General features: G+C 63.2%; 115 protein-coding genes and 1 tRNA gene (2 of these 116 running past the window's edge). 47 read left to right on the forward strand and 69 right to left on the reverse strand.

The annotated features are described in order from the left end of the window. The 7 genes from GN300_RS02070 to GN300_RS02100 form a co-directional block, all read right to left on the reverse strand. Window positions 1–442: the 5' portion of a pyridoxal 5'-phosphate synthase gene (locus GN300_RS02070; protein WP_058226047.1), read on the reverse strand. 233 nt of this gene lie to the left of the window's left edge; only the first 442 of its 675 coding nucleotides appear in the window; its start codon is at window positions 440–442; its stop codon lies beyond the left edge, outside the window. Between the two features lie 25 nt (window positions 443–467). After that, window positions 468–968 carry a nuclear transport factor 2 family protein gene (locus tag GN300_RS02075; RefSeq protein ID WP_003946235.1) on the reverse strand — a complete coding sequence of 167 codons (501 nt, stop codon included), beginning with the start codon at window positions 966–968 and terminating at the stop codon, window positions 468–470. A 97-nt stretch (window positions 969–1065) separates the two neighbouring features. Then, on the reverse strand, window positions 1066–1707 hold the full coding sequence (locus GN300_RS02080) for a TetR/AcrR family transcriptional regulator (RefSeq protein WP_063316786.1): 642 nt from the start codon (window positions 1705–1707) through the stop codon (window positions 1066–1068). Window positions 1708–1728: 21 nt separating this feature from the next. Then, window positions 1729–3465 carry an ABC transporter ATP-binding protein gene (locus GN300_RS02085; RefSeq protein WP_063316785.1) on the reverse strand — a complete coding sequence of 579 codons (1737 nt, stop codon included), beginning with the start codon at window positions 3463–3465 and terminating at the stop codon, window positions 1729–1731. Then, complete coding sequence (locus GN300_RS02090) at window positions 3462–5387, reverse strand: ABC transporter ATP-binding protein (protein WP_233405560.1); 1926 nt, start codon at window positions 5385–5387, stop codon at window positions 3462–3464. Before GN300_RS02090 ends, GN300_RS02085 begins: the two co-directional genes overlap by 4 nt. Next, the gene (locus tag GN300_RS02095) at window positions 5384–6376 is read right to left on the reverse strand and encodes an ABC transporter substrate-binding protein (RefSeq protein WP_063316783.1); all 993 of its coding nucleotides are present in this window, start codon (window positions 6374–6376) and stop codon (window positions 5384–5386) included. Before GN300_RS02095 ends, GN300_RS02090 begins: the two co-directional genes overlap by 4 nt. 55 nt (window positions 6377–6431) lie before the next feature. Further along, entirely contained in the window at window positions 6432–7814 is a 1383-nt protein-coding gene (locus tag GN300_RS02100) for an MFS transporter (RefSeq protein WP_063316861.1), read from the reverse strand. A gap of 84 nt (window positions 7815–7898) precedes the next feature. Between GN300_RS02100 and GN300_RS02105 the strand changes: the two genes are divergently transcribed. Together GN300_RS02105 and GN300_RS02110 are read left to right on the forward strand one after the other, a co-directional pair. Continuing rightward, window positions 7899–8537 carry a TetR/AcrR family transcriptional regulator gene (locus GN300_RS02105; RefSeq protein ID WP_030536301.1) on the forward strand — a complete coding sequence of 213 codons (639 nt, stop codon included), beginning with the start codon at window positions 7899–7901 and terminating at the stop codon, window positions 8535–8537. Between the two features lie 71 nt (window positions 8538–8608). Further along, on the forward strand, window positions 8609–9583 hold the full coding sequence (locus GN300_RS02110; protein WP_063316782.1) for an ABC transporter substrate-binding protein: 975 nt from the start codon (window positions 8609–8611) through the stop codon (window positions 9581–9583). A gap of 1 nt (window position 9584) precedes the next feature. Here GN300_RS02110 and GN300_RS02115 read toward each other — a convergent pair whose 3' ends face one another. Genes GN300_RS02115 through GN300_RS02135 form a run of 5 tightly spaced genes read right to left on the reverse strand, consistent with a single transcriptional unit; the run spans window position 9585 to window position 14554 of the window. Continuing rightward, the gene (locus GN300_RS02115; protein ID WP_050654511.1) at window positions 9585–10625 is read right to left on the reverse strand and encodes an ABC transporter substrate-binding protein; all 1041 of its coding nucleotides are present in this window, start codon (window positions 10623–10625) and stop codon (window positions 9585–9587) included. Continuing rightward, on the reverse strand, window positions 10622–11473 hold the full coding sequence (locus tag GN300_RS02120) for an ABC transporter ATP-binding protein (RefSeq protein WP_042449225.1): 852 nt from the start codon (window positions 11471–11473) through the stop codon (window positions 10622–10624). Before GN300_RS02120 ends, GN300_RS02115 begins: the two co-directional genes overlap by 4 nt. A 23-nt stretch (window positions 11474–11496) precedes the next feature. Beyond that, complete coding sequence (gene fepG / locus GN300_RS02125) at window positions 11497–12546, reverse strand: iron-enterobactin ABC transporter permease (RefSeq protein WP_003946259.1); 1050 nt, start codon at window positions 12544–12546, stop codon at window positions 11497–11499. Then, a complete protein-coding gene (locus GN300_RS02130) occupies window positions 12543–13670 on the reverse strand; it encodes a Fe(3+)-siderophore ABC transporter permease (protein ID WP_003946222.1) in 1128 nt (375 codons plus the stop codon). The genes fepG and GN300_RS02130 overlap by 4 nt, the downstream gene beginning before the upstream one ends. Further along, window positions 13667–14554, reverse strand: coding sequence for a siderophore-interacting protein (locus GN300_RS02135; protein WP_003946220.1), 888 nt, complete (start codon window positions 14552–14554; stop codon window positions 13667–13669). The genes GN300_RS02130 and GN300_RS02135 overlap by 4 nt, the downstream gene beginning before the upstream one ends. Window positions 14555–14811: 257 nt before the next feature. On the opposite strand from GN300_RS02135, the gene GN300_RS02140 reads away from it, so the two are divergent. Further along, window positions 14812–16470, forward strand: coding sequence for an ABC transporter ATP-binding protein (locus tag GN300_RS02140; protein ID WP_233405561.1), 1659 nt, complete (start codon window positions 14812–14814; stop codon window positions 16468–16470). Further along, window positions 16467–18224, forward strand: coding sequence for an ABC transporter ATP-binding protein (locus GN300_RS02145; protein ID WP_063316780.1), 1758 nt, complete (start codon window positions 16467–16469; stop codon window positions 18222–18224). The genes GN300_RS02140 and GN300_RS02145 overlap by 4 nt, the downstream gene beginning before the upstream one ends. 43 nt (window positions 18225–18267) lie before the next feature. Here GN300_RS02145 and GN300_RS02150 read toward each other — a convergent pair whose 3' ends face one another. Next, window positions 18268–19092, reverse strand: a complete 825-nt coding sequence (locus GN300_RS02150; protein ID WP_063316779.1) for an AraC family transcriptional regulator — start codon at window positions 19090–19092, stop codon at window positions 18268–18270. Window positions 19093–19231: 139 nt separating this feature from the next. Between GN300_RS02150 and GN300_RS02155 the strand changes: the two genes are divergently transcribed. Beyond that, the gene (locus GN300_RS02155; protein WP_058037027.1) at window positions 19232–20722 is read left to right on the forward strand and encodes an acetyl-CoA acetyltransferase; all 1491 of its coding nucleotides are present in this window, start codon (window positions 19232–19234) and stop codon (window positions 20720–20722) included. Window positions 20723–20802: 80 nt separating this feature from the next. Here the strand turns inward: GN300_RS02155 and GN300_RS02160 are convergent, their stop codons facing one another. Continuing rightward, the gene (locus tag GN300_RS02160; protein WP_063316778.1) at window positions 20803–22041 is read right to left on the reverse strand and encodes an HNH endonuclease signature motif containing protein; all 1239 of its coding nucleotides are present in this window, start codon (window positions 22039–22041) and stop codon (window positions 20803–20805) included. A gap of 218 nt (window positions 22042–22259) precedes the next feature. On the opposite strand from GN300_RS02160, the gene GN300_RS02165 reads away from it, so the two are divergent. Continuing rightward, a complete protein-coding gene (locus GN300_RS02165; RefSeq protein WP_082845817.1) occupies window positions 22260–22679 on the forward strand; it encodes a TetR/AcrR family transcriptional regulator in 420 nt (139 codons plus the stop codon). On the opposite strand, the gene GN300_RS02170 is transcribed toward GN300_RS02165, so the two are convergent. From GN300_RS02170 to GN300_RS02185, 4 genes are all read right to left on the reverse strand, one after another. Further along, complete coding sequence (locus GN300_RS02170; protein WP_003946255.1) at window positions 22676–24484, reverse strand: ABC-F family ATP-binding cassette domain-containing protein; 1809 nt, start codon at window positions 24482–24484, stop codon at window positions 22676–22678. The genes GN300_RS02165 and GN300_RS02170 overlap by 4 nt on opposite strands. Beyond that, window positions 24484–25419 (reverse strand): 4-(cytidine 5'-diphospho)-2-C-methyl-D-erythritol kinase, encoded by a 936-nt coding sequence (locus GN300_RS02175; protein WP_030536307.1) that lies wholly within the window; start codon window positions 25417–25419, stop codon window positions 24484–24486. The genes GN300_RS02170 and GN300_RS02175 overlap by 1 nt, the downstream gene beginning before the upstream one ends. 81 nt (window positions 25420–25500) lie before the next feature. Beyond that, window positions 25501–26277, reverse strand: a complete 777-nt coding sequence (locus GN300_RS02180) for an ABC transporter permease (protein ID WP_042448972.1) — start codon at window positions 26275–26277, stop codon at window positions 25501–25503. A 36-nt stretch (window positions 26278–26313) separates the two neighbouring features. Then, on the reverse strand, window positions 26314–27309 hold the full coding sequence (locus tag GN300_RS02185; RefSeq protein ID WP_082845816.1) for an ABC transporter ATP-binding protein: 996 nt from the start codon (window positions 27307–27309) through the stop codon (window positions 26314–26316). A 97-nt stretch (window positions 27310–27406) separates the two neighbouring features. Here GN300_RS02185 and GN300_RS02190 point away from each other — a divergent pair, with 97 nt between their 5' ends. Beyond that, on the forward strand, window positions 27407–28375 hold the full coding sequence (locus GN300_RS02190) for a YafY family protein (protein ID WP_042449230.1): 969 nt from the start codon (window positions 27407–27409) through the stop codon (window positions 28373–28375). A 96-nt stretch (window positions 28376–28471) separates the two neighbouring features. Here GN300_RS02190 and GN300_RS02195 read toward each other — a convergent pair whose 3' ends face one another. Then, window positions 28472–28675 (reverse strand): cold-shock protein, encoded by a 204-nt coding sequence (locus GN300_RS02195; protein ID WP_003946232.1) that lies wholly within the window; start codon window positions 28673–28675, stop codon window positions 28472–28474. A 314-nt stretch (window positions 28676–28989) separates the two neighbouring features. Between GN300_RS02195 and GN300_RS02200 the strand changes: the two genes are divergently transcribed. Genes GN300_RS02200 through GN300_RS02210 form a run of 3 tightly spaced genes read left to right on the forward strand, consistent with a single transcriptional unit; the run spans window position 28990 to window position 32382 of the window. Then, window positions 28990–29199: a heavy-metal-associated domain-containing protein gene (locus tag GN300_RS02200; RefSeq protein ID WP_003946267.1), complete on the forward strand. Its 210-nt coding sequence runs from the start codon at window positions 28990–28992 to the stop codon at window positions 29197–29199. A gap of 7 nt (window positions 29200–29206) precedes the next feature. Then, on the forward strand, window positions 29207–30121 hold the full coding sequence (locus GN300_RS02205; protein WP_007729015.1) for a hypothetical protein: 915 nt from the start codon (window positions 29207–29209) through the stop codon (window positions 30119–30121). Then, on the forward strand, window positions 30121–32382 hold the full coding sequence (locus GN300_RS02210; RefSeq protein WP_063316776.1) for a cation-translocating P-type ATPase: 2262 nt from the start codon (window positions 30121–30123) through the stop codon (window positions 32380–32382). The genes GN300_RS02205 and GN300_RS02210 overlap by 1 nt, the downstream gene beginning before the upstream one ends. A 58-nt stretch (window positions 32383–32440) precedes the next feature. Here GN300_RS02210 and rsmA read toward each other — a convergent pair whose 3' ends face one another. Genes rsmA through GN300_RS02225 form a run of 3 tightly spaced genes read right to left on the reverse strand, consistent with a single transcriptional unit; the run spans window position 32441 to window position 35633 of the window. Then, window positions 32441–33340 (reverse strand): 16S rRNA (adenine(1518)-N(6)/adenine(1519)-N(6))-dimethyltransferase RsmA, encoded by a 900-nt coding sequence (gene rsmA / locus GN300_RS02215; RefSeq protein ID WP_003946263.1) that lies wholly within the window; start codon window positions 33338–33340, stop codon window positions 32441–32443. 9 nt (window positions 33341–33349) lie between these two features. Beyond that, on the reverse strand, window positions 33350–34477 hold the full coding sequence (locus GN300_RS02220) for a resuscitation-promoting factor (RefSeq protein WP_063316775.1): 1128 nt from the start codon (window positions 34475–34477) through the stop codon (window positions 33350–33352). A gap of 31 nt (window positions 34478–34508) precedes the next feature. Continuing rightward, a complete protein-coding gene (locus GN300_RS02225; RefSeq protein ID WP_063316774.1) occupies window positions 34509–35633 on the reverse strand; it encodes a resuscitation-promoting factor in 1125 nt (374 codons plus the stop codon). Window positions 35634–35869: 236 nt separating this feature from the next. Between GN300_RS02225 and GN300_RS02230 the strand changes: the two genes are divergently transcribed. Together GN300_RS02230 and GN300_RS02235 are read left to right on the forward strand one after the other, a co-directional pair. Beyond that, a complete protein-coding gene (locus tag GN300_RS02230) occupies window positions 35870–37318 on the forward strand; it encodes an amino acid ABC transporter substrate-binding protein/permease (protein ID WP_082845815.1) in 1449 nt (482 codons plus the stop codon). Then, window positions 37315–38082, forward strand: a complete 768-nt coding sequence (locus GN300_RS02235; protein ID WP_003946239.1) for an amino acid ABC transporter ATP-binding protein — start codon at window positions 37315–37317, stop codon at window positions 38080–38082. Before GN300_RS02230 ends, GN300_RS02235 begins: the two co-directional genes overlap by 4 nt. Window positions 38083–38118: 36 nt before the next feature. Here the strand turns inward: GN300_RS02235 and GN300_RS02240 are convergent, their stop codons facing one another. Then, on the reverse strand, window positions 38119–38544 hold the full coding sequence (locus GN300_RS02240) for a DUF6578 domain-containing protein (protein WP_007729020.1): 426 nt from the start codon (window positions 38542–38544) through the stop codon (window positions 38119–38121). A 189-nt stretch (window positions 38545–38733) separates the two neighbouring features. After that, on the reverse strand, window positions 38734–39561 hold the full coding sequence (locus GN300_RS02245) for a TatD family hydrolase (protein ID WP_030536315.1): 828 nt from the start codon (window positions 39559–39561) through the stop codon (window positions 38734–38736). A gap of 21 nt (window positions 39562–39582) precedes the next feature. Here GN300_RS02245 and metG point away from each other — a divergent pair, with 21 nt between their 5' ends. Further along, window positions 39583–41181, forward strand: a complete 1599-nt coding sequence (metG, locus tag GN300_RS02250) for a methionine--tRNA ligase (RefSeq protein ID WP_003946248.1) — start codon at window positions 39583–39585, stop codon at window positions 41179–41181. Between the two features lie 81 nt (window positions 41182–41262). Further along, window positions 41263–42510 carry a DUF2786 domain-containing protein gene (locus GN300_RS02255; protein WP_202425863.1) on the forward strand — a complete coding sequence of 416 codons (1248 nt, stop codon included), beginning with the start codon at window positions 41263–41265 and terminating at the stop codon, window positions 42508–42510. Here the strand turns inward: GN300_RS02255 and rsmI are convergent. After that, window positions 42507–43337: a 16S rRNA (cytidine(1402)-2'-O)-methyltransferase gene (gene rsmI / locus GN300_RS02260; RefSeq protein WP_003946264.1), complete on the reverse strand. Its 831-nt coding sequence runs from the start codon at window positions 43335–43337 to the stop codon at window positions 42507–42509. The two genes, GN300_RS02255 and rsmI, sit on opposite strands and share 4 nt — an antisense overlap. Window positions 43338–43411: 74 nt before the next feature. Between rsmI and GN300_RS02265 the strand changes: the two genes are divergently transcribed. After that, entirely contained in the window at window positions 43412–44920 is a 1509-nt protein-coding gene (locus tag GN300_RS02265) for a dolichyl-phosphate-mannose--protein mannosyltransferase (protein ID WP_003946230.1), read from the forward strand. Between the two features lie 72 nt (window positions 44921–44992). On the opposite strand, the gene GN300_RS02270 is transcribed toward GN300_RS02265, so the two are convergent. The 4 genes from GN300_RS02270 to GN300_RS02285 all read right to left on the reverse strand — a co-directional run bounded on the left by GN300_RS02270 (window position 44993) and on the right by GN300_RS02285 (window position 48277). Next, entirely contained in the window at window positions 44993–46627 is a 1635-nt protein-coding gene (locus tag GN300_RS02270) for a BCCT family transporter (protein ID WP_003946258.1), read from the reverse strand. Window positions 46628–46711: 84 nt separating this feature from the next. Then, on the reverse strand, window positions 46712–47143 hold the full coding sequence (locus GN300_RS02275; protein WP_003946228.1) for a DoxX family protein: 432 nt from the start codon (window positions 47141–47143) through the stop codon (window positions 46712–46714). Between the two features lie 48 nt (window positions 47144–47191). Next, entirely contained in the window at window positions 47192–47551 is a 360-nt protein-coding gene (locus GN300_RS02280; protein ID WP_003946225.1) for a GntR family transcriptional regulator, read from the reverse strand. Window positions 47552–47593: 42 nt separating this feature from the next. Continuing rightward, the gene (locus GN300_RS02285) at window positions 47594–48277 is read right to left on the reverse strand and encodes an SDR family oxidoreductase (protein ID WP_003946268.1); all 684 of its coding nucleotides are present in this window, start codon (window positions 48275–48277) and stop codon (window positions 47594–47596) included. A gap of 94 nt (window positions 48278–48371) precedes the next feature. On the opposite strand from GN300_RS02285, the gene arsC reads away from it, so the two are divergent. Beyond that, window positions 48372–48725 carry an arsenate reductase (glutaredoxin) gene (gene arsC, locus GN300_RS02290; protein WP_063316773.1) on the forward strand — a complete coding sequence of 118 codons (354 nt, stop codon included), beginning with the start codon at window positions 48372–48374 and terminating at the stop codon, window positions 48723–48725. 13 nt (window positions 48726–48738) lie between these two features. Here the strand turns inward: arsC and arcA are convergent, their stop codons facing one another. Beyond that, window positions 48739–49956: an arginine deiminase gene (arcA, locus tag GN300_RS02295; RefSeq protein ID WP_003946210.1), complete on the reverse strand. Its 1218-nt coding sequence runs from the start codon at window positions 49954–49956 to the stop codon at window positions 48739–48741. 99 nt (window positions 49957–50055) lie between these two features. On the opposite strand from arcA, the gene GN300_RS02300 reads away from it, so the two are divergent. Then, entirely contained in the window at window positions 50056–50544 is a 489-nt protein-coding gene (locus tag GN300_RS02300) for an FABP family protein (protein ID WP_063316772.1), read from the forward strand. A 5-nt stretch (window positions 50545–50549) separates the two neighbouring features. Further along, window positions 50550–51029 (forward strand): redox-sensitive transcriptional activator SoxR, encoded by a 480-nt coding sequence (soxR, locus tag GN300_RS02305; RefSeq protein ID WP_003946250.1) that lies wholly within the window; start codon window positions 50550–50552, stop codon window positions 51027–51029. On the opposite strand, the gene GN300_RS02310 is transcribed toward soxR, so the two are convergent. The 3 genes from GN300_RS02310 to GN300_RS02320 all read right to left on the reverse strand — a co-directional run bounded on the left by GN300_RS02310 (window position 51015) and on the right by GN300_RS02320 (window position 52692). Next, entirely contained in the window at window positions 51015–51497 is a 483-nt protein-coding gene (locus tag GN300_RS02310) for a DUF2505 domain-containing protein (protein WP_063316771.1), read from the reverse strand. The two genes, soxR and GN300_RS02310, sit on opposite strands and share 15 nt — an antisense overlap. Window positions 51498–51545: 48 nt before the next feature. Continuing rightward, window positions 51546–52391, reverse strand: a complete 846-nt coding sequence (locus tag GN300_RS02315) for an SDR family oxidoreductase (RefSeq protein ID WP_063316770.1) — start codon at window positions 52389–52391, stop codon at window positions 51546–51548. A 145-nt stretch (window positions 52392–52536) separates the two neighbouring features. Beyond that, entirely contained in the window at window positions 52537–52692 is a 156-nt protein-coding gene (locus GN300_RS02320) for a hypothetical protein (RefSeq protein ID WP_003946253.1), read from the reverse strand. A 479-nt stretch (window positions 52693–53171) separates the two neighbouring features. On the opposite strand from GN300_RS02320, the gene GN300_RS02325 reads away from it, so the two are divergent. Further along, window positions 53172–53588 (forward strand): helix-turn-helix domain-containing protein, encoded by a 417-nt coding sequence (locus GN300_RS02325; protein ID WP_003946231.1) that lies wholly within the window; start codon window positions 53172–53174, stop codon window positions 53586–53588. Between the two features lie 60 nt (window positions 53589–53648). Here GN300_RS02325 and GN300_RS02330 read toward each other — a convergent pair whose 3' ends face one another. After that, window positions 53649–54650, reverse strand: coding sequence for a hypothetical protein (locus GN300_RS02330; RefSeq protein WP_003946245.1), 1002 nt, complete (start codon window positions 54648–54650; stop codon window positions 53649–53651). Beyond that, complete coding sequence (locus GN300_RS02335) at window positions 54647–55147, reverse strand: ImmA/IrrE family metallo-endopeptidase (protein ID WP_003946241.1); 501 nt, start codon at window positions 55145–55147, stop codon at window positions 54647–54649. The genes GN300_RS02330 and GN300_RS02335 overlap by 4 nt, the downstream gene beginning before the upstream one ends. A gap of 178 nt (window positions 55148–55325) precedes the next feature. Here GN300_RS02335 and GN300_RS02340 point away from each other — a divergent pair, with 178 nt between their 5' ends. Continuing rightward, a complete protein-coding gene (locus GN300_RS02340) occupies window positions 55326–55964 on the forward strand; it encodes a hypothetical protein (protein ID WP_233405562.1) in 639 nt (212 codons plus the stop codon). 2 nt (window positions 55965–55966) lie between these two features. Continuing rightward, entirely contained in the window at window positions 55967–56245 is a 279-nt protein-coding gene (locus GN300_RS02345; RefSeq protein ID WP_156511733.1) for a hypothetical protein, read from the forward strand. A 292-nt stretch (window positions 56246–56537) separates the two neighbouring features. On the opposite strand, the gene GN300_RS02350 is transcribed toward GN300_RS02345, so the two are convergent. From GN300_RS02350 to GN300_RS02370, 5 genes are all read right to left on the reverse strand, one after another. After that, window positions 56538–56613: transfer RNA gene (locus GN300_RS02350), tRNA-Ala, on the reverse strand. Window positions 56614–56715: 102 nt separating this feature from the next. After that, on the reverse strand, window positions 56716–57450 hold the full coding sequence (gene glpR, locus GN300_RS02355; protein ID WP_007727521.1) for a gephyrin-like molybdotransferase receptor GlpR: 735 nt from the start codon (window positions 57448–57450) through the stop codon (window positions 56716–56718). A 267-nt stretch (window positions 57451–57717) separates the two neighbouring features. After that, window positions 57718–58353, reverse strand: coding sequence for a GNAT family N-acetyltransferase (locus GN300_RS02360; RefSeq protein WP_007727523.1), 636 nt, complete (start codon window positions 58351–58353; stop codon window positions 57718–57720). Between the two features lie 21 nt (window positions 58354–58374). After that, window positions 58375–59634 carry a gephyrin-like molybdotransferase Glp gene (gene glp, locus GN300_RS02365; RefSeq protein WP_003946353.1) on the reverse strand — a complete coding sequence of 420 codons (1260 nt, stop codon included), beginning with the start codon at window positions 59632–59634 and terminating at the stop codon, window positions 58375–58377. A gap of 125 nt (window positions 59635–59759) precedes the next feature. Continuing rightward, window positions 59760–60671, reverse strand: a complete 912-nt coding sequence (locus GN300_RS02370) for a UTP--glucose-1-phosphate uridylyltransferase (protein WP_003946415.1) — start codon at window positions 60669–60671, stop codon at window positions 59760–59762. Window positions 60672–60730: 59 nt separating this feature from the next. Here GN300_RS02370 and GN300_RS02375 point away from each other — a divergent pair, with 59 nt between their 5' ends. The 4 genes from GN300_RS02375 (at window position 60731) to mscL (ending at window position 63078) form a co-directional block, all read left to right on the forward strand. Then, a complete protein-coding gene (locus GN300_RS02375) occupies window positions 60731–61309 on the forward strand; it encodes a 5-formyltetrahydrofolate cyclo-ligase (RefSeq protein ID WP_054782288.1) in 579 nt (192 codons plus the stop codon). A 111-nt stretch (window positions 61310–61420) separates the two neighbouring features. Continuing rightward, on the forward strand, window positions 61421–61732 hold the full coding sequence (locus GN300_RS02380; protein ID WP_003946378.1) for an FmdB family zinc ribbon protein: 312 nt from the start codon (window positions 61421–61423) through the stop codon (window positions 61730–61732). Between the two features lie 77 nt (window positions 61733–61809). After that, the gene (locus GN300_RS02385) at window positions 61810–62556 is read left to right on the forward strand and encodes an SAF domain-containing protein (RefSeq protein WP_063315958.1); all 747 of its coding nucleotides are present in this window, start codon (window positions 61810–61812) and stop codon (window positions 62554–62556) included. A 99-nt stretch (window positions 62557–62655) separates the two neighbouring features. Further along, entirely contained in the window at window positions 62656–63078 is a 423-nt protein-coding gene (gene mscL, locus GN300_RS02390; RefSeq protein WP_030536328.1) for a large conductance mechanosensitive channel protein MscL, read from the forward strand. A 59-nt stretch (window positions 63079–63137) separates the two neighbouring features. Here mscL and GN300_RS02395 read toward each other — a convergent pair whose 3' ends face one another. From GN300_RS02395 to mrf, 9 genes are all read right to left on the reverse strand, one after another. Next, window positions 63138–63314, reverse strand: a complete 177-nt coding sequence (locus tag GN300_RS02395) for a hypothetical protein (RefSeq protein ID WP_197487720.1) — start codon at window positions 63312–63314, stop codon at window positions 63138–63140. Between the two features lie 6 nt (window positions 63315–63320). Continuing rightward, on the reverse strand, window positions 63321–63818 hold the full coding sequence (locus GN300_RS02400) for a molybdenum cofactor biosynthesis protein B (protein ID WP_176720912.1): 498 nt from the start codon (window positions 63816–63818) through the stop codon (window positions 63321–63323). Between the two features lie 80 nt (window positions 63819–63898). After that, window positions 63899–65425, reverse strand: coding sequence for a S1C family serine protease (locus GN300_RS02405; protein WP_233405563.1), 1527 nt, complete (start codon window positions 65423–65425; stop codon window positions 63899–63901). Window positions 65426–65652: 227 nt separating this feature from the next. Continuing rightward, a complete protein-coding gene (locus GN300_RS02410; protein ID WP_020908630.1) occupies window positions 65653–67032 on the reverse strand; it encodes a HAMP domain-containing sensor histidine kinase in 1380 nt (459 codons plus the stop codon). A gap of 65 nt (window positions 67033–67097) precedes the next feature. Next, entirely contained in the window at window positions 67098–67784 is a 687-nt protein-coding gene (locus tag GN300_RS02415) for a response regulator transcription factor (protein ID WP_003946387.1), read from the reverse strand. Window positions 67785–67854: 70 nt separating this feature from the next. Continuing rightward, on the reverse strand, window positions 67855–68466 hold the full coding sequence (locus tag GN300_RS02420) for a trimeric intracellular cation channel family protein (protein ID WP_003946409.1): 612 nt from the start codon (window positions 68464–68466) through the stop codon (window positions 67855–67857). Window positions 68467–68484: 18 nt separating this feature from the next. Then, window positions 68485–68658 carry a 50S ribosomal protein L32 gene (gene rpmF, locus GN300_RS02425; protein ID WP_007727540.1) on the reverse strand — a complete coding sequence of 58 codons (174 nt, stop codon included), beginning with the start codon at window positions 68656–68658 and terminating at the stop codon, window positions 68485–68487. Next, window positions 68658–68912, reverse strand: a complete 255-nt coding sequence (locus GN300_RS02430; RefSeq protein ID WP_003946367.1) for a type B 50S ribosomal protein L31 — start codon at window positions 68910–68912, stop codon at window positions 68658–68660. Before GN300_RS02430 ends, rpmF begins: the two co-directional genes overlap by 1 nt. After that, window positions 68909–70162: a ribosome hibernation factor-recruiting GTPase MRF gene (mrf, locus tag GN300_RS02435; protein ID WP_003946410.1), complete on the reverse strand. Its 1254-nt coding sequence runs from the start codon at window positions 70160–70162 to the stop codon at window positions 68909–68911. The genes GN300_RS02430 and mrf overlap by 4 nt, the downstream gene beginning before the upstream one ends. Window positions 70163–70266: 104 nt before the next feature. Here mrf and rpmB point away from each other — a divergent pair, with 104 nt between their 5' ends. The 7 genes from rpmB to GN300_RS02470 all read left to right on the forward strand — a co-directional run bounded on the left by rpmB (window position 70267) and on the right by GN300_RS02470 (window position 74313). Next, on the forward strand, window positions 70267–70503 hold the full coding sequence (gene rpmB / locus GN300_RS02440) for a 50S ribosomal protein L28 (protein WP_003946346.1): 237 nt from the start codon (window positions 70267–70269) through the stop codon (window positions 70501–70503). A gap of 4 nt (window positions 70504–70507) precedes the next feature. Then, window positions 70508–70672, forward strand: coding sequence for a 50S ribosomal protein L33 (gene rpmG / locus GN300_RS02445; protein WP_003946358.1), 165 nt, complete (start codon window positions 70508–70510; stop codon window positions 70670–70672). A gap of 2 nt (window positions 70673–70674) precedes the next feature. After that, a complete protein-coding gene (gene rpsN, locus GN300_RS02450) occupies window positions 70675–70980 on the forward strand; it encodes a 30S ribosomal protein S14 (RefSeq protein ID WP_003946379.1) in 306 nt (101 codons plus the stop codon). A 9-nt stretch (window positions 70981–70989) separates the two neighbouring features. Next, a complete protein-coding gene (rpsR, locus tag GN300_RS02455) occupies window positions 70990–71247 on the forward strand; it encodes a 30S ribosomal protein S18 (RefSeq protein WP_003946414.1) in 258 nt (85 codons plus the stop codon). A gap of 129 nt (window positions 71248–71376) precedes the next feature. Then, window positions 71377–72315: an AEC family transporter gene (locus GN300_RS02460; RefSeq protein ID WP_003946401.1), complete on the forward strand. Its 939-nt coding sequence runs from the start codon at window positions 71377–71379 to the stop codon at window positions 72313–72315. 19 nt (window positions 72316–72334) lie between these two features. Then, window positions 72335–72799, forward strand: a complete 465-nt coding sequence (locus GN300_RS02465) for a hypothetical protein (RefSeq protein WP_037132827.1) — start codon at window positions 72335–72337, stop codon at window positions 72797–72799. 152 nt (window positions 72800–72951) lie between these two features. Next, the gene (locus tag GN300_RS02470; RefSeq protein ID WP_063315957.1) at window positions 72952–74313 is read left to right on the forward strand and encodes an NAD(P)/FAD-dependent oxidoreductase; all 1362 of its coding nucleotides are present in this window, start codon (window positions 72952–72954) and stop codon (window positions 74311–74313) included. A 36-nt stretch (window positions 74314–74349) separates the two neighbouring features. Here GN300_RS02470 and GN300_RS02475 read toward each other — a convergent pair whose 3' ends face one another. Further along, window positions 74350–75867 (reverse strand): PucR family transcriptional regulator, encoded by a 1518-nt coding sequence (locus GN300_RS02475; RefSeq protein WP_063315956.1) that lies wholly within the window; start codon window positions 75865–75867, stop codon window positions 74350–74352. A 169-nt stretch (window positions 75868–76036) separates the two neighbouring features. Between GN300_RS02475 and GN300_RS02480 the strand changes: the two genes are divergently transcribed. The 3 genes from GN300_RS02480 (at window position 76037) to GN300_RS02490 (ending at window position 79981) form a co-directional block, all read left to right on the forward strand. Beyond that, a complete protein-coding gene (locus tag GN300_RS02480) occupies window positions 76037–77467 on the forward strand; it encodes a gamma-aminobutyraldehyde dehydrogenase (protein WP_003946421.1) in 1431 nt (476 codons plus the stop codon). Window positions 77468–77558: 91 nt separating this feature from the next. Beyond that, entirely contained in the window at window positions 77559–78458 is a 900-nt protein-coding gene (locus GN300_RS02485) for a universal stress protein (RefSeq protein ID WP_058037884.1), read from the forward strand. After that, window positions 78455–79981, forward strand: coding sequence for an APC family permease (locus tag GN300_RS02490; RefSeq protein ID WP_007727566.1), 1527 nt, complete (start codon window positions 78455–78457; stop codon window positions 79979–79981). Before GN300_RS02485 ends, GN300_RS02490 begins: the two co-directional genes overlap by 4 nt. Here GN300_RS02490 and GN300_RS02495 read toward each other — a convergent pair. Then, window positions 79978–80595, reverse strand: a complete 618-nt coding sequence (locus GN300_RS02495; RefSeq protein WP_030536334.1) for a TetR/AcrR family transcriptional regulator C-terminal domain-containing protein — start codon at window positions 80593–80595, stop codon at window positions 79978–79980. The two genes, GN300_RS02490 and GN300_RS02495, sit on opposite strands and share 4 nt — an antisense overlap. 149 nt (window positions 80596–80744) lie before the next feature. Between GN300_RS02495 and GN300_RS02500 the strand changes: the two genes are divergently transcribed. Further along, window positions 80745–81692, forward strand: coding sequence for a nitrilase-related carbon-nitrogen hydrolase (locus tag GN300_RS02500; protein ID WP_063315955.1), 948 nt, complete (start codon window positions 80745–80747; stop codon window positions 81690–81692). Beyond that, window positions 81689–82714 carry an agmatine/peptidylarginine deiminase gene (locus GN300_RS02505; protein ID WP_047272567.1) on the forward strand — a complete coding sequence of 342 codons (1026 nt, stop codon included), beginning with the start codon at window positions 81689–81691 and terminating at the stop codon, window positions 82712–82714. Before GN300_RS02500 ends, GN300_RS02505 begins: the two co-directional genes overlap by 4 nt. Window positions 82715–82725: 11 nt before the next feature. Here GN300_RS02505 and GN300_RS02510 read toward each other — a convergent pair whose 3' ends face one another. Genes GN300_RS02510 through GN300_RS02520 form a run of 3 tightly spaced genes read right to left on the reverse strand, consistent with a single transcriptional unit; the run spans window position 82726 to window position 86520 of the window. Then, window positions 82726–84663, reverse strand: a complete 1938-nt coding sequence (locus tag GN300_RS02510) for a VWA domain-containing protein (RefSeq protein ID WP_063315954.1) — start codon at window positions 84661–84663, stop codon at window positions 82726–82728. Between the two features lie 9 nt (window positions 84664–84672). Then, on the reverse strand, window positions 84673–86049 hold the full coding sequence (locus GN300_RS02515; RefSeq protein ID WP_102999408.1) for an ATP-binding protein: 1377 nt from the start codon (window positions 86047–86049) through the stop codon (window positions 84673–84675). A gap of 54 nt (window positions 86050–86103) precedes the next feature. Further along, complete coding sequence (locus GN300_RS02520; protein WP_007727590.1) at window positions 86104–86520, reverse strand: VOC family protein; 417 nt, start codon at window positions 86518–86520, stop codon at window positions 86104–86106. Window positions 86521–86605: 85 nt separating this feature from the next. On the opposite strand from GN300_RS02520, the gene GN300_RS02525 reads away from it, so the two are divergent. The 3 genes from GN300_RS02525 (at window position 86606) to GN300_RS02535 (ending at window position 88847) form a co-directional block, all read left to right on the forward strand. Further along, window positions 86606–87178: a DUF4126 domain-containing protein gene (locus GN300_RS02525; RefSeq protein WP_063315953.1), complete on the forward strand. Its 573-nt coding sequence runs from the start codon at window positions 86606–86608 to the stop codon at window positions 87176–87178. Between the two features lie 27 nt (window positions 87179–87205). Then, window positions 87206–88174, forward strand: coding sequence for a S9 family peptidase (locus GN300_RS02530; RefSeq protein ID WP_003946348.1), 969 nt, complete (start codon window positions 87206–87208; stop codon window positions 88172–88174). 451 nt (window positions 88175–88625) lie between these two features. Further along, the gene (locus tag GN300_RS02535; protein WP_003946391.1) at window positions 88626–88847 is read left to right on the forward strand and encodes a hypothetical protein; all 222 of its coding nucleotides are present in this window, start codon (window positions 88626–88628) and stop codon (window positions 88845–88847) included. A gap of 76 nt (window positions 88848–88923) precedes the next feature. On the opposite strand, the gene purH is transcribed toward GN300_RS02535, so the two are convergent. The 4 genes from purH to GN300_RS02555 form a co-directional block, all read right to left on the reverse strand. Beyond that, window positions 88924–90483 carry a bifunctional phosphoribosylaminoimidazolecarboxamide formyltransferase/IMP cyclohydrolase gene (gene purH / locus GN300_RS02540; RefSeq protein WP_003946407.1) on the reverse strand — a complete coding sequence of 520 codons (1560 nt, stop codon included), beginning with the start codon at window positions 90481–90483 and terminating at the stop codon, window positions 88924–88926. Next, complete coding sequence (gene purN / locus GN300_RS02545; RefSeq protein WP_030534875.1) at window positions 90476–91195, reverse strand: phosphoribosylglycinamide formyltransferase; 720 nt, start codon at window positions 91193–91195, stop codon at window positions 90476–90478. Before purN ends, purH begins: the two co-directional genes overlap by 8 nt. Window positions 91196–91201: 6 nt before the next feature. Further along, window positions 91202–92734 carry a DUF6350 family protein gene (locus GN300_RS02550; RefSeq protein WP_063315952.1) on the reverse strand — a complete coding sequence of 511 codons (1533 nt, stop codon included), beginning with the start codon at window positions 92732–92734 and terminating at the stop codon, window positions 91202–91204. A 120-nt stretch (window positions 92735–92854) separates the two neighbouring features. Then, window positions 92855–93883 (reverse strand): DUF5336 domain-containing protein, encoded by a 1029-nt coding sequence (locus tag GN300_RS02555; RefSeq protein ID WP_063315951.1) that lies wholly within the window; start codon window positions 93881–93883, stop codon window positions 92855–92857. Between the two features lie 86 nt (window positions 93884–93969). Between GN300_RS02555 and GN300_RS02560 the strand changes: the two genes are divergently transcribed. Beyond that, window positions 93970–94605 (forward strand): YigZ family protein, encoded by a 636-nt coding sequence (locus tag GN300_RS02560; protein WP_003946418.1) that lies wholly within the window; start codon window positions 93970–93972, stop codon window positions 94603–94605. Between the two features lie 42 nt (window positions 94606–94647). On the opposite strand, the gene sucD is transcribed toward GN300_RS02560, so the two are convergent. The 3 genes from sucD to GN300_RS02575 all read right to left on the reverse strand — a co-directional run bounded on the left by sucD (window position 94648) and on the right by GN300_RS02575 (window position 98756). Continuing rightward, window positions 94648–95550: a succinate--CoA ligase subunit alpha gene (gene sucD, locus GN300_RS02565; protein WP_003946432.1), complete on the reverse strand. Its 903-nt coding sequence runs from the start codon at window positions 95548–95550 to the stop codon at window positions 94648–94650. A gap of 15 nt (window positions 95551–95565) precedes the next feature. Continuing rightward, window positions 95566–96735, reverse strand: a complete 1170-nt coding sequence (gene sucC, locus GN300_RS02570) for an ADP-forming succinate--CoA ligase subunit beta (protein ID WP_003946426.1) — start codon at window positions 96733–96735, stop codon at window positions 95566–95568. Window positions 96736–96914: 179 nt separating this feature from the next. Beyond that, the gene (locus tag GN300_RS02575; RefSeq protein ID WP_233405564.1) at window positions 96915–98756 is read right to left on the reverse strand and encodes a hypothetical protein; all 1842 of its coding nucleotides are present in this window, start codon (window positions 98754–98756) and stop codon (window positions 96915–96917) included. 232 nt (window positions 98757–98988) lie between these two features. On the opposite strand from GN300_RS02575, the gene GN300_RS02580 reads away from it, so the two are divergent. Continuing rightward, a complete protein-coding gene (locus tag GN300_RS02580) occupies window positions 98989–100011 on the forward strand; it encodes a M23 family metallopeptidase (RefSeq protein WP_030534879.1) in 1023 nt (340 codons plus the stop codon). Between the two features lie 78 nt (window positions 100012–100089). Here the strand turns inward: GN300_RS02580 and pcrA are convergent, their stop codons facing one another. Continuing rightward, window positions 100090–102582, reverse strand: a complete 2493-nt coding sequence (pcrA, locus tag GN300_RS02585) for a DNA helicase PcrA (RefSeq protein WP_003946394.1) — start codon at window positions 102580–102582, stop codon at window positions 100090–100092. 316 nt (window positions 102583–102898) lie between these two features. On the opposite strand from pcrA, the gene GN300_RS02590 reads away from it, so the two are divergent. After that, window positions 102899–103225 (forward strand): chorismate mutase, encoded by a 327-nt coding sequence (locus GN300_RS02590; protein ID WP_003946362.1) that lies wholly within the window; start codon window positions 102899–102901, stop codon window positions 103223–103225. 74 nt (window positions 103226–103299) lie between these two features. Here the strand turns inward: GN300_RS02590 and GN300_RS02595 are convergent, their stop codons facing one another. Continuing rightward, window positions 103300–104754: an NAD-dependent succinate-semialdehyde dehydrogenase gene (locus GN300_RS02595; RefSeq protein ID WP_007727613.1), complete on the reverse strand. Its 1455-nt coding sequence runs from the start codon at window positions 104752–104754 to the stop codon at window positions 103300–103302. Between the two features lie 92 nt (window positions 104755–104846). Here GN300_RS02595 and pgi point away from each other — a divergent pair, with 92 nt between their 5' ends. Continuing rightward, a complete protein-coding gene (pgi, locus tag GN300_RS02600) occupies window positions 104847–106502 on the forward strand; it encodes a glucose-6-phosphate isomerase (RefSeq protein ID WP_007727615.1) in 1656 nt (551 codons plus the stop codon). A 1-nt stretch (window position 106503) separates the two neighbouring features. On the opposite strand, the gene GN300_RS02605 is transcribed toward pgi, so the two are convergent. After that, window positions 106504–107316: an FAD:protein FMN transferase gene (locus GN300_RS02605; protein ID WP_007727618.1), complete on the reverse strand. Its 813-nt coding sequence runs from the start codon at window positions 107314–107316 to the stop codon at window positions 106504–106506. A 210-nt stretch (window positions 107317–107526) separates the two neighbouring features. Here GN300_RS02605 and GN300_RS02610 point away from each other — a divergent pair, with 210 nt between their 5' ends. Together GN300_RS02610 and GN300_RS02615 are read left to right on the forward strand one after the other, a co-directional pair. Further along, on the forward strand, window positions 107527–107703 hold the full coding sequence (locus GN300_RS02610) for a hypothetical protein (protein ID WP_156511732.1): 177 nt from the start codon (window positions 107527–107529) through the stop codon (window positions 107701–107703). A 533-nt stretch (window positions 107704–108236) separates the two neighbouring features. Next, window positions 108237–108680 (forward strand): helix-turn-helix domain-containing protein, encoded by a 444-nt coding sequence (locus tag GN300_RS02615; protein WP_003946341.1) that lies wholly within the window; start codon window positions 108237–108239, stop codon window positions 108678–108680. A 26-nt stretch (window positions 108681–108706) separates the two neighbouring features. On the opposite strand, the gene GN300_RS02620 is transcribed toward GN300_RS02615, so the two are convergent. From GN300_RS02620 to GN300_RS02630, 3 genes are read right to left on the reverse strand one after another with little or no spacing between them, the layout of a single operon-like run. After that, window positions 108707–109525 (reverse strand): ABC transporter permease, encoded by an 819-nt coding sequence (locus GN300_RS02620; protein ID WP_007727621.1) that lies wholly within the window; start codon window positions 109523–109525, stop codon window positions 108707–108709. Further along, window positions 109485–110336, reverse strand: a complete 852-nt coding sequence (locus tag GN300_RS02625) for an ABC transporter ATP-binding protein (RefSeq protein WP_042921332.1) — start codon at window positions 110334–110336, stop codon at window positions 109485–109487. The genes GN300_RS02620 and GN300_RS02625 overlap by 41 nt, the downstream gene beginning before the upstream one ends. 1 nt (window position 110337) lies before the next feature. Beyond that, entirely contained in the window at window positions 110338–110808 is a 471-nt protein-coding gene (locus tag GN300_RS02630) for a MarR family winged helix-turn-helix transcriptional regulator (protein WP_058226072.1), read from the reverse strand. A 125-nt stretch (window positions 110809–110933) separates the two neighbouring features. On the opposite strand from GN300_RS02630, the gene GN300_RS02635 reads away from it, so the two are divergent. Beyond that, window positions 110934–111437: a hypothetical protein gene (locus GN300_RS02635; RefSeq protein WP_019744765.1), complete on the forward strand. Its 504-nt coding sequence runs from the start codon at window positions 110934–110936 to the stop codon at window positions 111435–111437. Window positions 111438–111440: 3 nt separating this feature from the next. On the opposite strand, the gene GN300_RS02640 is transcribed toward GN300_RS02635, so the two are convergent. After that, window positions 111441–112763, reverse strand: a complete 1323-nt coding sequence (locus tag GN300_RS02640) for an NAD(P)/FAD-dependent oxidoreductase (protein ID WP_003946361.1) — start codon at window positions 112761–112763, stop codon at window positions 111441–111443. Beyond that, window positions 112763–113501, reverse strand: the 3' portion of a protein-coding gene (locus GN300_RS02645) for an SDR family oxidoreductase (protein WP_063315949.1). Its footprint extends 14 nt past the window's final position; only the last 739 of its 753 coding nucleotides appear in the window; its start codon lies beyond the right edge, outside the window — the gene reads right to left on this strand; its stop codon occupies window positions 112763–112765. The genes GN300_RS02640 and GN300_RS02645 overlap by 1 nt, the downstream gene beginning before the upstream one ends.

The raw sequence follows: 113501 nt of genomic DNA on the forward strand, positions 1-113501 counted from the left end.
CCGTCGCCACCGCTCGCGCGGTGACGGAGCGTTCGACGAAGTCTCGGCGTCGAAGTGCGTCGTCGCCCTCGCGAACCGTTCCGCGAATCCGGATCTGTTGACCCGTCTCGCGCCAGTAGAAGGCGAGCGATGCTCGCGGATTTTCTTTCAGCTCAACACCTTTCGGCGAAGCAGCTGAACCAGAGAACCAGAACCCACCCTCGGTCACGTCCTTGAGGATGAGGAAGCGAGAATCAGGCATACCGTCGCCGTCCACGGTCGAGAGCGCACACACGTGTGGCTCGACGACGCCGAAGGCCACGGCCGCACGGAGCCAGTCGAGGAACAACTCCCCCGGCTTTTCCGGAAAACACTCGGGCGCGGGCGGCGGAGTTCCGGTCAGCGCGGGGATACCGCGAATCCACGTCCGTACGTCAGGCAGCGAAAAATCTGCATCAACCATGAGCCGACTCTAATCGCGGGCGACCTCAGGAGACGTTGCGAACGACCGAGTCGCCGAACGACGGTTGCTGCAGCAGCGCCCACTTGTTGGACGTCAATCGGAAACTCGGCATGTCGGCGAGCGCCACCACCGATTCCCAGGTCCGCTCGTAGCTCGTGTGGGAGATTCGCCATTCACCGTCGCTGCAGCGGGTGTATCTGTCGTGATAGAAGGCCGATCCGCGAAGCAGCATGCCGTCTTCGGGGATTACCACTGTGTCCGCGAGGCACCAGATCCCGGTTGCGGTGTCTCCGTCGACGTCGATCTCGGGTTGCCCGCACTGATGTTCGGTGATGATGTGTGATCCGAGAGTGTTCTCGAGGAAGGAGACGAACGAATCTCGGGAATCGAAACTGAGTTGTTCTCCGTAGATCGCGGTGGCGTCGACGGTCAGAGTGTCGGCGAATTCGACCCACGATTTGGTGTCCAAGGCGCGTGCGTATCGGTACTTGAGTCTTTGGATGAGAACAATCGCTTCGAGATCCATGATCCCCGCCTCCCGGTGCAGCAACCACCCGTCCTATGTGTGCACATTAGCCTGTATCACGCCGAAACGGGCATTACTCTCAAAGCTAGTAGAAATGTCAGCCGATAACACGCTTTTCCAGGCCGTCGAGCATGATCGTGATCTTCTCGTCCAACCAACCTCGCCCGTGCCACGTCGATTCGTCGCCGATTCCCTCGATCAACGACTCCGATGCATTCCAACTTTCCTGATACGCCTCTCGCGCGGAACGTGAATCGGCGGAGCTGACGGTCTTGTCCATCGCCGCCATCATTGCGAACTGCGTCATCGTCACCTCGGAGATGAAGTCCACCGCCAATATCGCATCGTGGGGTGTGAAGCCTTGCGCAGTCAACGAACCGACCAGTTTCTCCACGATCTCGATTATCGCCGGCGGCGTGCCCGGAACTGCGAGCCCGACCTGGGCCAGACCTGGATAGCGCTCGAACGAGGACCACAGAACGTCGCAGAAATCCTTCAGGAATTCGCGCCACGGACGATTCGTATCGGGCCATACAGTCTGACGCACAACATGATCCGAGCAGGCACGCAGCAGCGCTTCGCGGTCTGCGAAGTAGCGATAAAGTGCAGAATGACTGACGCCCAGCCGCTTTGCCACGCTCGGCATGGTCAGTTCACTCAGATCACCGGCCAGGGCGGCCTCGACGATGTCCACTGTCGACAACGTCGGCGGCCGCCCCGTCTTCTTTCCGGTCTGCATTCTGCTCAGCTTGCCACCTGCTCAGCCCGCTACCAACCGCCATCCCGACGCACGGTGGCGCTGGTTCCAGAACGCGGCGTAGTTCCCACCGGCTGCGAGCAGAACTTCGTGGGTTCCCACTTCGACGATCGATCCGTCGTCACCGAGCACGATGATCTGATCTGCGGCCACGACGGTCGACAGTTTGTGAGCGATCACGAGCAGTGTGCTTTCCCTGGCGAGTTCTTGCATCGCACGCTGCACGTGTGCCTCGTTCTCGGGATCGAGCGCGGCCGTCGCCTCGTCGAGCAGAACGACAGGTGCGCGTTTGAGGAGTGCGCGCGCAATGGAGACCCGCTGCCGCTCTCCACCGGACAGTGCCGTCCCGCCCTCACCGACACGGGTGTCCCAACCCCGCGGAAGCCGCTCGACGATTTCCGCGACGCCCGCGATCCGAGCCACGTCGAAGACTTCCTCGTCCGTGGCTTCGGGGCGGCCGAGGCGGATGTTCGCGATCAACGTGTCGTCGAAGAGGTACACGTCCTGGAAGACCAGAGACAGCTGCGACATCAGGTCGGCACTCGTGAGGTCCCGCACGTCGACGCCGCCGACACGCACCACACCGGAGTCGACGTCGTAGAAGCGCGAGATCAACCGGGTGACGGTGGTTTTGCCGGACCCTGACGGACCGACCAACGCCGTCAACGACTTCCGTGGCACGTCGAAGGAGATGTTTCGCAGAACCTGCCCACCGTCCGCGTATCCGAAGTCGACGGCGTCGAACTGCACTGCCGTCTCCCCCGTCGCCGTCCCGCTGGTATCGGGTTCGACCATTGGTTCAACTTCGAGGATCTCGGACATTCGCCGGATTTCATTGCGTGCCATTCTGATTGCACCGCCGAACTCGCCGATCTCACCCAGCGGCTGGATGAACCGTGCGGTCAGTCCGAGTAGCGCGATCAACGTGACCGGATCGATGTCGCCGCCGAGCGCGAGGAACGCGCCCAAGATGATCACGGCAGAGAACACGAATTGCAGGGCGATCCCGTTGACCACGGACCCGATCACCACGAACCACAGTTGTGAACGACCCGCAGTGTGTTGCGCTTCGATCGCGTCGTCGAGCGGTTCGTACACCCCGTGGGTGCGTCCGAAAGCACGCAGGACCGGTTGGCAACGCGCGTATTCGAGCACTCGATTGTTCGATTCGACGGCTGCGGCATGTGCCCGATCGTCGGCCTTGGCAGTCATCGTCGAGGCAAATCTGGCTGCCGCGAACAGAATCGGAACGCTGATTACCAGCGCCAACCCGAGCCGCCAGTCGAAGAACAACATGCACACGACAATGGTTGCCGGGCTGGCAATTCCGGAGATGATCGGTGTCATCAGGTGCGCAGCGGCCCCCATCACCGAGATGGTGCCCTTGCTGGCAACCTGCGATACCTGCCCGAGTCGGCCGGCGCCGAACCAGCCGAGCGGCAGAGTGACGAGATGATCTCCCAGGCGCAGATGCATCGTCCGCAGCAGAGTGAGGGCCGACTCGAAACCCTTCATCGCCTGCAGGTAGTGCGCAATCGAACTGATCACAGCGCATACGGCCATGGCGGCGAGCCACCGAACGAAACTGCCCCAATTCTGATCGAACAGTGCCTGCACCGCAGGGACCAGAAGCGCCACTGCCAAACCCTGCATCACGCCGTACAACACTGCCCACACCAGGAACTCGCGATAACGGCCCTGATTCTGCGGGCCGAGTATCCGGAAGAGGTCGCGAATCATGAGTTGGCCTTTCCTGCTGCGTCAGACTTACCTGCGGTGTTGCGTTCAATCGAGTCGGCCCGACTGTGCTCAATCGAGTCGGCCCGACTGTGTTCAATCGAGTCGGCCCGACTGTGACTCGCCCACATCCGGGCATAGGTTGAACCACTCGCCACAAGCTGATCGTGCGTGCCCTTCTCCACGATCCGTCCGGCGTCGAGGACCACGATCTGATCGACACTCACGATCGAAGCCAATCGGTGCGCGATCACCAGCACGGTGCGGCCGACCGTCAAGCGCGACAACGCCTCCTGGATATCGGCTTCGGACTCCGGATCGGCGAACGCGGTTGCCTCGTCGAGCACGAGAACAGGAGTGTCCGCGAGAATCGCACGCGCAATGGAGACTCTTTGGGCTTCACCACCCGAGAATCTGGCGTCGACCCCGACCACGGAGTCGTACCCTCTCGGGAGCGCTTCGATTCGGGTGTCGATCTGCGCGGCTGCGGCAGCGGCCTTCACCTCGGCCGAAGTCGCCTGCGGTCGGGCAAGCCGAATGTTGTCGAGCACGGTCGCTTCGACCAGCTGCACGTCCTGCAGGACGAATCCGACGTGGCGGTACAGCTCGTCGGTAGCGACTTCCCTGACGTCGACACCACCGATGGCCACGGATCCGGCACGCACGTCGTGGAACCTCGGAACCAGCGTTGCCAGCGTCGACTTACCCGAACCCGAAGGTCCGACCAACGCCGTCACCGTGCCCTCCGGCAGCGTCAGATCGATGTCGGACAGGACGTCGGCGCCGTCGTCGTATGCAAAGGAGACTCCGGAGAATCGAACTTCGTTCCCCACAGGCTTTTTCGGATGATCGGTTTCCGGCAGAGCGTCGGTTGCGAACAGCGCAATCAGTCGCGCCGCAGCGGCGGCTGCCTCACGGCGAGCCTGCATACCGAAACCGATGGTCGTCACCGACACCGGAATCACCATCGCGACAAGAGAACTGGTCAGCACATCGACGGGTGACACCCATCCGGAGCGAACGAACCACGAGCCGAGGCCAAGGTTGACCACCAGCACAACCGGTGCGCTCAACGCAATCGAGGCCAGCGCCTCGGTCCGGAGCATCGGGCGAACCCAGCCCTCGTACGAGACGGCAAACGCCTTGGCAGCGTCGCGGTATCGAGAATGTGACTGCTTGTCCTGACCGAAGGTCTTGACCACTGCGATGCCGGTGACGAACTCGACGATGGTGTTGCTGATGGCCGCGATGCCCTCATTCATCCGGCTCATCTTGACGGCCATGTCCTTGGTCATCATCGCGTAGGCGATCATGTAGATCGGGAGGGTGGCAATCGCGACCAGTCCCAGACGCCAGTCGATCGAGATCACGTAGCCGAGCCCGACGAGCGGCACCGCAATGGCGCCGGTGGTCTCGACGGCGCTGTGCGCAACCAGGTAGTGGAGATCGGAGATGTCGTTCTGCGCGGCTTTTCGCACGGTTCCGGACGAGTGGGAGGTGAACCAGCCCAGTGGAAGTCGACCGAGTGTCGCTGCGATTCGACGCCGAAGCACAGCTTGAAGATTGACATCGGCGAAGTGCGTCACGATCAATGCACCGCCTCCGAAGAACGCACGCATACCCAGACCGAAGACGACCACCCACACGATCGTCCAGACGCGAGACGAGTCGATGTCGCCGCCCACGATCAGCGTCTTACCCAACTCGGCGATGGCCACGTACGGCACGATGGCCGCGACCGCGGCGATCACCTGCATCACCATCGCGATGGTGGTCCGTGTACGAACTGGCGCAAGGAGTTCGCGAAGCGCGCTCTTGTGCGCCGCCGCTTCAGCTTTGGCTTGCGAGGCTTCGGCCGCCGCTCCTTGTGATACGTCGGCCTCCTCAGATGAAATGTCTGCTTTCGTAGCCTCTGTCGTCGTCATTTCGAGAACGCCTTCCATCGGGTAACTGCGTCGGCGTCGGATGCGATGCGGCCTTGGAGTTCCGCGCCGGTGAGAGTGCGATCGGCAAGAGCCTCGAGGTCTTCGAGGATCCAGTAGACCGCGAAAGGATAACTGCCGAACCAAAGTTCACCGCTCACGTCCACTGTGCGTCCGGCCTTCACTGCGGAGATCTCGTTGAACAGTGGATTTGCGTGAACTAGAGCGCCGTCGTAGATGTTGCCCGAGGTCACCACCATCGCGTCCGCCGCGTGCTGTCCGACCTCCTCGCCTGACACCGAAGACGTGGCAACACCTGTGTTGGGGCCGATCTTCGCGTCGAGTTCGGCTTGCGGGCGCCCGAAACCGGCTTCCTCGATGATCGAGGACATCGGCGACTGTGGGATGACGGTGTACATGCCGCCGGAGAATCCCACCAGCACTGACAGCGTCTGCGGTTGCGCCTCGACCGTTCCGGATACTTCGGCAAATTTGGTCTCGAGCCTCGACACGATTTCGCGAGCTTCGGACTCTCGACCCAGTGCCGTCGCCGCGGTATTCAGAACTTCGCGCCACGGCGCCGCATAGGCGAGCACCGTCGCCGGGGCAATCTCGTTGGCCTGCAAGGTGATCGACGTCAACGAGCCGACATCACTGAGCAGGATTCGGTCAGGATGAACGGCCGCGATCTGCTCCACATCTGGTGATTGGAAGAACGTCGGTTTGTCGACGACCTCGATCCCCTCACTCTGCAATATCTCCTTCGCCGCCTGCGACTGCAGCGTGGCGAAGACCGTATCGGGCTTGACCCCGAGCGTGAGTGCGTTGAGCGCTGCGAACTCGTCCAGTGCGAGCAGTTTCTGAGGTGCAGGTACGGCCGACGACTCGCCTGTTTCCGATGCGTCTGCGTCATCGCCGCCCACGGAGCAACCGACAAGCGCCGTTGCTGTCGCTGCGAGTGCCGTTGCTCGCAGGCCCCACTGCTGCCGCATCCTTCTCTCCCCGCTTTAGTTACACGCTGTCTCGATTAGGGGAGCCTACAATAAGTCACGCCTTTTGTGCAGTCCTCGTCGCTGGAAGTGCAATCGCCGGCAGACAGGCGACAACACTGATGACGGCACCCATCACGAACGCCAGCGCGAACGAGTCGCCGGAAATGCCGATCGCCAGGACCGCTGTGGTCACCGGGGCGCCCACCGCCGAACCGACGGTTCTGATCACACTGTTGACTCCACTGGCTGCTGCCATTTCCGATGGCGGGACGATCGAGGCAACCAACAGAGCACAGACCGCGAACCCCACGCCGTTCCCCAATCCGACGAGGGAAAAGAACGCCACGATCGCAACCACCGAACTCGGCCAGATCGCGAGTCCGACTGCGCCCGCCGCCATGAGGGCCAGCGCTATGACAGCGGGCACCCGCGGCCCGAATCGCCGCGCGAGAGCCGGCGTCAAGCGGCCACCGAGAAAGACGAGGACAGCGGCGGGCAAGAGCGCCAAGCCGGTCTGCACAACGGTGAATCCGCTTCCATACGTGGACGTTTCCGGCGCCTGGAGGATCCGCGGCAGACAGAGATAGAAAATGTACGGCACGAACCCGAACACCAGGGTGAGTGCGCTGGTGATCATCATCGGCTTGTCCCGAAAAACTCGCATGTCGACGATCGGCGCGTCGTGGCGGGAATCGACGGCAATCAGTGTCGCGAACGAAACGAACGCGACTACCACCAGACCCCAGAATCCGAGCGACAAAACTCCCCAGTCGGAGGCTTTCGTGATCGCCAACAGCAGGCTCACCAATCCGAACGCCAGAGCGCCGGCACCGGCCCAGTCCGTCGGCATACCCGGGCGGCGATGCGAGCCCGGAACCACGGCCACCACTGCGACCAATGCGAGCACGATCAAGATCCCGGTGATCACGAACAACCACTGCCAACTGAGATACTCGAGGATGACACCGCCGATCACCAGTGCACTTCCGGCACCGATTCCCAAAGTCCCAGCGAGCCAACCTATCCCTGAAGACAACTCGGGACCTACTACCGTTCTCCGCAGTACTGCCATCGCAAGCGGGAAGCTCGCCATGCTCACTCCCTGGACAGCTCGAACGACAAGCAGCACCCCGATATTCGGGGCGGCTGCCGCGGCAAATGTCGCGAGAGCGAAGATGATCAGGACGATCACCAGGACTCGCTTGTCGCCGAATCGGTCACCCATCGCGCCGACTATCGGAGCCATCACCGCGGCCGCCAACAGGTACGCCGTCAGGATCCAGCCGGTCACCGCCACGGACGTGTCCAAATGCTCACCCAACACCGGCAACGCCGGTACCAGCATGGTCTGCATGAGCGAGTAGACGAGTACCGCCCCCGCAAGCGCGGCGATCACCCGGCTCCCGGATCGCGTGGGCGCCTCCGCCAAGGTTGTCATCGACACCTTCCTCCAATCATGAATCGAATCGGAACGGAACACTCCGTTCCGATTGAGTAAACCATGCATTGCTAGCCTGTGGGAATGGCGAAAGAGAATGCGAGCCTCCCCGGACGCGCCCGAGAAGCCGCAGACAACGACGTCACCGTACTGCGAGCAGCGCGCGAGATTTTTGCCGAACAGGGTTGGAATGCACCGGTATCGGCAATTGCCACCCGGGCCGGAGTGGGAGTAGGCAGCATCTATCGCCGATACCGAGGCAAGGAGGAACTGGCGCAATCCCTGCGCGTCTGGGCGATCGACCACCTCGCCACCCTCGCCCGAGAGTGCATGAGCACCGCGAAAACCGATGAAGCCGTATTGAAGACGTTCTTCTCGCGATATCTCACCGAATCAGTGGGACCGCTCATTCCGGTCCTCGGCGGCAAGTTACCTGAACACGCCGAAGTCACTCGTGCCGCCGAAGAATTGGAGGCCGCACTGCAATCGATGGTTGACGTCTGCATCGACGCTCGCGAAGTCCCGCCCGACTTCACTGCTGCTGACGTCATGCTCATGACAGTGCATCTGCGGCCGACTCTGCCGATCGAGGGTGATCGAGCCACCGAAATACACACGCGCTATCTCGACTTCATGCTCGACGGACTTCGTGGCGGAACACCTCGACCAACGATCACTCCCCCGTCCTGGAGCGAATGGCTTCAGATGTGGCAGGGCAACTGACCCCGAGAACACCCGAATGACATGTCAGGTTAGGCTTACCTAGCTTATTTCGCCATGTTCGGAAGGTTCTCATGAAAATCAATCGCCGGCTCGCCGGCTTCGCCGCACTACCCGCCGTCGCCACGCTCCTACTCGCCGGTTGCGGAAGTAGCGACGCAGCGCCCTCTACCGAGACCAGGTCTGCCGACCAGTCCTGGAGTTACACAACGGGATACGGAAACACGATCACCCTCGACCACGCCCCGGAGCGGATCGTCGTCGACGCGTACTCCGCTGCGGCTCTGTGGGACTACGGCATTCGGCCGGTCGGCATCTTCGGTTACGGCGTCGGCAATCCAGACGTCACCGATCGCGCTGACGAGTCGACGATGACCGTCGTCGGCCGTGAAGGTGAACTCAGCGCGGAAGCTCTTGCGGCGCTGGACCCAGACCTGGTCATCGGGTACGGCAACAGCGACGACCCGACACGATGGACTTGGTGGGACGAGCCGATGGGCAAGACCGTCAACAATGTTGCACCGTTTGTCGGCGTCAAGTTCTCCGGAGCCTCGACACCGGACGTGTTGAACGAGTACGCCTCACTCGCCGAAGCACTCGGCGGGAACACCGACACAGCCGCAGCACGCGAGGGCAAGGAAGCATTCGAATCCGGTGCAGAGCGCATCCGAACTGCTGCGGCCAAGGTCGACGACATCGAAGTCCTCGCCCTGAACGGTGACAGCTCCGAGTTGTACTCAGGCACAACGGCGCTCGCTCAGTTCGGTTACCTGAAGGAACTGGGCGTGAAGTTCACCGGTCCGGGAGGTGACAAGGGCTGGGCCGATCTCAGCTGGGAACAGGTACCGGACTATCCGGCGGACATCGTGTTCCAGTTCGCGAAGTCGGCAGAGGCATTCGCGGCATCACCCGTGTTCGTCAAGCTGCCCGCGGTGACCGCGAACCAGGTGATCGACTTCGACGACAAGCGTCCCAACACCTACGCCAATTACGGCGCCTGGTTCGAGCAGGTTGCACAACTACTCGACCAGGCCCGCAACGTCGCCTGAATTACTGCCCAGTAGTGATTCGTCCGGCCGCTTCCTCGAGAACGTCGAGGAAGATGGCCGCGGTGAGCGCAAATCCTTGGTTGTATCGCGCGTCGCTGGTCAACACGTTGCCCGCTTGAACTGCAGGCAACCGCTGCCACGTAGGCTGCGACTTGATCGCGTCGAGCGCTTCCTGATCGCGTGCTTGGGCGATGATCACATCCGCCGGAGCCAAGGTGTCGAGTTGCTCGAACGACAACTCGAACGAGTTCTCTGCATTGTCGTCGTCACGGAAAAGCACGTCCAGGCCGGCATCGAGTGCAACACTGATTCGCAGATTCCGCTGATGCACAAGGAAGCCCGTCGGCGTCTGAACGCCGAACACGATCTTCTTTCCGCCCAGCTTCTCCTGCAACATCGGTCGCAGTCTCGCGAGCTTGTCGTCGTACTCCGCAATGGAAGCCTCGGCGATCGTCACCCGGTCGAGCTGGCTCGCCTGCGCCATCAGAGCACCTCGCCAGTCGACCGGGTGCCCGGCAATCGGTTCGACGTCGTCGCCGACGACCAACAGCGGCGCGATGGAAGACAAGCGCTCGGTGCCGTACCAGTCACTGGTGTATCCGATCGCAGTGATGACGATCAGATCGGGCTCGAGAGCGAGCAGAGCCTCGAAGTTGGTGGAGAAGTCGCCGGCGACGTTGACGAAGCTCGCGTCCTCGATGGTGCGGCCGGGAAACTGGAATCCTGCCTTGGCGTCGGGGAACCAGAAGTTGCCCGATCCGACGATCGGGTAGTCCATCATCATCGCGAATTCGAGGTCGACGCGGCCGTCGAGCACCACCACACGCTTCGGGTCGCGCGGAACGTCGCCGCTGAACTCGGCCCACGTGTACGGGAGAGTGTCACTGGCAGAGTCGGATTCGCCATCGGAGCTTCCGCAGGCGCTCAGCGCCAATGCTGCAGCCACACCAGCTGCGCCACCGAAGAATCGGCGTCGCGAAATGCGGTCGACGATCTGAGCCCACTCCGTGTCGGTAACCTGCGCATCCAGGACGAGTGTCATACCTTTGCTCCTTCGATGTTTCGCTGACGCTCGCGTCCCAGCGGAATGACCAGCGGTGTGTGGGAAACCGGATCGTCGATGATGCGGCACGCCATGCCGAACACCTCCTGCACCAGTTCTTCGGTGATGATCTCCGCGGGCGGGCCCTCGGCGACCACCGCGCCGTCCTTCATCGCGATGATGTGAGTTCCGTAGCGGCACGCGTGATTGAGATCGTGAAGCACCGCCACCAGCGTGTGTCCGTCGTTCTCGTTCAGATCGCGGCAGAGTTCCAGCAGCTCGATCTGGTGCGCGATGTCGAGGAACGTCGTCGGCTCGTCCAGTAGCACCAACGGAGTCTGCTGCGCGAGAACCATAGCTACCCAGACACGTTGGCGCTGACCACCGGACAGTTCGTCGACCGGCCTGGCCGACAGATCCGTGACCTTGGTTGCTTCCATCGCCTTGATGACGGCGGCCTCGTCCTCTCGGGACCACTGGCGGATCAGCTTCTGGTGCGGATAACGCCCTCGCGCAACCAGATCGGCGACTTTGATTCCGTCCGGCGCGATCGACGTCTGCGGCAGAAGCCCGAGTCGCCTCGCAACTTCCTTTGCCGGGTACGACGTGATCGTCTTACCGTCGAGAAGGACCTTGCCGGTGGTTGGCTTGAGCAACCGGGACAGCGCACGCAGAAGCGTCGACTTGCCGCAGGCATTGGGACCGACGATGACGGTGAAGCCACCGTCGGGGATTTCGACGTCGAGGTGTTCCGAGATGACGCGCTTGTCGTAACCGATCGTGACGTCCTCGGCGCGAAGCCGATTCGTCCTTTCGACCACGACGGCGGCCGTACTTGTCTCGTTCACGCTGTTCCTCGTTCCTTCACCGATCACTGCTTACGTGCCTCTCGCGCGAGAAGCCATACGAAATAGATGCCACCGATGGAGACGGTGACGACGCCGACCGGCAACTGTGTCGGCGCGAAAGCTCGCTGCGCCACCCAGTCGCTGACCATCAGCAACGCGCCACCCATTGCTGCCGACGGCAGCAGGGTCACTCCGGCACTACCGGTCAATCGCCTCACCAACTGCGGAGCCGCCAGCGAGACGAACCCGATGGGACCGGCCGCTGCTGTCACCATGGCCGTCAGGGCGACGCCGAGAACAACCAGGGAAAGCCGCGTGGGTTCGGCCCGGACGCCGAGCGCCTTGGCGGCGTCGTCGCCCATCTCGAGCATCTGCATCCGCCTGCCCAACACCAGGATCAGCGGAACGAGGATGGCCAGCACGACGACCACCGGCCACACCTGAGTCCAGCCGAGTCCGTTCAACGAACCGGCACCCCACACTGCGGCAGCCATGGCGTCGTCAAGTTTCGCCTTGAGGATCATCCAGGTGTTGACCGAGCCCAACATCGCGCTGATGGCGATACCGACGATGATCAATCGGAATCCCTGCACACCTCGCTTGTACGCAAGGAGATAAACAACTGCTGCGGTGGCGATTCCGCCCACCAGAGCACCGACTGCGATCTCGTAGTAAGTACCACCGATGAGGAGGATGACCACCAGAGCGCCCGTGTACGCACCGGAGTTGAAGCCGATGATGTCCGGGCTACCCAACGGGTTCCTGGTCAGCGATTGGAAGATCGCACCGCTCATACCGAGCGCCGCACCGAGCATCAGCGCCAACAGAACTCGGGGCAGACGCCATTCCACGACGACCATGTGGATACGCGCGGGGGCTTCGCCGAACAGTGCACCGAGGACGTCCCCGATCGGCACTTGGTAGTCACCACTACCGAGCGCGATGACACCGATGGCCAATGCAAGCGCAACGAGGACGAGGCAGACTGTGACCGTGCGGACGTCGATCCGCGCTGACCAGCCTTCTTTGGGTGAGCGCACCACCGTGGTGGCGCGCCCGAAATCGATGCTCACAGACCGCTCACCTTGCTTCGACGCACCAGCATGATCAGCACCGGAGCGCCGATGAAGGCCGTGACGATGCCGACCTGAAGTTCACCCGGGCGCAGCACGATTCGGCCGACGACGTCGGAGAAGAGAAGAAGAATCGGCGAGCACACCAACGTGTACGGGAGAATCCATCGCTGATCCGGTCCGACGAACCATCTCGCGACGTGCGGAACCATCAAACCGACGAATCCGATCGGCCCGGCCGCAGCTGTCGCCGCGCCGCACAGCAATGTCACCGCGATGACACCGAGGATGCGAGTACGAGTGATGTTGGCACCGAGCGAACGTGCCAGATCGTCACCCAGGGCCACCGCGTTGAGTTGGCGCGCCAACGCGAGCGCCAGGAAGAGCCCGATGAGAATGAACGGTGCGACGGCGAGAACGATTTCCAACGAACGCCCGCTGAGTGAGCCGGCATTCCACTGGCGCATCTGGTCGAAGGCGGTCGGGTTGAGCAAGGTGATCCCGGACGAGATGCCGCCGAGCACGGAGCCGATGGCAACACCGGCAAGCGTCAGCCGAATGGGCGTCGCACCACCTCGACCGATCGAGCCCAGCGTGTAGACGATCGCCGTGGCTATCACCGCTCCGAGGAAAGCGAACCAGATGTACGACCAGATGCTGGTCAAGCCGAAGACCGCGACGGCAACGACCATCGCGAAGCCCGCGCCGGCATTGACACCGAGAATTCCTGGATCAGCCAAGGGATTTCGTGTCATCGCCTGGATGAGGCCACCGGCCACACCCAGTGCCATACCGACTATCAGACCGAGCAGAGTACGAGGTAGCCGCAGATCACGGATGATCACGTGATCATTGGAATCGTCGTAGTTCACCAGCGCGTCGATCACGGTGCCGAACGGAATTGTCTTCGATCCCACCGCGATACTCAGCAGGAGCACGGCGGCGAGCACCACCAGGCACACCAGAAGACCCGCCATACGACGAGAGTTGGTCGATACCAGCCCGTCCGGTTGCTTCTGCTTCTCGTGCAGCGACTCGTCGATCAGTTCTTCGGTGTGTTTGTCGACTGCGCTCTTGTCCGCCGCACCGCTGTCGACAGCACTCTTGTCGAATCCAACGGTCACAAGCCGGCGCTCTCTAGAGTCTTCTCGACCTCGTCGCGGATCTCTTCCTCGTCGCGGTCCGATTCCCAGGCCGCATCGAGTGCCGCGCGGACACTTTCGTCGAGGGCCTCGTACTTCGCGTTCCACACCTCGGCTTTGTACGTCCAGTAGCCGATGACCTTGTACTGCTCACCCGGCAACTTCAGTTCGTGGCGAAGGTACTTGCGGATGTCACGGAGCATCGTGCTCTCGCCTGCAACCCACACGTATCCGAGTTCGGTGGGCAGGTTCATCGCGCGAACCGCGTCCGGCAACTTCGACGGTGCAACACCGTTGCCACTGCCGACCAGCCAGATGAACTCGACGTCGGCCGACGAGGTGATCTGTTGCTTGTGAGACTCGTCCACCACCTCGACGATCGCCTTGGCCGACATCCCGGCGGGCAACTGTTCGATCAAGCGCCCGAGTGCGGGGAGTCCAGTCGCGTCGGCGACGAACACCTGCCAGCGTGCGTCGGCCGGGGGCTCGTAGAGGCCACGAGACTCGCCGATCGCCAACTTGTCACCGATCTCGGCCTTCTGTGCCCAGTCGCTGGCGATACCACCCTCGTGAACGACGAAGTCGATCGTCATGCGGCTGGTTTCGGAATCGAACCGTCGCACGGTGTACGGCTGGCACGGGGACGGTTCCTCTCCCTCCGGGTATCGCCAACCGCGCGGTGCATCCGGATCTTCCGCCGGAAGAACGAACTTGCCTGTAGCCGGGACCGGGAAGTGGAGGCGCAGGTATTCGTCACCGGTACCGGTGGTTTCGAAGGCGGTCAGCTCCTCCCCACCGAACACGATACGAACCATTCCCGGGGTCACGTACTCCTTGTGAAGTACCTCGCCGAACACAAGACTCACAACAATCTCCAACATCGATGGAACATGAACCGGACCCGAACACGAGGATCTATCCGACTTCCGGACATAGTTAACCCGTGCTAAGTAAGGTAGACCTTAATTTATTGCAGTGTCGTCGATGAGTCGATGCCTTCTCCGCTGCAACGGGGCCAACTACTATCGCAATTCGGCCAACGCAATACGTATGGCCTGTTCACGACAAGTATTGGCACCGGTGTGACTTCTGACTACCGCCCACGATCCCTAGCGTGGACCCAGTGCCTTCGACACCACTTCTTTCGGCCGAGACAAACGGTCCCCCAACCAGCCCGGCGATCACGCCGCGTCAGGTAATCACACGCGCGATCGCTTCCGAAGGTCGCGGAGCCAAGCTGGCGGCCGCGTCCGTCGGCTTCACCGGCCACCAGGTCGCGGAAGCGTTGGTGCCGGTGGTGATCGGTGCAGTGATCGACCGTGCTGTGGCGACCAGCGATGCCGCAGCGCTCGGAAACTGGATCCTCGTTCTCGGAATTCTCTTCACCGGCTTGTTGCTCAGTTGGCGCTTCGCGGCGCGCATCTCCGATTCCGTCACCGAGCACGGAGCACGTCGCTTGCGGATGGACATCGCGCGCCGAGGCCTCGATCCGCACGGCATGTCGCCGCGGCGTATGCCGGGCGAGGTCTACTCGATTGCAACATCCGACGCGGGTTCGGTGGCCGGATTCACGCACACGCTGAGCACCAAACTTGCGGCCGCCTGCGGAGTGCTGACCGCCGCGATTTCGCTACTGGTGATCTCGGTGCCACTCGGCCTGCTCGTCATCCTCGGCACTCCCCCGGTGCTGGCTCTCATGCAGGTGGTCAGTCGGCCGCTCGAACGCCGAGCCGAAACCGATCAATGGCAGGGCGCCAAGGCCGGCGCGCTAGCCGCAGATCTACTCTCCGGACTCCGAATCCTTTCCGGAATCGGCGCCGGAGATGCTGCAGCGCAGCGGTATCGGGGAGCCAGCCGGACTTCGTTGGAAGCAACCCTTCGCGCACAGAGATACCAAGCGATGTACTCCGCCGCCAATGTTGCGATCGCCGGCGCTTTCCTCGCCGTCATCGCGTACGTGGGCGGACGGATGGCAGCGTCCGGGAGCATCTCGGTCGGTGAATTCGTTGCCGTGGTTGGTCTGGCACAGTTCCTTCGGGGTCCGTTGATCGACATCATCTACTTCGGCGCCGGTCTGGCACGGGCGCGTGCTTCCGCCAACCGCGTCGCAGCACTTCTCGGGACCGGCGAGGCTGTCACTCCCGCGGGTGAACCTGTGTCCCTGAATCACTCCGAGTTCCTGACGCTGCGCGACGTCGTGTTGGCCGGAGCGTCACCAGTCGATCTCGACGTCAAACGCGGCGAGATCATCGGCATCGTCACCGAGAATGCCGCATGGGCGGATGCGTTGGTCGACGCACTGGCGCGTCGAATCGAGCCTTCGAGCGGAACAATTCATCTCGGCGACAACGCCATTCACGAGCTGCACATCGACGAACTTCGCACTCACGTTCTGGCAGCACCGCACGACGCGGCACTGTTCATCGGCACAGTCGTCGACAACATCGACGCCCTCGCACCGATCGGCAGCCGCAACGACGAGGCCATCGCCGCTGCTGCGGCAGATCAAGTGATCTCGGCACTGCCGCTCGGCCTCGCAACCCGAGTCACCGAGCAAGGGAATTCTTTGTCCGGCGGTCAGCGTCAGCGCATCGCGTTGGCGAGGGCACTGGCGAGCGAAGCTCCCGTCCTGGTCCTGCACGATCCCACCACTGCCGTCGACTCCGTCACCGAAGCGCGCATTGCTCGCGGGATCGCCGAGGTACGCGGGGCGCACGCCACAATACTTCTGACCAGCAGCCCCGTGCTGCTCGATATCTGCGATCGGGTGATCGAGCTGTGAACGAACTACTCCCCACCGCAACACCGAAACAAGCGCGGCGCGCGGCACTTCGGTTGATGGGACCCCACCGGATTTCCGCGATCGCAGCAGTCGTCACCCTGACCGCCGCGACCGCGATCGGTCTGCTCACACCGCTGGTCCTCGGCGCCATGGTCGACGCCGTGACCGACGCAGACGGCGACGCTGTCTCTCGCATCGGCACACTGACTCTCGCGTTGGTCGGTATCGCGGTTGCCTCATCCCTTCTCGTCGGAGTGAGCAACTACCTGCTCGCCGGCGTCGGCGAGCGCGTTGTCGCCGACCTTCGCGAAGAAGTCGTCGTCCGGGTTCTCGACCTTCCGCAGAGCGACGTCGAACGCGCCGGGCGCGGAGATCTCGTCTCCCGCATCACCGGTGACGTGCGGTTGGTGACCCGGGCCGTATCCGAAGCACTTCCGGTTTTTGCCACCGCGGCACTGACCATCGTGTTGACGCTGATTGGCTTGGGTAGCCTCGATTGGAGATTCGCCGTCGCCGCGGTGATCGCGGCACCCATCCAGATCCAGGCGCTGCGCTGGTACCTCTCGAGGTCGGCACCGGTCTACCGCGAGGAGCGGGAGGCAGAAGGTGCACGTGCGCAACAGCTCCTGGACTCGCTGAGCAACTCCGACACCGTCGGATCGCTTCGCCTGGCCGAGTCGCATCTCGAACAGATCGAATCCCGATCGATGACGGCCGTCCGGCTGAGCTTGTTGACCACGCGTCTACGCACCAGGTTCTTCGGCCGGCTCAACATCGCGGAGTTCATCGGTCTGTCCGCCGTGCTGATCACTGGCTTCTGGCTGGTGAAAGACGGGCAGATCAGCATCGGTGCCGCCACAGCCGCAGCCCTGTTCTTCCACCGCCTCTTCGATCCGGTGGGCGCAGTTCTCAGCGTGTTCGACGAATTGCAGGAAGGCACAATCGCGTTGGCTCGCCTGGTCGGAGTCACGCTTGCGCCCGTGCCATCTGCACCGACCGATCCGCAGGAACCTGTCGACAGCTCAGCTTCTTTGGAACGCGTCACATTCTCGTACCGAAGCGGCGACGCTCCTGTTCTGCGAGACATCGACATCACCATTCCGGCAGGAACCGTCACCGCACTGGTGGGCGCTACCGGAGCCGGAAAATCTACAGTCGCAAAGCTGATCGCGGGAACCTACGAACCGACCGAAGGCGTCGTGAAGATCGGGACGGTGCCCCGGAACGAACTGCCACCGTCGACATCTCGGAGCGCGGTGGCCCTCGTGACTCAGGAGGTCCACGTCTTCGCCGGCACGTTGGCCGAGGATCTGCGGCTGGCCGACCCGTCGGCAACCGACAACGACATCACCGCGGCGCTCGATACCGTAGGCGCGTCGGATTGGCTGCGGGCTCTCCCGGACGGACTCGAAACCGTGGTCGGAGACGGTGGACACCGGCTGACCGCAACACAGGCCCAACAACTTGCGTTGGCAAGAATCGAACTACTGGATCCGCCGCTGCTGATTCTCGACGAGGCGACCGCCGAAGCGGGCAGCGCCGGAGCCAGGGTCCTCGACGATGCCGCTCTCGCTCTGACCCGGGGTCGCACTGCTGTCACAGTGGCACACCGACTCTCACAGGCCGTCGACGCCGATCAGATCCTGGTGATGGACCACGGCCGCGTCGTCGAGCACGGCTCTCACGACGAGTTGGTCAACCTCGGGGGTCGGTACGCGGAGCTGTGGGAAGCGTGGTCCGCTCCGCGGAGTTGACCGCGACGGTTGCACCGAGCACTTCCGCCCGGTGCAACCCAACTCATGCGTGCAGAAGGTACGGCACCGATTCGGGCGCCACACTCCGCTTGTTCATCATGCTGCCGGGTGTGCGGCCGGTGACCCGGCGGAACACCGCGACAAAGGCACTCGGAGTTTCGTATCCGACCCGCCTACTGACAACCGAAACCGGCACTCCAGCAGCTAAATACGTCAATGCTGCGCGGACACGTACCTGAATTCGCCACTGCGCAAAAGTCATTCCAGTGCCCTGCGCGAACACACGCGTCAGCGTACGGACGCTACCGCCAGCCGTCAGCGCCCATTCGGACAGCGACCGCTGGTCTGCCGGATTGGCGACCAACGCTTCGGCGACGAACAACGCTCGCGGATCGGTCGGCATCGGAACCTCCACCGCAGCAACTTCGAGCGGCTGCAACATGTCGAAGGCCACCCGCTCGGCGCGACTGCGCGCCTCGTCGGGCATGTTCCGCCGATGCATGTGCAGGAGTACCTCACGCAGGAGAGCGCTGACACCGAACAAGCCCGGAACACCCGACGGCGCCTCGTGAGCCTCGGGCCGGAAGTAGGTGCAGAAGAACTCCGTACCCGGACCGGCCTTCACGGCATGCAACGCCCCGGCAGGCAGCCACAGTCCGGCCGAAGGCGGCACCTCCCAAGTGATGCCGTCAGCGACAACCGTGAGCATTCCACCGGAGTTTCCCCAGATCAGCTCATGTTCAGGATGACGATGCGGGGCCCACTGCCGCTGATGAGAGAGCTTCAGAGTCACCGTTGTCATCGAGTAGGGGTGATCGATGGAACGCGGCCCCACGGGCACCGAAATTCTCTCTGCCACAGCTGTCATGAAGACGAGTATAGGACTTTCGTTAGGCATACCTAAATAGGAACCCGAAAATCGTTGACTGTGACCCCAGAGTTACACATACCAGGGTCCCCGATATCGTGACTGCAACTCCCGGCTACGGGTCGGCAACGAGAGGTACATGATGGTTGACGCATCACGAATCCCGGTCATCGTCGGCGTCGGCGATCTGCGCTGGAATCCTGCCGACGGGCACCGCGAACCCCTCGATCTGATTCACGACGCCACCGTCGCCGCGTTGAACGACAGTGGCCACGCTGAACTGGGAACACAGATCGATTCCGTGTTCGCGATCAAGACAGTCAGCTGGTCGTACGACGATCTCCCCGGGCTGCTTGCCTCACGATTAGGCGCGACCCCCACGGTCACCTCTACCTCGCCGATCGGTGGCCACTGGCCCGCGGCGCTCCTCGATCGGATCGGCGCGGCCATCGCTCGCGGTGAATCCTCGGCTGCTCTGCTCGTGGGCGGCGAATCGCACGCCAGCAGCACCGCGCTGCGAAAGTCCGGAGTCGCCCCCGACTCGATCGGGTGGACAGCCGCGCCCGGTGGGCCTCCCGGATTCGATCCGACCGACCTGGGAAGCCCCGAAATGCAGCGCGCCGGTTTCATCGTGCCGACTCGTGTCTACCCGCTCTTCGAGAACTGTTTCAGTGCTGCCGAGGGCCACGACGCCCGTGAATCGCTCGACTGGTCCGCGCGGATGTACGCCGCGTTCTCGGAACTGGCTTCGAAGAATCCCGCCTCCTGGACGTCGGAGATCCGATCGGCAGACGAGATCGGCACCGTCGGCCCCGGCAATCGGATGGTCTCCGAGCCGTACCCGCTGATGCTCAACGCCATGCCTTTCGTCAATCAGGCTGCGGCCGTTGTCGTCTGCTCGTTGTCGACGGCCCGCGAGTTCGGGATCGATGAAAACAAGCTGGTGTACCTCTGGGGCGGCGCAGGTGCGAGTGATCCGTTGGACATACTCAGCCGCAACAGCTTCGACAGCTCGGCCGCGATGCATGACGCCGTACATCGCACACTCGACGGTGCCGGAGTCGGCGCCGACGCACTCGACATCGTCGATGCCTACAGCTGCTTCCCGATCGTGCCCAAGCTGTTGATCCGCGAACTCGGACTTCCCGATACCGCGATCCCAAGCGTCACCGGAGGACACTCGTTCTTCGGTGGACCGCTCAACAGCTACACCCTGCATTCCGTCGCTGAAGTCACCAGGCGAATTCGCGACGGCGCGAACCTTGCCCTCGTCCACGGCAACGGTGGATTCCTCACCTACCAGCACTGCGTACTGCTGTCGTCCGCCGCTCACGCTGGCGGGTACGTCGGTGATCCCGACGCACGCGCGCTAACTGCGGAGGTTCCGGAACTGATCACTGATTACACGGGCACGGCGGAAATAGTTACGGCCTCTGTCGAATACGGCCGCACCGGGGAGCCTGAGATCGGGTTCGTGATCGCGGCAACGCCGGACGGCGGCCGCGTCGCCGGTCACACCGGTCCCGAGAATGCCGCCGAACTGACCCAGCTTCGCGGCGACAACCCTCCGTCGATCGGGCGAACTGTTCACATCAGCGACGAGAACGGGCGACTCACGCTCACGTTCTGACAGTAGCGTTCTGACAGTAGACAGCCGTCAGCACCGGGGCATGGTTGTGCCCCGGTGCTCACGTCTTCAGTTGTCGCGATTCACGCCGCGGTGGGTGGGCTGTTCCCGCCGATCGGCTGCTGATACGGATCAACAGACATCGGCGGATAGAACACCGATTTGCGATCCGGCCCGATCTCCACCCGCCATTCGGTGTGGTGCATCGTCCGATGATGATGACCGCACAACAAGATCAGATTGTCGAGATCCGTTGGGCCACCATCGTTCCAGTGAACAATATGATGGGCATCGCACCACCCCGACGGTGTCCCGCATCCCGGAAACGCACACCCACCATCACGAACCGCCAACGCCCGCCGCTGGGGTAGCGTCGCGGTCCTTGCTTCTTTGCCGCAGTCGAGCGGAACACCGTTCTCGTCCAACAAAATCCGGGTGACCGTGCAGTCGCACGCCAGCATCCGGGCAGTATCGATACTGATCGGACCTACCCAATCCGCCCACGCGAAACCCAGTTCCTGAGTCGACGGCAGTAGATCCTTCAATGCTTTGAGGTCGGTCATGTCTTTTGCACTGGCGGTGACTGTGATGTGCGGTTTCACTCCGCCTTCGATCGGACCCAGCCCCGCCCGCTCGTACCGCCGCAACAATTCGCAGAACCCATCCGCCCGTCGTAATGCCGGCGTGCGGGCGTCCTTGACGCCGTCTTTCTCCGGCGTCGGCGCCGACAGGCTCGACAGCAACGTGATCAGACGTGCCCCGTTCACAGCATCCAGGTCGCCCTTCACGGTCACCCGCCCGTACAAGCCTTTCGAGGCGTAGAACTCGTTACGCTCCGAATCCTCACCCACCGGAACGCCGTCTTCGCGTTTGCCGTACTGCTTCTCGATCCGCCGGATCGCTGCCCGCACTGCATCACAATCGGCGATGTTCTTCGACGCCAGGCCAAGCAGGATCCCGCGAGCCTTGTCCACATCCGCCAGGGTCATGTTCTTGGGTGGATGCTGACAAAACGACGCCACCTGCCGCGCCTTCAACGCATCCACGTCACCACGGTGAAACGCATCCGCGACAACAGGTTCGAGCATCAGCAACCGCGCCAACCCGACCAGCAGACTGCACTCACCGATCTCCAGATTCGTCGACCCATGCAACCACTGCGCGATCGCCCGAAAACCCTTCCCACCGAGAACCTCCCGGGAAAACATCTCCACGATCAGCAACACCATCCGCGACTGCAACTCGTGTCGGGCGCGCACCAGATCCAGAACCTCACTCTTGAGGTCCTCGCCATCCAGCTGCCACGCTTCCCGACTGTCCATGCTCAAAGTTTAATCGAACATACTTTCGATAACCAGAGACAAACCGGACAACTTCGGGAACATGAAGTCTCGAGACCTGTTGAAGTACATAAACATTCGCCTAGTCGTCCAATATCACGCGATAGAAGACATACCCCGCAAAACACGCAATCGCAACAACGCACAGCACGAGCAGGATGTCGAAAAAGACGGGCCGGGTTGGGTTTCGAGCCTGGTCGATGAGGGGCGCCGAAGACGAGGCGGGCGTGCCACACGGCAGCGCACGGCACTACTTCGCAAACCAGCGTGGACTGATAGTCGAGGTGGTGCGACACCTTCTGGACGGCGATCTTCCTCGCCCAGGCGAGACGCCGAAGCAACAGGTGGCCCGGTGGCTGGGGCCTGAATCCGGCCGCACTCGGGCGCGTTACGAACTGATCATCGCGTCATTCCACGATCCCGACCTCGCAGTGGAACTGGTGCGTGGTCGGGATCGGTTTGTCGACATCCTGGTCGAACGCGGCATGACCTCGTCCGATGCAGCGGAATTGGTCGCAGCACTGGACGGGCTCGTTCTGGACGCACTGCTGCGCAGGCATGCTCCGGAAACCCTGGATCCAGAGCGAACCTTCAAGAGGTTCGGGGCGAAGTTCCCCTAGCCGTCCAGCTCGGCGAAGAGCTCCATCCACTGCTCTTCGGCCGCTTCCTTGTCGGCGATGACCTGCTTGAGTTCTGCGCCGAGTTTCTGCAGCTTGTCCGGGTCGGTGGCCGCGTCGGCGAGGGAAGCGTGCAGCTTCTTCTCTCGGTCGTCGAACTTCGCAATGGACCGCTCGAGCTTCGAAAGTTCCTTGCGTGCAGCGCGATCCGCGGCGCCGTCGCGGACCTGCTTGCTCTTCGACGCACCACTCGCCGTCGAGGCCACCGACGGGTTGTCGCCATCCCCCATTGCTGCGCGCCGACGCAGGTAGTCCTCGATACCACCGGGCAGGTTGGTGAGCTTGCGGTCACCGAAGAGCGCCCAGGTGGTGTCACAGATGCGCTCGATCAGGTACCGGTCGTGCGAGATGACCACCATGGTGCCCGCCCAGCCGTCGAGCAGATCTTCGAGTTGCTGAAGCGTGTCGATGTCGAGATCGTTGGTCGGCTCGTCGAGAAGCAGGACGTTGGGCTCGGCCATGAGGACACGCGTCAACTGCAGACGTCGGCGCTCACCACCGGAGAGATCACCGACTGGGGTGCGCTGACGCGCCGGCGTGAAGCCCAACCGCTCAGCCAGCTGACCCGCCGATACTTCCTTGTCTCCCAGCGTGATTCGCTCGGCTACATCCTTGACCGCGTCGAGTACGCGCATGTCGGTCGGTAGATCGTCGAGTTCCTGCTTGAGCCAACCGATGTGGACGGTCTGCCCCTGAATGCGCTTTCCGGCGGCAGGCTCGAGTTCGCCGGCCAGAGTCCGCAGCAGAGTCGTCTTGCCCGAGCCGTTGACACCGACCAGGCCGACACGCTCACCTGGAGCGAGACGCCAGGTCAGATCCTCGACGAGTACACGGCCGTCCGGAGTCTCCAGACGCGCGTCTTCGAGTTCGATGACAACCTTGCCGAGCCGTCGCTGCGCGAACGACGCAAGAGCGACCGCGTCACGAGGTGCCGGAACGTCGGCGATCAGAGCCTCTGCGGCTTCGATGCGGTACTTCGGCTTGGACGTACGGGCCGGCGCACCGCGGCGCAGCCATGCGAGTTCCTTGCGTGCAAGGTTGCGTCGACGCTCTTCGGAAGCGTCAGCCTGACGCGAACGCTCGGCGCGAGCGAACACCCAGTCGTTGTAGCCACCCTCGTAGCTTTCGACGCCGCCGCCGACAACCTCCCAGGTGCGGGTGGCGACGGTGTCGAGGAACCAGCGATCGTGGGTCACGACGACAAGCGCGCTGCGACGCGAGACGAGGTGCTCGGCCAACCACTGAACACCTTCGACGTCGAGGTGGTTGGTGGGCTCGTCGAGCACCAGCAGGTCGAGGTCCTGAACCAGGGCCGCAGCGAGAGCCACGCGGCGACGCTCACCGCCGGACAGGCCGTCGACCTTGGCATCCAATGCGGACCGCTCGCCGCCGGCGCCCAGGTTGTCGATGCCGATACCCGAGAGCACCGAACGGATGCGCGCGTCGCCGGCCCATTCGTGTTGCGCCACTCCGAGCGGCCCCAGGACCACTTCACCGACGGTGGAGCCGGGAGGCAGTACACCGCGCTGCGTCACGACGGCCATACGCAATCCGCCGACGCGGCTGACGCGTCCCGAATCCGGCTGCTCCACACCCGCGAGGACTTCGAGCATGGTCGTCTTACCGCCACCGTTGAGGCCGACGACGCCGATGCGCTCGCCCTCCTCGACGCCCAGGGAGACCCCGTCGAGCAACGGCTTGACGCCGAAAGACTTCGACACGTTTTCCAGATTGATCAGATTCGCCATCAGTGCTGTCCCTTTGCCGCATTGTCGAGTATTCGTGCTCCGGGAACGGGTCCGCTCGCCACGCGAACGGTGCGGCACACCCCCGCTCCCGCAAGTTCTGCGCTCACTTCCACCGCGGACTGTGCGTCGGCGCAGAGAAAGGCGCATGTCGGTCCGGAGCCGGAGACGATGCCGGCCAAAGCTCCGGCTTCGACGCCCGCTCGAAGCGTCCGTCGTAGATCCGGGTTGAGTGAGAGTGCCGCAGCCTGCAGATCGTTGCCGAGCAGCGACGCAAGCAGATGAGCGTCACCCGTGGTCAGTGCCTGGATCAACGCATCGGCGCTCCCCAACCGTTTCGGGGAGCCTTCTGCCCGCAGCTTGTCCAGCTCGCGGAACACGACTGGTGTGCTCAAGCCACCCTTGGCCAGCGCCAACACCCAGTGAAAAGTGTGGCGGGTCAACACGGGGACAAGTTGTTCGCCGCGGCCGGTTCCGAGGGCAGTGCCACCGTGCAGCGAGAACGGAACGTCACTCCCGAGGCGTGCCGCAAAAGCGTCGAGATCAGGCCGCGAGAAGTCGAGCTTCCACAAAGCGTTGAGCGCAACCAAAGCGGCGGCTGCGTCGGCACTCCCGCCGGCCATTCCGCCTGCGACGGGGATGCCTTTCTCGATGACTATCTCGACGTTCGGGGCCACGCCACCCTCGACGGCGAGCATCTCGGCGGCACGCCACACGAGGTTGGTGCGATCGGTCGGCACGGCCGCGGCGTCGTCGCCGATCACCCGCACGGTCAAGGTGTCCGCAGGCGCCACCGTGAGGGTGTCTGCCAGCGACAATGCCTGAAAAACCGTCGTCAGCTCGTGATAGCCGTCGTCTCGCAGGTCCCCGACGGCAAGGTGGAGATTCACCTTGGACGGGGCCCGGACGACTACGGGGCGTGGAACGACGGAGAGCACAAGGAACAACAATAGGCGCTGCGAACACCTGGGCGAAAACCTGCGACCGCAGCAGCCCGTCCGACAGCCAGCACACCCACGCTATTTCACCGCGCGCACACCTACGCCCAGACCGACCACCGCCACGCCCAAGGCGGCGACGATTCCTGCCAGAACGCTGCTCGACGCGAAGTCTCCGGCAAAGAGTGCCCGCTCGGCGTCTACGACGTAGCCGAGCGGATTGATGTTCACGAGGACCTTCATCCAACCTGGTGCGTCCTCGAGTGGAAGCATGGTTCCCGACAGGATCAGGAGCGGGAACATCAGCGTCTGCTGAACGACCCAGAACATCCAATCCTGCTCCCGCACAGCCAGAGCGAGAGCGTACGAGAGCGCACCGAGTCCGACGCCGAACACTCCCAGCAGGACTATCCCGAGCGCGGCTCCCGCTGCATTGACGTCCAATCCGAGCGGAAGTGCGACCAGAATGATCAGAATCGCCTGCGCGGCAAGCGGAACCATCTCCTTGCACGCTCGCCCGATCAACAAGGACGAGCGTCGGAGCGGAGTCACCAACATTCGCTCGTGCGATCCCTGCTGCATCTCCATCAGGAGGTTGGACCCGGTCATCGTCGTTCCGAAGATCGCGATCATCACCAACACACCGGGAATGAACCAATTCCATACGCCGTCACCGGTACCCGGAACCCCTTTGAGCAGAGGCCCGAACAACGCCAACAGGATCAGCGGCTGGATGAGGCTGAAGATGACGCTGACCGGGTCGCGCAACATCGGTCGCAGCTCACGGCCCATCACGATTGCGCTGTCTCGAACGATGTTGCCGTGCACGGTACGTGGGGTATCGAGTGTGATTGTCATGGCGGATTCCTGTTCGTCGAAGTTCTTTGTCGTGTTTCAGGAAGCGACCGCGGCGGCGCTCTCGCGCAGGCTGCGGCCGGTGAGAGTGAGGAAGACGTCGTCGAGAGTCGGCCTGGTGATGTCGGCAGTGAGTGCGCGGGCACCACGGGCATCGGCTTCACGCAGCAACACCGGTAGCGTCGAATCACCCTCGCCGGCACGGATACTCACCGAACTCGCCTGGACGGTGACGTCACGCACAGTGACAAGTCGCTCGGCCACCGACGCTGCGACGGCGGCCGCCTCGACGCTGTCGAAGGTGAGCAACAAATGATCTCCGGCAAGATCAGCCTTGAGTGCGGCAGCGGTGTTGTCCGCGATGACAGTGCCTTCGTCGATGACGATGACCCGCTCTGCCATCGAATCCGCTTCTTCGAGGTAGTGCGTGGTCAGCACGATCGTGGTGCCCATCTCGCGCCGCAGCCGGAGGATGTGGTCCCAGAAGTTGGCCCGACTCTGCGGGTCCATGCCCGTGGTCGGCTCGTCGAGGAACAGGAGCGGTGGGCGATGGACCAGGCCCAGAGCGATATCGAGCCGCCGTCGCTGCCCGCCGGACAACGTACTGACCTTTCGAGTGCCCAACTCGGTGAGTTCGAGATCACGCAGCAGCTCGTCGGCCCGGACCTGCGAGTCACCCTTGGGCATTCCGTAGCACAACCCCTGCGTCACCAACTCGTCGCGAACTCGCTGGTTGTGGCCGGCGCCGTTCCCCTGCCCGACGTATCCGAGGCTCGATCGCACCTCGTTTCGTGCCGCAGCGATGTCGAATCCTGCGATTCGCGCGCTGCCGGACGTGGGCTCGAGCAAGGTGGTCAACATGCGCAACGTCGTCGATTTCCCGGCGCCGTTCGGTCCCAGCAAGGCAACCAACTCACCCTCCGCTACGTCGAGCGTGACTCCCTTGACTGCTTCCACGAGTTTCTTGCCCTGAGCGAAGTGCTTGGTGAGCGCCTTCGTCTCGATCATCGGTCTGCCGTCGTTGATGCGACTCATGACGTGGCCCCAATTTCTTCTCGACTGGTCGGATGTGGACCAACCTAAATTCAATTGAGGACTCATACGGTCCTAAATGTTTGGCAGACTTCTGGCCATGAAGGAGACATCGGCTCGCCTACTGCGATTGCTGTCACTGCTCCAGACGCGTCGAGACTGGTCCGGTGCCGAACTCGCAGACAAACTCGCGATCACCCCGCGCACGGTTCGACGTGACGTGGACCGCCTCCGCGATCTCGGCTATCCGGTCGACGCGACAGTCGGAGTCGGTGGCGGATATCGCCTGGGTGCCGGCGCGGAGATGCCCCCGCTACAGCTCGATGACGAAGAAGTGCTCGCGGTGGCACTTTCACTGCAATCCGGAGCGACCGGCTCTGTGGTCGGCATCGGCGAGGCTTCGATGCGCGCGCTGGCGAAGCTGCGGCAGATCATGCCGTCGAGGCTGCGACACCGTCTGGAGTCGCTGTCGATCGACGTCGTGCCACGCGAGCCCGCCGCGAGCGCAGTCGATGCGTCGGTCTTGTCCGCCATCGCGTCGGTGTGCCACAACCACGAACGCCTGCGATTCGACTACAGCACTCACGACGGCACCCAGAGCCGGCGCGAGGTGGAACCGTACCGGCTCGTACGGTCGGGCGTCCGGTGGTATCTGGTGGCCTGGGATCTCGCTCGCGAAGACTGGCGATCATTTCGCGTAGACAGAATGGAACCCAAGATCCCCACCGGCCCACGATTCGTGCCGCGGGAACTACCCGCCGGTGGTGCAGCAGACTTCGTTTCCCGCGGTGTCGCTCGGGCCTATTCCTCCACGCGCGCAACAGTTCTACTGCATGCACCCATCGAGCAGATAGCACCGATGGTCAACGAACAGTGGGGATCGGTGGAGTCCACCGACGAAGGGCGTTGCGTCATAGTGCTTTCGGGCACTTCTCTGCGATCGATCGCACACTGGCTCAGAGCTTTCGACGTCGATTTCACCGTTGTGAATCCACCTGAACTCCGCGAGGAATGCCGCACGATCGCGGCGGAAACGGCAGTCGCCACTCAGCGGTATCTCGATGCATGACAGCGTTTTTCACCCAAATACAACAAGACCCCAACTCCGAAGAGTTGGGGTCTTGTCAGTACGTCATGCGTCGGTTGCCCGACTCACATGGACGTCTTAGACGATGGTAACGCCGGTGGCCTGCGGGCCCTTGTTGCCCTGACCGATCTCGAACGCCACGCGCTGGTTCTCCTCGAGAGTGCGGAAGCCGCCACTCTGGATCTCGGAGTAGTGAACGAAGACGTCAGCACTGCCGTCTTCGGGAGCGATGAAGCCGAACCCCTTCTCGGAGTTGAACCACTTCACGATGCCCTCTGCCATGTAAATCTCCTCTAACACAGTGTCAACAGGCAGTCGCTTCGACCGCCCGGGTCACTTACTACGACCGTTCTGAGACAAATCCGTGGAGGATGTCCAAACGCTCGCAACCTAACCATTTGCGAGCGTGGAAACACAAACACAAACACTTACGACCACCACAAGTAGACCACACATCCGCCGTGTTGTCTTCCCTGAGGCCTTCATCACTGCCCAGCCCGTTGACAGGCATACCCCCTGGGGGTACCTTCGATTGCAGGGCGATACCTACACCGGGTATCCGTAAAATAAGCTTTCCACAACCGAAGGGACCAGCGATGACCACCGCCGAATACACCGTTTCCGGAATGACCTGCGGACACTGCGTCGGATCCGTCAAGGAAGAGATCGGCAACATCGCGGGAGTAACCGCGGTGGATGTCGAACTGGCGAGCGGACGCGTCGTCGTCACCAGCGATGCTCCCGTCTCCGCAGCCGACGTCGTCGCAGCAGTCGACGAAGCCGGCTACGCAGTCGTACCAAGCTGAGTCAGCCGTGCGCACCTCGACAACACTTGCCGCCTACGCCGTAGGGCTGGTCGCCGTCTTCGGCGCCGCCCTCGGCGTGGGGGCCGCAATCGGAAGCCCGATAGACATGTCCACCACCCAGCACAGCACCCACGAATCAACCACCGAATCGATGCCAGGCATGGATTCGGCAACACCTGCAGGACTCGAAGTCTCTTCCGGCGGATACACACTCACCGATGTGACCGCACCCGGTCGAGCTGGGGAGCCGGGAACCTTGACCTTCCGGATTCTCGACGACACCAACACGCCCGTCGTCGATTTCGACCTCCTGCACGAGAAGAAACTCCACCTCATTGTCGTCCGAAACGACACCAGCGAATTCCGCCACGTACATCCGTCCCTCGCTGCAGACGGCACCTGGTCGATCGACTGGGCCTGGCCCGCCGCCGGCACCTACCGAGTCTTCGCGGACTTCGATCCCACCGACGGCACCCAACTGACACTCGGCCGAAACTTCGACGTGGCAGGCGAATTCACTCCCGCGCCGCTACCTGCGAAGAGCGCGACCGCAACCGTCGACGGATACACCGTGACTCTCGACGGTGATCTGACCACTGCCGGCGGCCCGATCACGCTGAGCGTTGCTCGCGACGGAGCCCCGGTCACCGATCTCGATCCGTACCTCGGTGCCTTCGGTCACCTCGTTGCCCTGCGCACCGGCGACCTCGCCTACCTGCACGTGCACCCCGAAGGCGAGCCAGGCGACGGCGTCACAGCTCCTGGTCCGGACATTTCCTTCCACGCACAGGCACCGAGCGAAGGCACATACCGACTGTTCCTCGACTTCCAGCACGAGGGCGTGGTTCGGACCGCCGAATTCACTGTTGATGCAGGCACTTCCACAGCTTCAGTTCCAGACAATCACGAGGGAGGGCACTGATGACGTCACCGACTGCGGTCGACAATGCTGCCAACTCGAGCAGCGTCGAACTCGCGATCACCGGGATGACCTGCGCCTCCTGCGCGTCACGAATCGAGAAGAAGCTCAACAAGATCGACGGCGTCACAGCCACCGTCAACTACGCGACGGAGAAGGCCAAGGTCACCTTCCCGGACGGGGTACCCGTCGAAGATCTGGTCACTGCCGTCGAGAACGCCGGTTATTCCGCCGCGCTCCCCAAGCCGCCCAGCGCGCCGGACACCGTCGACCCGGATGCGGAAACCCCGCAGGATCGTGATCTGCGCGAGCTCCGTACCCGCCTGATCATCTCGACTCTTCTCTCCGTGCCGGTCATCGCTATGGCGATGATTCCTGCGCTGCAGTTCGACAACTGGCAATGGCTCTCCCTCACACTGGCCGCACCGGTCATCGTGTGGGCGGCCCTCCCCTTCCACCGGGCTGCCTGGGTGAACCTGCGTCACGGCGCGGCCACGATGGACACGCTCATCTCGCTGGGCACCATCTCGGCCTTCGTCTGGTCGCTCTACGCACTGTTCTTCGGCACTGCGGGCGAAGCCGGTATGAAGCACGCCTTCCGGCTGACGGTCGACCGGATGGACGGCAGCGCCAACATCTACCTCGAAGTTGCCGCGGGCGTCATCACGTTCGTGCTGGCCGGACGCTACTTCGAGCACAAGTCCAAGCGCACGTCCGGCGCCGCACTACGCGCACTCATGGAACTCGGTGCGAAAGACGTCGCGGTATTGCGCAACGGCGTCGAAGTACGAATCCCCGCCGAAGAACTGGCAGCGGGCGACTCCTTCATCGTCCGGCCCGGCGAGAAGATCGCCACCGACGGCATCATCACCGAGGGCCGCTCAGCCGTCGACATGAGCATGTTGACCGGCGAATCCGTGCCGGAGGAAGTCGGTGTCGGGGACACTGTCGTCGGCGCCACCGTCAATGTCGGTGGAACCTTGACCGTCGAGGCCACCCGGGTCGGGAGCGACACCCAACTCGCCCAGATGGCGGCACTGGTCGAAGACGCACAGAACGGCAAGGCCGAAGTTCAGCGCCTCGCCGATCGGATCGCCGGTATCTTCGTGCCGGTCGTCATCGCGATTGCCGTTGCGACACTGGGCTACTGGCTCGGTACCGGCAACCCCATCGAGATGGCGTTCACCGCTGCGGTCGCCGTGCTGATCATCGCGTGCCCCTGTGCTCTCGGATTGGCAACGCCCACAGCTCTGTTGGTGGGCACGGGCCGCGGAGCCCAGATGGGAATCCTCATCAAGGGACCCGAGGTGCTCGAATCGACGCGCGCAGTCGACACCGTCGTGCTCGACAAGACGGGAACCGTCACCACCGGTCAGATGACATTGCTGGACACCGTGGTGGGCGAAGGAACAACCGTCGACGAGGTCCTTCGGCTGGCCGGCGCACTCGAACATCGCTCCGAGCACCCCATCGCCGCAGCGATCGCGAAGGGTGCGACCGAAGCCGTGGGCGAATTGCCTACGGTCGAGGATTTCGTGAACGTCGCCGGGCGCGGCGTGCAGGGAATGGTCGACGGTCACGCCGTCGTCGCGGGCCGAGACGCGCTGCTCGCCGACTGGTCGATGCCGTTGCCGGAAAATCTCCGCGAGGCGAAGGCTGCAGCAGAGAAGGCCGGGCGCACCGCAATCGCGGTGGGCTGGGACGGCAAGGCGCACGCCATCCTCGTGATCGCCGACGCGGTCAAGGACACGAGCGCCGAAGCAATCGCGCAGTTGAAAGCACTCGGCCTCGAACCGGTTCTGCTGACCGGTGACAACGCCACCGTTGCTCGCACTGTCGCGGATCAGGTCGGGATCAGCACCGTCTTCGCCGAGGTCATGCCTGCGGACAAGGTCGACGCCGTCAAGAAACTGCAAGCGGAAGGACGCGTCGTGGCCATGGTCGGCGACGGCGTGAACGACGCGGCAGCCCTGGCTCAGGCCGATCTCGGCCTGGCGATGGGCACGGGTACCGACGTTGCGATCGAGGCCAGCGACATCACTCTGGTGCGAGGTGACCTGCGGTCGGCAGCCGATGCAATTCGACTGTCCCGCAAGACGCTCAAGACCATCAAGGGCAACCTGTTCTGGGCATTCGCCTACAACACGGCTGCGATCCCGCTGGCTGCGGCCGGCCTGCTCAACCCGATGCTCGCCGGTGCCGCAATGGCATTCAGCAGTGTGTTCGTGGTGAGCAACAGCCTGAGGTTGCGGCGGTTCAAATAAGGGGGCAAGCCCCTGTGCGCGGTTAGGGAGTCCCTGCACTCCTTAACCGCGCACGGGGCTATTCGCCTCCAGCCAGCCGAACGAAGGCTGCTGCGTCGAGCATCTCACCACGCGTCTGTGGCTCGATGCCGGCAGCGAGGAGCCGTCGTTCGGCCTCGGCAGGCGAACCTGCCCAACCGCTGAGCGCGGCACGCAAAGTCTTGCGGCGCTGCGCGAATGCGGCGTCGATCGCCGCAAAAACCTGCTTGCGGTGCTTCTCGTCCATCGGCCACGGCGGCTCCGCATACCGGTCGATACGAACCAGACCTGATTCCACCTTCGGCACCGGCCAGAACACGTTGCGTCCGACGGCACCGGCGCGGCGAACCTCGCCGAAGAAGTTGGCCTTGACGCTGGGAACGCCGTAGATCTTGCTTCCCGGATCAGCCGCCAGGCGGTCGGCAACCTCGGCTTGCACCATCACGAGTGCGGTCCGCAGACTCGGAAGCGACGCGAACAGGTGCAACAGCACCGGCACCGCGACGTTGTACGGCAGGTTCGCGACAAGCGCGGTCGGCTCGCCGGGAATCTGCGAAGGCAGCACACGCATCGCGTCGGCTTCGACGACGGTCAGGCGATCGGCCAGTTCCGGCGCTCGCTCGGCCACCGTCTTCGGCAGGCGAGCCGCGAGGTTGGGATCGATCTCGACCGCGATGACCCGATCGACCACGTCCATCAGCGCCATCGTCAGCGAACCGAGACCAGGCCCTACCTCGAGAACGACGTCGTCACGTGTCACGCCTGCCGTGGTGACGATGCGCCTCACGGTATTGGCGTCGTGAACGAAGTTCTGCCCCAACTGTTTCGTGGGCCGGACACCGAATTCCTCGGCAAGAGCGCGCACCTCGACCGGACCGAGCAGGGCTGCCTGCCCGCGCGGAGTAGCGATGGGTTCGTTCGATTGTTCGGCGTCTGACACCAGTAGAACTTATCCCAGTCCGAGGCGACCCGAGCACGACGGCCATGCGCCCCAGCCCTGAGTGCGCTGGGTCTGTGTCGCAATCGCGATCTGTTCTTCACGGGTGGCGAGGTCGGCGCGGGGCGCATACTTCAACCCGCCCTGTCGTTCCCAGGTGTTCTGATCGAACTGCACGCCGCCGTAGAAACCGTTGCCGGTGTTGATGGCCCAGTTACCGGTGGCCTCGCACTGTGCGAGCGCATCCCACGTCGAACCGTTCTCCACGGGCGGCACCTCGGTGCCCGGCTTCGTTCCGACACGCACGACCTTCGGCTGCGCCGGTGTGGTGATCGTCTCCGCGACCTGGGTACGTCCGGCTTCGACACCGTTGACGAGATTCACGGCGAACGTCACGTCACGCACGCCGGGCACGCCCGGGTTCTCGACGATCGTGCGGCTCTGGTTCATCGTCGGATCCTCGATGCGCTGATCCGGCGGATCGAGCGGCAAGGTCTCGACCTTGCTCTCGGTGCGGTTGCGCGTCACCGTGACCTCCAGGCCCTCGGTCAGTGGAGCGTCGGCGGCGGGAACCACCGTGTCCGACTGCTCGAGCGGAGTGCCGTTGGCGGTAAGGAACTCCCCGACCGTCGGCGCCGCGATACGCACGTCTGCTGCCGGGTTTGCGCCGTCGACCAGTTTTGCGACGACCGGTGTCAGCACGTCGAGCGCGGCGCCGTCCAGCGGAAGACGCTGCGAGCGCGAAGCCGACACGTGCACATCCGCCGCGACGTCCAACTGCTTCAACGCGTCGTCGACGGTCAAGGCTGTGGTCCAGAGCTTCTGCGGCTGACCGTCGACCGTCAGCGTGATCTCACGGGCACGACGGAGCACCACGGTGTCGCCGTCGGACAGCGAAGCGTCGGCCGCGGGAGCAACTGCATCCTTGTCACCGATCGGGTAACCCGCGTCCTCGAGAGCGCCGTCGACGTTGGTCGACATGGTGCTCAGGCGAATCTGCTCACCGTCGACATCGAGAGTGATGGTCTTGTGCCGGACGACGGCCAGAACACCACCCACGAGAACCGTCAGGAGAAGAGCGGCGATCGCCGAGTACAACAACGGCGACCTGGTCGAGTTGATTTTGGCGAACGGTGACATCGGTTCCTGTGTTCTGTGAGGTGTGAGCGCGTCAGCGCAGGCCCAATTTGCTGGTGCAGGACGGCCAAGCACCCCAGCCCTGACCGGCGCGGACCTTCTCGCCGATCGCGATCTGCTGTTCACGTGATGCGAGGTCGGCGCGAGCTGCGTACTGACCGCCGCCGAATGCTTCCCAGGTGCTCTGGGTGAACTGAAGTCCTCCGTAGAAACCGTTGCCGGTGTTGATGGCCCAGTTTCCGGTCGCCTCGCACTGAGCAATGGCATCCCACGTCGACGCGTTGGACACAGCGGGAGCGGAAGCCTGCTTGGTACCGACCTTCACCACTGCTGCGACCGGTTCCTTGATCACGGTCGCGGACAGTTCGGTTCGTCCGGCCTCGACGCCGTTGACGGTCTTGACCTCGACGGTGGCCGTGCGCTCACCCGGAACACCCGGGTTCTCGACGACGGTCTTGTCCTTCTCCAGCTCGGGATCCTCGACCTTGTTCTCCGGCGGCGCGATCGGCTGCGTCTCGACGCGAGTGTCCGTGCGGTCGCGAGTGACCTGGATGGTCAGGCCGTTGGTAACGGGTGTCTCGGCGGTGGGAACCACCGAGTCGGCCTGCTCGAGCGGCGTATTCTTGGCCGCGAGAAGATCGCCGACGGTCACGGCGGCGAGCTTGACCTCCGCCGCGGGAGCGCCACCGTCGCTGACGCTGACGGTCTTCGGGCTGACGACGTCGAGCTCGGTCCGTTCGAGCGGCAGACGATGCGAGCGCGAAGCCGAGACTGCGAAGTCGTCGGAAACATCTACCTGCTTCAATGCCTCGTCGACCGTCAATGCGGTGGTCCAGATGGTGGTCGGCTGACCGTCGACGGTCAGAGCCAACTCACGGGCACGGCGTAGTACGACGGTATCGCCATCGGACAGGGAGGAATCGGCACTGGGTGCGAGCGCGTCCTTGGGATCGACCGGGTATCCGGCGTCCTCGAGAGCGGTACCGACGCTGCTCGACATCGTGGACAGCGAAATCATGTCGCCGTCGACGTCGAGGGTGATCGTCTTGTGCCGAACCACGGCGAGCGCACCCCCGACGATGAGCGTCAGAAGCAACGCACCCACCACTGAATAGAGGAGTGGTGACTTCGTGGAGTTGATCTTGGCAAAAGGCGACACAGGAAATCCCAAGGCAGACGACGTTCGATCACAATACGGTAACGACCGAGCGTTGTATCGGCAACCAAATCACAACGAAATGCGACTTTTGTCACGGAACGGCAACGGCGTGTCGTGTGTTCTACACTTTCCGGCTCCGATACCCGTGTATCGATTCAGCTCTGGGCGCAGTATGTTCTCGTCTGGTTCAAAGCAGTCCGGCGATCCCGGGCGCGACAGAAGAAAGCTGGGCGATAGTGCGAAGAAGATTCGACAGACCACGTAATGCCAGGTGGCCGATCCTGGCCATCCTGCTGGCGCTGATCGCAGCGCTGTTCGCCCCCGGAATCGCGAGCGCGCAACCCGGCCGCACCTACACGATCGCCACCGATCTGACATTCGCCCCGTTCGAATTCGAGAACGAAGACGGCAAACTCGTCGGCATCGACATCGACCTGCTCAATGCGATCGCCGAGGACCAAGGCTTCAAGGTCGACATCAAGCAGCTCGGCTTCGACGCGGCCCTTCAGGCCGTGCAGGCCGGGCAGGCGGACGGCGTCATCGCGGGCATGTCCATCACCGACGCCCGCAAGCAGGTGTTCGACTTCTCCGACCCGTACTTCGAGTCGGGCGTGCAGATGGCGGTCCTCGCGACCGACAACGACGTGAAGTCGTACGAGGATCTGAGGGGCAAGCGCGTCGCCGTCAAGAACGGCACCGAGGGCGCCAGCTTCGCCGAGTCCATCAAGGACCAATACGGCTTCACCACAGTCTATTTCGCCGACTCCGCCAGCATGTACGACGAGGTCCGCACCGGGAACTCCGTCGCAGTCTTCGACGACTACCCCGTCCTCGCCTACGGCATCACACAGGGCAACGGCCTCAAGACGGTCACCGAAAAAGAGGTGGGCGCGAGCTACGGCTTCGCAGTCAACAAGGGCCAGAACGCCGAACTGCTCCAGATGTTCAACGCCGGACTGCAGAACCTGCGCGACGACGGCCAGTACGACGAAATCGTCTCGACCTACCTCGGTCAGGGCGCGTCGACGTCGGACAACTCCATCATCGGCTTGATCAAGAGCACCTACCCGCAGCTTCTCAAGGGCCTGTGGTTGACGATCGTTCTCTCCGTCGTCTCGATCGCGATCGCTCTGGTCCTAGGCGCGATCTTCGGTCTCTGCCGCGTGTCCACCAACATGTTCGTCCGAGGTATAGGCACAACCTACGTCGACATCTTCCGCGGCACACCGCTGTTGGTGCAGGCATTCTTCATCTACTTCGGCATCCCGGCAGCCCTGCATTTCCAGATGTCCGCCTTCACCGCAGGCATCATCACGCTCTCGCTCAACGCCGGCGCGTACATGGCTGAAATCGTCCGCGGCGGCATCCTGTCCGTCGACAAGGGACAGATGGAGGCGTCACGAAGCCTGGGCATCAGCTACATGAAGTCGATGCGAAAAGTCATCATGCCGCAGGCAATTCGCACGATGATCCCGTCGTACATCAACCAGTTCGTGATCACCCTCAAGGACACGTCGATCCTGTCGGTCATCGGACTCGCCGAGCTCACTCAGACAGGGCGCATCATCATCGCGCGCAACTTCCAGTCGTTCAACATGTGGCTGATCATCGGCGTCATGTACTTCATCATCATCATGGCGCTCACCAAGCTGTCGAACCGCCTCGAGAAGAGGATCAACAAGTGACCGAAACAGCCGTCAACATGGGCAAGTCCGCCACCGAGGTCAAGATTTCGGTCAAGGGACTGAAGAAGTCGTTCGGCGACAACGAGGTCCTCAAGGGCCTGGACGTCGACATCAAGAGCGGTGAAGTGGTCTGCGTCATCGGGCCTTCCGGTTCCGGCAAGTCGACCTTCCTGCGTTGCCTCAACCGCCTCGAAGACATCACCGCCGGATCCGTGCGCGTCGACCAGTTCGACCTCACGAACAAGGATGTCGACATCGACAAGGTGCGCCAGCACATCGGGATGGTGTTCCAGCACTTCAACCTGTTCCCCCACATGAGCGTCGTCGAAAACGTGATGCTCGCTCCGGTGCAGACCGGGCGATCGACCAAGGAGCAGGCTCGCGAGATCGCCGTCAAACTGCTCGGCCAGGTCGGTCTCGCGGAGAAGGCAGATGCCAAGCCCGCCAGCCTGTCCGGTGGGCAGAAGCAGCGCGTTGCCATCGCCCGCGCACTCGCGATGAGTCCGGACATCATGCTCTTCGACGAGGCCACCAGCGCCCTCGACCCCGAAATGGTGGGTGAGGTTCTGCAGGTGCTGCGCGACCTCGCCAAGCAGGGCATGACCATGGTCGTCGTGACCCACGAGATGGGCTTCGCCCGTGAGGTTTCCGACCGAGTCATCTTCATGGCCGACGGATACATCGTCGAAGAAGGTAAGCCGGAGAGTCTGTTCGGCAACCCCCAGCAGCAGCGCACCCAGGACTTCCTGGCGAAGGTTCTCTAGGGGCAAGCCCCCTGTGCGCCTTTTTGGTAGTGGGGACTACCGGAAAGGCGCACGGGTGGTGGCCAATTCGACGACCAGCCCGGTCTCGATCCGATTCTGCGGCTCGAAGTCGAAGTCGCCGAACCTTCGGAACCACCGAGGACTGGCCTCGACCCTTCGATAGGTCTCGCTACCTTCGACGGGCAACCACATGCGTGGACTTCCGACTTCCTCGTACGTCGTCGTGACCACGAGAATCCCGAGCACCACACCCGTGGTCACGACTCCCGACGCCGGCATCCCGCCGTGAACCCAACCGTCGAACGCGTCGTCCTGCGATCGCGGTGTCAATGTCCACGAGCATTGTTCACCGACTACAGGAAACGGTCCGCAGCACTCGACTTCGACCGCGTCGACATGAACGCTGACGATCTGGACCGAAGAGTCGACCGGCGTCGGCTCAGTGAAGCTGTGCGCCTTCATTCCCTCCCGGGATGCGAGAAATTCGCAGCGCTCGCGCCGGATCGAGAGGACTGTTCGTCTATGTGTTCGACGTCGTCGGGATCGACGTCGGAGGGATCGATTCGGTCATTCATCTGAATACTCCGCGCAGTAGACGGACCGGGACACGACGATCCCGGGCGCGGAGTTACCTGTCAGACCACCATAGCGTCAGAGCTTGTAGACGCGCTCCGCTGTCGCCGTGGACGCTGCTGCCAGCGCCTGCGGATCCTCACCGCGGATGTCTGCGAGCGCGCGCACCGTGTACGGCAGGCAGTACGACTCGTTGGGCGCACCGCGAAACGGGTGCGGCGTCAAGAACGGCGCATCCGTCTCGACGATCAGCTGATCCGAGGGCACCAACAGCGCGGCCTCACGCAGCGCCTTCGCATTCTTGAAACTCACGGTTCCCGAGAAACTCAACACGTAGCCCGCGTCGATGCACGCACGGGCCATCTCCGAATCCGAGGAGAAGCAGTGGAACACCACGGTCTCCGGCGCGCCTTCCTCGTGCAGCACCCGCAGCAGGTCCTCATCGGCTTCGCGATTGTGAATCATCAGCGTCTTGCCGAGACGCTTCGCGAGGTCGATGTGCCACCGGAAACCGTCGACCTGCTCCTCGATGGTGGCGCACCCTTCGAGCTTGCCTGGCCAGTAGAGATCCAGCCCGGTCTCCCCCACCGCGACGACCCGCGGATCGGACGCCAACCGTTCTATCTCGGCTCTGGTGTCGACATCGAGGACGTTCGCCCTGGTCGGATGGATTGCGACGGCTGCGTAAACCCTCGAATCCCAGTTCGCAGCGTCGACGGCAAAGCGTGCGGCATCAAGGTCGTCGGCCACCGTGACGACCCGTCCGACGCCGACGGCCTCGGCCCGATCGACAATTTCGGCCACGGTCGCAGCGTCGTGCGCACCACAGGCGTCGAGGTGCGTATGTGCGTCGATCAGAGGCGACAAGGGCTCAGGGGCATCGGGGGCGGGACGGTCTTTGCTCACGCCCGATAGAGTAAGCCCACCATGACTGTGCCTGCCTCACCCTCCCAGACCCCGCGCCCGGACTCCGCTGCCCCGGAAGGCGCGGAACGATCGCCGTTCTACATCACGACAGCGATCGCGTATCCCAACGGCGCTCCGCACATCGGCCACGCGTACGAGTACATCTCCTCGGACGCGCTCGCCCGTTTCAAGCGGTTGGACGGTCATGAAGTGTTCTTCATGACCGGCACCGACGAGCACGGTCTGAAGATGCAGCAGACAGCGATCAAAGAGGGCATCGACGTCCGCGAACTCGCGGCTCGGAACTCCGACGTGTTCCAGAACCTCGACAAGGTCCTGAACATCTCGTACGACCGGTTCATCCGCACCACCGACGCCGATCATCAGGTCGCCAGCAAGGCGATCTGGGAAAAGATGGCCGCATCGGGCGACATCTACCTCGACACGTACTCGGGGTGGTATTCGGTTCGTGACGAGGCCTTCTACACCGAAGCCGAGACCACGCTTCTGGACGACGGCACCCGTCAGTCGACGGAGACCGGCACTCCGGTGGAGTGGACCGAGGAGTCCAACTACACCTTCCGTCTCTCGGCCTACGAGGACCGTTTGCTTGCTCTGTACGAAGAGCATCCCGAGTTCATTGCCCCCGCGACTCGTCGCAACGAGATCGTCAGCTTCGTCAAGGGCGGCCTCAAGGACCTGTCGATCTCGCGCACCACGTTCGACTGGGGCGTCGAGGTTCCCGGAGACCCCGACCACGTCATGTACGTCTGGGTCGACGCCCTCACCAACTACCTGACCGGCGTGGGTTACCCGAACGTCGACTCGGCGGAGTTCGAGAAGTTCTGGCCCGCGAGCCTGCACATCATCGGCAAGGACATCACGCGTTTCCATACCGTGTACTGGCCGGCGTTCCTCATGTCTGCCGGCATCGAACTGCCGGAGCGGGTCTTCGTCCACGGGTTCTTGTACAACAAGGGCGAGAAGATGTCGAAGTCGGTCGGCAACGTCGTCGACCCCATCGCGATGGTCGATCAGTACGGCCTCGACGCGGTCCGTTTCTTCCTGCTCCGCGAGATCTCGTACGGCCAGGACGGCAGCTACAGCCACGAAGCAATCGTGACGCGTATGAATGCAGACCTGTCCAATGAACTGGGCAACCTCGCGCAGCGTTCACTGACGATGGTCGCGAAGAACTGCGATGCCCAGGTACCGACCCCCGGCGAGTTCACCGAGGACGACCTGGCGATGCTGGCGTCGGCGGATGCCCTGCTTGCCAAGTGCCGCAGCGAGTTCGACGTGCAGGCGCTGCATCTCGCACTGGAAGCCATCTGGGGCGTTCTCGGCGAGACCAACCGGTACTTCTCCAAGCAGGAACCGTGGGTTCTGCGCAAGACGGATCCGGCACGCATGGCGACGGTTCTGTACGTGACGCTCGAAGTGGTCCGTATCGTCGGGCTTCTCGTTCAGCCGGTGATGCCCGACGCGGCGTCACGCATCCTCGATCTGCTTGGCCAGAGCGAAGAGAACCGGCAGTTCGCCGACATTGCGGTTCGCATCGACGCGAACCGGAAACTGCCTGCTCCGGCGCCAGTTTTCCCCCGCTTCGTCGAGGAATGAGCTAAGCGAGAGTGCCGCACGTGGGGTCCGAGATATCCGGTTACAGGCGGATGTGTCGGACCCCACGTGCACACTCCAGCTATGACGACGAATAGAACATACATTCGAACCAGCGCTTCGGCGCAGACACTGCCATGGAACGGAGCGCGGGTGTCCACTCAGGAGGTCAGCCCTCAATCCGTTTCCGCGGTGCGAGATCTCGTTTCCGAACTGTCCGCGGCGTACGACCGCGGATGGCAGCCGGCGGATCTGATTCATCTGGCGCGTCGAAGCAAAGAAGCGTCCGACGCCGATCTCGCCGCCACCACCATCCTGTTCGACGCGAAGGCGTCGCGCGCCTCCGATCGCGCTCCGCTCGAATGGGTGGGGCAGTTGCAGACAATCGGCGAGCAGTATCCGAAGTCTCGGCACATCGCTTCTCGAATCACCGTGGACGACGACGTTTTTCGCTCCCTCGCGGCCGGCCTTCTGTTCCAGGATCCCTACTTCCTCGTTTCGCAGATCGTCGACGTCGCGCGATCGTGGATGCGCCTACCTCAGTGGACGGTGTTGCTCGCGCCACCATCCACCTGGCCGTCGCAACGCACCGATACCAGCTATGCCGGCGTCGGCGATACCGAGGTCGACGCCAAGGTACTCAAGCGAATTCGTGGACTACTCGCCAAAGCGGAAGCAACCAACTTCGCGGAAGAAGCCGAGATTTTCACCGCGAAGGCCCAGGAGTTGATGACCCGGTACGCCATCGACTCCGCACTGCTCCACAGTCGCGCCGGGGTCACCGACACATCCGTCAATGCCCGACGCATTCACATCGAGAACCCGTACGTGAAGGAAAAGGTTCACCTCCTGACCGAGATCGGCGAATCGAATCGAGTCAGGACTGTCTGGTTCAGCGACATTGCACTCGCGACCGTCGTCGGCACTCCGGTCGACCTTCAGCAAGTCGACATGCTGTTCACTTCCCTGCTCGTACAGGCAACCCGTGCAATGCAATTCGCCGACTCGAGCAATCGTGGCGGCTCACGCACCACCTCGTTCCGCAAGGGATTCCTGGCCGGGTTCGCCAGCCGCATCGGACACCGCCTGCGTGACGCCGGCACCAAAGCCACCGCCGAAGCGGCCGACGCGGCATCGATGGACGTCGCGGATCTTCTGCCGATCCTCGCCACCACATCCGAGGCCGTCGACGCCGAATTCGATCGATTGTTCCCGACAACCCGCAAGACTCGCGGACGGTCCGTGGACGCCGAAGGCTGGCACGCCGGCCAGGCTGCAGCCGACGACGCCAACCTGCGTCCCGGCGCACCCGCCGTGAACCGCTCCCGCTAGTCCTTTCGAGCGGCCAGGACCGTCTCGTACAACTCACGCTTGGAGACTCCGGCCGTTGCGACCAGAGCACACGCGTCCTTCAATCGTGCTCCCCCCTCGACCAGCCTTTCCACCTCGTCGACTAGATCGGCAGGATCAGATGCCACCAGCACTGCGCCTTCGAGCACCACCGTGATCTCACCGCGAACGCCCTCGGCGGCCCAAGCAGCTAACTCCCCGAGAGTGCCGCGCTTCACTTCCTCGTAGGTCTTGGTCAATTCCCGGCACACGGCCGCGCGGCGATTCGGCCCGAGCACTTCCACCGCATCTGCGAGGCAGTCGGCAAGGCGATGAGGCGCTTCGAAGAACACACACGCTCGCTGCTCGGTTGCCAAGGCAGAGAGCCACGTCTTGCGCTGCCCCTGCTTACGCGGCGGGAACCCGTCGAAGCAGAACCGCTCGACGGGCAATCCGGAGAGTGCCAGCGCGGTCGTCACCGCCGACGGACCGGGCAAGCACGTGACGGCGAGGTTCTCGGCTACGCAGGCGGCGACAAGGCGATATCCGGGATCGCTGACCGACGGCATGCCCGCGTCCGTGACCAGCAGGACGGTCTTGCCTTCGGCGACGTCGGCGACCAGCGCGGGCAGCCGGGAAATCTCGACCTGATCGTAGAAACTGACGATCTTCCCGGTGATGGTTACCTCGAGCGCGGACGCCAGAGACTTGGTGCGTCGTGTGTCCTCCGCAGCAACGACGTCGGCGGTTGCGAGAGCAGACCGAAGACGCGGAGACGCGTCACCGACATCTCCCATGGGTGTTGCGGCGAGTACCAAGCGACCAGTCATACCTGACAGCCTACGATTGCCAGGTGACTGTGCAGACGGACGAGCGGCCAACGCCCGCCACGAGCGATCGGGTAATGCGTAGTCCCGGCCCGCTGGTACCGGATCCTGATTTCGGCCCGACCGACAGATTGCGCGGCTGGATCGTCACCGCTTTCGTCACCGCTATCGCGGCGATCACACGCTTCACGATGCTCGCCTACCCGACCGACGCCGGCACACCTGTCTTCGACGAGAAGCACTACGTTCCGCAGGGCTGGCAAGTTCTGACCGGTGGCGGCATCGAAGACAATCCCGGTTACGGATTGGTGGTACACCCGCCGATCGGTAAGCAGATGATCGCGATCGGCGAAGCACTCTTCGGTTACAACGGTTGGGGGTGGCGATTCTCGTCGGCCCTGGTCGGGACACTGATGGTCTTGCTGATCATCCGGATCGTGCGCCGCATGACGCGCTCCACGCTGATCGGCGCGATTGCCGGAATCCTGCTCATCGTGGACGGCGTCACCTTCGTCTCCTCACGCCTGGGGATGCTCGACATCTTCCTGGCTTTCTTCGTTCTCGCCGCCCTCGGATGCCTGGTGGTCGATCGCGACCAAGTCCGCGAACGGATGGCGAAGGTATACGAAGAGGGCCGAATCGGCGACTCTGCCTGGGGTCCGCGGCTGGGTTTCCGGTGGTGGAGGTTCGGCGCCGGCATCCTGCTCGGCCTGGCCTGCGGAACCAAGTGGTCCGGCATGTACTTCATTCTGTTCTTCGGATTGCTCAGTGTTGCCTTCGACCTGTCAGCGCGCCGCGCCTACCGCGTGCAGCGCCCATGGGTCGGCACTGCAGTTCGCGACATCGGGCCGGCTCTGTATGCCTTGGTGATCATTCCGCTCGGTGTGTACCTCGCGAGCTACTGGGCCTGGTTCACCAGCGAGACCGGCGTCGACCGTCACGCCGTCGGTAACGAGATCGGTGAGGGCGGCACATGGAGCTTCATTCCCTCCGCGCTGCGCTCACTCTGGTACTACAGCGGAAACGTTCTCCAGTTCCACGCCGGTCTGACCAACTCCGCCGGAAACCACCACCCGTGGGAGTCGAAACCGTGGACGTGGCCGATGGGGCTACGACCGATGCTCTACTACTACGCCGACGGCGAGCAGGTCACCGGTTGCGGGGCCGCCAGCTGCGTCAAGGCCGTGATGCTGATCGGCACACCGGCGATGTGGTGGCTGGCCCTACCGATGTTGGCGTGGGCGATCTGGCAGACGTTCGTGCGCAGGGACTGGCGATACGCCGTGGTCCTGACGGGCTACGGTGCCGCTTACCTCCCGTGGTTCGCGACGCTCGACCGCCAGATGTACTACTTCTACGCAGTTGCACTCGCCCCGTTCATGGTCATGGGATTTGCGCTGGTCCTCGGCGATGTACTGGGCAAGGCGAGCGCGTCCGTCGAGCGTCGTACCACCGGACTTCTGGCAGTCAGTCTGTACATCGGTCTGGTCGTGGCCAACTTCGTCTACCTCTGGCCGATACTCACCGCCATGCCGATCACGCCGGAATCGTGGCAGAACCATCTGTGGTTGCCCAGCTGGAAATAACCGGACGACAAAAGGGGCACCGAACCGCAGTTCGGTGCCCCTTCACGGTTCAAGTCCTACTCCGCTCAAGTCCTACTCCACTGACTTACCCACACGGCGTCCTCGGCGCGGGCGTAGGAGAGCACGTTTCTGCTCCTTCGCCGCAATGATGATCGGGTCGTGCGAAAGATCCTTGTACAGCGAGAAGCACAGTCCGATCATGACCAGCACGAACGGCGCCGCAGCGATGATCGTCATGGTCTGCAAGCCGTCGAGCGCTTCGGAACCACCGGTCCACAGCAGAAGCGCCGCGACGCCACCGGTCAACATGCCCCAGAACACCACGACCCAGCGACTCGGTTCGAGCGTTCCGCGCTGCGAGAGCGTCCCCATCACCATCGACGCAGCGTCGGCGCCGGAGACGAAGAACACTGCGACGAGCAGCATGACCAGGACAGTCGTCACTCCGGCCAACGGCAGATTGTCGAGCATGCCGAACAGTTGAGCCTCTTCCGAGCCTCGGCCGGACAAGCCGATTCCGTCGCGTTCCTCGCCGATGCCTGCGCCGCCGAAGATCGCGAACCAGAGCAAGCTGACAGTCGTGGGAACGGCGATGACGCCGACGATGAACTGGCGGATCGTGCGGCCGCGGCTGATGCGGGCCAGGAACATGCCGACGAACGGCGTCCAGGACACCCACCATGCCCAGTAGAAGATCGTCCACGACGAAAGCCACGCGCCGGTTTCAGGATTCGACGATGCACCCGTGCGGGCCGACATCTGGGCGAGGTCGGAAACGTATGCACCAATGGTCGTCGGGAGCAGATTGAGAATCAGCACGGTCGGCCCGAGAACGAACACGAACAGGGCCAAGATCAGCGCTAGCACCATGTTGATGTTGGAGAGCCACTGAATTCCCTTGGCCACACCGGAAACTGCCGAAGCGACGAACGCCAGGGTCAGCACCGCAACGATGGCCACGAGCAGGAATACGCCGGCTTCTTCCATCCAGCCGACTACCTCGAAACCGGAGCCGATCTGAAGTGCGCCGAGCCCCAAAGATGCTGCGGTGCCGAAAAGTGTCGCAAAGATTGCCAGGATGTCGATGACCTTGCCGATCGGCCCTTCGGCTTTGCGACCGAGCAACGGGATGAAGGCCGAACTGAACAGTTGCTTGCGTCCTCGGCGATACGACCCGTACGCAATGGCAAGGCCCACAACGGCATACATCGCCCAAGGATGAAGACCCCAGTGAAACATGGTGGTAGCCATGGCAGTTCCGACGCCACCGTCGGTACCGGGAGGCGGAGTCACGTAGTGCGCAAGCGGTTCCGCGACACCGAAGAACATCAGGCCGATGCCCATGCCGGCGCTGAACATCATGGCGATCCAGCTGACGGTTCGGAACTCGGGCTTCTCACCGTCTTTGCCCAGCGGAATGTCGCCGAATCGACTGACAGCGAGGTAGATGGAAAACAGCACGAAAGCCGAAGCTGCGAGTACGAAGAGCCAGCCGATGTTCGTCACCAACCAGCCGAGAACACTTCCGGTTACCGAGTTCAGGTTGTCGGGAGCTACGAGACCCCACACGACAATAGCCAGCACCGCTGCGGCCGCCACGGAAAACACCACGTAGTCGGTCCGAACGCCTACCCGAGTAAAGCCCGTCTCCGGGCGCTCTTCGTTGGCCCCGGAATCTTGTTCGGATCGATCAGATTTCGTCACCATAGATGACTACGTTCGTCACTTTGTGGGCCAAAAGCAAGCTGGAAGGCGGGCTCAACAGCCGTTGAACCCGCCTTCTCACCCCGATCAAGCTGGGGTTTTAACCCAACCGTTGCCCTTGCCGATCAATCCGTCGATGCTGATGCGTCCTGCGCCGATAACAGCGATCAAGAGCGAACCGACACCGAGTGCGACGACGAGTTCATAGCCGCCGTTGTCTATGAAGACGCCCTTGTCGGCGTGCACGATGAAGAACGCGCCGACCATGTCGAGGAACAGCAGTGCGCCGACGAGCGGGGTCAGCAGACCCGCGATGAGCAGGATGCCGCCACCGAGTTCGATGGATGCTGCCAGAACTGCAGAAATCTTGGGGAGCGGGGCGCCCATCCCTTCGAATGCGGCCTGCGTTCCGGCGATCTTGTAGGTGAAGAACTTCTGCCAACCGTGGGCGATGAAGATGATCCCGAGGCCGACACGGGCGATGAGGAGTCCGAGGTCACGAGCAATCGACGAATTCATGAGCCAAGACTGACAGCTTTAAGTTGAAGCGTCAACTTAATCAATGTGTCACGCACCTCTCAATGCCGACTCCACCATGGCGACGATCTCAGTGTCGGAGTACCCGAGCGAGCGGACCTTATGCGCAAACGCGGTCGCCGCCTGCTCCGCCTGCGCCTGCACCGGATCGGTCCCCGAAGCGATGAACGTCCCTTGCTTTCCCCTCGTCTCGATCACGCCCTGATCGCTGAGCGCGCGATAAGCCTTCGCGACGGTGTTGGCCGCCAATCCCAGCTCCGAAGCCAATGCACGCACCGTCGGGATCTTGGTTCCCGCAATCAATCCGCCGCCGTGAACCTGCTCGATAATCTGTTGCCGCAGTTGGTCGTACGGAGCTGTGGAGGAATCGTGTTCGATCGCGATCTTCATCGTCACCCTCGTCGTATCTTCTCGGTCACAGCATCTTCTCTCTCACAAACCCTCGATCGCTTCGCGGATCGTATGCGGGCCGGAGGTCAGAACCAATATCTTGCCGACACTGGACGGCGCGTCGATGAGCGCTTCGATCACTGCGGCGACATCTGCACGAGGCACAGAGCCTCGATCGACGGGTGGCTCTGCAAGAAGGACTTCACCGGTGGGGTCGTCGTCTGTCAGAAGGCCTGGCCGAAGAATCGTCCAATCCAGCGAAGTCCTTGTCTTCAGGTCTTCCTCTGCCGCAGTCTTCGCCCGCAGGTAGGCGGCAAAAACCTCGTCGGTGTTCTCCGGTATTTCGTCACCAGCACCCATGGCGCTGATCTGTATGAACCGACGCACTCCCGCTTTCTCGGCGGCATCGGCCAACAGCACCGCCGCAGCTCGGTCTACGGAGTCCTTCCGCTCGATCGAGCTACCAGGTCCGGCGCCCGCGGCGAAGACCGCGACGTCGGCACCGTCGAGTACTTTCGCAACTTCCTCGACCGTGGAGGATTCCAGATCGATCACCACGGGGAACGCGCCGAGTGTGCGGACCGCACCCTCGTGCGCGGAGTTGCGGATCAGCGCTACCGGCCGATCACCATGTCCTGCCAGCAGGTACGTCAGGTGCTGCGCGATCTTGCCGTGCCCACCGGCAATGACCACGCGCCGTTCGTCCACACTTCGATGTTCCGTCATCGTTTTCTCCTCACAAGTCGGTACTTCAAGTGCAGCGCGCCGGAGGTGTCCGTTGTTCCCCTGTTTGTCCCACGAGTTCGGACACAGAGGCAGAATGACGGACATGGCATCTGCAACCATCTTCCACAATCAACGGTGCAACACGTCGCGGACTGTTCTCGGACTTATCCGCGACGCCGGCATCGAACCGACCATTGTGAAGTACCTCGATACTCCGCCTACCCGATCCGAGCTGGAAAAACTCCTCGCCGACGCCGGCCTCGAGCCCAGCCAAGCCGTTCGCGAGCGCGAAACGCAGTACAAGGAACTCGGGCTCGCCGATGCATCCGAGTCCGAGATCCTCGACGCGATGATCGAGCACCCGATTCTGATCGAACGCCCGTTCGTGGTCACCGACAAAGGCACCGTCCTCGCGCGGCCTGCAGCCAAGGTGGAAGAAATTCTCTGACAGCGTCGACGGCTTACAGCGGATCGCGGGCGATCGGGCAGGACATGCACCGAGGACCACCTCGGCCGGACCCCAGTTCCGAACCCGCGATTCGCAAAACCTCGATACCCGAGGCCTCCAGCCTGGCGTTCGTTTCGACGTTGCGCTCGTAAGCGACGACGACGCCAGGCTCGACGGCGAGGGTGTTGTTTCCGTCGTCCCACTGCTCACGCTCGGCAGTCACCGTGTCGAGTCCGGTGTCGATCACACGCAGTTTTCCGATTCCCATGGCGTCGGCCGCCGCTTCGAGGAACGGCGTCGCACCGCGAATACTCACCCCGTCGTCTTCCTTGCGCAGAGTGAACGCCGCCAGGGTGTCCTGAATGGCCGGATACATGACGACCGCGTCGGCCTCGACCATGGTGCAGACCGTGTCGAGATGCATCGACGCTCGGCGTTGCTCGATCGGAACAACCAACACCGTGTGGGCGAGGCCGTCGTCGAACACGCTACGCGCCAATGCTTCTGCTCCGGCGGGTGACGTACGTTCACCGACACCGATTGCGATCACCCCCGGCGCGAGAAGCAGCACGTCACCTCCCTCGACAGGAGCCGTGTGCGACTCGTACGCGCGGCGCACGCCTTTGAATCGAGGGTGATGCGCGTAGACGAGATCCGTTATCGAGGATTCGCGAGCTCGCGCTGACAACGCCAAGGACGTGATGATGACCCGTGGCCCGACCCAGAAAGACGAATCACGGGTGAAGAGCAAGTTGGGCAACGGGTCGATCACGAAGTCACCGCCGTGATGCATCCTGCGCACCAACGAGGTCGAGTCGGCATCGATCGGCAATTCGTCGAACGTCATTCCTGCAGTAAGGATCGACGAAAGCTCCTTCGGCTCCACCTTTCGCAGGTAGGCGGCCAGGTGTTGCCCGAGCGCGTGGCCGATCTTGCGTGCGTCCACGGCGGCCGCGATTCCCTGGATCCTCGCTGCGCCACTGACCTCGAGCGCCTCGGTGAGGAGATCGGACAAAAGCAGTACCTCGACGCCGCGCTCACGAAGGACGGTCGCAAACTGATCATGTTCCTCCTGCGCGCGGTCCACCCACGGCAACGCGTCGAACAGCAGCTCGTCGTTGTTGCGCGGAGTCAATCGTTTCAACTCGTCGCCAGGACGATGAAGAATGACCGATCGCAATCGGCCCACCTCGGAATCGACACCGAGGGGGACGGAGCCAGAAGCGTTCATGAGTGAACACTAATCCCGTAGGCCCCACCCAGCAGGGATAAGCAGCTGTCGTACCGGCCCGCGTAACGTCTGATCCGACGCAGGCGAGAGGACCAGGCAATGAGTAGTACGGATCAGGCGGCGCTGAACGGCGCCGGAATCGAGAGGTTCACCGGGCGCTGGGTCGGCGCTGGAGCCGGACATTTCCCCACCATCGACGACTTCGAGTACTCCGAGGAGATCGAGTTCGCGCCCACCCCGAAACCGTTTCTCACCTACTCGTCGCGCACTCGTGGGCTCCCCGGCGGACGACCGCTTCACATGGAATCGGGATACCTGCGCCCAACACCGGGTGGTGAGCTCGAATTGCTGGTCAGCCAGCCCACCGGATTCGTCGAGATCCATCGCGGCACCCTCGACTCCGAAGGCACTCTCGCCTTGACCCGTCTCACGCTCGCAGCATCGCCCGACGCAAAACCGGTTCACGACGTCCGGCGAGTCATGCGCGTTCAGGGCGACACGCTGACATACGACTTGTGGATGGCGCACGGTGACACCCCGCTGACGCATCATCTCCACGCCACCCTCCACCGCGCGACGGACCGGTAGCCGCCATGGAGATGCCGTCGTGGAAGGCAAAGGAACTCACGCCCGGCCAGCTCTCCGAGCGCAGCGGTGTCGCCGTCTCGGCCCTGCATTTCTACGAACGAGAAGGCCTCATCGTCAGCCGCCGGACCAGCGGAAACCAGCGCCGATACCAACGAGACACGCTTCGACGCGTCGCCTTCATCAGAATCTCGCAACGCGTCGGCATTCCGCTGTCGGAAATCAGAGAGGCCCTCGGCACACTTCCTGAAGGCCGTACCCCGAACCGCGCAGATTGGGAAAGATTGTCGACCGGGTGGCGGCGCCACCTCGATCTACGCATCGAGCAACTGGAACGTCTACGGGACAACCTCACCGGTTGCATCGGTTGCGGGTGCCTCTCGTTGGAGGGGTGCGCCCTCGCCAACCCACACGATCAACTCGCATCCGCCGGCCCGGGTGCGCGCGTTCTGGAAGTAGATTTCGGTGCAGGCTCAGGCGAGAAATGACTCGACGGCGTCCCGATCGCGCCCCAACAAGTCCTCGACGGTCTTCTTCAGCAACTTCTCGATCTGGCCGCCGATGATCGGCATCTTCACCTCAGCCGTTCCGCCGACGACCAACCGCGTGCAGGACTCGGCGGCGGTGAGATCGAGCGTCGTCTCGATTCGGATCGGCAGTCCCCGCGCGATTCCGGTGACCGACCCTGCTGCACGCCCGTCCGACAGAGGTCCCCACCGATCGACCCGTTTCAGACCGAGCCGACTCGGCGCAACCTTGGCGACCAGGCTCGGGAGGGAGGCGGAGTCGATTTCCTCGGACACGGATACTTCGATCGATCCGTCTCGAACTTCGATGTCCGAGGTGGCATAGAGGTCTCCGAGTCTGCCTTTCCAATAATTCGGGTCGGTCAAAGTTCGATGCACGTCGTCGATCGGATATTTGAATTCGATATCGAAGTGAAAACTCTTCGGCATGACTTTGGTCCCTATTCGACTAGATAAAAGTCCCGGCGGAGTTAACGCTCATCGCTTGAGCAATTTACTGAACTGGTCGTTCGCTTTTTGCATCACGAACTCGTAAGGCAGGGCGAATTTGCGCGCCCACCAGTATCCGAATCGGATGTCATTGGACGTATATACGAGGTACGTATTCTTCTCGATTCCCCGCAGAATGCACGACGCCACCTTCTCCGGGGAGACAGCACGCGCCTCGAACCGGTGCGTGAGTTTTTCGACCCGCGGGTCGTTCCTGTCGATACCCGCTATTTCCACGGTCCCCACCAATGGCGTCTTCACCCCACCCGGCACAACCAGACTGACCCCGATTCCGTGCCGCTTCAGATCGAATCGCAGCACCTCGGACACCCCGCGAAGGCCGAACTTGCTCGCACTGTAGGCGGCGTGCCACGGCAGGGCCAAAAGTCCGGCAGCCGAAGACACGTTGACCAGGTGTCCACCCTTGCCGGCACGAATCATGGGTGGAACAAACGTCTCCATGACATGGATCGGCCCCATCAGGTTGACGTCCACCATGGACTTCCAATGCCGATGTTCGAGGTTCTCGATAGTTCCCCACGCTGAAATGCCGGCGATATTCATGACGACATCCATCGAAGAAAATTGAGTGTGAATCTCGGTACCGAATTTCACGACCTCGTCGTAGTCTGAGATATCGAGTGCCTTCGCCATGCTGACCGTGCCGCCGCCGGCGCCGACCATCGCGACCGTCTCTTCCAATCCGACGTTGTTGATATCGGTGAGAAACAATTCGGCGCCGACTTCTGATGCACGCAGCGCAGTTGCACGTCCAATTCCACTACCGGCGCCGGTGATCAGGCATTTCTTGCCGTCGAGCGACCTTACAGACATGGATGAACACTCCCCCGCACTCGTACTGTGGACATGCGGGAAAGTCTACGCACGCACGGTGCGGCCGCCCTGAAACACGCAAGACGACCTGCGGGGCACGGCCGTACTCCGCGCAAACACCGCACAGAGACGACCGCAGCGAGCACTAGAGACGCTGCATCATCTGCTCTTGATAGCCCTTGACCGTACGGTCGAGTTCTTCCGCCGCTACATCGTCCCCACGCTTGCGTGCGTCGTGGGCTCGATCCTGAATTTCACGGATTGCGCGGCGCAATTCATCATCGCTCATCGTGTGTTTCATGTCACAATTCTGCACCCACCCGGAGGGTTTAGCTAGCACAGATCGCAATCCGGCAAACCGTTCAAGGTTCAACCCGGAGGTGATCCGCATGACATCGCAACCAGCCACCCTGATCGCGACCCTAAACCTTCAAACATCGCTTGAACTGCAGTTTTTCAATCGAAATAGTTGTGAAAAACCAGGCTAACGCATAGCTAATATCGCCAAAACGGGTAAAAGGTTTGATATTGGGCGGATTGGCCAAGTACTGGAAGGTTCGAATAGCGCAGTCGTAGCTGCACATTTCCGTGTGGCGGAAACTCAATGTGCGCTGAGACATAGCTGAGCACTCATTGGGCGGACGAATCGAATCTCGGACACATTTGACAACTAGTCCACTAAACAGACTACGGTGAGCTACCGATCGGTTATCCGCGTGATACCGTAGGATTCACTGAACGGACAATTGCTAGCTAGAGAGGATTACGGGGCGGTTCACAATGGCTGACTTTGCAGAACGATTGAACAAACTGTTCGACAGTGTTCATCCTCCGGGGCGCAAACCCCATACCAACGCCGAGGTTGCGGCAGCGCTCATCGAAGACGGCCATCAGATCTCCAAGCCGTACATCTCGCAGCTCCGCTCGGGACAGCGCACCAACCCCTCAGACGAGACAGTCGCAGCCTTCGCCCGGTTCTTCAAGGTGAAGCCCGACTACTTCTTCAACGACATCTACGCAGCCAAGATCGATCACGATCTCGAACTGCTCTCACAGCTCCAAGGCTACGGGCTTCGCCGCCTCTCGAGCCGTGCATTCGACCTCTCGGAAGAATCGCAGAATCTACTCACCACGATGGCTGAAAAGCTCCGCGCGAGTGAAGGTTTGCCAGAGGTTCCGCCTGACGCGTCACGCTGATGTGACCGTGCTGAAGCACTGACTCGATCTCGAGCACTGCAATGACATGGAGTAGGTCGACTACGAACGTCGACCTACTTTTGTCGTTTCATCGAGTTCTTTCGCCAACAACAACACCCATCGGCGCGCCGACATCTTCTCAGGAGGCGCAATCCACCTGGTGTCCAACACATCCGAGGCCAAGGGATCGGCGATCCACCCCGCCAAAATCCCCGCGTGTGCAGTGACGGCCCGCGGCGGTTCCTGACCACCGACGTCGAACATCCCGGCGCCGGACTGGATGTACATCGCATCCATGATCTGCGCGATCATGTCCGATGCCCGCAGCACAGACGTACTCCCGGCGCTGTCCGCGTCGACTACCTCGGGGAATCGCTTGACGAGAAGCGCGTGCATCCGCCGCAGCCGGTACAGATCTCGTCGCGCACGTAACCAGGTCTCGAGAAGCACCCACGTGATGCCCAGCGCAATCAGAACACTCGAGGCAGCGATGAACCATACCCCTGCGCCCGTCCAGATATCCGATTCGAGTGCGCCGGTGCCACCGATCGATTCGACAAGCATCACGACGACCACGACGAGCAGGATCGACGAACCGGTCACGATCAACGCGATTCCGCGCCCCAACGGCGCCCACGCAACGTGCCGTAGCCCCGTCGAAATGACAAGGGACAGAGCGACGATGATAAAGATCAGGGCCGGCGCCGGGTAGCCGAAGAGAACCGCGATCGCCACCAGGAGCCCCACTGAGTACAGCACGGTGGCGAGGCCGCGCATAGCCGGACGTGACATCACAGGCCAGGCAGACACGGCGCCGACTGCACTGGCCGCAGACAACGCTGTCCACAAGACGATGACGATCATCGCGGCGGCATGCTGCTCCGGCGCAATGCGATCGACGATGTCCCATACCGCCGGCACCATGACCGTCGACGACAATGCGACCGAGAAGCCTGCAAAGACCATCGACATTCGCAACGGCGTCGCGGTGCGCGCGACAACTCGACCCAGTCTCGCGCCGGCTGCAACCCAGACGAGAAGGGCCACAGCCCAAAAGATCATCCGATCGCCTCGTCGTACCGCAACACCGACAGCGGTGTCCCACGGCCACTCATCGTTCGCAGACGCATGATCAACATCGACGCGAACGTCTCGGCTTCCCACTCCGCGATGTCATCCATCGGCACGGGTTCGTTGCGCCGCAGAGAACGTTGACTCAACATGTAGGCGATCAAATCGTCACTGACCTCGAGCGTCGCCTCGGCGATCTCGGCACCCTCGTGGCGAAACACTATGTGCCCCAACTCATGTGCCAGAGTCCGCTCGACATTGGGTAGTCCGGGAGCCAAAACGATGACGTCGTGGTCGTCGTAGGCCCGGCGCTGACCGCACACTCCGGTGGCGAGAGGGGTTTCCAGATCGATCTCGATCGGGCGCCCACGCTCGCGGGCGACTGTCTGCACCACCGTCAGCAGTGACACTGCCTCCGACGACGCTGCTGCGTCGCATACGGCATCCACCGCGGCCAGAACGCGGCGATGTGAACGTCTGTCCGGCACGACTCACGCACCTCCCTGTGATCCGGGTGCCAGGAATTCGGCACGCGCGGCAGCCAATCGTGCCTTCTGCAGCGATGCTCCGCGGAAAGTCAGTGCTCCCGCACCGGCCGCTACCACTGCCATTCCGCCTACACCGCCGGCGACGGCGGCGGCGTTGAGAATCGGCGGAAGCCCTTGAGTGAACGCCGTCGGAAATGCCTGCGGGTTGTCAGTCGGAGCCGCGACGTTCGGAACGTTCGACGGTACCTGCGGAGCTACGGGTGCGGGTGCGGCCAGAACCTCGGGTGCGGAAGGGGCTGCGACTGCGCCCGGCGCAGCGTTTGCCGGTCCACCGGCAGAGGGTGCAGGCGCTCCGCCGCCCGCTGACGGTCCCTGCGGATCAGACGGTCCAGCCGGCGGAGCCGCTACCGCGGACGACTGCTCGGAACTCGGCTGCGATTCGGAAGGAGACTGTGTCTCGGAGGGTGCTTGGCTCGAAGGACTCTCGGTCTGCGAAGTTGCGTTGGTCGCAGAAGTTGCGTTGGTCGCAGAAGTTGCGTTGGTCGCGGGAGAAGCGCTGCTGCTCGGACGTTGCGACGCCGAAGGGTTGGTCGTGGGCTCAGTCGTGGTCGTGGGCTCAGTCGTCGTGGGCTCAGTCGTCGTGGGCTCAGTCGTCGTGGGCTCAGTCGTCGTGGTCGGCTCAGTCGTGGTCGTCGGCTCAGTCGTCGTGGTCGGCTCAGTCGTCGTGGTCGGCTCAGTCGTCGTGGTCGGCTCAGTCGTCGTGGTCGGCTCAGTCGTCGTGGTCGGTGTCGGAATTACGGTCGTGCCGCAGTTGTGACGGTGACAATGCCAGCCATAGTTGCCGTTGCCGTTGTTGCCGCCACCGTTGCCGTTGTGACCGCCACCGTTGCCGTTGTTATTGCCGCCACCGTTGCCGTTGTGACCGCCACCGTTGCCGTTGTTATTGCCGCCGTTGTTGCCGTAATTGCCGTTTCCATTGCCGTTGTTGCCACCACCGCTGTTGCCGCCAGGTTGGGCGGCGACGATGGCGGGGAAGACCGATACGGCAAGGACGCCGATACCCATCAGGCACATCACAGCAACAAGCATCATCGCTAGCCGTCGTGGCTGGCTCATCGACATTCCTCCCCGACACATACGTCCGACCTGCGGAAAACTGCGGCAGACTCACCGTGCCTATCGCACCGGACACACCCTCGTTACATTTCCGGCAAACATGTATCCGCCCAAGGATCATCCCTCACTTGGAAGCTCAACGGTCCGGATCAGCGGTCGCAATCGTATGAAACGGCGCACACTCAGATCGAATCTTCGCAATTCGGGCAGGCCCTGAAAATGCAGGAAAGGGTCGTTCAACTTTCGTTGAAAGACCCTTTTCGCTGGTACTTCTTGGTGGAGCTGAGGGGAATCGAACCCCTGACCTCTTCGATGCGAACGAAGCGCGCTACCAACTGCGCCACAGCCCCGTGCCACCGCCTCAGCGGTGCTCGGCAACTCTAACAGGAACGAATACTCCCGTTGGAATCACCCGACACGAACTTTCGGCCCGACAAGATCGGCCCAGAAGATCACTGACCGGACGCGCGACGCATCTCGGTGTGCCTGATCTCTTCTTCGTAGTGATCCAGGTGATCGAACACCGGATCTTCGTCGTCGACCTCGAGGACAACCGCTCCTGGCCGACGCAGTCGCGCCGGAATCAGGCGAAGCTCTTCGTCGGTGTGCGATTCGACTCCGAGTCGCGATCGGTTGAGGCGTTCGGTACGACGGCGGCGAATCTCTTGCTCGATCCGAACCTGGCGACGCAAGTACGCCATGTACCCGCCGAGGCCGCACACGGTCAGCGCAAACAACCACCACACCATCGGCGAGATGATCAATGCGAGAGCGCCCGAGAGAATCGCGACGAACGCAAGTCCCAGCAACGTCCGCTGACGGAATGCATACCGCGCCTCCCGGGCGATGGCATCCGCTTCGGGGTCGAATCCGCCTCGGCCGCGCCGAACCGGAACAAATTCTCCGACCGGTGCACGACCGCCGGCGTAGTCGTCTTCTGCGTGAGTGTCCATCTGGTCCTCCGCGTCGTAGCTGCTGCGCACTGGTTCTGGTTGCCAGTTCGGATCGCTTCGATGTCCTGCTGCCGGCCCGCGCTGAACAGGGTTGCTGTCGCCGCGGTGGAGTACTCGAGTCGCGAGTGCCGCGTCACTCGTCTGCCGGATCCTGGGGCGCTTGTTGACAAGCATCGGCACCAGGACGAACAGCCACACGGCCACCAGCCCGATCCACACGAATGAGCTAGGCATGCCGCGGCCTCCTCCCGATCACCTACCAGCACCTATGCCAGCCGTTGACGAGTCAAGGTTAACGGCCGACGCCCTCGCATCGTTGCCGACGCGCCGAACCCCACCATACTCATGTGTCACACGCGTACCGAACTGAACTTCCGGTTCAGTCCCAAAAGTCTCAAGTTCTGGTTGAATCAAAAACCACATTTTCCCGCCCGAAAGTAGGACTACTCAGCGGTAACTGCTGTTTAGCTCGCGTTTCTCACGCTTCTGGCGCCGTCTTCGTCACACCCACGAAGCACGTCCGGACCGCACCAATCTGTCGACGACGGTGGTGGGTACTTCCTCGATGGTCATTCCGACCAGAAGATGATCACGCCATTGGCCGTCGACATCGAGGTAGCGCTTGAGAAGACCTTCCTCCCGGAACCCAACGTTTCGTAGGACTGCGCGACTCGACGCGTTCTCCGGCCGAACAGTGGCCTCCACTCGATGCAGACCGACCTTCGAGAATGCGTGATCGAGTGTGAGTGCAACGGCAGCTGTGGCTACGCCCCCACCGGTCACGTGCGAGGCGACCCAATAGCCCACCCAGGCGGACCGCAGAGCGCCGCGCACCACATTTCCGATGGTGACCTGCCCGCAGTACTTCCCGTCGAGTTCGATCACCAGGGGAAGGATCCTGCCCTTGCGCGCTTCGGAGCGAAGGTTTCCGCACAGGGACGGCCAGACGGTGATGTGGTGGCGAGCATCCCAGGGCGATTCTCCGGTGGGCTCCCACGGCTCGAGGTGCTCGCGATCGCGAATGCGGAGACGACTCCACACAGCAGCGTCACGGAGCTTCACGGGGCGGACGGTCACCACTCCCGCGGGCACTCGCAGCGGGCCGAGATCTTCCGGCCATCCTGGATGGACTGACATCACACCCCACTCGGGTCGGCGTTACCCACGTTGGGCGAGAAAAGCTACGTCGACTTCTTCACCGATGTGCACTTCGGTGACGTCTCGATCGACCAGAACCAAGCAATTGGCTTCCGCCAAGGTCGCGAGGAGATGTGAGGACGCACCGGGCGCACCCCCGAGGGCCTGCACCAGGTACTCCCCTGTCGCTTCGTCACGCATCAGCTGACCACGCAGAAAACCCTTGCGATCGGCAATCGACGTGATCGTTCCCACTGTCCGCGCCTTCACTACTCGCCGCATCGGCTGGCGGCGTCCGAGCGCGATTCTGATCAGCGGGCGAACCATGACTTCGAATACCACCAGTGCGCTGACCGGGTTGGACGGTAGGAGAAAGGTCGGAACCTCGTCCCTTCCCAGCTTTCCGAAGCCTTGCACCGATCCCGGATGCATGGCAACGCGCTCCACCTCGAGTGTCCCCAGGTCGGCAAGCGCCTCACGAACCTCGTCGGACGCTCCGCCGCCCACGGCACCGGCGATGACAACGATTTCCGAGCGAATCAGCTGTCCCTCGACTACTTCGCGAAGACGACGAGAGTCGTTGCCTGCGATTCCCACACGGTTGACGTCGGCGCCGGCATCGCGCGCTGCGGCGGCGAGGGCATACGAATTGACGTCGTAAACCTGACCAGGCCCCGGCGTGCGATCCACGTCGACGAGTTCTCCACCGACGCTGATGACGGAGAGGCGCGGACGGGGATGGACGAGTACTTTGTCGCGGCCGACCGCGGCGAGCAACCCGACCTGTGCGGCTCCGATGATGGTGCCTGCCCGAACGGCCACGTCGCCCGGCTGGACGTCGTCGCCTGCACGGCGAACGTAATCGCCCGAACGCACCGGCTCGAAGATCCGAACGCGAGCGCGACCACCGTCGGTGTTCTCGAGCGGAAGAACTGCGTCGGCCAGCGTGGGCAAAGGCGCGCCGGTGTCGACTCGGACGGCCTGGCGAGGTTGCAAGCGGATCGGTTGGCGTGAGCCCGCCGTCACCTCACCGACCACCGGCAAGCTGAGGTCGGTAGGCTCGCCGTCCTCGCCTCGGAGGTCGGCTCCGGCGCCGGCGACATCGACACTGCGAACCGCGTAACCGTCGATGGCAGCTTGATCGAATCCCGGCAATGGGCGTTCGGTCACCACTTCCTCGGCACACAGCAGTCCCTGCGCCTCCGAGATGGCGACCCGAACCGGACGGGGTGCCACTGCAGCAGCGGTAACCCTGGTCTGCTGCTCCTCAACCGACCGCATCTGGTCCGCGTCCTCCTGTGTCTGGAAATTCGGTGATATCCGTCAGCTCATGATGCCTTGCCGCCGAAAAGGGACAAGCACATTGATACTGCGTTATCGGGCGATCAACCACCGTGGCGACACGCTCAGCGGTCGAGCCGATCCGCGAGCCACTTACGCAAGGACGGGCCGTAATCGTCACTGTCGAGCGCCAGGTCCACCGAAGCGCGGAGGTACCCGCCGGGGTTGCCCAGGTCATGACGCGTTCCGCGGTGCACCACCACGTGAACCGGATGGCCCTCGGAAATCAGGAGAGCGATGGCGTCGGTGAGTTGCAACTCACCGCCGGCTCCCGGCTCGATGCGACGAAGTGCGTCGAAGATCGCACGATCGAGCAGATAGCGACCTGCAGCGGCAAAGGTCGACGGCGCGTCTTCCACAGCCGGCTTCTCGACCATGCCGACGACCTTGAGGACGTCGGGATTGACCGCGTCGGGAACGATCTCGACGTCGAAGACGCCGTAAGCGCTGACTGCGTCTTTCGGGACGTCGATTGCACAGAGAACGGATCCGCCGCGCTTGGCCCGAACTCGCGCCATGATCTCCAGGACGCCACGCGGTAGTACGAGATCATCGGGCAGAAGGACCGCGATGGCGTCTTCGTCGTCGTCGAGAACCGACTCGACGCAACCGACTGCATGCCCGAGGCCGAGAGGCTGCTCCTGAATCACGGAGTCGACTTCGAGCAAACCCGGCGCTTTGCGCACCTTCGCCAGGGCAGCGAGTTTTCCGCTTGCTTCCAGCTTGCTTTCGAGCACGAGATCCTCGACGAAGTGGGCAACCACGCCGTCTTTGCCCGGGGACGTCACGATGACGAGCCGCTCGGCTCCCGAGTCCGCAGCTTCACCTGCCACCAGTTCGATACCCGGTGTGTCCACGACCGGCAGCAATTCTTTCGGAACCGTCTTGGTGGCAGGCAGGAAACGCGTACCAAGTCCGGCTGCGGGAACCACGGCCGTACGGAAGGCCCTCGTGCTGCTAGCGACAACGTCTGTCATGCCAACACCTTAGCCGCCGCTTGTTACCGCTCGGTCAGCACGACGAATATCGTTGCGGGGTGACACCTCAGACAAAAGCACAATGGCGACAAATCACACTCGCAGCACGTGATGCAGTCTCCGAGCACACTCGAAACACGGAAACTGCGGCGTTGATCACGCACATACGTTCAGTGATTGTCGACGGCTCGGTCGTCTGTGCGTACGTCCCCACCCGCACCGAACCAGGATCCACCGATTTGCTCGACGCCGTTGCCGAGATCGCTCAGCGTGTACTACTTCCGATCACCGGGGAGCCGGGACCGTTGTCCTGGGTCGAGTACAGCGGCGCGGACGGTTTGCGCCCCGCGAAGTACGGCATTCGGGAGCCTGTCGGACCCGTCTTGCCACCGGAAGCCCTGTCCGACGTGGAATGCATGCTGATCCCTGCTCTCGCGGTGGATCTTCGTGGAACACGCCTGGGCCGTGGCGCAGGCTTCTACGACCGGACGCTCGGGTCGGTCGGACCACAGACTCGGCTCGTGGCAATTGTCAGAGACTCCGAACTCGTCGAGGCCTTGCCTGCCGACGACCACGACATTCCCATGGGCTGGGCATTGACGCCGCGCGGCGGCCTCACGCAACTCAAAGGCGATTGATCTGCGGGAATAGATCCCTGATTAGCGCTGTTGGCACTGTCACTTGTAGAGTGCTAAAGGCTGCGGTGTAAATACGCGGCTGCTCGAACATCACAGTGCGGAGGAAGCCCGGTGCCCACCTACTCATACGCATGCACGGAATGTGACAACCGTTTCGACATCGTCCAGTCCTTCAGCGAAGATTCGCTGACGGTCTGCCCAGCTTGCTCAGGCAAGCTCCGCAAGCTGTTCAACTCTGTTGGCATCGTGTTCAAGGGCAGCGGCTTCTACCGCACCGACAGCCGCGGCGGCTCCGGGACTGCGAGCGAGCCCGCCAAGAGTGATTCGGCACCCGCTGCGAAGTCCGAGTCCAAGTCGGACTCCTCTTCGACATCGAGTTCGTCGACCAGCACGCCGGCGCCCGCAAAGGCTGCCGCGAGCTGATTTCCACAACCTCCGGGTTGTCCACAGTTTCACATGGTTAGGGCCGGAAGCACCGCTTCCGGCCCTAACGTGCATGAATGCCGTCAGCACGTTCTCGCTCGCCGAGGCGCTCCGATCCACTGCGCGCCCAACTCGATCTCAGCCCGAGCACCTTCGATCGCGTCGTCGAACTGACACGCGGCACACGATTCCGCACGGCGACAGTCCGTAAGATCGCAGCCGTTGTCCTGGCCACACTCGGCGTTGTTCTCTTCTTTCGAGGCGATCCCGCGACCGACACCGTCGCCGTAGTTGTCTCGAGCCGCGATCTCACTCCGGGGCAGGTGATTGCGGATTCGGATGTCGAGATGCGAGAGATCGACTCGAAACAACTTCCCGAAGGAGTTGTCTCCGATACCGACCTGGTAGTCGGGAGAACCGTTGCCGGCCCGATTCGCTCCGGAGAAACCGTCACCGACGTGCGCGTTCTCAGCCCACGGCTGGCCGGGTTGTCGGTAGGAACCGACGACGCCCGCATCGTCCCCGTCCGATTGGCCGATGCGGCCGTCGCGGACATGTTGCGCAGCGGGGACATCGTCGACGTCCTGACCGTCGGCCCTGACACATCCCGCCCAGACACACCCCACCCCGACACACCCAACGAATCAGTTGCAGACAAGGCCCCACAAATTCTTGCGGCAGGAGCGGTAGTCGCGTTGGTCACCACGTCGGAAAGTACACGTAACCAGCAGGAACAGGTGATTTTGCTGGCCCTGCCGACACCAGCAGCCAACGTCGTAGCCGCGGCATCTCTGTCCAATGCGATCACCGTGACATTCCGCTGACCGCACAAAGCGTCCGAAGCTCCTCTAGGATTTTTCCAGTCGGTTCGGTATCAACGGACCATCTGGCACTTGCCATCGGAGACTCGAGGGGACACCGACATGCTCAAGGGATTCAAGGACTTCCTGCTTCGCGGAAACGTGCTCGACCTGGCCGTCGCAGTGGTCATCGGCGCGGCCTTCACCGCCATCGTGACTGCCTTCACCAGCAATATCATCAACCCACTTGTCGCTTCGATTGGCGGAGCCAACGAATACGGGTGGGGCATTCAGCTGACGGGTGACTCCGCTGAGACGTTCCTGAACTTCGGTGCGGTCGTCACCGCGATCATCAACTTCATCATCATCGCAGCGGTCGTCTACTTCGTGCTGATCGTCCCTGCGAATGCGGCGAAGAAGAAGTTCGTCTCCGAGCCCGAGGACAAGGAAGCCAGCGAAACCGATCTGCTCATCCAGATCCGCGACATCCTCTCGGCCAATGCCGGTGGCGCCGACACGGGAGCGCACGCCAAGACTCTCGAATAGGCAGTGCCCACAGATCAGATCAGGCCCTCGGACAATTGTCCGGGGGCCTGATTTACTTCTCAACCCCCGTGGTGCGGGGGCCGCTGACTGCGCAGCCAGTCGTCGTCCGAGGACCGCGAGGATCCTTCGGGACCCCGCTCGTCCGACGTCGTCTCGGGAAAGACGTCCCCGAAGATGCGCGCCAGGCGCTTCTTGTCGACTGACGGGTTCTTCGGGGTATCTCGTTGCTCCGACAAGCTGTCTCAGCCCTCGAGGCTGGAGAGCTCGGCGATCACGTGACTCGCCAAAGCCGTCAGGGTTGCCATGCCGTCGCGAATTGCCGGCCTGGTCGACGCCAGATTGGCGACCACGGTGCTTCCCGAAACTCCGACGAGGCCGCGGGACAAGCCTGCTTCGAGCGATCCGGCCGAAAGACCGGAAGCACGAAGTGCTTCGGCAATTCCCGGGATCTCGCGATCGAGAACCTCAGCGGTCACGTCAGGAGTGACGTCACGCGGGGATACCCCGGTACCGCCGACCGAGATGACGAGGTCGACGCCACCGATGACTGCGGTGTTGAGAGCGTTGCGGATCTCCACTTCGTCGGCGGCGACGGCGACCGTCGCATCGACGAGAAAACCCGCTTCGTTCAGCAGTTCCGTGACCAGTGGACCGATGGAGTCGGTGTTGTCGCCGTGGGCTGTGCGATCGTCGACGATGACGACCAGAGCGCGGCCGGCCGATGTGGCTTCGAGTTCCATGACTCCTACCGTAGTGTCCGATCCCGACGCCGTTGCGATCTGGCCGAAGATCGGGTCGATCGTCTGCTGATCGCCGAACATCATCGGCCGCCCTGCGCTGCCGCGGTTCCCAACGTGACGTCGACGGTCTTGGTCTGCCCGCCGTCGCTGTACGTGATCGAGACCTTGTCGCCGGGAGCATGTGACCGCACTGCCGCGATCAGCGAATCACCATCTGCGACAACACGATCGTCGACCTTGGTGATGACTGCACCCTTCGGGATACCGGCCTTGGCTGCCGGCCCGTCAGCAGTGACATCCATGACGGTTGCGCCGTCGGCGTTGTCCTGCGACGGCACGGTCACGCCGATCATGGCCTGAGTCGCCTTGCCGGTCTTGATCAGTTCGTCGGCGACGCGGCGTGCCTGATCGATCGGGATGGCGAAACCGAGGCCGATCGAACCGCCTTGGGTACCCGACGACGCTCCGAGCGAGGCGATCGCCGTGTTGATGCCGATCAGCTGGCCGTCCATGTTGACGAGGGCGCCACCGGAGTTGCCGGGGTTGATCGCTGCGTCGGTCTGCAGAGCGTCGATGACGGTGTTCTGGTTGCCGGACTCGCCGCTCGTGGACACCGGGCGATCGAGTGCGGAGATGATGCCTTCGGTGACCGTGCCGGCCAGGCCGAGTGGGGACCCGACGGCAACCACCTGCTGTCCGACCTGGACGTCGCCGGAGTTGCCGAGATCGATGGGGGTGAGGTCGTTTCGACCGTCGACCTTGATGACGGCGATGTCGGAGACGGGATCGGCACCGACAAGGGTGGCCGAGGCCTTGGTTCCGTCGGAGAACGCAACGCGAAGTTGCGCTCCCTGTGCGCCGGCAACGTGGTTGTTGGTCAGAATCAGACCGTCGGAGGACAGGATGACACCGGAGCCCTCACCGCCCTGTCCCTGCGCGGTGGCCACCTCGATCTGCACGACGCTCGGCACGACCTTCGAGGCAACGGCCTGAACCGAGCCGGCGGGAGCGTTGGACGTGTTGGTCGCAGTGGGCTTCGGAGCGTTCAGAGAGTTGGTGACCGTCGCGGTTCCACCGTTGCGGTCCGCGACGACGGCGCCGACCACGCCACCGACACCACCACTGACCAGGACCAGGGCGAGAGCGCCGGCAACCAGCGCCATGCGTCCCGACTTCGGCTTGGTGGTGGTCGAACCGGAGTTCGGCCCCTGCAGCGGTGCGGGGATCTGGTTGTGGCCGCCGCCCGGGCCGTTCGGACCGCCGGGGCCACCAGGGTTGGGTGCGCCGTACGGGGCGCTCTGCTGGTACGCGGCCTCATGGGCACCGTGCGGGTGGCCGAAAGCCTGCGTGGGCTGCTGCTGCTGCGCCTGCCCGAAGGCTTCGGTGGGCCGGCCTTCAGTGGGTCGGGCTTCGGCGGGTCGGGCGAACGACTCGGTCGGCTGGTACGGCTGCTGAGGCGCCCGCCCCTGAGGCTGCTGCGGCGGCACGGGAGGCTGTGCCTGAGGTGCTGTCGGCTGTGCTTGAGGTGCTGTCGGCTGCGCCTGGGTGGTGGGTTCGCTGTTGGGCTGCTCGGGCCGGGTCGGCCCGACGTTACGGTCCTCGGTCATCGGCTCGCTTTCGTCTACGGTGACCACCGGACGGGCAGTCACAACTGTTCTGCCGACAATGCTGCCTTGCGCTGCTGAGAAGGCGCTGAGACGTGCCTGTCACTTTACCCAGAGTTCGACGTGAAAAACCGGTGTTGTCGGTTCGGCCCGAAAGACTTTCGGGCCGAACGCATTAAGCCGTGACGTCAGTCACCGAAGCGCGGGACCAAACGGGTCTACAGAACACGCTACTCGGCACTCGGCCCCGGTTCACCGGGAAGCACGATACGAACAAGCGCTCCCCCACGATCGGATTCGTCGATCGCAATGGTGCCGCCGTGCTTGACGACGACCTGACGCACAATCGCAAGTCCCAGACCCGATCCCGGCATCGAACGTGCCGCAGTCGACCGGTAGAAACGATCGAACACCAACTCCCGATCCTCCTCCGGAATGCCAGGTCCCGCATCACTTACGGTCAATTCCAACAATCCTTGACCCACCGGACGCATTTCGACGCGTACCTGTTCGCCCTTCGGACTCCACTTCGCAGCGTTGTCGAGGACGTTCAGCACGGCACGCGACAGGCCCGCTTGATCTCCGTAGACGTACCACGGAGTGGTGACCGCCTCGAACTCGATTTCGTTGCGCCTGCGCCGCGCTCGTTCGAGCGCACGCTCGACGACGTCGCTGACGTCGACGCGCTCGTACACGGTTTCGGGTGCGTCTTCACGGGCCAGGTCGACGAGGTCGCCGACCAGAGTCGACAGTTCCTCGATCTGCGCGACGACGTCGGCACGAAGTTCTGCCATGTCCTCGTCGGGAATCTGCGGCGCACCGGGGCGACTGGACGCGATCAGCAATTCCATGTTGGTGCGCAACGAAGTCAACGGCGTCCGCAACTCGTGTCCGGCGTCCGCAACGAGGCGCGACTGACGCTCACGGGACTCGGCGAGCGCCCGCAGCATCGTGTTAAAACTCTCTGTCAGGCGCGCCAATTCGTCGCTGCCGGTAACGGGGATCTGCGTCAGATCGTCGGTCCGAGCGACTCGTTCGGTGGCAGCAGTCAGCCTGGCAATGGGTCGTAAACCGGTGCGGCCCACGGTAGTACCCGCCACCGCCGCAAGTATGACGCCACACCCGCCGACCACGAAGAGCACCCAGGCCAGACGGTCCAGTACCGCAACGGTCGGCGCGAGCCGCTGACCGATCACCAAAGTGCTTCCGTCATGGGTTCGTTGAGCCAGCACTCGCTGACCGTCGACGGTTCGCAGCGAGGAATCCGATTCGCCACGCGCTACGGCGTCTTCGGCTTCACCGATCGGCACGTCGGAACCGGGCGGCTGGTACGTGCTCAGGTCCGAGAAGATCAGGGCCACACTGATGTCGGTGGTGTACAGCGTCGCACCGGAGATGTAGCGAGGATCGAATCGCACGACATTGCTGTCGATCAGCACCGCTGCCCTGGTACGCAACTGGTGATCGACGTCCGCGTAGAGCGCACGCGAAACCACCGCGTAGGCAGCGATCGCCATGACTGCGACGGCAATGGCCACCACCGACGCGGCGAGCAGCGTCACACGCCAACGCAATGACACCGAACGGGTCAGTGGCATCGGCGGGCGCATTTCGACGGACGCTTGGGTGGTGGAGGACTTCTTCGGTTCGGCGTTCTTGCCGAACGGAGCGGTGATCACGGAGGCGTCTCCCGCAGGACGTAGCCGACTCCGCGGACGGTGTGGATCAACCTCGGTTCGCCGTCGGCTTCCGTCTTGCGACGCAGGTAGCCGACATACACCTCGAGGGCATTGCCGGACGTCGGGAAGTCGTATCCCCACACTTCTTCGAGAATGCGTCCACGGGTCAGCACGCGGCGTGGGTTGGCCATGAGCATTTCGAGGAGGGAGAACTCGGTGCGCGTCAGGCTGATCGATCGTTCGCCGCGCTTGACCTCACGGGTGACCGGGTCGAGGGTGAGGTCCTCGAACGCCATCATTTCGGAATCGGCGTCCAGATCGGGCGCGGTGCGGCGAAGTAGTGCACGCAACCTGGCAAGCAACTCTTCCAAAGCGAAGGGCTTGGGCAGGTAGTCGTCCGCTCCGGCATCGAGACCGGCCACTCGCTCGCTGACCGAATCGCGGGCGGTGAGCACGAGGATGGGCAGGTCGTCGCCGGCACTGCGAAGACGACGGCACACTTCGAGTCCGTCGAGTCGCGGCATCATGACGTCGAGCACGACGGCGTCGGGCCGGTTGGCGAGGATCTTCTCGAGTGCGTCGAGCCCGTCGACCGCGAGCTCGACCGTGTAGCCGTTGAAGCTGAGCGACCGCCGAAGCGACTCGCGAACCGCCCGGTCGTCGTCGACCACCAAAATACGCATACCGACAGTTTGGACTGAAGTGCTGAGATGCGGCTGAGAGGGTCCGATTCCGGCCTCCGGCGTGTCGCGGTCAGTCCCGGGTTCGCCTCGGCCCGGGCAGGCTCCAATGACGCCATAACGCAAGCAGTCTGAACACCGCGGCGAACGCTGTGCCGCACACCAGCGCGGCGTTGGTGGACAGTCCGGCTTGCGAGACTGTGACCACCAACGCAGCGCCGAGCAGTGCGGGAACCGCGTACAGGTCCTTGTGCAGGAGCAGTGGCACCTCGTTGACGAGAACGTCGCGGATCACGCCGCCGCCGATCGCCGCGGTCGCACCGATCAAGGTCGCCGCCAGCGAACTGGCGTTGTTGTCCAGCGCGATGACGGCGCCGGTGCTCGCGAACAAGCCCATCCCCAGTGCGTCGAGCGCCAGGATTTCACGACGCAGTCGATTGAGCGGCTCGTGGAGGTAGAACACGGCGAGTGAGGTGGCGGCGGCCGTTCCGAAGTACGGCCAACTGCTCAGAGAGCTGGGCGGATGGACGCCGAGGAGAACGTCGCGGACGATACCGCCGCCGATGCCGGTGAACACACCCACCGAGCACACCCCGAAGATGTCGAGTCGCTTGGTGACGCCCACCAGGGCACCCGAGGCCGCGAACGCCACGATGCCCACCAGTTCGAGGATCCTCAGCAGCACCGGCCAAGGATCGCACGGTCAGATGCGGCTCGGGTCGATCACCCCGAGTCGAACTGCTTTGACCAGTCGCCGAGGGACTCGGTGGGTCTGGCCGAAGGCTGTGACCTCGACCAGATCGGGCGCCGTCGCCTTCCACTGGGCACGACGGCTGCGCGTGTTGGAACGGGACATCTTCCGCTTGGGAACGGCCATCAGAGTGCCTTGCGCTTTCCGTAGCGCCGCTCGAACTTCTCGACGCGTCCGGCGGTGTCCATCACACGTTGCGCTCCGGTCCAGAACGGGTGAGAGTCGCTCGTGACGTCGACGACCAGCAGCGGGTACGTGCCACCATCTTCCCATTCGACGGTGCGCTCACTCGTCACGGTCGATCGGGTCAGGAAGCTCTTGCCGGTGCTGGCGTCCTGGAAGACCACCGGGTGGTAGTCGGGGTGCATCTGCTTCTTCATTCGTTTCCCTCTCGCGTTGATTCGGTTTCGGCATAAGGTGATTCGGATTCGTCACACGGGTCTTCATGAAACTCGCCGAACGGGTCTTCCCACGTTGCCCACGACGCTTCGTCCGCCAATTCGTCGTCGGTGACCAAGGCGTGCTGCAGTGTTCGGTCGATCTCGAGCGGGTTCGCACCGCAGGTCAGAACGACCATCGAGGTGTCGCGATCACCGAAACGCTCGTCCCATTTCAGGGCCGCGAGTGCACGGCGTTCAGCTGGAACGCGGTCTCGTTCCTCCGGCGTCATCGCGGCAAGCCAGGTGTCCGCGCTGGCAACTCGCAGGCCACCGCCCGCCGATTCGAGCCAGAGCGCTTCACCCGGTTGCGTCGCCACCCAGACTCGTCCGCGGGAGTACACGACGCCTTCGAGCAGAACGTCGATCGCCTCGTGCAGACGCCCGGGGTGAAACGGCCGGTTCGCGGTGAACTCGACCAGCATCACTCCGCCGTCGTCGTCGAGCGGCGGCTGGCGACGCAGCAACGGTGAGTGAGCGTCGGCCAGTTCACCGCGTCGCGCATCCGCAGGCACCTCGAGGAGCAGTGCCTCGATGTCGTCTCCCTCATCGAAGACGGGTACCCGTGGAGCGATGCGCGCGAGAACCGCGTTCAAGCGGGACCGCTGCCAGCCGTCGAGCGCATCGGACCCGCGTAGGACGAGCGCGTCGGCGAAGTCGACCTGCCCGACGACGACCTGAGCCAGGGTGCGGTCGTCGTCGAGAGCTTCGTCGCCGGTGGCGTCTGCCAGCCAGGTCGCCGCGTCGATGCACGTCACGACGGCGTCGACGCGGACGTCCCGCTGCGCCGGTCCGTCCAGTTGGCCGACGACGCCGGTCACGACGACGTGCTCGATCGCCCAGCACAGCGCCTCGGGCTCGAGTTGCCGGTCCAACAGCAACACGATCCGCTGCACCGAACTGTGCGAGTGAAGCCGGCGCAGGAGCGGCAGCAAGTCTTCGCGCAGGGTGCAGGAGACGCAGCCGTGCGCGAGCTCGAGGATCGTCTCGCGCTCGGACACAGTGCCGGCAGACCCGGCACTCCCGGTCATCGAGGTGACCGTCCGCCGGACCACCCCTTCACGGACGTGGCTCAGGTCGTGGTGGACCAGAACAGTTCCGGTTCGCAGCAACGCTCGTGCGGTGTGTGGGGTGGATTCGCTCATGCCGGCGACCAGGACCAGCGGAGTCCTGCCGTCCAAGATCGTGTTCACAGCGGGCCTTTCTGGGAATGATTGTCATTACCGAGGTTGAACGGTACATTGATCTCACCGCATTGTCGAAAATGATTGTCATCTGCAAGTTGAAAGGAACACCCATGTCGGCTCACTGCCAAGTGACCGGACGTGTGCCGGGGTTCGGAAAATCCGTCTCGCACTCTCACAAGCGTTCGAACCGTCGCTGGAACCCGAACATCCAGCGCAAGACCTACCTCCTGCCCAGCGAGGGGCGTCGCATCACACTCACGCTCTCGACCAAGGGCATCAAGACGATCGACCGCGACGGCATCGAATCCGTCGTCGCCCGGATCCGCGCGCGCGGCGAGAAGGTCTGAGCAGATGGCACGCAACGAGATCCGCCCGATCGTGAAACTCAAGTCCACCGCGGGCACCGGGTACACGTACGTGACCCGCAAGAACCGTCGTAACGACCCCGATCGACTCGTACTGAAGAAGTACGACCCGGTGCTGCGAAAGCACGTCGATTTCCGAGAAGAGAAGTAGGCATGGCCAAGAAGTCGAAGATCGCGAAGAACAACCAGCGACGGGTCGTCGTCGAGCGGTACGCGGAGCAGCGGTCCGCTCTCAAGGAGACGATCCGCTCCCCGAAAAGCTCGGCAGAGGAGCGCGCGAAGGCCCAAGCGACCCTGCAACGTCTACCACGCGACGCCAGTCCGGTACGATTGCGCAATCGAGACGCTGCGGATGGACGTCCGCGCGGCCACCTGCGGAAGTTCGGGCTCTCCCGGATTCGCGTGCGAGAAATGGCGCACCGTGGGGAACTGCCTGGCGTACACAAGTCGAGCTGGTAAGGAAGTCGGATGGCAGTCAAGCGTTCACCGTCGAAGAAGCCACGCCCCGTAGAGGGTCGTAAGCCCAAGAAGAACCCGTTGTTCGCAGCGAAGATCACGCATGTCGATTACAAGGACATCAACTTGCTTCGCACGTTCATCTCGGACCGCGGCAAGATCCGCAGCCGTCGCGTCACGGGCCTGACCCCGCAGCAGCAGCGTCAGGTCGCCGTTGCAGTGAAGAACGCACGCGAAATGGCGTTGCTCCCCTTCACCGCCGCCCGGTAGTCATACGTGCTCGGTAGTCACACGTAGAAGTACCGAAGAGGTCGCGCAGTCACTCGACTGCGCGGCCTTTTTGTTGCCCGGACTAAGATTTCCCGAAGTCGTTCATTCCAGTCGAGAGGTGCCCGCAGCGTGTCGGGAGTTGTTGCGGGTTTCACCGTAATTTTTGTTGTCATCGCGGTCGGGTATCTCCTCGGCCGTCTCGGCACCCTCGGTAGCCAAGGACAGTTCGTTCTCGGTCGACTCGTCTTCTTCGTCGCGACGCCTGCCCTGCTGTTCACCACCCTCGCGTCGTCCGATCTTTCGGTGATCTTCTCGCCGACGCTCGCCGTTGCGTCGGCTACTGCCTTCGCCGTCGGCGCTCTGTACGTCGTCGTCGCAAAGATCTGGCTCAACCGGCCGCTACCCGAACTGACCATCGGCGCGCTGTCGGCTTCCTACGTGAATTCGGCCAACCTCGGAATCCCGATCGCGGTGTTCGTGCTCGGCGATGCCACGTTCGTCGCGCCGCTCCTGCTCTTTCAGATCGTCGTGTACTCCCCGATCGCCTTGACGATCCTCGATCTGACGGCCCTTCGCGGCGCGGATGCCGAGAAGCTCTCGTTGATCGACACCGTCACCGCCCCGTTCAAGAATCCGATCGTGCTCGCGGGCGCTGCGGGGTTGATCGTCGCATTGATCGGTTGGGTACCGCCCCGGCCGCTGATGCAGCCTTTCGAATTGATCGGCGCGACGTCGGTACCCGGTGCGCTGTTGGCATTCGGGCTCTCGCTCTACGGCGTGCGGGTGCTGGAGAAGGGCTCGAGTCCACGCCGCGACGTCGCGCTGGCGTCGACGCTCAAGATCGTGGTCCAACCTGTGCTGGCCTATCTGATGGCGCATTTCCTCCTCGGCATCGACGGTCATCAGTTGTTCGCCATCGTGGTCGTCTCGACGTTGCCGACGGCGCAGAACGTCTTCATCTACGCAAGCCGCTATCGGCGCGGAATGGTCCTCGCCCGAGACAGTGCCTTTGTCACCACTTTGGCGTCAATTCCGGCAATTGCGCTGGTCACAGCGCTACTCGCTTGAGCAGGGTTACGGTGGATTCATGCGTGTACTAACCCTCGCCGTTCTGGCCTGCCTTGCTGTGGCCGGATGCTCCGTCGGGGCCCAGACCACGGGGCCGGTTGCCGCACCGAATCCGATGGCGGCCAACGAAGCAAGTCCCGCCGACTGGTCGCTCGGAACCCCCGTTCCCGACGAGGTCGACGACAGCGAGATGGGCACGGAGTTCGACAGCCGCACCGACATCGTGGGTGCGACGGCCACGATGTTCGAATCGTGGTCCGAGGTCGACGATCACACGGTGGCCGTCCACTTCGTGACCGGCACTCCGGAGTGCTACGGCGCGTACGCAACCGTCGAAGAGACCGATACGACGGTGATCGTCACGCTCCGAACCGGGGCACTGCCCGAGGCCGCGGACAAGATGTGCATTCTGGTTGCCGTGTTCGGCAGCTTGGATGTCCCGCTGAGCCGACCACTCGGCGATCGTCACGTCGTCAACGGCTAGCCGCGCCTAAACGGCACAAGTTCGACGATCGAACACTCCGTTTCGTCAGGTGTGGTGTGCGTCTCCTCGGGACAGACTGAAAACCGACACCCGTTCACTCGCTCGTCGGCAGCTTTCGACTCGAGCGGTGCTCAACATGAAGGAGCTCGCAAGTGCCTACTCTCCAGAGAGACGTTGCAATCGTCGGCGCCGGCCCCTCTGGCCTGGCAGCTGCAACCGCGCTGCGCAAGGCCGGTTTGACCGTCGCTGTGATCGAAGCGCGCGACCGCGTCGGCGGCCGCACGTGGACCGACACCATCGACGGAGCAGTTCTGGAAATCGGCGGCCAGTGGGTCTCCCCCGACCAGACCGCCCTGATCGCCTTGCTCGACGAACTCGGCCTGAAAACTTTCGAGCGCTACCGCGAGGGCGAGTCCGTCTACATCTCGTCGGCAGGTGAGCGGACGCAGTACACGGGCGATTCCTTCCCCACGAACGACACCACGAAGAAGGAGATGGACCGTCTCATCGACGAGATGGACGATCTCGCAGCGCAGATCGGCGCCGAGGAACCGTGGGCACATCCCCTCGCCCGCGATCTCGACACAGTCTCCTTCAAGCAGTGGCTGATCAATCAGTCCGACGACGCCGAGGCACGTGACAACATCGGTCTCTTCATCGCCGGTGGCATGCTCACCAAGCCCGCCCACTCGTTCTCTGCCCTGCAGGCCGTACTCATGGCCGCTTCCGCAGGCTCGTTCTCCCATCTCGTCGACGAGGACTTCATCCTCGACAAGCGAGTGATCGGCGGAATGCAGCAGGTATCGATCCGCATGGCAGAGGCCCTCGGCGACGACGTCTTCCTCAACGCACCCGTGCGTACGGTGCAGTGGAACGAATCCGGTGCAACGGTGTTGGCGGACGGCGATGTTCGCGTCGAGGCAAGCCGAGTGATCCTGGCCGTACCGCCCAACCTCTACTCCCGGATCTCGTACGATCCCCCGCTGCCGCGTCGTCAGCACCAGATGCACCAGCACCAGTCCCTCGGCCTCGTCATCAAGGTTCACGCGGTGTACGAGACGCCTTTCTGGCGCGAAGACGGCCTCTCCGGCACCGGCTTCGGCGCGTCCGAGGTAGTGCAGGAGGTGTACGACAACACCAACCACGAGGACGATCGCGGCACCCTGGTCGCTTTCGTCTCCGACGAGAAGGCCGACGCGATGTTCGAGCTTTCCGTCGAGGAGCGTAAGGCCACGATTCTGGCCTCACTTGCCCGCTATCTCGGCCCGAAGGCCGAAGAGCCGGTTGTGTACTACGAATCCGACTGGGGCTCGGAGGAATGGACCCGCGGTGCGTACGCAGCGAGCTTCGACCTCGGAGGCCTGCACCGCTACGGCGCGGATTCCCGCACGCCCGTCGGCCCGATTCACTTCTCGTGCTCCGACATTGCGGCCGAGGGGTACCAGCACGTCGACGGTGCCGTTCGGATGGGTCAGCGAACCGCAGCCGACATCATCGCTCGCAGCAAGGCCTGACGGCCGCTTTGCCAAGTCTCGATCATTGCCCGGCAGTCACGATTGCCGGGCAATGATCGAGAGCAGTAGTTCGGCCCGAACCCTGGCCACTTCCAGCCGACAGTCGATCAGGCTCTCCACCTTCGCCATTCGGCTCCGCAGTGTGTGCCGGTGAACGCCCATCGTGATGGCGGCCGCTTCCCAGTGTCCGTTGGCCTCGAGAAATGCCCGCAGCGACGCCAGCAGTTCGGTGCCGTTGTCACGGTCGTAGTCCTCGATCGGTGTGATCATCGTTTCCGCCAGCGTGTTGAGCACTTCACGCGTCGAATCGAAAGACAGCAGCACACTTCCGGTCAGAGCTGCGAATTCCAAAGGCTCGCCACCGATTTCCGCCGCCGACGCACACAGCTGGGACTGTTCGACGGCGACCGCCAGCGCAGCGACCACCCGTCGCGCGCTCAAGCCGACACGAAGCGCGCGAAGATCCGACCTCGATACCCCGCCGAGCAACTCTCGGGCGAACTCGACGTCGTCGGTTCCACGCAGCAGCACCGTGACGCGAGTGTCGTTGATCCGCGAGAACAACTGCCGCCCCGCCTTGTTCATGAACTCGGCAATCTCGGCTCCGACGCGTCCCGCTACGTCGGACGTGTCGGCAAGAACTGTCAATCCTCGGATCATTCCCTCACCGTCGGCGGCCTGCCTGATCTGTTGCCACGCCGGCGCCGGGTCGCGATCCTCGGTGAGCAGCAGCCCGAGGGCGTGCGAATTCAACTGATCCTGAGTAGCACGCAGACGCGCGGGTTTCTCGAAGTCCAACGCCAACAACGAGTTCGCGTGACCGAGCAGTATCTGATCGACGTAGCTGAGCGCCGAAGCACTGATCACCGCCAGGTATCCGTACGGCGTTCGCCCGACGCTGATCTGCTGCACCGCGATCGACGCTCCAGACCTTGCGAGCGTCACGCTACTGGAGGCACCGCCCCCGAGAGTTGCTCGCAGTTCGTCGATCACGTCGTCCGTCGGCAGTTGAGGTGAGCTCTCGAGAACTCTTCCGGCGACGTCGAGAAGAAGCACCGTCGCCGAAGTCGCGATCGCCAGTTCACGCACGGTCGCAGCCGTTCCGCCGGAAATGACGGCACGCGTCATCCGCGGTTGCGCCCGCGACGCCCGGAGGACAGCTTCATATTCCTGCTCTGCCAACCGGCTCATCACACGCTTGACGACGGCAGCAAAAGGCGTCGGCAGCGGCACCTCGATCAGCGGGAGTCCGATCTCGTCGGCGACGGCCACCAGATCGGCCGGGACCTCGGGGTACGAGAGCCCGGTTCCGAATCCCACCGCCGCCACACCTGCCGCGTCGAGCATTCGGAGATAGCGGCCGCGCTTTTGCTGAGTGGACGGCAATCGGATGCCGGTGGTGAGGATGAATTCGCCGCCGGTCAACCACCGGAAAGGGTCGAGCAACTCCGTGGCGTGAGCAAATGTGATTTCGCGACCGACGCCCCGGGCGCCACCTTTGAGTTCCAGCGCGAGGTCCGGCTGCGCCAACATCCACCGCACAGCGATCGTCATGGGCTGGACTGTACAACTCGGCGCGTCGGCGATCAAAGATTTCACCTTTTTGGCAGCTGCCTTTACTTGTGAGTCAGCGCACACTTGCTCACACACGCCCCACAAAGTGCGAGTTCCGTGCTGATCACCTCGGCCGGAACTCGTTCGACCTCGAGAGGAACCGGTACCGATGTCGATCGTCGTACTCGAGAACTACATCAACGGTGAATTCGTCGCCTCAGCCGCGACGGAAACACTCGACCTGATCAACCCCGTGGACGAGAGTGTGGTCGGGCGTACGCCGGTCTCCACGAAGGAAGACGTCGACGCCGCCGTCGAAGCCGCACAGAGAGCATTCGAGACCTGGGGCAAGACGACGCCGAGCGTGCGGCAGGCTGCACTCCTCAAGCTCGCCGACGCCATCGAAGCGCACAGCGACGAAATCGTCGCAGCCGAAAGCGCCAACACCGGCCAGGCTCACCAGATGATCGCCGACGAAGAGGTCAAGGTCGGAGCCGATCAGATGCGGTTCTTCGCCGGAGCCGCACGACTTCTCGAGGGCAAGGCGGCCGGAGAGTACATGGAGGGTTTCACCTCCTACGTCCGTCGTGAGCCGATCGGCGTCGTCGGTCAGGTCACTCCGTGGAACTACCCGTTCATGATGGCGCTGTGGAAGATCGGGCCCGCCCTCGCGGCCGGCAACACGATCGTCCTCAAGCCCAGCGACACCACACCGGGCAGCACGCTGGTCCTGGCGAAGCTCTCGAAGGGCATCCTGCCGGACGGCGTGTTCAACGTCGTGCTCGGCAACGGCGGAACCGGAGCGACGTTGGTGGAGAACCCGGCCCTCGGTCTCGTCTCGATCACCGGTTCGGTGCGGGCGGGCATCGCTGTCGCCGTGTCCGCAGCACAGCAACTCAAGCGCGCGCACCTCGAGCTGGGCGGCAAAGCGCCGGCGATCGTCTTCGGCGACGTCGACATCGAGAAGACCGCCACCGGCATCGCCGAGGCAGCGTTCTTCAACGGCGGCCAGGATTGCACCGCGGCCACTCGCGTGATCGTTCACGAGTCCATCCACGATCAGCTCGTCGAAGCCCTCGTCCGGAACGCCGAGAAGCTGCGCCCCGGAGCGCCTTCCGATCCTGATGCCTTCTACGGCCCGCTCAACAACATCAATCACTTCAACGCCGTGAGCGACAAGATCGCGAACCTGCCGGCGTCGGCCAAGATCGTTACCGGCGGAAAGCGTTCGGGCGAAACCGGATTCTTCTTCGAGCCGACCGTCATCACCGGCGTCGCGCAATCGGACGACATCGTGCAGGAAGAGACTTTCGGTCCTATCCTCACAGTCCAGAGCTTCTCCGACGAGAAGGAGGCGATCACGCTTGCCAACGACGTTCGGTTCGGCCTGGCCTCGAGCATCTGGACCAAGGATCACGGTGTCACGCAACGCGTCTCCGCTGCTCTCGACTTCGGTGCGGTGTGGATCAACTGCCACATCCCGCTCGTCGCCGAAATGCCGCACGGCGGCTTCAAGTATTCCGGTTACGGCAAGGATCTCTCGGCCTACGGAGTCGAGGACTACACCCGTCTCAAGCACGTCATGAGTTCGCACGACTGAGTCGCCGCCCCTCCTGCTGTGCGCCTTTATCAACCCCCCCGCGGTTAATAAAGGCGCACAGCAGATTCCTCCAATCCGGAAAAGAGCCACCATGCGCCTTATCGTCGGATACCTCGCCACACCCAGCGGTAAAGACGGGCTGGTCCTCGGGGCCCAGCTCGCGCGCAGTCTCGGCGCGCAACTCGACATCTGCATGGTCCTCCCACCGGATCGGACACTGCCGGCCAAGGTTCCCTCGGAAGCCGGCTACGACGACATCCTCGCCGCGCGTGCACACGACTGGCTCGCCGAGGCGAAAGCGTCGGTGCCCGAGGACATCCAGGTGGAAGTACACCTGAGCTTCCACGAGTCGTTCGCTCAGGGCCTGCTCGACGAAGTGGACCGACTGAATGCGCTCGCGATCGTGGTGGGAGCTTCCGGCGACGGTCTGCTCGGCCGTCACGCGATAGGTTCGGTCTCGACCGAACTGCTTCACTCCGCCCATGTCCCGGTAGCGCTGGCGCCTCGCGGAACGCGGCACTCGGCGGCCACTGTGATACGAGAGGTCACCTGTGCACTCGGCACCCGTGTCGGCGCCGACATCGTCTTGAACACCGCCGTGCGCGCCAGCGAACTGATGCAGGTTCCGTTGCGACTGGTCTCACTGGTAGCGCTCGACCCCCAGAACGATCTGCGAGATCATCGCGACACCGCCGAGTCGGCCAGGGAGCGTGCACGAAATCACGCTCAGGACACACTCGACGTCGCAAGAGCCGCGCTCCCCGCGGAGTTCCCCATCGAGGTCATCATTGCCGACGGTTCAACAGTGGAATCCGCAGTGCGTCAACTGGACTGGCAGGACGGCGACCTCGTGATGGTCGGTTCAAGTCGCCTCGCACAGCCCCGCAAACTGTTCCTGGGCTCCACCGCCGCCAAGATGCTGCGCGTACTGCCCGTACCCATGGTCGTAGTGCCCAAGCACGAATTCACCCAGCCGGAGGCACTGTCATGACCAGCACCGAACTGAGTTCCAAAGGCCTCGCCACCGGCAAGATCGGCATGATCTCCGGCGCGGTGCTCGGAATCTCCTCCGTGGCACCGGGTTACACCCTGACGGCCAGCATCGGATTGATCGTCGCCGCGGTCGGACTCAAGATGCCCGCCATCTTCATCGCCGGCTTCATCCCGATGTTCCTCACCGCGTACGCGTACCGCGAACTGAACTCCGACACACCTGACTGCGGCGCGTCATTCACGTGGTCCACCAAGGCATTCGGACCGTACGTCGGCTGGATGTGCGGCTGGGGCATGGTGATCGCCACGATCATCGTGCTCTCGAACCTTGCTGCCATTGCCGTCGACTTCTTCTATCTGTTCATCGCGCGGGTGGTCGACAATCCGTCGATCGCCGATCTGCCGGGCAATAAATTCGTCAACGTCGGCACCACGCTGGTATTCATCGCGTTGGCCACCTGGATTGCCAGTCGGGGAATCACGACCAGCGAGCGCGTACAGTTCGCGCTCGTCGGCTTCCAGATGGTGCTGCTGGTCGTCTTCGCCGTCGTTGCACTGGTTCACGTCGGCGCCGGCGACGCCCCGGCCGGATTGTCCTTCGACCTGAGTTGGTTCAACCCGTTCAGCGGACTCGCCATCGGTGCGTTTGTCATCGGACTCACCGGATCGATCTTCGCGTTCTGGGGCTGGGATACCTGTCTCACGCTGGGCGAGGAGTCGAAGAACCCCAAGAAGACCCCCGGCCGCGCCGGTTTGCTCTGTGTCGCAACCATTCTCCTGACCTACCTGCTGGTCGCCGTCGCCGCGATGATGTACGCCGGCGTCGGCGAGGAAGGCCTCGGCCTCGGCAATCCCGACAACTCCGAGAACGTCTTCGGCGCTCTGGCCGACCCGGTCCTGGGCAACTGGGGCGGAATGCTTCTGTTCCTCGCGGTCTTCGTCTCTTCAGTCGCCAGCCTGCAGACCACGTTCCTGCCCGCGGCACGAACCATGCTCGCCATGGGCGCGTACGGAGCTTTCCCCAAGAAGCTCGCCGAGGTCTCGCCTCGGTTCCTGGTGCCGTCGTACGCGACCGTCGTGGCAGGCGCGGTAACCGCAGTGTTCTACAGCGTCGTCACGTTCCTGTCCGAAAGTGCTCTGCTCGACACGATCGCCGCACTCGGCATCATGATCTGCTGGTACTACGGCATCACCGCATTCGCGTGCGTGTGGTACTTCCGCAAGACGCTTTTCGAGAGCGTACGAAACTTCGTCTTCCGGCTCGCGTTCCCACTCATCGGTGGCCTCATGCTGCTTGCGGTGTTCGTCATTTCGGTCCAGGAGAGTATGAATCCGGACAATGCCAGCGGAGCATCCATCGGCGGAATCGGCCTGGTCTTCTTCCTCGGCTTCGGAATCCTCATCCTCGGCGCGGTCCTGATGATGGTCATGCGAGTGCGCAATCCCGAGTTCTTCGAGGGCAAGACCCTCAACCGCGACACGGAGGCTCTGCGCGACGAGAACGACCTCAGCGTGTCCTAGGAGACAGTAGATTCGGGGGCCTGCGCGATCAGGCCCGCCATCAACACGCGCAAGCCGAATTCGAAGGCGGCGTCGGCACGTTCGGGATTTTTCCCGGATGTTGCCAACGCCGCCTTCATCGCGTCGTTGGCTTCGGGTCCCGACGCCCACTGGACGTCCGGCGCCGCCAGGTCCAAGGCCGAACCGAGAACAAAACTGTCGACGGTCGTGATCGCGTGCAGTGTTTCGGTCGGGTCGAAGCCACCATCGGCAAATGCCTGCGCCAATGCGTTGTACAGAGTGAACGCCACACCGGCCTGCACCGTCTGGGCCGTGAAGAGCGGAATCAGACGAGGATGCGCGGCGTAGCTTCGCCGGTACTCGGCTGCCAGCGCCGCGACGGTCTCACTCCAGGTCCCCGAGGCCGACTCGACGTCGATTCCTGCCATCAGCTGAGCCCTCATCAGTTCGACGATCTCGGCTCGTCCGGAAACGTGGTTGTAGAGCGAGGACGGTCGAACCTTCAGTCTTGCGGCGAGTCCCGGCATGGTGAAGTCGCCGGATTCGTCCACCGACTCGATCGCTGCCTCGGTGATGATCGCCGGTGAGAGCAGTCGTTGCGATGGCCGCGGCATATGTCCTCCTGTAGTGATCCACACCGTTCGGGGCGCTGCAAAAAACAATTCCTCGAAAGTCCTTGATCAATCAGCGCTCACCCACCATACTTAACGAATCACATTCGTTTTACGTTGAACGTCGAATACCCGAGCACCGAGGAAACCCCATGCTGACGATCACCGCCCTCACCCCACCCGAGTCACCGGCCGCGACTTCGCCGTCCACGTCCACCCCTCTGCGTGTAGGTCTCGTCCAACATCGCTGGCACGAGGACCAAGACGACCTCCACGCTGAATTGAGCGAAGGCATTGCGTCCGCAGCGAAGCTGGGCGCTTCCGTGGTCTTTCTTCCGGAGCTGACGCTCAGCCGCTACCCCGCCTCCACCCCGGCCGGCGACAATCCCGGACGCGCGGCGGAAGACCTGCTCACCGGACCCACTTTCACCTTCGCCACCAAGGCCGCCGCGGAGAACCAGGTTCTCGTTCACGCGTCGTTGTACGAGCGCAGCGACGCCGAGGACGGCCTGGGCTTCAACACCGCGATCCTGGTCTCGCCCGGGGGTGAACTTCTCGGTCGTACCCGCAAGCTCCACATTCCGGTGACGGCCGGGTACTACGAGGACACGTACTTTCGCGGCGGTCCGTCCGAGGACGCATACCCCGTTCACGAGGCACTCGGCGCCAAGTTCGGACTCCCGACATGCTGGGACGAGTGGTTCCCCGAGGTCGCACGTGCATACTCCCTCGCCGGTGCCCAGGTCCTGGTGTACCCGACGGCGATCGGCTCGGAACCCGATCACCCGAACTTCGACACCCAACCGCTGTGGCAGCAAGTGATCGTCGGAAACGGTATCGCCAACGGCACTTTCATGGTTGTCCCCAATCGCCACGGCAGTGAAGGTCTCATCACCTTCTACGGTTCGTCGTTCATCTCGGACCCGTACGGACGCATCCTCGTTCAGGCTCCGCGCGACGAATCAACCGTCCTGGTCGCAGATCTCGACCTGCAGCACCGTGAAGACTGGCTTGCGCTGTTCCCGTTCCTGGCCACTCGCCGACCCGACACCTACTCGGCCCTGACCGCACCGGTGAACACTGCAGGAGCCAACCGATGACCTGGCGCATGCCCGCGGAAAGTGAACCGCACGAACGTACCTGGATGGCGTACCCGAGCGCCGGATACTCTCTCGGGGACACCGCGGAAGAACAGCACGAAGCGCGCTCGACGTGGGCGGCCGTCGCCCACGCCGTCGCCGAATTCGAGCCGGTCACCGTCGTCGTCGATCCCGCCGAAGTCGAAGAAGCACGAAAGTACCTGTCCGAGAAGGTCGACATCGTCGAGGCACCTCTCGACGACGCGTGGATGCGCGACATCGGGCCGACGTTCGTCCTGTCCGACGAAGGCCGTCTCGGCGGAGTCGACTGGGTGTTCAACGGCTGGGGTGCACAGGATTGGGCGCAGTGGGACAAGGACTCGAAGATCGGCGCATTTGTCGTCGAACAATCCGGTGCCCAGTTGATCGACTCACCAATCGTCAACGAGGGCGGCGGTATTCAAGTCGACGGTCTCGGCACCGTCTTGGTCACCGAAACCGTCCAACTCGATCCGGGACGAAACCCCGACCTGACGAAGGCCGACATCGAGGCCGAACTCGCCCGCACCATCGGCGCCAAGCACGTGATCTGGCTTCCCCGCGGGTTGACCCGCGATCAGGAGACCTACGGAACGCGCGGACACGTCGACATCGTCGCTGCCATCTCTTCCCCCGGAGTGGTACTCGTCCATGACCAACGCAATCCGGTGCACCCCGACTACGCCGTCAGCAAGACGATCATCGAGTTGTTCGAAAGCTCGACGGACGTCGGCGGCCGGCCGTGGAAGGTCATTCGGGTACCCGCTCCCGAAATCCTGCGCGACGACGAGGGATTCGTCGACTACAGCTACATCAACCATCTCGTGGTCAATCGCGGAGTGATTGCCTGCAGCTTCGACGATCCGGCCGACGCCGAAGCGGCCCGGATCCTTGCGGCCGCCTACCCCGGGCGCACCGTCGTCACCGTCGACGCCAGACCACTGTTCGAACGTGGCGGCGGCATCCACTGCATCACCCAGCACCAGCCCGCTGAACAAGACTGACGGCGGCAGAATTAGCGGCGACCTCGCATGTAGTCACTCACGACCGCGGCGCCGAGGCCGTCCAGGTCCGGCGCGATGACGCGTCCACCCACACGGTGCGCCATCCGGTCGACCACCCTGGCCAGACCTGGATCCTCACCGAGGCGGAAGAACGTGACCTTGGCGCCCAGCCTGGCCACCGCGTCGAGTGCTCGAACCGTCAAACCGAGGGTTCGCGCACTCGGCGGGTAGTCGAACCTGGCTTCTCCGTCCGCTTCGAGATGAGCCGTCGGCTCACCGTCGGTGACGATCAGTACCACCGGCTGTGCGTTGGAGTGGCGTCGAAGATGCCTGGCCGCCAACAACAGTGCGTGGTGCAGGTTGGTTCCCTGGTCCCACGCGCCGTCCAAACCAGCGAGCTCCGACGGGCTCAGCACATGCGCGTGGCGTCCGAAGGCGATCAACTGGAGTTCGTCGCTGCGAAATCGCGTACTCACCAGATGATTGAGTGCCAGAGCGGTGCGCTTCATCGGTACCCAACGCTCTTCCATCACCATCGAGAACGACGTGTCCACCAGGAGAGCAACCGCGGCCTGACTGCGCTGTTCGGTTTCGGCCACCTCGACATCGACGACGCTCAGCCGCACCGGCATTCGGCCCGGGTCACGCAGGACGGCGTTGGTGATGGTTCTCGTGACGTCCCACGGTTCCGTGTCCCCGAATTCCCATTCGCGGGACGCTCCGGTCGGTTCACCCATCGCACCGGCCCGACGCGTATCGCGTTGACCGGTTCGCGACGACAGTTGCCCGGCGACATCGCGCAGAGCAGTCTGCCCGAGCTGTCGCATGGCTTTGGGCGACAAGCGCCATTGACCATCCGGTGCACGATCGAAGAAACCCTGTTCCTGCAAAGCCTTTTCGAGATCGGCCAGGGTGCGAGCATCAGCGGCGGCTTCGTCGCCGAGTTGCCGCGCGACTAGCTCGGGGTCGATGTCGTCGAGCGCCGCGCCCGCGTATTGCTGCGACAGTTGATCCGCCAAGGATTCCAGCTCGGCGATGTCCTGCAGGGCACCGGTCCCCTCACCCAACCCCATTCCGTTGTCGCCGCGGAACTGTTGCGAACCTTCCCAGTCCTCACCCGGCCGAGCCGCCTGAAGGAACTGGTCGAGTTGACTCAGCTCACTCATCAGGCTCGGATCACCGAACGCCTGCTGCGCCAACGCATCCAACTCGTCACGCTGCTCCTGCGAGAGCGAGTTCCGCAATCGTTGTGCAGCCGCCGCGCGCTGCGCCAAAGAATCCAGAAGTTCCTCGACGTTGCGCGGGTTGTCCGGGAAATACTGCCCGTGCTTGTCCATGAACTCCGCGAACTGCTCCGCAGTGTCGACGCCGCGAGAGTGCGCGTCGAGCAGTTGATTCAGATCAGCCAGCATCTGGCGTATCTGCTCACGATCCTCGTCGGTGGCGCCCTCGAGTGCCTGCTTCATTCCCGAGAAGCGTTGATCGAGAACCTCACGTCCGAGCAGATCACGAATCTTCTCGTAATCCGCGCGAGCCTGTTCGCTGCGCCAGTTGTAGTCGGCCAGATCTTGCACGGCCTGAGCTGTCGACGGCGGTAACTCCTCGATCCGCATTTCGTTGAATCGTGCGTCGTCGTCGAGAGCACGTGCCAGTTCTTTGCGCTCTTCGAGCACCGCCTTGTCGAGAAGCTTACGAACCTCGTCGAGCGTTCCGTCGAGATTGTTGCGGCGTAGCAACTCACGTCGGCGCCGGTTCGCCTGGGCAGCAAGGTCGTCGAGCCCGCGCATGTCCCGGTTGCCTCGGCGCAGGAGCTCTCGGAGGGCATGGCGCGGCGACGTGCCCGACAACACGTCGTCGCCGATTGCTGCCAGGGCCTCGCGCAGATCCACGGGAGGCGCGAGCGGATCGGGACCACCGTCGTAAGGCCCGTACCGCGGATTGTGGATCATCACTGCCCCTTACGAATATACCGAGCGGCCGCCCGGGCCTTGATCTTTGGAGATCCGGCGCGCGAGGTAAAGCCCTTCGAGGGCAAGTTCGGCACCGGCGGCACGCTCGCCGTCGGATTGCGCACCGAGACGTTCGGCTACTTCGTCCAGGACCTCGAGGTCCGGAAGCTCGTCGAGAAATGCCTTGGCCGTGACAGATTCACCGGTGACGATCGTGTTGCCCATCTCCACCGCAGCAACCAGCATCCCCAGGTCGATCCCGCCGAGACGTACCCGAACCGTATCGGCCGTCGCGCGACGCAGCAGGTGCTCGAGCACCTCCAGTTCTCGTCCCTCTTCACCGGATTCGAACTCGACCTTGCCGCGAAGAACCTCGACCACGGACTCGAGATCGACGGGCCGTGCAACAGGATCGGCTTCGCCGAGCACCGCTGCCCGTCGTACCGCGGCGGCACTGACGGTTTCCGCGCCGGCGACGGCAAAGCGTGCCGACACACCCGATCGCTGGTCCACCGAGGTGGATTCGCGTAGCAAGCGCGTGAACCTGGCAAGAATTTCGAGAAGGTAGTCGGGCACCTCCGCGGCCAGGTGCGCCTCCTGCTCGATCACCGCGATCTCGCCCGCCAACTCGACGGGGTAGTGAGTGCGGATTTCTGCGCCGAAGCGGTCCTTGAGCGGTGTGATGATGCGCCCGCGGTTGGTGTAGTCCTCGGGGTTGGCGCTCGCGACCAGAAGAACGTCCAACGGAAGCCGAAGCGTGTACCCGCGGACCTGGATGTCCCGCTCTTCCATCACGTTGAGCAAAGAGACCTGGATGCGTTCGGCGAGGTCGGGGAGCTCGTTGATGGCCACGATTCCGCGATGCGCGCGAGGCACGAGGCCGAAGTGAATGGTCTCCGGATCGCCGAGGCTCCGGCCTTCGGCAACCTTGACCGGATCGACGTCGCCGATCAGGTCGGCGACCGAGGTATCCGGCGTCGCCAACTTCTCGGAGTACCGCTCGCTGCGGTGGCGCCAGGCGATCGGGAGGTCGTCGCCCAGTTCCTTGGCTCGACGTATCGAAGCCGGGGTGATCGGCTCGTACGGGTGCTCCCCCAGTTCCGAGCCTTCGATGACGGGCGTCCACTCGTCGAGCAGGAGCCCGAGGGTGCGAAGCAACCTCGTCTTTCCCTGACCTCGTTCGCCGAGCAGAACCACGTCGTGGCCGGCGATCAGCGCCCGCTCGAGTTGCGGGGCGACCGTGTCCTCGAACCCGACTATCCCGGGCCAGGGGTCACGGCCGTCCCGCAACGCGGCGAGAAGATTCTCTCGTAGTTCTTCCTTGACACTTCGCTGTACGTGTCCGGAGGCGCGTAGCTCTCCGAGGGTTTTTGCGACAGTCACCACTCCACGCTACGAGTGTTTGCGGGGTTTCGCCTCTCGCCGAGGAAGTTCGGTCGCTCAGCCTTCGATGTTCTCGGGATTCATCCAGATGATTTCCCAGATGTGGCCGTCGGGATCCTGGAAGCTGCGGCTGTACATGAAGCCGTGATCCTGCGTCGCGTTTCCTTCGGAACCGCCGGTCGCGAGCGCCTTGTCGACGAGGGCGTCGACGGCCTCACGGGTCTCGGCCGAGAGACCGAGCAGCGCTTCCGTCGACGTCGAGGTGTCGGCGATGCCCTTGGTGGTGAAGGTCTTGAAGAAGGGCTCGGCCAACAGCATCACGACGATGGTGTCACTGATGACCATCGACGACGCATTCTCGTCGGAGAACTGCGTGTTCTTGGAGTATCCGAGGCCCTCGTAGAAGGTGGTGGCCTTGCCGAGGTCCTTGACGGGCAGGTTGAGGAAGAACATCGGCTGCGGGTTTGTCGCCATGAAAGGTCCTTTCCGAGACTTTGCTGTGCGCCTTTATTAACCGCCGGCGGTTAATAAAGGCGCACAGTAGACCTAAACTCCACCCATGGATACCTGGGTGTTGCCCGCCATGCTCGGCCTCGGACTCGCCGCAGCGTCCGGAATGCGAACCTTCCTGCCCCTGCTGATGCTCAGCGCTGCCGCCCACTTCGAACTGTTCGGGATCACCGTCGGCGAGTCGATGCGGTGGATCGGATCGACCGGCGTGCTGGTGGCATTGGCAATCGCCGCGGTGGTCGAACTGGGTGCCGACCTCATTCCGTTCGTGGACAACGCACTCTCGGTGATCGGGAACGTCACGGGGCCGATCGCCGGAGTGATCGCCGCCTGGGCGGCATTCAGTCATCTCGACCCTGCGATGGCCGCGTTGGCGGGCATCATCGTCGGAGCGCCGACGGCGTTGACGTTCAGCGCCGCGCAGACCGGCACTCGCGCGGTCAGTACGGCCACTACCGGTGGGCTGGCAAATCCCGTCGTTTCCGTCATCGAGGATGTGCTGACTTTCTTCACTTCCTTGATCGCGATGATCTTGCCGCTCCTGATCATTCCCCTGCTCGCCGCGCTCTTGTGGTTCAGCTGGCGTGGCTGGCGTCGTGTCCGGAGTCTGCGCACCGCCTGACCGCACCGACCTGGTAGACAAGTCGTCATGTCCGACACCGAGATCTCGTTCCAATCCGGCGACGTCACCCTGTACGGGAGTCTTCGCCTGGCCGCCTCACCCGACGCCCCTGCCCCGGCCGCGCTGATTCTGGCCGGCAGCGGCCCCACCGATCGCAACGGCGACAGCGCCCTCCTCGAAGGCGACATCGGAACTCTGCGGTTCATCGCGGATCTTCTTGAAAAACAAGGGATTTCAAGCCTGCGTTACGACAAGCTCGGCAGTGGCGAAACCGCCCTCGGTGACTACGACATCGAGGACATCGCCGATCTCGGCTTCAACACTTTTGTCGACGCCGCCTCCGACGGACTGGACTACCTCGCCGGGCAACCCGGTGTCGATCCCGAGCGCTTGTTCGTGGTCGGACACAGCGACGGCGCCGTAGTCGCACTGGCTCTCGCCACCGCGAAGGAGGGCGCCAGAGTCAGTGCCCTCGCACTGCTCGAGCCACTGAGCGTCAGACTTCTCGATCTACTCACGACGCAGATTCACCGCCAGCTCGATGCGGTCGTCGGCGCCGGTCAGTTGCCGGTCGAACTGGCTGACGAACTGCGCGTCGCGCTCGCCGATGCCGTCGAGTCGCTGCGATCCGAGGGCACTGTTCCGGATGACCTGCCCGAGCCGCTGCAGAATGCGGGACTCGTACACGCCAACGCCAAGGCACTCGCCGAGGAAGACGCATTGGACCCGGTTGCGCTCGTGGCGGCGCTACCGGCGGGCATGCCCGTTCTCACGAGCTGCTCGGACAAAGACATCCAAGTCATTCCCGCCGATGTCGCGGCACTCGACGCCGCGCTCTCACATACAGCGCTGACTTCCGTGCGGATGCGCAACGCCAACTTCGTACTCAAGGACATCGGCGACGAACAGTCCACCGGTGCCGACTACGTCGCGCCGCTTCCGTACTCGGCAGAGTTCTCGGAGCCCTTCACAGCGTGGGTCCGTTCGTTCTCCTGATCACGTACAGACCGAACGTCCTCTTTTTCAGGTAGAAAGTTCCCTCCGCGAACCATCGCGGAGGGAATTCTGCTTTCTACGCCTGACCTGCAATGAAGACTCTTTCAATCCGGCGAACCTGGGGACAGAAGTCACCCGGAGTTTACGTTCGCGGCGCTTTTTATTGGTGCGAACCCTCGATCCGTGCTGTACGGTCATCCATTAACCAGCAACGCCACACAGAAAGGAACGGACATCATGTCGCTACACCCGCACGTCGTATCCGTACCTTCGTGGCGCAGCTGCACCGCAGACAAGCACATTTTTTCGGCCGCAATGTCGGCCAAGCACATGGGCAACAAGCGCGGTGTACCCCGAGAATGATCCCCAGTTTCACCGGATTCGTTCTCGGGCACCCAGGGCAAACGCCTCGGGTGCCTTTTCTTTTACCTTTCACACGCAGGAGCACCACATGAAACTTCGAGTCAACCAACTGTCCATCGCGCCGCCGTATGTCGATCTGCCCGGTGACCTCACCGGATACGCCGTCACCCTGGATCTTTCACACTCCGATGCGGCCCACGAAGCTACCCTCGGCGCATTGATCAGCGAGATCCGCAGTCGCGGAGCCTCACGCGTGGTCATCACCGGCTCACCGCGCGAACTCCAGGGCACCCACAGCAGCGCCGCCTGAAAGACCCGGGCGGCCTGAATGCAGAACGGGCCCCGAACTCCCGTTGAGGAGTCGAGGCCCGCTACCGAGGCAGGAGTCAGTGCGCGAAGTGGCGCGCACCGGTCAGATAGAGAGTGACACCGGCTTCCTTGGCTGCGGCAATCACTTCGTTGTCGCGAACCGAACCACCCGGCTGCACAACAGCCTTGACGCCGGCGTTGAGCAGCACCTGCAGACCGTCAGGGAACGGGAAGAACGCGTCCGAAGCTGCAACCGAACCTACGACGCGGTCACCGGCTCGCTGAACAGCCAGATGCGCTGCATCGACGCGGTTGACCTGGCCCATACCGACGCCGACGGACGCGCCGCCGGAGGCCAGCAGGATCGCGTTGGACTTCACCGAACGGCTGGCGCGCCAAGCAAATTCGAGGTCAGCGAGAGTCTCGGCATCGGCAGCCTCACCGTTGGCGAGGGTCCAGTTGGCCGGGTTGTCGCCGTCGGCGTCCAGGACGTCGCGCTGCTGGAGCAACGTACCGCCGGAGATCGGACGCAGTTCGATTCCGGTAGCGGTCGGAGCGGCTGCCTTCAGAACACGAATGTTCTTCTTACGCTGCAGAACCTCGACAGCTCCGTCTTCGTACGAGGGCGCGATGACGACCTCGGTGAAGATGTCGGCGATCTGCTCGGCCAGTTCGACGGTGACCTCGCGGTTGGCAGCGATCACACCACCGAAAGCACTGACCGGATCGCATGCATGCGCCTTGCGGTGGGCGTCGGCGATGTCGGTGCCGATGGCGATGCCACACGGGTTGGCGTGCTTGATGATTGCGACGGCCGGATCAGTGAAGTCGTACGCTGCGCGCCACGCTGCGTCGGAGTCCGTGTAGTTGTTGTACGACATCTCCTTGCCGTGCAACTGCTCCGCCTGAGCCAAACCTGCAGGCGCAGCCGGGTTTTCGTACAGCGCAGCGTCCTGGTGCGGGTTCTCGCCGTAGCGAAGAACAGCGCTGCGGTTCCAGGTAGCACCGACCCAGGCCGGGAACAGCGAGCCGTCCTCGTCAGCGGCGATCGTGCTCGTCATCCAGCTCGCAACAGCGACGTCGTACGACGCAGTGTGCTGGAAAGCCTGCGCTGCAAGCACAGTGCGCTCACGCAAGGTGAATCCGCCACCGGCAACGGCAGTCAGGACGTCGGCGTAACGAGCCGGATCGACCACGACGGCAACCGACGGATGGTTCTTGGCTGCAGCACGCACCATCGACGGGCCGCCGATGTCGATCTGCTCGACACACTCGTCCGGGCTAGCGCCCGAGGCAACCGTCTCGGTGAAGGGGTACAGGTTCACGACCACCAATTCGAAGGTCGCGATGCCGAGTTCCTCGAGCTGAGCGAGGTGATCCGGCTTGCGGGTATCGGCGAGAACGCCGGCGTGGACGCGCGGATGCAGCGTCTTCACACGGCCTTCGAGGCATTCCGGGAATCCGGTCAGAGCCTCGACCGGCGTCACGGGGATTCCGGCGTCGGCGATCTTCGACGCGGTCGAACCGGTCGAGACCAACTCGACACCGGCCTCGTGCAGGCCCGTGGCCAGCTCGATCAGACCACTCTTGTCGTAGACGCTGACAAGTGCACGGCGCACAGCCTTGCGTTCACTCACTGGGGATCACGGCCTTTCGTCCATCGGAAACCACTCCGCGCGTAGCAACAGCGGCGATGACGTCCGCCAACAACCGTCGCTCCACAATTTTGATGCGTTCATGCAACGAAGACTCGGTGTCGTCGTCATGCACCGGCACAGCTTCCTGCGCCAAGATCGGCCCGGTATCAACTCCGCCGTCGACGAGATGCACCGTGGAACCGGTGACCTTCACGCCGTACGCCAGAGCGTCGGGAACCGCGTGCGCGCCGGGAAAGGCAGGCAGCAACGCGGGATGAGTGTTGATGATTCGGCCGCCGAAACGCTCGAGAAAGCTGGGGCCGAGGATTTTCATGAAGCCTGCACTGACCACGAGATCGGGTTCGTACTCGGCCACTGCTGCTGTCAGCGCCTCGTCCCAGGCGGCACGATTTTCGTAGGTCTTGATCGAGACCTTGAAGGACGGGATCTTCGAATCCGCAGCGTGCTCGGCGGCGAGGCAGTCACGATCTACACCGACGGCAACGATCTCGGCGGGGTATCCCTCGGCATGCGAAGCGTCGATCAGCGAAGTCAGCAGGGTTCCCGCGCCGGAAGCGAGTACGACTACCCGCGCGACAGAGTCGCGAAATTGGACCCTGTCGGGCATTGTCGGCTGCGGATTGTCGGCCGAGGCAGTCAGCGCACTACTCCTGAGAACTGGAAGATGATGCGGCCGGAGTATCGGCCGCATGACAGCCTAGTCGCTGGACTCCTGCGGCTTCGAGGGCAGGTCGGTCTCCGGCTCGGCCCCGGCTGTGGGGTCCGCCTCGGGTGCCGCGACAACCTCCGCGTCGACTACTTCGATCTCGACGGTTTCCTCCGTCACTACCTGCACGGGTTCGCCTGATTCTTCGACAATTTCGGCTTCGACGACCTTGGTCACTACTACCGCAGATTCCTGGGCGAGCACTTCGTCGGCGTTTTCGTCGTCCTCGCCATCCGTTGTGGCCGCCGCCGTGATCGCAAGTTCGGGCTCGGATGCTCGAGCCCGTTCAGCCGTCGGCGGCGCAACCTCGTCCTTCATGTGTCCGCGGTGTGAGAACCACATCGCGAACAGCGCCGAGACGGTTCCGAACAATCCCAGCCACGCAAAAGTCAGAAGACCGAAGCCCCACCACAGGACCTCGACGGTGCCGAACTGCCCGAGGTCTCCCCCCGCAGCAAGGGCAAGCAGAGCCATGACGACGCCTGCACCGGCAGCTGCCGTCAGCACTGCGAGCACACTGTCCTGCCCGGCGATGCGTCGAGCGCAAGCACGGCCGAGCATCACACCCACCGCAGCCGGAACGATCAACAGCACCGGCCAGATTCCGCCGGCGACGCCTTCCGGAACCGCTCCGAGAAGGGGCAAGGGTGGCAGATCTCCACCGATGTTGCCGAACACGCTGATGGAGACGTTTCCGAAATCGGCCGTCGATCCCGTCATCACCGCGGCTGCACCGACCACGAGGTTCGGCAGGTAGAGCAGCGACAACACCGTCAATCCCAGTACGCCGACAAACCCGTTGCCGCGTGCGAGTAGGTCACCGACCGTCGACCACGACACGAGTAGCGACACCACAACGGCCACGGCGCCCGCAGCCAGCAGCGCTGCCGACGCAGCCGCGGCCGGACGAACAGCGGCAGATGCCCACGGCGGAATCTCGGCGACGACGCGATCCCAGTGCGCAGCAGCAACACCGACGGACGCGGCGATCAGGTGAATCGCGGCGACCCAGCCGAAAGCGGCCAACGTGTTGGGGCTCGACAGCGGAATTGCCGCGGAGGCGTCGGCGACAACGGCGAGAGCGATTGCCGTGATAGTCAACGGCCCGGCTACTGCCGCCCCCACCAGGCGGAGGGTGTCGTCACGGGAGTCGGTGTGCACCGCAGTCGACGCGCATCGGCGTGCAACCACCCACATCATGACGGCCGTCGGAAGCAATGGCAGTACACCGAGTTGGACGCCGCTGATAGTCGCCGGCACCTGGTGGATGACCAACCAGGTGGTGGCAATGGCGCCGAAGGTTCCGGTCAGGTCGCTGCTCGCCGATACCAAAGTGACCACGACGACAGCCGCGATCAGCAGCATCGTCAGGCCCGACGGTCGGAAGGCGACGGTCAGCAGCTTGCGCGCCAGGTCCGGGTTCGGTCCCGGGCGACCGCCGCCGACGCGGCCGCTGCCAGTACGACCACGTCCGGGTCGTGAGGACGTGGGACGGGACCGGGTGCCATCAATCAAAGAACTCATCCCCTCGAGGGTTTCACTCGACAGTGCGCCGCGCACTCAGGCGCGCCGTCGGGCTCACGGAATGTGGCCTCCACCCGCAGCGGGTCGGAGGCCACATTCATGTTCGTGAACGAAGAAGTACTACTGCTGACGCTCGTCGGGGTTCTGCGAGCCGAAGACCTTGGTCTCGGCCGCGGAATCGCTGCTGCCCTGGTCAGGTTCCGCAGACGGCGTCGGCGCTTCGAAAGTGGGCGGCTCGAAGCCCGTCGGCTGCTCGGTCGAGCCAGTCTGCTGCTGGTTGTACGGCTGGCCGTAACCGCGTGGAGCGGTGAACTGATCCGACGAGTAACTCGGGTTCGGCTGGCCACCGGGCTGAGAGGTCAGCGGATAGTAAGACGACGTCGTCGCGGCCGACGAGTCGGTCTGTCCGGGATTCTGCACAGGGTTCTGACCGTAGGGAGGCGCAGTCTGGCCGTAAGGCTGCGAAGCGGTCGGGTCTGTGGGGGCGGCGTGCGCTCCCCCGTATCCCTGCTGTTGCGCCTGCCCGTACTGCGGATTCTGCTGGTACTGGCCCGGCTGCTGAGCCTGCTGAGGCTGGCCGTACTGAGCCTGTCCGTATCCCTGTGGCTGACCGGGCGCCTGGCCGTAAGGCTGCTGCTGACCGTACTGCTGAGCTACCGGTCGGGGCGCGGGCGCCTTCAGGATTCCGATCTCTAACAACAACGCGGCGACTGCGACGACGGTCTGCACGAACGAGAGGATCAGCACGATGATCAGGCCCCAACCGAGGCTGATGTCGACGTAGTCGCTGGTACCGACGGAGAACGCGGCGAACACCAAAGCGAAGAAACCCGTGAGGGTGAGCGCTGCGGCAATGCCTGCATACGACTGCTTCGGGAGCAGCGAGACGCCTGCGACCACACCGCCGGCGAAAACGAATCCGAGGCCGTAGATGCTCGATTCGAAGAAACTCGAACTGGTATCCAGGCCGCTACCGATGCCGCTGCTGCTTCCACTGATCGACGTGAAGGGCGCAAAACCGAGCAGGAAATTGATCAGGCCGAGTGCCGCGACGGCGATGAGCAGGATGAATCCGAGATTCTTGGTTCCACCGCCCGCTGCCGGCTGATTCGGTGGCCCGAAGCTGGGCCCTTGCGGCGTGAACGTCATGACTTCTCCTCGTAGACGGTCTTCGATGGTTACCAGCGTATGTGTCTCGACTTCGCACGCTAACACCGACAGGAGACAATGGGCAGATGCCCTTCACCCTCGCGCCCGGCGCCGACCACGTCGTCGAAACCGAGGTGAAGCACTCACGATTCATCGCCGCGCTTCACCGGGTAGACGACGCCGAAGCCGCCACGGAGTTCGTCGCGGAGCAGAAATCGCTGTATCCCGATGCGCGCCATCATTGTTCGGCTTTCGTGATCGGATACGAGGCGAACTCACGCGTCGAGCGTGCACACGACGACGGTGAACCGGGCGGCACTGCCGGGGTGCCGATGCTTCAGGTTCTCAAGTCTCGAGATCTGGTCGATGTGATTGTTGTCGTCACGCGCTATTTCGGCGGAATCAAGCTCGGCGCCGGTGGATTGGTCCGCGCGTATTCGGGAGCGGTCTCGGTGGCTCTCGATTCGGCCGAGCTTGTGGCCAGGGAGAGAAAGGTCCTGCGCACTTTGGCGATCCGGCACTCAGAGGCCGGTCGGGTGGAAGCGGAGCTGAGAGCGCGGGGCGTCTCGGTGCTCGGAACTACGTATGGATCGAAGGCGGTGATGACACTCGCCGCCGGTGACGCCGACGATCTCGACTCGATCGTCGCATCCATCACATCCGGTGCGGGGCAGTTGGAACCTGCCGGGTCGATGTGGGTCGATACCACTGTGCGTGGTTAAGGAGTCCGGAGACTCCCTAACCACGCACGGGGGCGAAGCCCCTTACAGGGACTGAAGAATCTCGCGAGCGAGAGCAGCGGTGGCGGACGGCGTCTTGCCGACCTTCACGCCTGCAGCTTCGAGAGCTTCCTGCTTGGCCTGAGCCGTTCCCGAGGAACCGGAGACGATGGCGCCGGCGTGGCCCATGGTCTTGCCTTCGGGAGCGGTGAAGCCTGCCACGTAGCCGACGACCGGCTTGGTGACGTTGGCCTTGATGTAATCGGCTGCACGCTCTTCGGCGTCGCCACCGATTTCACCGATCATCACGATGACCTTGGTCTCGGGATCCTTCTCGAACGCCTCGATGGCGTCGATGTGGGTGGTTCCGATGACCGGGTCGCCGCCGATGCCGATGGCGGTGGAGAAGCCGAAGTCACGGAGTTCGTACATCATCTGGTAGGTCAGGGTGCCCGACTTGGAGACCAGGCCGATGGGGCCGGTGCCTGCAATGTTGGCGGGCGTGATGCCGACGAGGGCCTCACCCGGGGTGATGATGCCGGGGCAGTTCGGTCCGATGATGCGGGTCTTCTTGCCCTTGGACTCGTTGTACGCCCAAGCGTAAGCGGAGTCCTGAACCGGGATGCCCTCGGTGATGACCACGAGGAGCGGGATCTCCGCGTCGATGGCCTCGACGATGGCGTCCTTCGAGAAGGCCGGGGGAACGAATGCGATGGAGACGTCTGCGCCGGTCTCCTTGATTGCCTCTTCGACCGTCGCGAAGACGGGGAGCTCGACAGGGGAACCGTCAGCTGCAACGTGCGAGACCGTGGTGCCGGCCTTGCGAGCGTTGACGCCGCCGACGACCTGGGTGCCGGCCTTGAGCATCAGAGCGGTGTGCTTGGTGCCCTCGCCGCCGGTGATGCCCTGGACGATGACCTTTGAATCCTTGGTGAGGAAGATTGCCATTGTTCTGTGAGTCCCTTACTTCGCTGCGTGAGCGAGTTCGGCGGCCTTGTCGGCGGCCTCGTCCATGGTTGCGACGACCGTGACCAGCGGGTGGTTGGCCTCGGCGAGGATGCGACGACCCTCTTCGACGTTGTTTCCGTCCAGGCGAACGACGAGCGGCTTGTTGGCCTCGTCACCCAGGGTCTTCAGTGCGCCGACGATGCCGTTGGCAACTGCGTCACACGCGGTGATGCCGCCGAAGACGTTGACGAACACGCTCTTGACCTGTGCATCGTTGAGGATGACATCCAGGCCGGCAGCCATGACTGCAGCGGAAGCTCCGCCGCCGATGTCGAGGAAGTTGGCGGGCTTGACGCCACCGTGGTTCTCGCCGGCGTATGCGACGACGTCCAGCGTGGACATGACCAGGCCTGCGCCGTTGCCGATGATTCCGACCTCACCGTCGAGCTTGACGTAGTTGAGGTCGTTTTCCTTGGCCTTGAGCTCGAGGGGATCGGTAGCGTCGCGATCCTCGAATGCCTCGTGGCCGGGCTGACGGAACGCTGCGTTCTCGTCGAGGGTGACCTTGCCGTCGAGGGCGAGGATCTGATCGTCAGGCGTACGAACGAGGGGGTTGACCTCGACGAGGAGTGCGTCTTCGCCGATGAAGACCTCCCACAGCTTCTGGATCGTCACGGCCGCTGCGTCGAGCACCTCTGCGGGCAGCTTTCCTGCCTCGGCGATGCTGCGCGCGAACGCGAGGTCGACGCCCTTGACTGCGTCGACGGGGATCTTGGCGAGAGCGTCGGGGTTCTCCTCGGCGGTGACCTCGATCTCGACGCCACCCTCTACCGAGCACATGGCCAGGTAGGTGCGGTTGGTGCGGTCGAGCAGGAAGGAGATGTAGTACTCCTCGGCAATGTCACTTGCCTCTGCGACCAGCAGCTTCTTGACGACATGGCCCTTGATGTCCAGGCCCAGGATTGCCTCGGCGTTTGCCACTGCGGCATCCACGTCGGGCGAGTACTTGACGCCACCGGCCTTGCCGCGGCCGCCTACCTTGACCTGTGCCTTCACCATCACGGGCTTACCGATTTCTTCGGCAATCTCGCGTGCGCCGGCGACTGTGTCTGTAACACGTCCAGCCGAAGTCGGCACTCCGTGCTTGGCGAAGAGTTCCTTCGCCTGGTATTCGAAGAGATCCATCTGCTCACCGTCTCGTCTGCGTTGTCACCCGCTCGAGGGGTAGGAGCGGGTCTGTTCTGGACTTTAACCAGTTGCCGCGTTCGGTTTGCGCCCGCATTGATGCTATGTGGCCCAAGTCACGCGCAATTGCCCGATGAGGCACGCCTCACCGATTCGGCAAGGTGGCCACACCGAATTTGTCAAGCATCAGTCTCACTGATTCTTGCGCTCGAGAACGCTGCAACGAGAAGCAACACTATGCCCGTGGCCGCTGTGATCGCACCCACCCCCACGGTTGCGTCCGATATGCGCGATGACGTGAGTGGCCACTCACCCACATACACCAGAGCTGCCACGGCAGATCCGATCAGCAATGCCGCGCCCCGCGACGGCCGCGCGGACGCTGCGATCACAGCGGCGATCACGACGGTGACGCCGACGAGCAGTTGACCCCAGACGTCAATTCCCCACGGCCACTCCAGAACTGAGGCCGCCGTATAGGCGTCGCCCCGATAGAGGGGAAGCGCGGTTCCGATCAGGACAGCGACGGCGCCGATCCCACCGACGAGAAGCACCAGCCCTCTCGAACCGCCACCTACCGACGTGTCGACATCCTCACGCTCGGCGCTTCCCGCCAGCCAGACGAGCAGTCCCGTCGCCGCAGCGAGGAAAGCCGCGCCGCAGAGCACGAAGGCACCGGCCCCCAACCCGACGCCCGGTACGTCCGTGGCGATGACAGCCGACTGCATGACAGCGGCGACTCCCATCACGACCGTGGTCCACAACACGCCGACGGCCGGCCGCACCACCGCGGCGCGGCCCGGGGCGAACAGGCCCAGACCGGCGACCAGCAGTACAGCAGTCGCGAGCAAGACAACTCGAGACGAAAGCATGGACGGTTCGGGGATGTTCTCCGGCAACGACAGGACCGGAAGTGCCACCCCCAGGGCTGCCACTGCTGCGGTGACAACTGCGCCGATACCGGCAACGCGGTGAAGTCTGTTCACCCGCGCTTGCGCCGCCCGGGACTGAGCCACCATCGCCGCTTTCAGCGCACCCTTTGTCGTCTTCGCGGGTGCGCGAACCACACTTTCAGCAGGAATCGCATCTGTTTCACGCCTGGAAGCGAGGTAGGGAGCTGAAACTCCGATCACGGCGATGACCACGGCGGCCAGTGCCCCGACCACCGATCCCGAACCGACGCCGATCCGATCGCCGGCCGCGAACCCAGACATCACCCTGGTTCCACTGACTGCGAGTGCGCCGAGACCGACACCGATCAGGGCGCCGCAGCCCACCGGTAGCGAGATGGACGTCAATGCCGCCGCGACCGCAACGAGTACCGCGACGCCGATTAATCCCGTACCGACGGCGGTGGCCGCCGCCGAGTCGACGAGCGGTTTGACCAGAAAGATCGGATCCTGCGAACTGAAGGAAGGACCGAACAGGGAGAGCACGAACACCACCGCGGCCAGAATCAGCAGCGCTGTCGGCCACCCACCGATCCGCCCGCCAACCGATCGCCCGTCGAATTCCGCGGCGCGAGCGCTGCCGTATCCGTCCCGCTCTGATTCACGATGGACGACCATGAAGCCGAGGACACCAGACACCACAAGAAGTCCGTGGCCCGCGAGCGCGAGATAAGCGCCCGGACCCGCATCGATCGAACCCGCCGAAATCGGACGGAAAAGGTCCAAGCGGTTTGCATCGATTGCGTCGACGAACAACTGAACGTCGAGGATCGCCGCGCCGAGGGACACCGCGCCGATACCTGCCAGGAGTCCACCTGCGAAGGCGGGCCTGCGCCCCGAGGTGAGCACCGCAACCAGCGGCACGACGATCGTGCAGACGGCAGCGAAGAGAGCGGCGGAAGCAAGAGCCCCCGTCGTGTCGACCCCGCGGCCACTCCCGACTCCGACGACGGGACTGGCTGCCACTCCGACGGCACCGAGCAGTCCGATTACCGCCGCGAGTGGCGCCCCGGACTTCACTCCGGGGTCGTCGATACGCGCCTGCGACGTAGTTCCAGGTGTTGTGGACACTCGATCGACGGTAGTGCCTGAATGGACCGGTGATCCGGTTGTGACACGCGCGATCACGAAACGAGATGATTCGTCCGTTTTGCCCGGATCGACATATTCCCAGGTCAAGCTGTGAGGCACGTCACATAATTGGACAGGTTTCCGCTACGGCTTGCGCCCATCGCAATCATTTCGTTACCGTCAGTCGGTCTAAGTCACGGGCTGATCACGAACTCGAGGAGAGAACCGGCATATGCATCACCGCAGCCAGTTCACCGCTAGTAGGTTCTCGAACTCAGCTCCAGACGAGGTCACGACCACTTATCCAACGCACTCGGCCAGGCGTTACACCGAGACCAAAAGTTCTGAGATCTCTACCGATATGTTCACTCGAAATTCATCCTCCACGTCGTCAGATTCCGACTCTCACGAGTTCGTCGAGTCCGACGTGATCAGCACCCCCACTTACGCCTCCTCCGCACCGACAGTCGATGTCGAATCTCCGGTTCGCCGCAGCGGTGCTCACCGACTCCCCACCCCTCCCTCCGCTCTCAAGGGCCGCGCCGCCGTTCTGGCAGTTGCAGCCGGCGCGGTTGTCGCCGCGGGCCAGGCAGTTGTCAACGACGGTTCCTCTTCTGCCGCCGACCACTCGGAAGTTGCACTCGCCAACGAGTCCTCCGCGATCGGTACCACCGCAGAACCGCAGGCCGCTCAGTTCGCTCCGGCCACCTCCACGGCAGCCACCACCGAGGCCGACGCTCCGCAGGTCCTCAACGTCGCAGCACCGACCGACCTCTCCCAGTTCAGCAACCTGCTTGCCAAGGGCCAGCGTTTCAGTGACGAGCGCGCAGCACGCGAAGCCGCTGCCCGTCGCCCGCTGTTCGTCCTGCCGGCAGTGGGCACGTTCACGTCCAACTTCGGCACCCGCTGGGGCACCCTGCACGCCGGCGTCGACATCGCCGCCCCGATCGGGACGCCCATCGTCGCCGTCGCCGACGGCAAGGTCATCGATTCAGGTCCGGCTTCCGGGTTCGGCATGTGGGTACGCCTACAGCACGCAGACGGAACGATCACCGTCTACGGCCACATCGACACGTCCACCGTCACGGTTGGTCAGCAGGTCATGGCCGGCGACCAGATCGCCACTGTCGGCAACCGCGGCTTCTCCACCGGCCCTCACCTTCACTTCGAGGTTCATCTCGCCGGCGAGAACAAGATCGATCCCCTCCCCTGGCTCGCCTCACGCGGCATCAGCCTCGGCGTCGAGCAGGACTGATCGCAAGCCCAACGCTTCTGATGAAAAACTTCCGGCCCGCACCTTTCCAGGTACGGGCCGGAAGTTTTCGCCTGTCTTCTACAGCTTGACCATCGGCACACCGCCGATGAGCATCAACCGCACCTTGCCCGCGCTACCGAAGTCGATGGTGACCGTCGCGGTGGGGCCAGTGCCCTTGGTTTCCAACACGGTGCCCAGACCGTACTTGTCGTGACTGACGCGGTCACCCGTGGCGAGGACCAGAACGTTGTTGCGGCCACGCGCGGCACCGAAACTGGGAGTCGACGCGGCCTTGCCGGACCCTCCCCCGTAGTTCTGCCCGCCGCCGTATCCCTGGCCGCCCTGGCTGCCGTAGCGGCTTCCGCTGCCGTAACCCGGCCTGCCGCTTCCGAATCCGCCACCGGTGCCCGGATCCTCACGGCGCCAGTTGATCAGGTCCTCCGGAATCTCCTGGATGAACCGCGACGCCGGGTTCTGGATCGGTTGCCCCCACGCCGAACGCATGATCGCGCGCGTCAGGTACAGGCGCTGCCTGGCACGGGTGATGCCGACGTAAGCAAGTCGACGCTCTTCGGACAGCTCCGCCGGATCGCCGAGGGCGCGCATGTGCGGGAACTGCCCGTCCTCCCAACCGGTGACGAAGACGACCGGGAACTCGAGGCCCTTGGCGGTGTGAAGCGTCATCATGGTCACGACGCCGTCGTCGGAGTCCGGCAGTTGATCGGCGTCGGCGACAAGCGATACCCGTTCGAGGAAGGCGGCAAGCGAACCCGGATCGGGTTCACCTTCACGCATTGCTGCGGTTTCCTCGTCGTCCGGATCGATCAGCCCGGCCGCGTTTCGCGCGTCGGAACTGAATTCCCTTGCCACGCTGACGAGTTCGTTCAAGTTGTCGAGTCGCGCGCCATCCTGCGGATCGCTGCTCGCCGCAAGCTCGGCGCGGTAGCCGGTGCGCTCGAGCACCGCCTCGGCAACCTCACCGATGTCACCGAGCTCGAACGGTTCGTCCTCGTCGGCGGCCGCTGTCGGTAGCAGGGCCCGCAGCCCGTCCATCATCTCGAGGAACGACGCGATGGCCTTCTGTGACCGCGTATTGAGCAGCGCCACTTTGCCTTCCGCGCCGTCACGGAGAGCGGCGGCGAAGCTGATGTTGCGATGCTCGGAGTGCACGGCGACGCAGGCTTCGGCTCGATCACCGATACCGCGTCGGGGCGTGTTGAGAATGCGTCGCAGGCTCACGGTGTCGTCCTCGTTGGCGAGGACGCGCAGATACGCGACGATGTCCCGAACTTCCTTGCGCTCGTAGAAGCGAACGCCGCCGACCACCTTGTACGGCACTCCGAGTCGAATGAAGATCTCCTCGAGCGCGCGCGAGGAGTTGTTGGTCCGGTAGAACACCGCGATGTCGGCGAACTTGGTCTCGCCCTGGTCCACCAGCCGATCGATCTCCGAGGCGACAAACGATGCTTCGTCGTGCTCGTTGTCTGCAACGTAGCCGACGATCAGTTCGCCTTCACCCGAATCGGTCCACAGACGCTTTTCTCGTCGGCCGGTGTTCTTGGAAATCACGGAGTTGGCCGCAGACAGAATGTTCTGCGTCGAACGGTAGTTCTGTTCGAGAAGGATGGTCCGAGCATCCGGGTAGTCGCGTTCGAACTCTTCGATGTTGCGGATAGTGGCTCCGCGGAATGCGTAGATCGACTGATCGGCGTCACCGACGACGCACAGTTCGGCCGGGGCAACGGCGTGGTCGGACTCGCCGGCACCGCCGACCAGTTCACGCACAAGCATGTATTGCGCGTGGTTGGTGTCCTGGTACTCGTCGACGAGCACGTGACGGAAGCGGCGGCGGTAGTACTCGGCGATCTGTGGAAACGCCTGAAGAAGCGCGACGGTCTCACCGATGAGATCGTCGAAGTCGAGTGCGTTCGCCGCACGCAGCCGCTGTTGGTAGTGGCCGTAGACCTTGGCGATCAGTCGCGGAAGTTCGGCCGGATCCTGATCGGCTGCGACAACCGCCTCTTCCGGTCCGACGAGTTCGTTCTTCAGATTGGAGATATGCGTAGCGAGAAGCCGCGCGGAGAATCGTTTGGTGTCGAGCTCGAGGTCCTTCGAGATCATCGTCAGCAGTCGACGCGAATCGTCGGAATCGTAGATCGAGAAATTCGAGTTCAAACCGGGTAGGAGCGCCGCCTGTGCTCGCAGAATCCGCACGCAACTGGAGTGGAACGTCGAGACCCACATGGCGTTGGCACGCGGTCCGACAAGAGCTGCCACACGCTCGCGCATCTCGGCCGCAGCCTTGTTGGTGAACGTGATGGCCAGGATCTGACCGGGGGTGACACCCCGTTCGGCCAGCAGATAGGCGATACGACGCGTCAGCACTGCAGTCTTGCCCGAGCCGGCGCCCGCGACTATCAGCAACGGCGAACCGGCATGGACCACGGCCTCGCGCTGTTGCGGGTTGAGACCCTCGAGGAGGGCGTCCGAACCCGCGTCGTGTCCCCGCGCGCCGCCCCCGTCGTGCTGGGAATGTCCGTCGTGCTCACCGAGTGCTGGGTACGTGTTCATCGCCTGTCCACGCTACCGGCGTCCACCGACACGGTCGTCAGTGCGTCCACCTGCTGGTAGAGGCACTTGGATTACCTGTGTCGAGCATGGCAAACTGGACGCTATGTTCAGCATTTCCGTTCGCGACAACACGGCCGACCCCGTCGGCCCGCTGTGGCGTTACTTTACGTGCCCCGGACCTCGGTGCACGTGATCTGAACAGCTCACCCGCCCCTGGTCCGAATCGGATCCGGGGCATTTTCGTCAGTGTGCCTGGATCGGTAACGACCCGAGCCGAGACCACGATCCACGCAGTAGGAAGAGGAGACGAATAGCAATGAGCACCCAGGCTGCAGCCCCCCATGGAAATACTGTCGATACTGTAAAAACTGCTCCGACAGACGTCGAGATCCCCCAGAGTGAGGCGGAGATCGACGAACTACGGAAAGAAATCGACCGTCTCGACGCCGAGATCCTCGCGGCCATCAAACGTCGCTCCGAGGTCTCCCAGATCATCGGCCGTACCCGGATGGCATCGGGTGGTCCGCGTCTGGTGCACAGCCGCGAGATGAAGGTCCTCGAACGATTCAACGAGCTGGGCCAGGAAGGCCACACCCTCGCGATGCTGCTCCTGCGCCTGGGCCGCGGACGCCTGGGCCACTAGCGCACGACCTGTTCACTTGCGAACGGCCACATCGGATGCCTCTGGCAGTCCCGATGTGGCCGTTCGCGTGTGTATCAGCTCTCGAGCGCGATGTACTTCGTGTTCAGGTATTCCTCGATCCCCTCGGTCCCGCCCTCGCGGCCGAATCCGGATTCCTTCACGCCACCGAACGGCGCTGCCGCGTCCGAGATCACTCCGCGGTTGACGCCGATCATTCCTGATTCCAGTGCATCGGAAACCCGAAGCGCACGGTCGAGATCCCTTGTGAAGATGTACGCGGCCAGTCCGAACTCGGTGTCGTTGGCGGCTGCGATTCCCTCGGCTTCGGTGTCGAAGCCGGTGATCGCGGCGACGGGTCCGAACACCTCTTCTTTCAGAATCCGCGCGCTGGCCGGAACGTCTGCCAACACCGTGGCTGGATAGAAGTACCCTTCACCACCCGGCGCTTCGCCGCCCAGTCGCACCTTCGCCCCGGCATCCACCGCATCTGCAACCAACTCCGCGACCGTGTCGAGTTGGTTCTGGTTGATCAGCGGGCCGAGCTTCGTCTCCGGGTCGGTACCGGGTCCCATCGTGAAAGTCGCCATCTTCTCGGTCAGCTTGGTCGTGAACTCTTCACGCACGGCGTTGGCGACGTGGAACCGGTTGGCGGCGGTGCATGCTTCGCCTCCGTTGCGAAGCTTCGCCAGTACCGCGCCCTCGACTGCCTTGTCGACGTCCGCGTCGTCGAACACCACGAAGGGTGCGTTGCCACCCAATTCCATCGACGTGCGGAGCAATCGCTTCGCGGACTTCTCCACCAGCATCTTGCCGACGCCGGTGGACCCGGTGAAGGTGAGCTTGCGCAGTCGAGGGTCGTCGATGAGAGGGCCGGTCACTTCACCGGATTTCGATGTCGGCAACACCGAGAGGACTCCGTCGGGCAACCCGGCTTCGGCCATGAGCTGAGCAAGCAACAACATCGTCAACGGGGTCTCCGAGGCGGGCTTGACGATGATCGTGCAGCCGGCGGCCAACGCCGGGCCGATCTTGCGGGTACCCATCGCCAACGGGAAATTCCAGGGAGTGATGGCCAGACACGGTCCGACCGGCGCCTTGGTGACAAGGATCCGGCCGTTGCCCGCCGGCGCCGGCGTGTAGCGCCCGCCGATGCGAACGGCCTCCTCGCTGAACCACCGGAAGAACTCCGCCCCGTACTTCACCTCGGCGCGACTTTCGGCGAGTGCCTTGCCCATTTCGAGGGTCATCAGCAGCGCCACGTCCTCGGCTCGCTCGGTGATCTTCTCGAAAACGGCTCGCAGGATTTCACCACGCTCGCGCGCAGGTGTGCTCGCCCACTTCGACGAGACGGCGACGGCTTCGTCGAGAGCGCGCAGCGCGTCCGCGGGGCTCGCATCGGCGACATCGGTCAACGATTTCCCGGTCGCCGGATCCGCCACCGGGAAGGTCGCGTTGTTCTCCGCGGGCACGAACCGACCGCCGACGAACAACTGGGTGGGAACTGATCGAATGAATTCGAATGTGTCCATGGGTTCCATGATGCTCGTCGGAGCCGCGTCCGTCTGCCCGCGAGCGAGACTCACGCGGAAGTTTCCAGCTTGTGCCACTAAAGTCGATGATCGTGAGCACTGACATCACCGGAACCTCAGCCTGGCAGAAACTGCGCGCTCATTACGCCGACATCGAAGGCGTTCACCTGCGAGAACTCTTCCAGGACGATCCAGCCCGCGGGCGAGAGCTGACGATCGACGCCGGTGATCTTCACATCGACTACAGCAAGCATCGCGTCAGCCGCGAGACTCTCGCGCTGCTCGTCGACCTGGCCCGCGAGGCCGGCGTCGAGGCACGACGCGACGCGATGTTCGCGGGCGATCACATCAACACTTCCGAAGACCGCGCCGTACTACACACAGCGCTGCGTCTGCCCAAGGATTCTGCGCTGACCGTCGACGGTCAAGACGTCGTCGCCGACGTTCACGAAGTTCTGGACGCGATGGGCGCTTTTGCCGATCGTGTGCGCAGCGGCGAGTGGACCGGAGCTACCGGCAAGCGCATCCGCACCATCGTCAACATCGGCATCGGCGGTTCCGACCTCGGGCCGGTGATGGTCTACCGCGCATTACGGCATTACGCCGACGCCGGAATCAGCGTCCGGTTCGTCTCCAACATCGACCCTGTCGATCTGGTCGGACAGCTCGACGACCTCGATCCGGAGACGACGCTCTTCATCGTCGCATCCAAGACGTTCTCCACCCTCGAGACCCTCACCAACGCGACAGCGGCAAAGCGTTGGCTGTTCGCCGGTCTGGGCAGCGAAGACGTCTCAGCCGTAGCCAAGCATTTCGTCGCAGTCTCCACCCACGGTGACCGCGTGGCGGAGTTCGGCATCGACACCGCGAACATGTTCGGGTTCTGGGATTGGGTCGGCGGGCGCTACTCCGTCGACTCGGCGATCGGCTTGTCGGTCATGTGTGCCGTCGGACCCGTTCGCTTTGCGGAGTTCCTCGACGGTTTCCACCAGATCGACACGCACTTCCGAAACCAACCGCTCGAGCAGAACGCGCCGGTCCTCCTCGGCCTCATCGGGCTCTGGTACTCCAACTTCTTCGGCGCACAGTCCCGCGCAGTTCTGCCCTACTCCAACGACTTGCTGCGCTTTCCCGCCTACCTGCAGCAGCTGACCATGGAGTCCAACGGCAAATCGGTTCGCGCCGACGGCTCACCGGTGACCACGTCCACCGGTGAGATCTTCTGGGGCGAGCCCGGAACCAACGGCCAACACGCCTTCTACCAACTCCTGCATCAGGGCACCTGGCTGGTGCCTGCCGATTTCATCGGGTTCGCGGAATCCACCGACGATCTGCCTACTGCGGACGGCACGGGATCAATGCACGATCTGCTCATGAGTAACTTCTTCGCTCAGACAAAGGTTCTCGCGTTCGGGAAGACTGCCGAAGAAATCGCGTCAGAGGGCACTGCTCCGGAGCTGGTGCCACACAAGGTGATGCCAGGCAACCGACCGTCGAGCACTATCTTGGCGAAGGAGCTGACCCCCTCGGTCGTCGGTCAGCTGATCGCACTTTACGAGCACCAGGTATTTGTCGAAGGTGCTGTCTGGGGTGTCAATCCGTTCGATCAGTGGGGCGTCGAACTCGGCAAGACACAAGCCATGGAACTGGGGCCTGCGCTCTCTTCCGAAGCAGCACCCGGCGACCTCGGCGACACATCCACAGATGCTCTGGTGCAGTGGTACCGCAGAGAGCGCGGACGGGCCTGACTCACGCGGCCGCCGGGCCGAACCAACTTTCCGTTGTGTACACGCGTCCGGATCGGTCGACGAGCCGAGCCCGAAGCTCTTGCTGTTCAACCCATTTGATGGCGCTTATCCCCCGGATCAACGCAGCTTCGCTCGCGGCGTACGCCCACACCGCGTCGTCAGCAATCACCGAGACCTGTGCCCATTCCGTGGAGGGCCGCTCCTGGTTCGGCTCCCAGGAGGGCAGCTCCAGCGCCCGCGCCGTCGCCATCGCGGTTCCGTTGATCAGTTCGACTTCTTCGCTGTCCGGCACCGGAATCTGCCAGCCACCAGCCGGTGCATGGCCGGCCGTGGCGATCACGTCGCCGATCCGCACAGCAACGCCGCATTGTAATTCGGCGGCGACGATCTGCGCGGCGCGATCGACGGTGTCGGCCTTGGCAACTCCGGTGATGTCGAACGACGCACCCCAGGGCGCGTACACCACGTCTCCGTCGAGCTGTACGTCCTCGAACGTCGGGGTCGGGTGCACCGGAGGGATGGATTCGTCCTCGGAGTAGTTGTCGGCAAGCGGATTGACTGCACCGCCGGTCATACGGGCAGCCCACAGCGCCGACCGCAGCAGAGCCGACATACGTCGTGTCACTTTGACCGGAGTTCCCTGAGCGAGGTTGACGGCGTGAATCTCGGCGTCTCCCCGGCGAAGGTCGCAGACCGCTTCGGTTTCGTCGATGGCAGCTGCGATCAACGCGTGCGCAGTAGGCAGCGCAGCGCCCTCGGTGACGTCCACCTCCACGGCGGAATCCCACATCGCCCACTTCTCGACACTGACCATGTCAGTCCTGCCCTTCGAACACACTGTGTTGTAACCAGTATGCGCCGGTCAGCAACCCCCGTGCCATAAAGCGCTTCCGAGGCCGAGGCACACATGCCGCAGGTTGAGCAGCGCACGGCGGGGACTGGATGGTAGATCTGTGCGACAGAATTGCCGCCTGGACTGTCGCCCTCCGTGTGCAAGACGTGTAATCCTCCACATGGTTCTGACATGCACCTGACTGCGACGACGTCGACTACTACTGGCGCAGCGGGCAATTCCGATCCGAAAGACGCAGAGTCGACGCTCGACATGTCCGGCCGGCCGGCTGCGCTTCGAGCCCGGTCCGCCGCAGCAACACGCCCGGGCGGCGCTATGTCACCGCATGAACCTTATGTCACCGCATGAAAAATGGGGACCGACGAGAAGCACTGTGTTCCAACGTCGATGACATACCAATCGGCCGCTTTCAATGCGCGTCACTTTCGCAGGTGGACACACCTGAGCGCTCACTCTCGAGTGCAGCAAAATACGGGCCCACCACTGCGCGCGAGCGTCGAGCAGAGCACCGAGAAGAAGTCCCGAACACGCGGCGCGCCAACCGCCGGCACGACGACGCCCGGTGCCCGGCGGCAGCGCTTCGCACGTTACAGACCGAGCAGGAATGCATCGACACAAAATGGATAGGACCGGCTGAAAGAACCTGCAGCACAATGGCGTAACCACCACCGTTCGGCTTATACGCTACCGCCGTACACCTTGGCAAAACGAACGGTCAGTACGCGGCGAAAATCACATACTTTACAAAGTCTTTGGAATTTTTCTGCGCCAAATATCCGCAGGTGAAAGGACTTTCGACCAGAGTCCAGAATAACCGTGTCGTCTACTATGTGAAAACTGCGAAGTAGCTGTGACGCTGGGTCACGCTCGAGGGAGGAATTGTGACCGATTCATTCAAGGACCGTTTGAACGCCTTGTACCCGGCCACAGCACCGAGACTCACCAACGCACAAGTTGTGGAAGCCCTTTCGCAACGTGGATGCAAGATTTCGACACCGTACCTCTCGCAACTCCGGAGCGGTGTGCGCACGAATCCATCGGAGCAAGTCGTTTTGGCATTGGCCGATTACTTCGGCGTGGCAGCAGAGTACTTCTTCGGCCCGACACCTCGCCAAGATCCCGAACTGATTCCGGAAGAAGACCGTTCGGTTGTCGAGGAGTTCCACGACAGCGAATTACGTTCTCTGGCCATAAAAGCGGTCGATCTCTCCCCTGAATCGCAGGACTTGCTCTCATCGATTGCGGAGAAACTTCGCTCGTCCGAAGGACTCCCGGCCGTCCCTCCGGATTGCAGCACCTACACCCCACCGTTCACTCGCGACTAGTCCGGAGCGAAGTTCAGCGAGTCAGATCAGCGAGTCAAGCGGCCCAATAGTGCCGAAGCTGTGATGATTCCGAGCAGCGCGGCCCCGATCAGCACGCCGAAGTCGACGAGGTAGTCGGTCGGCATTCCGATCAGCAGACCGCGCAGCGCTGACACCTCGTAACTCAGCGGATTGATGCGACTGAGCCACTGAACCCACGTCGGCATGAGTTCGACCGGGTACAGAGCGTTGGACGCGAAGAACAACGGCATGGTGATCGCCTGGCCGATGCCCATCAATCGATCTCGTTTGAGCACGATCCCCGCGATCGCAACCGACAGACAGGCGAAGAACGCCGAGCCGAGGACAACGACAGCCACGACGCCGAGCAACTTGATCGGGTTCCACGTCATGCTCACGCCCAGCAGCGCCGCTACAACGACTACGACCACGGCCTGGGCGACCGCACGGATACCGGCCGCAAATGCCTTTCCGGTGACCAGCGCGGCTCGTGGCGTCGGCGTCACCATGAGTTTGGTGAGGACTCCCGCGTCACGCTCCCAGATGATCTGGATTCCGTAGAAGATCGCAACAAAAAGCGCGGACTGCGCAATGATGCCCGGCGCGAGAAAGTCGAGATACGGTACGTCGCCAGTCGGGATCGCTCGGATATGACTGAACGTCTGACCGAAGATCACCAACCAGAGGATCGGCTGGATTGCGCGCGTGACCAATTCAGATCGGTCGTGCCGCAACTTCTGAACTTCCACGAGGCAGAATGTGTAAATTCTCGAGAGCAATCGAGCAAGACTGTTGGTAGTGGGATCAGCCCAAGCGGCGCGCTGTGCGACGGGCACTGCGGACATCGTGGAGACCTCCTGACTTGTCGCCGGTGAGATCGTCGCCGGTGTAGTGACGGAACACGTCTTCGAGAGTGACCTCCGGCCCCAGTTCGGCGGCCAACGCGCTCGGCTCGCCCACCGCACGAAGTTCACCGTGATGCATCAACGCAACACGATCACACAACTCCTCCGCTTCTTCCATGTAGTGCGTCGTGAGCAGCACAGTCATGCCGTACTGCTTCTGCATCTCCGCCACTCGCTGCCAGACGGATTCGCGGGCAATGGGATCCAGCCCCACCGTCGGTTCGTCGAGCACCAGCAACGACGGTCGGTTCACCAGCGCCTGCGCAAGTTCGAGACGTCGCACCATACCGCCGGAGAAACCCGACGCCAGACGATCACCTGAATCGAGTAGGTCCACCATCTCGAGCGCCTGGTCGACGCGCTCGCGTCGTTCGGACCGCGGAACGTCGTACAGTCGCGCGAACCAGGTCACGTTCTCGCGTGCGGTCAATGCGCTTTCGATCGAGAGCTGTTGTGGCACGTACCCGAGGTAGCGCCGAATGGTCATCGCCTCGGTACGAACTGAGCGACCGAGAATCCGAATGTCACCGTCTTGCAGAGGAAGTAACGTGTTGAGCAACCTGATCGTCGTAGTCTTTCCTGCGCCGTTGGGACCGAGCAGGCCGAAACACTCCCCCGCATTGATGACCAGACTCAGGTTGTCCACCGCGCGGTGGTCGCCGAACTTGTATGTAACCGAGTCGATCTCGACCGCGTGTGCGCCGGGGTCGGGTGAACCTGCCGCTCGGCTCTTCCACCACTGTGTCAGCATCTCACTGCCCCCCGCCTTCCGATCCGGCTGCTGCCAGAGCGCTCGCCAATCGAGACAGGGCCGGTAGAGCAGCCTCGATACTTGCCCTGTCCTCTGCGGTCAGAGTCGACAATGCCTGACCGACAATCACACTCCGGCGATCACGCCACACCTCGACGCGGGCGCGCGCCTCGTCCGCGAGCACCAATCGCGCGACGCGGCGGTCGGCCTCGTCGGCAACGCGTTCGATCACTCCCTCGTCGACGAGCTGCCGCACCAAGGTGGACACCGTGTTTGCCGCGACACCCAATCGCCCGGCAGCCTCGGCCACCGACAGACCCGGGTTGCGTCGTAGCAGCCTGACGAGTTCGATCTGGGCGCCGGCGAGCGGTCGTTCCGCAAACGGCCGCCCCGACGCCTTCCTCGTGCCCCGGCGCAATTGTCCGAGCGCCTCCAGGACGTCATCCGCAAGATTTGCTCCGCTTCCATCCACAACCTCACAATAGCTCTGTAACAGAGCTATTGTCGAGGAATCCGGACGCCCGGCGTTTTCAGCTCGTCCGCAACGGGTATCCCCGATTGCTTGTCCCGAGCACTCCCGCCCAGAACGGAGACGTCATGCGCAGACAGTGGTTGTTCGCGACGGTTGCGAGTAGCGCCCTGATCCTCACCGGTTGCTCGCCCGACGCCCTCGATTCCGGGGACAGCGCAGACAACGTCACTGCCATTGCGACGTCGCTGTCGCCACCCGCCGCCGCTGATGCACCCCTGCTGAAGACCGCCGACTCCCCACTCGGGACGATCGCCGTCGACGGCGAAGGCATGACCGTCTACGTCTACAACCCGGACGAGGAGAACTCACAAGCCGGGTCGTGCGACGAAGCGTGCCTGCGTTACTGGCCGGCGGTCACCTCGGTCACGGATTCGCCGATCGTCGAAGGAATCGACGCCGTCATCGACACTGTCGACGGGCCTGAAGGATCTTTCCAGATCACCGTCAACGGCAAGCCCGTCTATCGGTACCTCGACGACAAGGTTCCCGGAGACATGCTCGGACAGAGCGTCGGCAGCCTGTGGTGGATGATCGACGCCGCCGGAAACCCCGTGTTCAAGACTGAGTAACCCTCAGTTGTACGGCTGCCGAGCGGTTTCGGGGTCGCCGTACGTGATTGCCCGTTCCCGACGCGTTTTCGATGCCAGGGTTGCGCCCCAGTTCAGCACCGTGCTGGCGCGGTTGCGGAAACCGGCGAGGAATGCGATGTGGATGATTCCCCAGGACACCCATCCGATGAACCCGGACAACTGGACCGGCCCTGCCTGAAGCAACGCGTGGCGTCGCGAAATGTAGGCCGCGGTTCCAAGATCGCGGTACTTGAACGGTTTTCGGCTGGGCACTCCGTTTTCCACGGTTGCAGCGATCCGGGCACCGGCGTGCCGACCACCCTGCATCGCGACCTCGGCCACCCCGGCAAGTTTGTCCCGCGACATGAGGTCGCCCACCACGTAGACGTTCGGGTGGCCGGGAACGGTCAGATCGGCTTCCACCTCGATGCGGCCACCGCCGACCTGCTTCACACCCAGCGCCGTGGCCAGTGCCTCGGCGAACGGCACCGCTTCGACGCCCGCGGTCCACAGAATCGTGCGGGTCTCGTACTGCCGCTTCTCTTTTGTCTTCTTGTCCGTCGTCTCGATGCTGGTCTCGCACACGTCGGTGACGTGCACGCCGAGGTGAGTCTCGACGCCGATCCCGTCGAGAGTACGTTTGGCGGCGGCCGAGAGCTTGCGACTGAACGAAGGGAGCACCCGATCGTCGCCGTGGAAGAGCAGTACCCTTGCCTCGTCCGGGTCGATGGACCGGAACTCGTTTGTGAGCGCGTGCATCGCCAATTCGCGGATCTGTCCGGCTAATTCGACGCCGGTGGGTCCGCCGCCCGCCACGGCGAATGTCAGCCACGGTCGACGTTCTTCCGCAGTCGGGAGCGATTCGGCCATCTCGAACGCAGCAATGAGACTGCGCCTGATCGCCAAAGCGTCGTCGAGGGTTTTCATGCCGGGCGCCCATTTGATGAACTCGTCCTGGCCGTGGTAGGACTGGCGCATTCCAGCCGCCACGATCAGGTAGTCGTACGGCAATTCGAAGGTCGACCCGTCGAAGCGACTGGCAGTCAGTATCCCGGCGTCGGCGTCCACCGACTTGGCCTCGCCCAGAACGACGTTCGTGTTCTTGTTGTCCTCGAGCAGATGTCGCAGCGGACTTGCGATCTGCCCTTCGGAGAGCAGACCCGTGGCGCACTGGTAGAGCAGGGGCTGGAAGACGTGGCTGGTCCCTCGGTCGATCAGAACCACCTCGACGTCAGCCTTCTTGAGTCGTCTCGCTGCATACAGTCCACCGAAGCCGCCACCGACGATCACTACCCGGGGCTTACCGTTCGAGATGTGGATGCTCATCAGACAAACCTCGCTGTCACGGAGTTGGGCAGGAATCGTAGGGCCGCATCTATCCCTTGCCACTTGAGGCCGGGTAGCGCCGCTCGGGTGGTTTCCTTCTCGATAGCGTCGACCATGGCACTGACGCCTTCGTCCAGACTGGCCATGAGCGCTGCGTCGTCGCCGGCGCCGGCGGACATGTCGGTCTTGATGAAGCCCGGCAGCAGGGTGGTGACCCGAATAGGTGTGCGCGCCAACTCGATACTGAGCGCCTCACCCAGCGCCGCTACCCCGGCCTTGCTTGCCGAATAGGCCGCTTTTGGCCCGGGTAGCCCCCGATCCGCGCTGATCGAGGACACGAGAACCAGGTGTCCGGCGTCCTGCGCGCGAAAGATCTCGAGCGCAGCTTCACACTGCGACAGCGCACCGACAAAATTCGTCTGTGCTGTTGCGAGATTCGCGTGCGCTTTTCCGGTACCGATCTTCGCGCCCTTGCCGAGCCCGGCGTTGACGATCACCCGATCCAGACCACCCAGCTCGTCGCGTAGCCCACCGAAAACCCGGACGACGGAATCGTGTTCGGTCACATCGAGTTCGCGCACTGCGACGCTGATCGACGGGTACTGCGCCACCAACTCCCCTCGCAGCGTGTCGAGACGATCCGTCCGCCGGGCACACAGCGCGAGGTCGCGACCGGCCGCGGCGAATCTCCTGGCCATCTCCTCCCCCAGACCCGAACTGGCACCGGTGATCAAAATC

This window comes from Rhodococcus sp. Ni2, assembly GCF_021352185.1.
Classification (GTDB): Bacteria; Actinomycetota; Actinomycetes; order Mycobacteriales; family Mycobacteriaceae; genus Rhodococcus_F; species Rhodococcus_F qingshengii.

Bases quoted from the DNA above. Each gene is read 5' to 3' on its own strand.
- GN300_RS02075 (WP_003946235.1), bottom strand. From the start codon at position 968: ATGGATCTCGAAGCGATTGTTCTCATCCAAAGACTCAAGTACCGATAC.
- GN300_RS02080 (WP_063316786.1), bottom strand. From the start codon at position 1,707: ATGCAGACCGGAAAGAAGACGGGGCGGCCGCCGACGTTGTCGACAGTG.
- GN300_RS02085 (WP_063316785.1), bottom strand. From the start codon at position 3,465: ATGATTCGCGACCTCTTCCGGATACTCGGCCCGCAGAATCAGGGCCGT.
- GN300_RS02090 (WP_233405560.1), bottom strand. From the start codon at position 5,387: ATGACGACGACAGAGGCTACGAAAGCAGACATTTCATCTGAGGAGGCC.
- GN300_RS02095 (WP_063316783.1), bottom strand. From the start codon at position 6,376: ATGCGGCAGCAGTGGGGCCTGCGAGCAACGGCACTCGCAGCGACAGCA.
- GN300_RS02100 (WP_063316861.1), bottom strand. From the start codon at position 7,814: ATGACAACCTTGGCGGAGGCGCCCACGCGATCCGGGAGCCGGGTGATC.
- GN300_RS02105 (WP_030536301.1), top strand. From the start codon at position 7,899: ATGGCGAAAGAGAATGCGAGCCTCCCCGGACGCGCCCGAGAAGCCGCA.
- GN300_RS02110 (WP_063316782.1), top strand. From the start codon at position 8,609: ATGAAAATCAATCGCCGGCTCGCCGGCTTCGCCGCACTACCCGCCGTC.
- GN300_RS02115 (WP_050654511.1), bottom strand. From the start codon at position 10,625: ATGACACTCGTCCTGGATGCGCAGGTTACCGACACGGAGTGGGCTCAG.
- GN300_RS02150 (WP_063316779.1), bottom strand. From the start codon at position 19,092: ATGACAGCTGTGGCAGAGAGAATTTCGGTGCCCGTGGGGCCGCGTTCC.
- GN300_RS02155 (WP_058037027.1), top strand. From the start codon at position 19,232: ATGATGGTTGACGCATCACGAATCCCGGTCATCGTCGGCGTCGGCGAT.
- GN300_RS02160 (WP_063316778.1), bottom strand. From the start codon at position 22,041: ATGGACAGTCGGGAAGCGTGGCAGCTGGATGGCGAGGACCTCAAGAGT.
- GN300_RS02165 (WP_082845817.1), top strand. From the start codon at position 22,260: ATGAGGGGCGCCGAAGACGAGGCGGGCGTGCCACACGGCAGCGCACGG.
- GN300_RS02170 (WP_003946255.1), bottom strand. From the start codon at position 24,484: ATGGCGAATCTGATCAATCTGGAAAACGTGTCGAAGTCTTTCGGCGTC.
- GN300_RS02180 (WP_042448972.1), bottom strand. From the start codon at position 26,277: ATGACAATCACACTCGATACCCCACGTACCGTGCACGGCAACATCGTT.
- GN300_RS02185 (WP_082845816.1), bottom strand. From the start codon at position 27,309: ATGAGTCGCATCAACGACGGCAGACCGATGATCGAGACGAAGGCGCTC.
- GN300_RS02190 (WP_042449230.1), top strand. From the start codon at position 27,407: ATGAAGGAGACATCGGCTCGCCTACTGCGATTGCTGTCACTGCTCCAG.
- GN300_RS02195 (WP_003946232.1), bottom strand. From the start codon at position 28,675: ATGGCAGAGGGCATCGTGAAGTGGTTCAACTCCGAGAAGGGGTTCGGC.
- GN300_RS02200 (WP_003946267.1), top strand. From the start codon at position 28,990: ATGACCACCGCCGAATACACCGTTTCCGGAATGACCTGCGGACACTGC.
- GN300_RS02210 (WP_063316776.1), top strand. From the start codon at position 30,121: ATGACGTCACCGACTGCGGTCGACAATGCTGCCAACTCGAGCAGCGTC.
- GN300_RS02220 (WP_063316775.1), bottom strand. From the start codon at position 34,477: ATGTCACCGTTCGCCAAAATCAACTCGACCAGGTCGCCGTTGTTGTAC.
- GN300_RS02240 (WP_007729020.1), bottom strand. From the start codon at position 38,544: ATGAAGGCGCACAGCTTCACTGAGCCGACGCCGGTCGACTCTTCGGTC.
- metG (WP_003946248.1), top strand. From the start codon at position 39,583: ATGACTGTGCCTGCCTCACCCTCCCAGACCCCGCGCCCGGACTCCGCT.
- GN300_RS02255 (WP_202425863.1), top strand. From the start codon at position 41,263: ATGACGACGAATAGAACATACATTCGAACCAGCGCTTCGGCGCAGACA.
- rsmI (WP_003946264.1), bottom strand. From the start codon at position 43,337: ATGACTGGTCGCTTGGTACTCGCCGCAACACCCATGGGAGATGTCGGT.
- GN300_RS02265 (WP_003946230.1), top strand. From the start codon at position 43,412: ATGCGTAGTCCCGGCCCGCTGGTACCGGATCCTGATTTCGGCCCGACC.
- GN300_RS02270 (WP_003946258.1), bottom strand. From the start codon at position 46,627: ATGGTGACGAAATCTGATCGATCCGAACAAGATTCCGGGGCCAACGAA.
- GN300_RS02275 (WP_003946228.1), bottom strand. From the start codon at position 47,143: ATGAATTCGTCGATTGCTCGTGACCTCGGACTCCTCATCGCCCGTGTC.
- GN300_RS02280 (WP_003946225.1), bottom strand. From the start codon at position 47,551: ATGAAGATCGCGATCGAACACGATTCCTCCACAGCTCCGTACGACCAA.
- GN300_RS02285 (WP_003946268.1), bottom strand. From the start codon at position 48,277: ATGACGGAACATCGAAGTGTGGACGAACGGCGCGTGGTCATTGCCGGT.
- arsC (WP_063316773.1), top strand. From the start codon at position 48,372: ATGACGGACATGGCATCTGCAACCATCTTCCACAATCAACGGTGCAAC.
- arcA (WP_003946210.1), bottom strand. From the start codon at position 49,956: ATGAACGCTTCTGGCTCCGTCCCCCTCGGTGTCGATTCCGAGGTGGGC.
- GN300_RS02300 (WP_063316772.1), top strand. From the start codon at position 50,056: ATGAGTAGTACGGATCAGGCGGCGCTGAACGGCGCCGGAATCGAGAGG.
- soxR (WP_003946250.1), top strand. From the start codon at position 50,550: ATGGAGATGCCGTCGTGGAAGGCAAAGGAACTCACGCCCGGCCAGCTC.
- GN300_RS02310 (WP_063316771.1), bottom strand. From the start codon at position 51,497: ATGCCGAAGAGTTTTCACTTCGATATCGAATTCAAATATCCGATCGAC.
- GN300_RS02315 (WP_063316770.1), bottom strand. From the start codon at position 52,391: ATGTCTGTAAGGTCGCTCGACGGCAAGAAATGCCTGATCACCGGCGCC.
- GN300_RS02320 (WP_003946253.1), bottom strand. From the start codon at position 52,692: ATGAAACACACGATGAGCGATGATGAATTGCGCCGCGCAATCCGTGAA.
- GN300_RS02325 (WP_003946231.1), top strand. From the start codon at position 53,172: ATGGCTGACTTTGCAGAACGATTGAACAAACTGTTCGACAGTGTTCAT.
- GN300_RS02330 (WP_003946245.1), bottom strand. From the start codon at position 54,650: ATGATCTTTTGGGCTGTGGCCCTTCTCGTCTGGGTTGCAGCCGGCGCG.
- glpR (WP_007727521.1), bottom strand. From the start codon at position 57,450: ATGCCTAGCTCATTCGTGTGGATCGGGCTGGTGGCCGTGTGGCTGTTC.
- GN300_RS02360 (WP_007727523.1), bottom strand. From the start codon at position 58,353: ATGTCAGTCCATCCAGGATGGCCGGAAGATCTCGGCCCGCTGCGAGTG.
- glp (WP_003946353.1), bottom strand. From the start codon at position 59,634: ATGCGGTCGGTTGAGGAGCAGCAGACCAGGGTTACCGCTGCTGCAGTG.
- GN300_RS02370 (WP_003946415.1), bottom strand. From the start codon at position 60,671: ATGACAGACGTTGTCGCTAGCAGCACGAGGGCCTTCCGTACGGCCGTG.
- GN300_RS02385 (WP_063315958.1), top strand. From the start codon at position 61,810: ATGCCGTCAGCACGTTCTCGCTCGCCGAGGCGCTCCGATCCACTGCGC.
- mscL (WP_030536328.1), top strand. From the start codon at position 62,656: ATGCTCAAGGGATTCAAGGACTTCCTGCTTCGCGGAAACGTGCTCGAC.
- GN300_RS02400 (WP_176720912.1), bottom strand. From the start codon at position 63,818: ATGGAACTCGAAGCCACATCGGCCGGCCGCGCTCTGGTCGTCATCGTC.
- GN300_RS02405 (WP_233405563.1), bottom strand. From the start codon at position 65,425: ATGACCGAGGACCGTAACGTCGGGCCGACCCGGCCCGAGCAGCCCAAC.
- GN300_RS02410 (WP_020908630.1), bottom strand. From the start codon at position 67,032: ATGCGCCCGCCGATGCCACTGACCCGTTCGGTGTCATTGCGTTGGCGT.
- GN300_RS02415 (WP_003946387.1), bottom strand. From the start codon at position 67,784: ATGCGTATTTTGGTGGTCGACGACGACCGGGCGGTTCGCGAGTCGCTT.
- rpmF (WP_007727540.1), bottom strand. From the start codon at position 68,658: ATGGCCGTTCCCAAGCGGAAGATGTCCCGTTCCAACACGCGCAGCCGT.
- GN300_RS02430 (WP_003946367.1), bottom strand. From the start codon at position 68,912: ATGAAGAAGCAGATGCACCCCGACTACCACCCGGTGGTCTTCCAGGAC.
- rpmB (WP_003946346.1), top strand. From the start codon at position 70,267: ATGTCGGCTCACTGCCAAGTGACCGGACGTGTGCCGGGGTTCGGAAAA.
- rpmG (WP_003946358.1), top strand. From the start codon at position 70,508: ATGGCACGCAACGAGATCCGCCCGATCGTGAAACTCAAGTCCACCGCG.
- rpsN (WP_003946379.1), top strand. From the start codon at position 70,675: ATGGCCAAGAAGTCGAAGATCGCGAAGAACAACCAGCGACGGGTCGTC.
- rpsR (WP_003946414.1), top strand. From the start codon at position 70,990: ATGGCAGTCAAGCGTTCACCGTCGAAGAAGCCACGCCCCGTAGAGGGT.
- GN300_RS02465 (WP_037132827.1), top strand. From the start codon at position 72,335: ATGCGTGTACTAACCCTCGCCGTTCTGGCCTGCCTTGCTGTGGCCGGA.
- GN300_RS02475 (WP_063315956.1), bottom strand. From the start codon at position 75,867: ATGACGATCGCTGTGCGGTGGATGTTGGCGCAGCCGGACCTCGCGCTG.
- GN300_RS02480 (WP_003946421.1), top strand. From the start codon at position 76,037: ATGTCGATCGTCGTACTCGAGAACTACATCAACGGTGAATTCGTCGCC.
- GN300_RS02485 (WP_058037884.1), top strand. From the start codon at position 77,559: ATGCGCCTTATCGTCGGATACCTCGCCACACCCAGCGGTAAAGACGGG.
- GN300_RS02490 (WP_007727566.1), top strand. From the start codon at position 78,455: ATGACCAGCACCGAACTGAGTTCCAAAGGCCTCGCCACCGGCAAGATC.
- GN300_RS02495 (WP_030536334.1), bottom strand. From the start codon at position 80,595: ATGCCGCGGCCATCGCAACGACTGCTCTCACCGGCGATCATCACCGAG.
- GN300_RS02500 (WP_063315955.1), top strand. From the start codon at position 80,745: ATGCTGACGATCACCGCCCTCACCCCACCCGAGTCACCGGCCGCGACT.
- GN300_RS02505 (WP_047272567.1), top strand. From the start codon at position 81,689: ATGACCTGGCGCATGCCCGCGGAAAGTGAACCGCACGAACGTACCTGG.
- GN300_RS02510 (WP_063315954.1), bottom strand. From the start codon at position 84,663: ATGATCCACAATCCGCGGTACGGGCCTTACGACGGTGGTCCCGATCCG.
- GN300_RS02520 (WP_007727590.1), bottom strand. From the start codon at position 86,520: ATGGCGACAAACCCGCAGCCGATGTTCTTCCTCAACCTGCCCGTCAAG.
- GN300_RS02525 (WP_063315953.1), top strand. From the start codon at position 86,606: ATGGATACCTGGGTGTTGCCCGCCATGCTCGGCCTCGGACTCGCCGCA.
- GN300_RS02530 (WP_003946348.1), top strand. From the start codon at position 87,206: ATGTCCGACACCGAGATCTCGTTCCAATCCGGCGACGTCACCCTGTAC.
- GN300_RS02535 (WP_003946391.1), top strand. From the start codon at position 88,626: ATGAAACTTCGAGTCAACCAACTGTCCATCGCGCCGCCGTATGTCGAT.
- purN (WP_030534875.1), bottom strand. From the start codon at position 91,195: ATGCGGCCGATACTCCGGCCGCATCATCTTCCAGTTCTCAGGAGTAGT.
- GN300_RS02550 (WP_063315952.1), bottom strand. From the start codon at position 92,734: ATGAGTTCTTTGATTGATGGCACCCGGTCCCGTCCCACGTCCTCACGA.
- GN300_RS02555 (WP_063315951.1), bottom strand. From the start codon at position 93,883: ATGACGTTCACGCCGCAAGGGCCCAGCTTCGGGCCACCGAATCAGCCG.
- GN300_RS02560 (WP_003946418.1), top strand. From the start codon at position 93,970: ATGCCCTTCACCCTCGCGCCCGGCGCCGACCACGTCGTCGAAACCGAG.
- sucD (WP_003946432.1), bottom strand. From the start codon at position 95,550: ATGGCAATCTTCCTCACCAAGGATTCAAAGGTCATCGTCCAGGGCATC.
- sucC (WP_003946426.1), bottom strand. From the start codon at position 96,735: ATGGATCTCTTCGAATACCAGGCGAAGGAACTCTTCGCCAAGCACGGA.
- GN300_RS02580 (WP_030534879.1), top strand. From the start codon at position 98,989: ATGCATCACCGCAGCCAGTTCACCGCTAGTAGGTTCTCGAACTCAGCT.
- pcrA (WP_003946394.1), bottom strand. From the start codon at position 102,582: ATGAACACGTACCCAGCACTCGGTGAGCACGACGGACATTCCCAGCAC.
- GN300_RS02590 (WP_003946362.1), top strand. From the start codon at position 102,899: ATGAGCACCCAGGCTGCAGCCCCCCATGGAAATACTGTCGATACTGTA.
- GN300_RS02595 (WP_007727613.1), bottom strand. From the start codon at position 104,754: ATGGACACATTCGAATTCATTCGATCAGTTCCCACCCAGTTGTTCGTC.
- GN300_RS02605 (WP_007727618.1), bottom strand. From the start codon at position 107,316: ATGGTCAGTGTCGAGAAGTGGGCGATGTGGGATTCCGCCGTGGAGGTG.
- GN300_RS02610 (WP_156511732.1), top strand. From the start codon at position 107,527: ATGCACCTGACTGCGACGACGTCGACTACTACTGGCGCAGCGGGCAAT.
- GN300_RS02620 (WP_007727621.1), bottom strand. From the start codon at position 109,525: ATGTCCGCAGTGCCCGTCGCACAGCGCGCCGCTTGGGCTGATCCCACT.
- GN300_RS02625 (WP_042921332.1), bottom strand. From the start codon at position 110,336: ATGCTGACACAGTGGTGGAAGAGCCGAGCGGCAGGTTCACCCGACCCC.
- GN300_RS02635 (WP_019744765.1), top strand. From the start codon at position 110,934: ATGCGCAGACAGTGGTTGTTCGCGACGGTTGCGAGTAGCGCCCTGATC.
- GN300_RS02640 (WP_003946361.1), bottom strand. From the start codon at position 112,763: ATGAGCATCCACATCTCGAACGGTAAGCCCCGGGTAGTGATCGTCGGT.